The following is a 115,343-nucleotide window of genomic DNA, read 5'->3' as shown; positions in this document are numbered from 1 at the left end:
TGCCGCCTCCATGGCATTGAACCTCTTATAATAAGTGTCCTCCATATCGTTATCCCGTGTTGTCACGTCCTTGATCCGTTTCGTGTAATCCGTTAATTGCTTGGCAAGAGTACTGCTGACATCCGACGAAGCAATCGCGGTCGAACCGGCTTTCTGATACAGCTTATCCATCGTAGTAGTAATGGCATCGTAAATTCGCCCGGCAATTCCCTGGGTCGGCGTGCTGGTCACTACTTTCCCGTCAGCCCCGACAGTAGAAGTTCCGGCAGTCGCAAACAGTTTATCCAGAATCGTCGGGTCATCCGTCAGCGCATTCCGCAGTTTGGTTTCATCCAGATGCAGCTTGCCTTCCTCCATATAGTTGCTGGTAGTAAGTCCGATTGCGGCCGCATTAGTGTACTTGCCGGTCAACCCGGAAATGGAACCGATGAAGGCGTTGCGCATGCTATCCACCAAACTGGAGATCGTCGAATCCCGATGCAGCATACCGCTTTGTGCTTTGGTATTCCATGCAGTAATCTCCGAATCTTTCATGCTGGCTTTTTGATCATCGGTCAGCGGCGCATAGTCAGTATAACGGGTTTCATCCAGCTTACTGTTGAGATTAGTTAGAATCTTGTTGTAAGCATCCACCAAGTTTTTAACAGCAGTCACTTCTGCTTCAACATCATTGGATACGCTGATAGCAACCTTCTGGGGCGTCGGATCCGTAATACTGGTCGCCGGTGAAACACCGTTCAGATTGTAGGTAACGCCCGCAATCGTAAAGTTATTGCTGGATTCCGTCAGGTCCATACCGTCCAGGTTAAACGCAGCATCTTTCCCGGCTTGATGCAGCTTCAGCGTGTTCGCTAAGAAACTGGTTCCTCTTGCATCGCTGCCGCTGAAACTAAGACTGCCGCCGTTGGTGGTCTTTAGTGTAACCTTACCGGTACTCGAATCGTAGGTGGCTGTTGCCGACACGCCGGCGTTGTTGATCTTAGACAACAGCGTATTCAGTGTGTCTGTCGTCGGGTCAATCGTTACTGAACCGGTACTAGAGCCGTTAGCCATATTTAAAACAAAGGAACCCGAGTTTGTTGCAAACTCACTGAACTGGCTCTTCAGTGTCTGCGTGGGATCAAGCGGAATTGTAACACTGCAGGTGCTGGTTGTGGCCTTGCCGCTGTTAAAGGTCGCCGGCATATTTAGTTTAGTTAACAAATCCTTGGCGCCCTGATCGCTGCCATCAATTGAAAGAGTCCCCACCTGAGCCGGCATTTTCAATTGATTAACCAAGAAATTCATACCGGCGGCATTGCTGCCGGCAAAGCTGATTGTGGAATTATCGCCCGTATTATTATTGGTAAGCGTAAAAGCACCCTTGGCACTGTCATATCCGGCAGTTACATTAAGGCCGGAGTCGTTAATCTGATTGATAAAATCATCCAGCGTGCCGTTGGCATTTACGTTAATCGTCTTGCTGTTTACGCCATTGCCGATAGTAATAGAAATGGGTGAGATATCGGCGGATGCCATTCCCTGATAAAACTGGCTGGCGATACTTGAACCTGCCGCCGCGGAAAGAGTGGCTGTACTGCTCAGCTTTTCGCCTTTCGCCATACTAATTAAGCCCGACGGACTCAACGAAAACTGCCCGGTATCCGCATCAAACGCGGCCATGACATTGTTGCCGCTGTTAATCCGGCTCATTACATCCTTCAAGGTATCGGTAGAGTTAATAGTAATGGATTCCGTTTTCCCCGTCAAGGAATTCGTCAACTTTAAAGTTGAATCTGCAATTGTCGGAAACCAGGTGGAAATCTGATTTGCCGGATCAATATTTGTCGTAGCTTTCACAGTCCCGCTGCTGGCTATAGTTGCACCTGTAGGTACCATGGCCGCAGGCAGCTTCAATTTATCCGTCAAGAAACTCAATCCGGCAGCATTACTGCCGGCAAAGCTGATGTCTGCGCTGGCTCCCGGCTGGGTGGTGCCAAGGAATACCCGATCCAGAGTGCTGTCATAGCTGGCGTAGATATTCAAATGAGCCCCGTTGATCTGATTGACAAAATCGTTGAGACTGCCGGTGGGATCAACCTTTATCGTCGCACTGGCTGAACCGTTGGAAATGGTGATAATCGATTTAGGAATATCCGCCACCGCCATACCGGAATAAAACTGGGTTGCAATGCTGGTTTTGTCTACCGTCGTCCCCGGTGTGGCAAGACTGGCCGAGCTGGTCAGCTTCACGCCGTCCGCCAGCTGGGTAACAGTCATGGTGTGAGACACCTCCGGAGCAGAAGCCCCTGCTGTTGCTTTCACCACTGCTTCATTGCTGGAAGAAACTTTGTTGGGATTCAGCGTTCCATGCAATTTATACTGGTAGATCGTATTGCGAAAATCATTGATGTCGTCATAAACCTTATTGTAGGCGTCCTTTTGCCATTGCACCACTGTTTTCTTTTGTATCAGCGTATTCTCCCCTGTACGCTGAGCAGTCATTAACTTCTTTACCAAAGCATCAATATCAAGACCCGAACCTGACAGTCCGTAAATTCCTCCTGACATAACCTACACCTCCTTGTGTATAAACGGCTGTTATATCATATCTTCTTATCCAATAAAATCCCGATATAGCTGCGAATCGCAGCCATCGTGTCCAAAAACTCATGGGATGGATATTCCCGGATGACTTTATTAGTCTTCTTGTCGACGACTTCCACCATCAGTTCCTTTGTTTTGTCATGCACGACAAAATGAATATCCGTGTTCAAGGCTTCCACGAACTGATTCATGGCGTACGTCATCTGCTGAACGTCTTCTACCTTAACATCCTTTTTGTTCGCTTTCTGATCCGTCGAAACGGTCTCTGCTGTATCCCCGGTATCACTACTCGCAGGTTGTACACCCGACACCGGCGGATTTGCAGCCGTCTGGCTGCTATAGGCGGCAATCGGATCCACACCACTCTTCACGGCACCTATACTCATACGCAAACACCCCTACAAAAAGTTTCTCTACAGTATTTATCGTAAAAAAGGGGACAAAACTTTAGCGGAAAAAGCGGGGAACGGGGTATTTTTTTTGGGGGACGGAGAAAGGGCGCATAGCTCATGGCTCATAGCGCATAGCACGGGGATGGGGACGAAAAGATGGGACTTGGAAATTGGAACCTAGAAATTAGGACTTGGTACTTGGAATTCAGTTCCCATTACCAAGTTCCAGGTTCCGCTTTTTCCAGTCCCCTGCTTCTCCTGCTTGTCATCGCGAGGCGGCAGCCGCGGCGATCTCAAGGACGGGGAGAGGCGGCAGGAAGTGCGAGATTGCTTCGCTGCCGCTCGCAATGACAGAATAGGATTTGGGACTTGGCACTTGGCACTTAGCACTTGGAAATTGGAAATTGGAAATTGGGACTTGGCACTTGGAATTCAGTTCCCATTACCAAGTTCCAAGTCCCGCTTTTTTCAGTCTCCTGCTTGTCATCGCGAGGCGCCAGCCGCGGCGATCTCAAAGCCGGGGAGAGGCGGCAGGAAGTGCGAGATTGCTTCGCTGCCGCTCGCACTGACAGAATCCGGTTCCAATTTTCCAGTCTCACTAATTACCGTCTCTCCAAGTCCTAAGTTCCCATTACCGCTCTTTCCAAACTCCAAGGCCCCATTACCAAGTCCCAATTTCCGCCTTTCCCCGTCCTCCCTCCAAGTTCCAGGTGCCAGGTGCCAATTACCAAGTCCCATCTTTTCGTTCCCCCGCTATGAGCTATGTGCTATGTGCTATGAGCTGCCCTTCGCCCCCCCTACACCACGACCGCCGGCAGCAAGAGCTGCTCGATTTGCCGACGCCAGTCAAGAAATGCCGGCAATAGCTGCTGTACCAGAGCATTTTGAATTGCCGGCAGACTGCCGGACTCAAAGCCGTCGATTACTGCTCCCAAGGCTCTGCGCATCCTGGCGGTCGTCTTTAGAAGATCGGCGTTTTCCTGCTGCCCGGTCAAGGCCGCAACATTTTCCGCTATACTGCCGATAGCCTGAGCGGCATCCCGGAACAGCACCTCCGACTCTTCCAGTCGAAGCTCGTCCAGCTGTCCCACCATATGCGTCAAAGCCGCCTCGATGGTTGGCAATAAACCCAGAATATGATAGACAATCTCGTGGGCAGGGTCATTATACACATTCATTTTCTCACCCGTTAATTCTTGATCAGTATCGTCATATACGGCAGAGTATTCATCTGATTGGCTTTAAGCAAATCACACACTTTCTTCAAATAAGAGGGACTATGCTCGACAACTTTGACGAAAGACTGAATCAGATTCAGCACTTGATCCATGCCGAATTTATCCTTATGGAACCCGGACATACCTATAAGCATCATCTTTATCATCGCATAATGCACAACAAGCAGCATAAAATTATCAAAAATATGCTTCTCTCCCTCAAAGGGGAATAGATTTTTAAATACATAATTAACCAGATAGTTTTCCAGTATATATTCATGTTGTTCCATAAACGGCTGATAATACCGTTCATAAGCCTCGGCATAACGAACGCCGATCTCCGCTTTGCCAGCAGCCTCCATATACTGAATTCCCTGCAGAAATTCAGCAAAATACGCCAAAAAGCGGGGGCTAATTATACCGGTAGCAAACCGTTCATCGGCTAATTCTTTCAATAGTTCCATCTGAATCGTCTGCTTTTCGGGGATCGCCTCCATATTGCTGAGGATATCGCCTTGTTCCAAACGGTTCAGATACGTACCGATGAGCATCGGAATATCATGTACTTTGCCATTACCGACAAGTTCGGTAAGCTGATTGCAAAACAGCCCGAGGACGACAAGGCGCTGCCAAAGAGGATAAACGCGATTCTGCAGGAGTGTGATTATAAAGATACGCAGCTCCCAGAGATATCTTTGCGGCTTCGCCGCAAGTTTAATATCATCGGTATCGATGTTTTTTTCCGGGTTATACCGAATACTGTCGGATTCTTCCAACTGATCAAACTCCATCAATCCGGTGGTCAGTAATGCCAGCCGAGCAGCTTCCGGACAAGATAAAGTCATTGACCTTTCTAATGTTCCATTCACTTTATTCGTAATACGGGGATAGGTGGCACAAGTAAGGGACAGCCATTCCTCGCCCAACTGTCGCTGAATCGCGCAGAGCCGGTCGCTATCGATAAACGGGCAGGAATTATCATCATTGAGTTTTACTTTGGCATAATTATCATCCGCCATATTGGCGCCGCGATTGCGGGTCACTTTGTCATCCATCTGCGAGCGCAATTTTTCATCAGCACATTTACGATACTTTTGGTAAGTCGTTTTATCAATCGGTACTTGCCAGCCAATACAACAGCTGTCTTCGCAGGCCGGACCGATGCACCGGAACTTCGCTACGTACTGAGGCTGCAGGATTGTTCGCATTTTTGCCATAGGAAACACTCTCCTAGTTGTAGTTTTGGTAGTTGGCACTTGGTAATGGGAACTTGGAACTTAGAAATAGGGACTTGGGGAAGAACGGAGCGCATCATCACGCACCAACGGCACATACGCCCGTTCCCCTGCCAAGCTCCAAGTGCCAAGTGCCCATTACCACTCCAGTACCCGCCCTCCCCCAAGTTCCAGGTGCCAAGTACCAAGTACCCGCTCAGTACCTGTAACTAAAACAAGAGCCAGAGACAAGCGTCCCTGGCTCCCGTTCAAAGAAACCTTTATTAACTGGCTAGCTCAACATAAATCCAATTATCTCAGTAATTGCAGTACGCCCTGGCCCTGTTGGTTGGCTTGGGCCAGCATGGCTTGTGCAGCCTGTTGGAGAATGTTGTTTTTCTGGAAATTGGTCATTTCCGAAGCCATATCTACATCGCGGATGCTGGCTTCAGCACTGGTGATGTTCTGCGAAGAAGACTGCAAGTTGTTAATGGTGTGTTCCAGACGGTTCTGGTAGGCACCCAATTTAGCCCGTTCTGCCGAAACCTTAGCAGTAGCATCGTCAATAATACTGATGGCTGCCGTTGCTTTGGAAGCGGTAGACAGATCAAGGGAATACTCCACATTATTGTTATCGGAACCATTGGAAGCCGTCTTTATCTGGGTCAGATTAGCCTGAGCGCCATTCTTAGCAGTGAGAGTTGCACCAGCAGTCGTGCCGGAGATTCCCAGTGCCAGTGAACGCATATCGGACATATCAACAATCATAGTCTGTCCGGTATTGGCACCGATTTGGAAGGTAGCCGTGAAGCCATCGTTGGCATTCGTGCCTGTCAGTGCGGCTGCTTTCACCATTGATTCCTGACCGGTTTTCTGGGTCAACGTAATGGTATTGGAAGAGGCGGTAGCAGTATATTTGGTATTTAAGCTAGCATTGGCAGTAATCGCCTGCATCAAGTTCTGGGTTTGCGTCGCTTTGTCGGCATTATACAGAACGGCAGTACCCTGAGCAATTCTGGAATCACTAGCATCATCCGTTACTGCAATCTTTACGCCGTCAATCTCATATTTTCCACCAACTGCAACGGGAGTATCAACAGTGAAGTCAGCAATACCTGCCATAGCTTTGTTCCCTACTACATAGCCGCTTGCCAACGCAGTATTGAAAGCTTGCCCCGTTTTCTCAGTCAAAGTAATCTTTCCTGCATCATCTACAGTCGCATCAAAGCGAGAGCTTATAGTGGCATTGGCATTCATTGCCTGAGCCAATTCTAAAGCTTGTTGATGTACATCCGTTCCAACGTTAATCTGCTGAGCAGAAGCCTTAGCTCCGGAAGCCACCGTAGTAAACGTTTGTCCATCAATATTGATGCTCATGCCCGCTGCTTCAAAGGCTTTATCGATTGCGACAGTGTATTTACCTCTAACTTCCGTTACACCAGCTACTTTGGCACCACCGGTAAGTGTTACACCAGAAGTTGTAATGTTTAAAGCATTGTTCGTTGCGCCGTTGGCAAACGTATCCGTAATCTTGAATTGGCTTCCGTTAGTAGTAAAAGTAAAGTCCTTTAGTTCACTACCACCGTATGCTTTGGCCGCATTGAATGCACTTACAATCGCAGCAGCAGTCTGATCGGCAGTAGAACCATCAGCGACAGTTACGCTTGCGGTTCTTCCATCAGTCGCAGACGGACCGACCGCACCTGAAGCAGAACTGTTAATCGATACCGTTACACCATTAAAAGTAACTGTTCCGCTTGCCCCGTTGCCTAACGCAGTAACAGCACCGGAATCCCATACCGACGCATTGCCTTGAACACCTGCAGTTATTGTAGTTATGGGCATCGTGTAGGCATTATCGGCAGCAACAAGAGCTGTGGCAGCAGATATACCTGCAGTACCGGATCCTAACCCAGTAACAGCACTAGTAATTGCTTTTGTGCCGTCGACAGCCGCACTAACAGCTACTGTAAATTTACTCGCGTCTAAACCGGGTACAGTAAGTCCAGTCAGTGCCGTTTGGATGTCAGCAGCCGCGATAGCAGCGTTCGTTTTATCTAAATGTACAGTAATAACGCTTCCCTGAACACTTGCAGTTGTACTGCCGCTACTAGCGGAATCAAATTTGATAGAGTAAGCATTTGCTGTAGCTCCGTTCGCAGCACCCGAAGTAACCGTAACGGTATTCGTTCCGTCAACAGTGACTGCACTAGTAACTGCGGCCGTTCCTGAACCGACTGCCACCCTGGTAAATGCGCCCGCGCCATCAAAATTACCTGCTGCTGCGCCGGCTTTAACGGTATTAACCGTAAGCTGGGTTTCCACGCCGCCGCCATTCAATAATTTCTGGGTATTGAACTCAGCGGTATTGCCGATCCGGTTGATTTCAGAAGTCAACTGGTTCATTTCCTTCTGCATAGCATCCCGGTCGTCCGGAGTATTGGTGTCACTGGCTGCGTTGGTAGCCAGTTCTTTCATTCTCTGAAGAATGCTGGTCGTTTCGTTCAGGTTGGCTTCGGCGGTGGATACCATCGAGATACCATTCTGAGCGTTAGCCGAAGCTTGGTTCAAACCGCGAATCTGGCCCCGCATTTTTTCGGAAATCGCCAGACCGGCTGCATCGTCAGCCGCGCTGTTGATGCGAAGACCGGAAGACAATTTTGCCAAAGAACTCTGGGTATTCTTTTCATTAATACCCAACTGACGAGTGGTATTCAGAGCCGCCATATTGGTGTTAATAATCATAAAGTTCTCCTCCTTGAGTATTACCGGGCGTCCTTGCCCGGCTTATTTTGCCTTACGCTCAGCTTTCCCTCCGGCCGGTTCGGGAAAGTGAGCTATTTGACATGTACAACCTATATATCGGATGGTTCGACAGAAAACTTAAGAGGGAACGGGGATTTTTTTTTTGGCACTTGGAAATGGGGGGACGAGGGAAACGGAACTTGGTAATGGGGACTTGGAACTTGGGGGGGGAACGGGAAGATGGGACTTGGTAATTGGCACTTGGAATAAGGCGGTAAAGAGCTCTTGGGACTTGGCAGTGGGGACTTGAATGAATATTCTGTCATTGCGAGCGGCAGCGAAGCAATCTCGCTCTTCCTGACGCCTCTCCGGCTTTGAGATCGCCGCGGCTTACGCCTCGCGATGACAAGCAGGAGACTGAAAAAAGCGGGACTTGGAACTTGGTAATGGAAACTGAATTCCAAGTCCCAAGTCCTAATTTCCAATTTCCCAGTCCCCAATACTAAGTCCCGCTCTCATCCCGTCTCTTAATCCCCGCCAGTCCTTCCAGGTCATTCAGGACGGCGGCCTGCTTATTCTCGGCGGCGATGGCGTCGAAGAGTTCGCCGCGGTAGACTTTCACTTCTTTGGGAGCTTCAATGGACAAGCGGACGCTATCGCCTTTGATATCGAAAATGGTAATAACCACGTTATCGCCGACGACAATCCGTTCACCGGTCTTGCGAGTAAGTGCCAGCATCTTATTTACCCCCTTTGGCAGCTTGCTGGGGCAAGCCGTTGGGAAATAATTTCTGGCGGGTTGAATACTGGGACCGATCCAGAATGATTTGCCTGCCGGTGCGCTCCTTGGTGTTGATGACTAGTGGCGCCAAGAGATTCACCGTCATGTCTTCCAGCTTGCCTTTCAGCGTCGCCATGGTAAAAATCTGAGGCGGATTTTCCTCCGACAACCCCATTTCCTGAGCAATTCCGTCATCAAGCGCAAATTCATAATCATTGAAAAAAGTAAACGGTTCCGCCAATAAAAAAGTCAGATTCGGATCGGAAGCTGACTGTAAAAAAGAAAAAGGACTTTTCTTGTCCCGTACCAGATAAGCAAAAACCTTTTCCGCCGGAAAACCGGGTATTCCATGAGGAAACTGAAGTATTTGTTCTGCGGGAACGTCAATGTCGCCGAAGCGGGTAGAGTGAATAAGCATGGGTAGGCCTCCTATTCGGGATTGGTAATGGGGACTTGGGGGAAAACGGGACTTGGAACTTGGTAATGGGGACTTGGAAGGGGAACGAAGGAAAGAGTGGAACGGGGAAAAAGCGGAATTTGGTACTTAGGACTTGGAACTTGGGGAAACACGAAAAACGAAAGAACACACTGAGTGGCCCGGCCGGTGCTTAGTATTTCGCACTTAGAATTCTTACCAAGTCCCAGGTGCCAAATGCTAAGTGCAGTCCCCAGTCCTTAATACCCGTTTCTTCTTGCCAGGTGCCAAGTTCCAACTCTTCGCACCGTCTCTCCTTACCAATTTCCAATTTTCAGGTCCCAAGTGCCAACTTCTCATTACCCCTTTCCCTGTACTCGTTCCTCAATCTTTTTTCGCAAAGCCCGAAGCTGTTTTTGTATACCATTACACTGGATTATTATATCATTAATTTCCATCCCATAACAACGCAAAGCTAATTCTAATTGTGTCTCTACTTCACACAGACTTCCATAAGCAATATCAATAAAATAACAAAATTCTTTATCCCTCTTTCTGCCCCACCCCTCGGCAATGTTGGATGGAACCGAAACCGCGCTTCGACGGATTTGCAAGCTTAGCCCATGCAGTTCCTGCCTTGGTAGTTTGTCTGCAAGTTTGACCACATCGACTGCTAATTTCATAGCATCCTGCCACACACGAAGGTCCCTGAATCCATGTAACTCAGCCATAAACACATATTCCCTCTTCTCTTTAATGATGGGAAAGTTCTTTCCGGGAAAGCCAAGCTTCTTAAAATCCAGCTTCCAATTCCAAATCTCTTAACGTTCCCAGTCCCAAATTCCGCACTCCGTCCCCGTCCCTCTCCCCTCATTCCAAGTCCCAAGTGCTAAGTTCCGCTCTCCGTCCCGCCCGCTACGCGTTCACATCCACTACCCCGATCTGAACGCTGGGATACTGGGTGATGCGAAAATCAACAGAGCCCGGATGATAATCGCCATTGACGGTTCCGGGCTCAACGAAGTAGTTGATTTTTCCTGGGGTGGGATTGAATTGGACGGGGTTGGCCTCGTAGCGGATGATCGGAGCGTCGATGGGAACGAGAGTAATGCCCGGCGGCTCTTCGATCGTGGAGTCGGCCGCCATTTGGGCAATAGAGTCCCCCTTGTTCTCAATGGCGCCCATCCGGTCGCCGTCTTCGGCGATGGAGCCGATAGTATCCAAAACGGCCTGCTTGCCTTGGTTGGCGATATCCCGGGAAAAATCGCTGATATTTTTCAGACCGATGGAATAGCGGCAGGGCGTCTGATCAATCGTCAGTTCGCCCTGAGACTGATGAATCTCCACCGTTGCCGGCGTTGTCTCCAGCTGCAGTTTTGGCAGAATTGTCTGCTGGTCTAGCTGGGCATTTTGCGAGGTGTATTCCAGTTTAATGGGCTGCGAGGATATGGTAAGCCTAAGCATAGCCATCACCTTACTTTAAGAAGTCCGCCAGAGATAGCGGCAAGATATTGGCGCCGATTTGCAGTGCCATTTTATAGACGCTTTCGTTAGTTTTGTAATCGGTAATCGCTTTCGGAACATCCAGTCCCTCATTGCCGGCTACTTGCTGGCTAATGATTGTATTGTTACCGTCCAGCATATCCTGGGCCATGTTATAGGTAGCCATCCGGGTGCCAAGAGCGGTATGGGATTGCAGCATCTGGGACTGATCCTTAGCCAGATTATCCAGCCCCGTGTCCGAAAGCCATTTCTGATCTCCCGTAGTCCCTGACATCAAATGATTTTTGATATCAATTAAATCCTGCAGAATTTTTGGCGTTCCGGTTACCGGATCGGCGGCGCCAAACACCTCCTGCCCGGTCAAGTTGATGCTGTCCTGAGTGGGAGTGGCTACACCGGGCTGAATCGGCATGGAAATCTTGGTGTCGTCGCCGCTATAGGTAATCACGTCGCCATTGCGGACAAAAGGCGCTGTTTGATCGTTCTGCCCGGCAAAAATATAGCGTTCGCCGATTTTAGTATTGCCAATATTGACCATTTGATTGATCATATTATCAACGGAAGCCCCGATTGCTTGAAGCGCATCCTGGGGATTGGAGTTGCTGGCTTCAACAACTTTTCCTTTAATTTCCGTCATGATGGAACTCAAATCCTGCATGGAATTATCACTCATGGTCATCCAGGACTGAGCGTCCTTCGCATTCTGGATATACTGGTCATTCGCGTTCAGACTGCTGTGAAACTTTAAGCTCCGCACAACTTTAACGGGATCATCCGAAGGACGGTGAATTTCCAGGCCGTCCGACAGCTTTTCCGTGAGAGAGTTCTGCCGTTCCAGGGATTTATTGAGACTGCTCAAATAATTGTAGGTCATCATATGATTCGTTATCCGCATATCCGCTTACCTCCTATCGGCCGACAGTGCCGGTACCGTTAATTAATTTATCCAACATTTCATCCATGGTCGTCAAAATTCTGGCGGCCGAATTGTAGCCTTGTTGAAAGCGGATCATGTTGGCCATTTCTTCATCCATGTTAACCCCGGAATCCTGTTCCCGCCAGTTGGTAATCTGATCGACCTGAGTTTGCTGATTGGCCGTCTGCCGCTGAACATCCTGGGTGTTGATGCCCAATGCCCCAATATTGGAAGAATAGTAATCAGCTAAAGAGGCATTCCCCAGCGTGACAGACGGATCGCTTGTCAGCCGGTTGGACAGCTTCAGCGCGTTATCGCCGCTGGCGTTGTTGCCGCTGGATAAAGAAAAGGTATAGGTATCATTTGCTGCATTTTTGGCGTTAGCCGCTATGTCCACTGTAACGGTTAACCCATTGATGGTTGTCGCCGGCGGTGCCGGTATCGTAAACGAGCCGGCATTGCCATTATTACCAATAGTAGCACTCCATGTCTTCCCGTTATCGGTGGAATACTGAATTCCGGTTACATTATTGGAAATATCCGTGGACATAATTTTTACTGTGACAGGCGTTGCCGTGGTTCCCCCCGTATACGTCCCGGTTGTCTTCACAGTAGCCGCGCCGCTGCCGGTTTGGTTGCTTTGGGTAACAGCAATCGCATTAATAGCGGTCTTTGCAGCGATTTTATCAAGGCCGCCGGCGGGATCATACAAATCCGGGTTGACCTTTAATTCATTCACCCATTTGCCGTCAGCCACTGGTGAGGTGATATAGTTAGTCCCACTGTCCTTGCCGAAGAAATTTCGTCCGCTCTGATTATCCGCTCCATATCCCGCTTGGTGAACGGTATTAAAATCCTGGAGCAAAAATTTGCTGATATTGTCCAGTTGGTTCATGTACGCCTTTACACCGGTCGTCGTAGAGTCCCGGGAATCCACCAGAGCTCTGATTGCTCCGTCGGTGAAGGTTACCGGCTTGGGCGTATCTCCGGCAACGACTACATTTTTCGTCTGATATCCATAGGTGGGATCAGAATCGTCCGAAGTCGTAGCCAGCTTGGTATAACCTGTACTGCTTACCAATTCCACGTTGCCGGCTCTGATTTTGTAATTGCCGTATTGATCTTCATTGACCGAGACACTAGTGATTGCCGATAATTGATCCACCAGCAAATCCCGCTGATCCCGCAGGTCATTGGCATGATCAGCGCCGCCAAGTTCAATATTGGATATCTGTTTATTCAAGCTGTAGATCCCAGAAGAAATCTGATTCATCGTGTCAACTTTCGTATCAATTTGGAAGTTGATATCGCCGACCATATCGGTCAATTTCTGATCAGCCTGTTTAATGGCATTAACCAGCGCCGCGCCCTGTTCCCGCACTTCCATCCGGGTGCCGGAATCGGAAGCGTTCGTGGCCAGCGACTGCCAGGAGCTCCAGAATTTATTTAAAACAGATTGCACACCGGTAGTGGAAGGTTCGCTGAAAACGTCCTGAATTTTCTCCAGGGAACTCTGCTTGGACTGACTATAGCTTAATGTGGAAGATTCCTGCCACATCTGCCGGTCGATATAAAAATCCCGTGCCCTGGTAACCGAGGTAACGGTAACGCCGCCTCCGGTCTGGTACGTTCCACCGCTTCCGTAAATATCCGGGCCGCTGATCGCCGTCAAATTCACGCTTTGCCGGGAATAGCCGTCGGTACTGGAATTCGCAACATTGTGCCCGACTGTATTTAAGGATGCCCGCTGGGCGTATAAACCAAGCATTGCGGTATTCAAACCGCCGAAGGTTGAACTCATTGTTTTCTCAACTCCATTTGTATTTAGGCTTTCCTGTCAAACAGGTTCCGTCCTTGGCCTGTCTGTTCTGTTGTCTTGCCCTGAGGCTCATAGGTTGGGCCTGAGGTGTTTTGGGTCAAAATGTTGATATTATATTGAATAAACCGCAGCGACTGCTGAATCAATTTGGTGTTCACCTGATTGAGCTGCTTGATTTCAGCGACGACCGCTTCCAGACTTTTTGCCAGCTGTTCCAGCTGAGCCGCGTCAGTTTCATCGGCAAGTTCCTTAATCTTGGCAAAAGTAATTTCTTCCGTATTTAATCCATAGCCGACAGCAATTTCCACAATGATTTTTTCTCTCCGGCTTTCCAGTTTCCCGGCCTGAAGGATAAGAATTTCTTCTTCCTTCGTGACGGCTTCCAGTTCCCTGGCTTTACCGGATACCAAAACAGCTCTTTTTTTTCGGCTGACGGCTAAAAGAGTCTGATAGAATTCCAGCATCTCATTTAATACGTTTTGCAATTTTGTCCATATTTCTTTCACATTGGCCTCTCCTAACGATTGCGATCCGCTTTTACCTGGCTGATCATTTTTTCGGCGACGTCTTTAGCAGGAATCTGATAGGTATTGTCACTAATTTTTTGGCTGAGTTCCGCTACTTTCGCTTCCCGCACATCAGGCAAGCCTTTAATCGACTGCAGAACCTGACCGAATTCCTGAGCCTGGGGAGACAGAATGACTTCGTCTTTTTTCTGGGTTGGACTTGTTTTTCCCGTGCCTGCGGTTTTCGCCGTTTTAGTTTGTTCGCCATACACTTTCATGACATTTTTAATTTGGTTCACATTCATTTTAAACACCTCGCGCACTTCAGATACTTCTCTGTTATTACTATCGACAAAAATGGCAGGGATATTAACCCCTGCCATGAAATATTTTTAAAATTTTTATTTTCAGCGGTATTTTCAGCGGATTTGCTCAGTATTTTATCTGCCGTTTTGGTTATTTTACTTTTTTGAGCAAGGTTTCGTGGGATGATACCTTTAGAGAAATCCGGTCTATTTTTCCTTCAATCCGGTTTAGGCTGTCAAAAATTCGCTCATTGACGTCCAATTGGACTTCGCGGGCATCATAAAGCGCCGCTAATTTTTCACCATGCTGATTTTCCATGCGAACGACTGCCTGTTTTATATCAGCTTGCTCTTTTTCCATACGGGCCATTGCCTGTTTTGTATCGCTCTGCTCTTTCTCAATACGAACGACTGCCTGTTTTGTATCGGTTTGCTCTTTTTCAAGACGAACGACTGCCTGTTTTACATCAATTTGCTCTTTTTCAATGTGGTCCATCCGCCCTAAAATTTGCTTTTGCCCTGCAATGAGCTGTTTTAGCAATTCTTCCACAGCCCCACTCCCTCCTTTTGCGCTTGTTCTTTTTTCGCCCCAGTGCCAAAGCTAATTTTTATTCCGCACTCTCTCCTGGTACATCCGTTCCGCATTCAATGTATTCAGTTTGTTCTTCTGTGGCGGTTTTTCCTTGTCAGCGTGTACCTGATCCAGAATATTCTTGCTGCAAGCCGGACATACCCGACCTTCATGGATGGGAGCACCGCAGGTTTCGCAGGGATAGGTAACGTAGAAATCGCTGGTAATGCGGCCCCGTCTGATCATCCGCAAAATGATTTTTTCCTTTACACCAGTGGCCTCATGGATTTGCTCCAGGGATGCTTTCCGCACTTCCCGCAGATAATTCGCTACCGTTAACTCATCCTCTTCCACCTGTTTATAGCAATCAATACACATTCCCGTAAGATTATCAACAAACAACCGGCCGCATTCCGGACAATTTTTCAAACCCATGATGAATTCCTCCCGTGTGAAGTAATATTGGCGATTGGCACTTGGCACTTGGCCCACAGCCCACAGCCCACAGCCCACAGCCCATCTCTATTATACTAATATTGTCCGACTAATTGCCAGAATTTTTGTTGTCTTTTAGGGAAAATATATATTTTTTTAATCTCCCGGCAGGATTATGTTGTTTTATGGCTAACCTTAAATAATACGTGATTTTATGACGAAAGGCGTTTGTTGGTCATGTCTATGCTGACACTTATGCAAGATCCTGAAGCTTATACCAGTGAAACCGAAACGTTGAACAATGTAATCGCCACTCTTATGCACCTGATTGAATTGAAAAATTCAAAATTGCACTTGCACAGCCAGCAGGTTGCAAATTATGCTGTGAGTGTTGCTGCTAAAATGCGTCTTCCCCGGAGCGAAATTGAACGGATCCGGGTAGGTGCCCTGCTTCACGATGTCGGCCATCTTACCGTACCGAATGCCGTACTGGCGAAAATCCCCTACTTCTCCACCCGGGAAAAGAGCGTATATAAAAACCATTGCAACGCAGGCAGCTGCATGCTGGAAAATATCGCTTCCTGCCAGGAAATCATTCCCTATATCCGTTATCACCACGAACGCTGGGACGGCAAGGGCTATCCAAAACGACTTAAAGGAGTAAACATTCCCCTTGGCGCTCGTATTATTTCTGTCGTCAACCACTATGACCGCTATATCAATCCTTGTACCGAGCACTGGGTAAAAACCAAGGAAGAAGCGGAACGGGAACTCTTAAGCCTGTCAGGAACGGCTTTTGACCAGGATGTGGTCAAAGCGTTTATTGAAGCGTTAGGCTAATATTTTCATCATATAAAAACAGAATGCAGCTAAGCGCATTCTGTTTTTAGCTTTTCTTTAAACTTTTTTAAAAGAGCAATATCCGCTTCCTGTTCTATGGAACGGGTGGAAAGTATCTTTAATATTTCGGACTGTTTATCCAGTTTTGTGTTCATAATATTCAGCAAAACCACAACATCTTTTTGCTGTTCGGCGACAAAATGATCAATTTTTCCATCCAGCCTCACGACATCCTCTTTGAGGCCTAAAATATCTCCTTTCAATCCGGATACATCAGTCTTTAATCCGGATACGTCCGTTTTCAGCTCCGATACGTCACTCTTCAATCCGGATACATCCGTTTTCAGCTCCGATACATCACTCTTCAATCCGGATACATCCGTTTTCAGCTCCGATACGTCATTCTTCAATCCGGATACATCCATTTTCAGTTCCAATACGTCGGTCTTCAATCCGGATACATCGGCAGCAATAAAATCCAGTTTTTCTAAAATAAGTTTTACGTTCTCATCCGTCATCCGCAATACACCCCTTTATCAAGAATGGGTTGTCTTTAAAATAATTATATCATAAGCTCTCGTATAGAACAAGTGTTCTTTTTACTTTTTAAAATTTTTTTATCAAGCCCCGCTGGCCAAAGCCAGAGCCCGGACCTGAACGGCGCCGGCCCGCTTCAGCACTCGGGCGCATTCGTTCATGGTAATGCCTGTTGTCACAATATCATCCACTAATAAAATATGTTTTCCCTGAACACACTCCGGGCACGTTACTGAAAACGCGCCTTTTATATTAGCCCGGCGGGCGGCCAGGTTAAGCTGCCATTGCGGCATCGTCGCTCTTTGTCGAATCAGGCAGTTGTCAAGCCACAATAAATTCTTTTGTCTGACCCAATTTCGAAAGATGCGTTCTGTTTGATTAAACCCGCGTTCGTTTAAACGTTTGTCATGCAGCGGCACCGGTATTACCAGTTCAATCTCCTTCGGCAGCTGCCAGCCGCCGCTCTGTTCCAATAACCAGGTCAGATAGACGGCACGGTTTCCGGCATGACGAAACTTCATGTCATGGATCAGCCGCTTGATTCCGCCGGTATATGCGCACACCGCCTGACAGCCGTCCAGCGCCCCCAGATGATGAATCAGCAGATTAATCTCCCGCGGCGCAATAATACCGGTCATACACTTCTGGCACCACGCCCCATGGCAGTCCACCCTGCTGCGGCACACCGGACATTTCGGCGGATATACCAAATCCAGCAATGCCCCCCACCATTGATTAAGCACCGCGAGCCCCCCTTCTTGTTCGTTCCCGCGCTCTCACGCACAACCACGTACCGGCACACGATTATAGTAGATAGACATTTTACACACCCCGTCGCTTCGCGCCACCCCTCTTTTTAGAGGGGATTTATCCCCCTGCCTATTCCCCTTAGAAAGATAAATAAAACTCCAAATTACGCACTTCGGTTTCGTCAGTCGAACTATACAGTGTAGAGGGGGTGTAGTCCCCTCTAGAAAGATAGATGAGACTCGAACCCGCGCCTTTCGGTTTCGTAAGTCGAATTATACAGAGTGGGGGTTCCCGTAGGGCGGGGTGTGTTACGTCCCCCGCCCTTTCCCTACAGCCACTCTCCCCGCAGGCGGTCGGCCAGGAGAGAGTAGCGTCTCCGGGTCCGGTCGTTGGCAAGAGCAGTATTCAGCGCCGCTTTTGTACCCAACAGTACCACCCGTTCTTTGGCTCTGGTTACCGCCGTATACAAGAGATTCCGCTGCAGCATTATATGATGACCGGGAATCAGGGGCATGACCACTACGGAATACTCGCTGCCCTGACTTTTGTGGACACTCATGGCATAGGCCAGATGCAGTTCGTCCAGTTCCTTTTTTTCATAGGGCACATCATTGTCAGGATAACGTACCACTACCACGCCTTCATCAATCCGGTAAATAAAGCCGATATCGCCGTTAAACACGCCTTTGCTATAATTGTTGCGGATCTGCATCACCTTATCGCCTTCCCGCAATGTCTGACCGGTTCCGCTGACGGCTGCTTTTCCCTCAACAGCCGGATTCAACGCCTGCTGCAGCAATTTGTTCAGGTTTTCCACGCCGCAGTCCAGCCGGTGCATAGGCGACAGCACCTGGACATCCCGCCAAGCATCAAATCCCTCTTCCGCCAATTCGTCCTTGCACAGCCTTACAATCGCCCGGGCCACTTCTTCGCTGGAACTGATTTCCCGGAACTGAAAGTCCAAGCTGCTGCTGCAGTCCGGCTGCATTCCCCGATTGATGCGGTGAGCATTGACGACGATCATGCTCTCTCCCGCTTGGCGGAACACTTCCGTAAGCCGTACCACAGGCACCGTTTCCGACCGCAGAATATCTTTCAACACCGATCCCGGACCCACTGCCGGCAGCTGATCCACATCTCCCACCAGCACCACCCGGCAGCCGTCAGGCACCGCCCGCAAGAAATAATTCATCAATACAATATCCATCATCGACACTTCGTCAACGATGACCACATCGGCATCCAGCGGCTCCTCTTCGTTGCGGAGAAATACCGGAGCCCCTTCCACCCCGCCGGTAGATTCCAGCAGACGGTGAATCGTCACTGCTTCCCGCCCGGTGGCCTCGCTTAACCGTTTCGCCGCCCGGCCGGTTGGCGCCCCCAGGAGAATCTTGAAGCCCTGCTGTTCCAGTACCGCCAATATTCCCTTGACGACCGTCGTTTTTCCGGTTCCCGGTCCGCCGGTAAGAGCCAGAACGCCATGCGTCAGGGCGGAAACCATAGCCTGATGCTGAGCAGCCGCCAAAGTGATACCGGCTGTTGCCTCCCAGGCTGCCACAATGGTATCAAAATCACTGTCCTTTGCCGCCTTGGCCCGGTCTTTTAAACGCAGCAAGCGCTCTGCCACCTGTTTCTCCGCATAATATAAATAGCGGGGATAGATCAGTGTCATGCCGTGGCAGTCTTCCACAAACAACTGATTCGCCTTCAAAAGTTCCGATACGTGACGGGCGACTTCCAGCCGGTCTGCCAGCAGCAGTTTTGCCGCTTCCTGCACCAATATATCCTCCGGTACACAGCAGTGGCCGGCCTGGGCAATATTGAGCAGTGCAAAATCAATTCCGGCGACAATCCGTTCGTTGCGATTGCGATCCATCCCCAAAGATAAAGCAATTTGATCTGCAGTCCGAAACCCGATACCGTTGACTTCCTCTGCCAGACGATAAGGATTTTGCTGCAGCACCTCAATGGCCATAGAACCGTATTGGGCAAAAATTTTAGCGGCGTAAGCGCCGGTAACGCCGTGGGCTTCCAAAAACAGCATCACTTCCCGCATTTCGGCATGCTCACTGTAGGATCGGTGGATTATATCCGCTTTTTTCGTGCCGATCCCGTCTACTTCCGCCAGCCGGTGCGGTTTATATTCAATAACCTCCAGGGTTTCCTGGCCAAAATGCCTGACCAGCCGGGCGGCTGTCGCCGGCCCAATTCCTTTGATAATCCCGGAAGCTAAAAATCGCTCGATGCCTTTCAGGCTGGTGGGAGCAATCCGCCGGCAGGATACAGCCTTAAACTGCCGGCCGAAGCGGGCGTGCTCTACCCAGTCGCCGTTTAACTCCAGCTGCTCCCCCACCAGCGGCGCCGGCATATTGCCCACTACCGCCACCGGGCCGCATTCTTGCGAAGGCTTCAGTTTAAAAACCGTAAAACTGCCGTCTTCGTTTTGAAAGGTAATTGTTTCCACCGTTCCTTCTAACCGTTCCATTCACTGCCACTCCTTTACAACCACCACCAAGAGCGGCGCTTGTTATCATTCCATTATTCGTAAAAGGCAGACGTAAATCCTGCAAAGCGGGCAGAGATTTACACACCCCGTCGCTACGCGCCACCCCCACTCTGTATAATTCGACTAACGAAACCGAAAGGCGCGGTTTCGAGTCTCATCTATCTTTCTAGAGGGGATTCAACCTGGATTCCCGCTTACTCATATCGAAGTTTTCTAAAATGTTCGGCAAAGTCAAGACTTTCCGGTATTTTGATATAGCAAGTACATCGTTATGAGTAAAAAATACATAACGATGCCAGTTTTTAGCAATGACAAGGGGTTGAAGCCACCTCGTTATGTATTTCCGGGAATCCAGGATTCAAGTCGTGCCATTCCCCTCTAAAAAGAGGGGAATGGCACGAAGGGCGGGGTGTGTCCGTCTGTCTCCCTTCCCGCCCGTGCCAACAGGAAAAATGCAAAGATTGTCGAATAGTAATAAAGTTTTCCATTTACCTCAAGAAAGGATAACCCAACATGAATCATTACACGACTTCCGGCGTTTGCTCCAAAGAAATCAAATTCGAAATTGACAACGGAATGGTCAAAAACGTGACCTTTATTTCCGGCTGCCCCGGTAATTTACAGGGCATCAGCCGACTAGTGGAAGGCATGCCTGTCCCGGAAGTCATCAAACGGCTGCGAGGCATTTGCTGCGGTCTAAAGGACACGTCCTGCCCGGATCAGCTAGCCCAGGCCCTGGAACAACTGGACACAAAAGATAAGACAAGCCGCTAGCGCGTTTTTTGGCTCATGGCTCATGGCTCATAGCTCATAGCTCATAGCTCATAGCTCATAGCTCATAGCTCATGGCACTTGGCAGTTGATAGTTAGTACTTGGCGAAAGGAATAAAATATTATAGTCCTAAACAGAAAAGCATCAGAACCTGACACAGGCTCTGATGCTTTCTTCGTTACAATTTTTCAGCTATTACTTTGCTCAGTTCATTGATACTGGCAGCCAGCTGTTCCAGCTTCCCTTCGATGCGTACCAGTAAGTATACGGAAATCATCATGGGAAAACCATAATTGGCCGCATAACCAAGCAATTGATCCATAGCGGTTACCTCCTTTTGGGGGCGATTGGCTGTTGGCTTAAGGCATTCGGCTCTAAATTCTGTCATTGCGAGCCGCAGCGAAGCAATCTCCCGGTTCCAGGCTGCCGCTTGCCGTTTTGAGATCGCCGCGGCTGACGCCTCGCAAATGACAACTCTGAGAAAGCGCCTAACCAATAGCCCATGGCTCATCGCCCTAGGCTCACAGCCCCTTTACGCCAGGGATACTGCTTCGCGGGTGCGAACGCGGGCGTCGACGATTTGTGCCAGATCGCCGCCTTTGGTGCTAAAAACATTCTTTGTCAGGATATCCTGCATCACGGTTTTTGCCTGAGCCTGGGTAACGTCATCCCGGGGGTCGGCCAGGTTGATCGTCACTTCTTTGCCGCTTTGGTTGCGGAAAACCAATTCCAGTGTTTTTACCATATCAGATTCCTCCTTTCCTGCCAATTATTCCTTTCTTACTGATTCACCAGAGTGTTTTCGTCCAAACGGGAAATGCTGATTACCGGGTACTTCTGCAGACTGCCCAGGCCCTGGCCGATGGCGTACACGTCGCTGTCGGCGGCACTGGCTTTAGTATTGGTAAAGCTGCGCTGACGATAAACCGGATTACCTGCGGCATTTGTTCCAGTCTGCACTTTCACAACCAGCCGGGTGCTTTGGGCTACTTTATTTACTGCCATTGTCTCACCCCCTTTCACTCTCATACATTCCGCTGAACCGCCGTTTTAAACGGGTCAAGCCCCGCTGTTTCAAATTGTGTACCGCCTGTACCGTAACATCCAGCTGCCGGGCCAGGGCGGTAAGACTGCTGTCGCCCAGCAGCGCCAGCACCACAACCTGCCGCTGACGCACCGGCAGTTCCTCAATGGCCTGACGCATTTCCCGTTCAAGCCAGTGATTCTCCGCTTCCTGCGCTACATTCCGGGAATCCGGTATCAGTTCCAGACTCAGTCCGCCTTCTTTCCGATCCTCCCTGTCGGATAACAGCACTTCCCGCTGCCAGTTCCGCCGCTGACACTTAAACAGATTCCACAAGGCGTATTTTATCTTGCTTTCAATATATCCGGCCACCGGCACTCCCACTGACGGCCGGTATGTCTTAACCGCCTGAACCACCGCCAGCCAGGCTTCCGCCTCCGCATCTTCGGCAATAGTCCGCAAATGGGGCTGACGAGCCTGCTTTTTAACCAGTCCTTCGAACCGACGGCAAATGGTGGTAAATGCAGCTTCATCCCCCGCCTGCGCTTGCTGTACTAAATCCACTAATTCCATTTTCCCTCACCTGTTGTGAGGAACCGGTCCCTCGATATTCGCGCTGGTTGTACTGTACCATGCCAAAAAAGGAAAAACAAAAGCCGGCTCAGCGTGACTCATCACGTTAGTCGGCTAAAACTACTGGTTATTGGCCGTGAGCCATAAGCTGCGGACTGTGAGCTGCTGGCTGCAGGATGGGTTGTCATCGCGAGGCGATGATAGCCGTGGGTGACATCAAGGTAATGATTGACAAAAAAGCGTTAGCTTACTTCGCTATCTCTCGCAACGAGCATGAAAGAATTACATAGAGTAGCGTGAAAGAGCATCTGGGAGGCTCCACAGATCGCCGCGTCGCTATCGCTCCTCGCGCTGACAAGCAGGAGAAGCTAGGGACAGAAAAAGCGGAACTTGGAACTTAGTAATGGGAACTGAATTCCAAGTCCCAAGTCCCAAGTCCCATTCTTTCGTCCCTATCCCCCTGCTATGCGCCCCGTCACTCCTCTTCTCCCAGCGCCATCCACTCATCATACTTCTCCGACAGCTCGGCCTGGCGCTGCCGGTACTCCTCTGCCAGTTCCCAGCTGGCGGAGGGATCTGTGTGGCTGGCCGGATCATTGAGCCGCCGTTCCAGTTCGGCGACCTCCGCCTCAAAGCAGGCGATTTCTCCCTCCAGCTTTTTCTGCCGCCGCTCCGTATCCTGCCTGCGAGGCTGCCGCTGCTGCTGAGACTTCTTTCCTCCGGCCGCGGTGTGGGGTGCGGCCTCTTTCACGGCAGCTGCCGCTTTTCCCTCTGCCAGCTTTTTCTCCCGATAGTAGCTGTAGTTGCCGGTGTATTCCACCAGTTTTCCCGCTGAAAGCTCCAGCACGCAGTTGGCCACCTTGTCCAAAAAATACCGGTCATGAGACACGGTTAAAAAAGTGCCGGGGAAACTCATAATGGCTTCTTCCACCGCTTCCTTGGCGGGAATGTCCAAATGATTGGTCGGTTCATCCAGAATGATAAAATTTGCTCCGGTCAGCATCAGCTTAAGCAAAGCCAGGCGGGCTTTTTCCCCGCCGCTTAAATCGCCGATCAACTTGAGCACATCATCCCCCCGGAACAAAAAGGCCCCTAAATAATGCCGGGATCGCTCCTCGCTTAAGCCGAATTCCTGATTCAGTTCATCCAGGATGCGATTGCCGGGATTCAGGCCTTCATGCTCCTGAGAAAAGTAACCTACCTTCACCCGGCTGCCCAGTTTTACCCGACCGGCTGTCGGCGGCAAATCTCCGGTCAGCAGTTTCAGCAGCGTCGTCTTGCCGGCTCCGTTCGGTCCGATGAGAGCCACCCCGTCGCCCTTCCGGATCAACAGGGAAAGATGTTCAAAAATAATCCGCTGACCATAAGCGGCCGAAACCTCCTCCAGCTCGGCCACCCGCTCGGCACATTCCCCCGGCGGATTAAAGGCAAAATAATCAAACCGGGCACCGGCAGCCGGCAGCACGATCCGTTCCATCCGCCCCAGCCGTTTCTCCCGCCCCCTGGCCTGCTTGGATTTCACCCCGGCCCGGTAGCGGTCAACAAAAGCCTCGGTTTTTGCAATAAAAGCCTGCTGCTTCTCATAAGCGTTTTCCATGGCTGCCAGCCGCTCGGCCTTCTGCCCCAAATAATCGCTATAGTTGCCGGCGTAGCAAGTCACTGTGCCGCCTTCCAGCTCCAGTATCCGTCCGGCTACCTTGTCCAAAAAATAACGGTCATGAGAAATAATCAAGACTCCCCCCGGATAACCGGCAAGAAAATCCTCCAGCCATTCCACCATGCTGATATCCAGATGATTCGTCGGCTCATCGAGAAATAAAAAATCCGGTTGGCGTATCAATGCCCTGGCCAAACAAATCCGCGTCTTTTGTCCGCCGGAAAACGTGTCTAAATCCCGGCTGAAGTCCTCATCGGTAAAGCCCAGCCCAAAAGCGACCCGGCGTACGCTATTCTCATATTCGTACCCGCCGCCCCTTTCAAAATTTTCCACCAGCCTGCCGTATTCTTTCATCAGTTCGGCCAGCACCGTTTCATCCTGCTCGGCGGCAATTGTCTTTTCCAGCTGCCGCATTTGTTTCTGCCAATTGATTACATCCTGATAAGCACTGCAAAGTTCCTCATACAGGGTCCCCCGGCCCAGCCCGGCATCCTGCTCCACATAACCGATGGTCTCCCCTGCCGGCATAGCCACCTGACCGCCGTCCGTCCGCTCCATTCCCAGCAAGCACTTCAGCAGCGTCGTCTTGCCAGCGCCATTGCCGCCGATCAGTCCCACTTTATCGCCCCGCCGAAGTTCAAAACTCACATTGGAAAATAATGTTTCTATCCCAAAAGCTTTCGTCAAGCCGTCAATCCGTAAAACTCCCATATTTTCACCTCGATATTTCCCATCAACATTCTGACAATATTATACCTTCCGGCAAAATCATCCGCAAATCGAAGCGCAGAGACTGGCACTTGGAACTTGGAACTGGGGACTTGGGACTTGGAACTTGGCACCTGGCACTGGGGACTGGGGACTGAGGACTTGGATTTGTAATTGCGAGCGGCAGCGAAGCAATCTCCCGGCCTCTATCGCCTCTTTCCTCCTTTGAGATCGCCGCGGCTGACGCCTCGCGATGACAGAGTAATAGGGTATTCTGTGCTAATACTTGGCTATGAGCCATGCGCTATAAGCCATGCGCTATGAGCCATGAGCCATGAGCCATGCGCCTTGGTTTTCTGCCCATCGCCAAATCCGTTCTCATTTTTCTATTGCCATTAGCAGGAAATTTTGTTACTATATAGATAATATATCAAACATATGTTCTGCATTGTTCTTGCATTTACAACTTTGAAAGGAGACTGCCAAATATTATGTCCGAACAAATCCCTGCACCGGATTCTATTGCCGCCATTCTGCCCTGCTACTCTTCCACCGGCGACGCCACCACCATTATTACAACCGATGGCCAAAGCCGCACCAACGCCACAAAAGTACACACCGTTATTCGCCGTATTGCCCTGAGCCGGTCTACCGATCTTATCGCTTTAAAACAGCATGTCACCCGGACCACCCAGCGGGTAATTCTAACACCGCTGCCCTTATCTCCCGGACTTGTCCTTTGTCCGGTCAAAGTGCGAAGGCCGCGCATTGCCGGCGATACCAGCACCGGTTATGTTAATTATCATGCGGTAAACAATGTGCAAAAATGTAGCAACCCGCCGTTTCAATCGGCCATTACGTTAGCCGGAGGTACCGAGATTCCCGTTCTCTGGGCAAGAGCAACTGTCATCAGGCAGCTGCAGCACGCCCGCCTGGCGATTTCCGATACCCCCGCTCCCACCGGTATCACCCTGCGGGAAAGTCAGGCCGATTACGGGGAACTTATCCCTCTGATCCACAAACTAATTGATATTGCCTGCCATTTTCTTGCCAGTAAGAACCGCCGCTAGCAAGTCTTTTCGGCACTTGGCTCATAGCTCATGGCCCTTGGCTAAAAGATTTTTATTAATTACAAACTTTCCTTTCTAAACCCGACACCTAAATTGATCCTATTCTCTATTCCCGGAGCAAGGCCGCTTCCCGCTGATCCTGCCGCAGCAGTCTGCGCACCGCCGCCCTAAATTGTTCGGCACTGAGACGAGTCCCCAGTTCCAAGACATGAATGACTTCTCCCCGGCACAAGGGCAGTCCGTCGGCTAAAGTCCGGTGGCCGCCGCTTAGTCGAAACAACTGCAAAAAAGGCAGCTGCTCAGCCAGTCGGGTTAAAATCAGCGGCGTAAGATCCTCCGAATCATAATCAACCACGACCACATCGCAAGCCAGGCCGGCGGCCTCTATTTCCCGTCCTAAATAACGGATTAAGTCTTCGATCTCCTGCTCCCCGTTCCGTACACCAATGAGAAAACTGACGCTGGGCAGCGGCATCAATTCCGGTGCCAGAAACAATTCCCATACATCCCGGACCAGCAGCCAGGCCCCATAAAGCGCCAACGCTACCATAACCACACTGGCCATATAGGAAAAGCACAAAATATCCTACCCCCTTTGCCTGGGATAGGATACTATATGCGATAATATAGCTAGATGTTACGAATTCATTGCATAATTCGACTAGCGAAACTCAAAAAGCAGAGTTTCGCATCTTTTCTAGCTTTGCATAAGTTCGGCTGACGAAACCAAAAGGCGTGGTTTCGAGTCTCACTTATCTTTCTAGAGGGGATTTTACCAAATATCACCGGGGACGGTTTCGCTGACAAAAAATTTTAGCATTAGCAGCAAGGAGATTGCTTCGCTGCCGCTCGCAATGACACTCCGGTGGACCGCGCAAAGTCCTTCGATCCCCGCGCCGTCCTCTCCCCTATCCCAGTTCCACAATCTTATTTTTCAGCGCGTACAACACTGCCTGGGTGCGATCGGCGACATTAATTTTGCGAAAAATATTCGTAAGATGATTCTTGACTGTTTTCTCGCTTAAAAATAATTTCTCGGCAATGGCCTGATTGCTCATTCCCTGGCAAATCAGCTCCAGCACCTCAATCTCCCGGTAAGTCAGCCGGTCTTCTTTCCGGCGTTCCTGCAATTTAGTTTTTTCCTGTTTTTTCTCTTCCTGGCGGTTAAGCTCACCAAACAATTTTGTAGCCAGCGTCGGGTAAATAAATGACTCGCCTTCATATACCTTGCGAATGGCCTTAACCAGCATCCCCGGCTCAATATCTTTCAGAAGATAGCCGACAGCACCGGACTTGACGACTTCCAGTACATAGCTTTCGTCATCATGAATCGTAAGAACAATTACCTTCGTATCCGGCCGGGTGCTTTGCAGCTTTTTAATAACCTCCAGCCCATTGTAATGCGGCATATTAATATCAAGCAAAAGCACATCCGGATCCAATTCGGCGACTTTCTGCAGAGTTTCCTCCCCGTCTGCCGCCTCCCCGATCACAATAAAGTCGTGTTCCAGTTCCAATACATTTTTAATTCCCTCACGCAGCAGCGCGTGATCGTCTGCAATCAGTATTTTAATCGGCACGACTTTTCACCTCCTTGGTTATTTCACAATCCGGGCCGTTAAAAAGATAACGACTTCAGTTTCGTTCTTGGATTTATCATGGCTTTGAAATAATTTACCCACTAAAGGCAAATTCGCTAAAAAAGGAATCTTACTGACGGAATCGGATTCATCTTTACCAATCAGGCCGCCAATTACCATGGTTTCACCGTCTTTCAGCCGCACCTGGGTATCCGCCGAGCGGTTGGTAAACTTATAAGCCTTTAAATCCGTCACATAAACCGGCGCACTGACTTCCGTATGGACAACAGCCGTAATATCGCCGTCGGCACTGATCCGGGGAGTGTACTTTAAAATAATGCCTGCTGTTCGATAGGTATAAGAAGTCGTGGTGATATTATTGGAAGTCGTAGTGGAAGCGATCGGCACTTCGTCGCCAATATTGATGATAGCTTCCTTACCGTTGATAGTAGTAATTTTCGGTTTGGACAGTACGGTAGCATCGCCATGGGTTATCAACGCTTTTACCGTTGCCTGGTAATTAAAAGTCCGCCCGAAACTTGTTTGAATATTGGAGGAATTGTTGGAAGAACTACTGGAAGAGTTGTCGGACGACGTATCGGTGGAGCGGGTACTGGTAGATGTCCAGGTCCAGTCTATTCCCAGGTCCTTAGTAGCCGTTTTATTCAGCGACAGCACTTCCGCCTCCAGGGATACCTGCTGACAGGGAACATCGATTTCCAGCAAAATTTTCCGGATTTGCTCCACTTCCCCGGGAGAGCCGATAAAGACAATGGAATTGGTCACATCATCCACCCGGATCCGGGTGCTGATATTTTGTCCCTGCTGGGACTGAGAATTCTGCCCCTGCTGCTGTCCCTGGGCAGACTGACCCGACGGCTGGGAAGAAGCTGTCTGACTGTCCTTCAGCGCTACACTGATTAAGCTGGCCGCATCGGCCGCATTGGCATACTGAATTTTGAATATATGAATATCGCCGAATCCTTTATTCATTTTCTCCGCCGGCCCCACCACAACGACATTGCCGATTTTTTGATAACTGAGGCCTTTAATTTTAGTCACGATATCCATAGCCGTTTCAAAGGGAATATTGTTCAATTCAAGCGTTACCTTGCCGGATACCGATTCATCAATCACCACATTCATGCCGCCGAGTCTGGCTAAAGTATGCAGCACCGGACCGATATCCTCGTCCACCACATTCAAGCTTACCAGCGGATTGGCCGCCCAGGCTGCCGGGGGGGCAACACACAGCATCACCAATACAAGCAGCAGCGAAACAGATAGCTTTCTGCCATGCATTACTATCACCTTCCCAACGTCAGTACAAGTTTTCCGTTCGGTCCCCATAATGTAGCGGAACTATCATAAACGGCCAATAATTGATAGCTGGAACCAATCATTTCTCCGGTCTCATAAGGCTGGGCCCTGCCGCCATACTGGATCAGCGCCACCCGCCGGTTATCCGCCCCGCCGACACCGGTCAGCACCGGCAGCGCAGCCTGCTGTTTAGCCGTGGAAGAGTCGGCAGTTCTCCGGCTGGCAGCAGCCGAAGAACCGGAAAAACGATTTTCCGCCTTAGCAGCCGATCCGCCCAAAGCAGCTGTATTGGCAGATTGCTCTTTGTCCTGATACCCCGGCGGGATAGCAAAAGGATCTCTCAACTCACCGTTTCCCTGAAGCGGCGGCGAATACCCCTGAGGCATCGCCGGCTGGCTAACCGCTGCGCCGCCATCAGCGCGGACAGGCATCATCGGCGGCATCGGCGCCACAGCCACACGGGAATTCCATAAGCCGTAAATTCCCACAATGGCTGCAACTCCGACCCCAAGAAGAATCAGCCGTCTTTCCCGCGATGTAAACTTGTCCCAGTATTCGGCTATCTTCATAACAATAACTCCATTGTCATTTATTTCTACCGTAGAGTAACTTTTTCTACATCTTATGTAAAAATCCTGTCACTGGCTGACAGGATTTTTTTGGTACACTCAAATTTATATTTTATATGCTCCCGCTAAGTCGAGTTATGCAAAGCGAATTATTATGCTCGGAATGTAGAAAAAATCGCAGAACTCACGCTGTACACACCCCGTCGCTAACGCGCCACCCCTCTTTTTAGAGGGGATTTTAAGACCGCCTATTCCCCATTAGAAAAATAGATAAGACTCGAAACCATCTTTTGGTTTCGTTAGCCGAATTATACAGAACAGGCAAATCGTCCGCAGGGCGGGGTGTGTCTCCTTGTCCGCCTTTTCGTCTTAACTCTTTAGCGCTCTCAGTCTTGGCCCCATCAGCCGCTTATAGGCCTCCACTCCCGGTTGGTCGAAAGCATCCACATTGGCAAGTTCCCCTTCGTAAGCCACCGACAGTGCCAGCAGATACAGCAATTCTCCCAGATGATAAGCCGTAAGCTGCGGCAGTGTAAACACGGCGTTAAACCGTCCGTCGCCCGCCAGCGCCCCGGCGTTGGCTTCCCGGGCGACTTCCAGTGCCTGACCCAGAGTAATTCCCGCCATATCGGCCAGTTTCTCCACCCGGGGATACAAATTGGGAATCACCGGGTCTTTTTCCCACTGTGCCACCCTGACAAACTGCACCACTTTATCTCGCTTGCCGTCCTGATGCTGCTGGGTCTGAGCATGCATATCCGTTGTCCCGACCGCCACAATCGGCGTCCGGCCGTAAAACACGTCCCTGCCCTCACGATCGGTTCGCTTTCCCAGAGATTCCGCCAGCAGCTGGACATACCACTCAGCCACTGACTTCAGATAATCACCATAAGGCATAAATACCTCAATATTCCGCCCGTACTTGGCCGCTGCCAGATATTTCAGCGCCGCATTCAGCATCGCCGGATTGCGCCACACATCCCCGGTCTGACAGACTTCATCCATATTCCGGGCTCCGGCCAAAAAGCCGTCCATGTCAAAGCCGATGCAAGCCGCCGTAATCAGCCCCACTTCGGAAAATATACTGAACCGCCCGCCGACGCCGTCCGGCACGCTGAAAGTCCGCCATCCCTGCTCGCCAGCCAATTTTTTTAGCAGCGTCGCCTTTTCCCCCGCCGCCGGATCCGTCACCGCCGCAACCTCGACTTCAATCAGCGGCGCCTGCTTTTGCAGCGCATCATACACCACCAGAAAATTCGACATCGTATCCAATGTCGACCCGGATTTGGAAATCACAATCAAAGTAACCTTATAAGGCTGTTTACAATCCACTCTAGCAAGAGGGGTACCTGCCGGGTGGGGTGTGTTGTCCTTTCTCTTCGCTTCCCGCACCAATTGCTCCACCAAATCCCCCGTCCGCCGAGGATCAATATTATTGCCGCTGAAATACAGCTTAGGATAGCCGTCCCGTTCCTCAGCCGTCTTACTGTTCCAAAACTCACCGCAGTGAACATCAAATAAAACCTTATTGCCCAAATAGGACCCGCCGATACCAAAAGACACCACCGCATCCGCCCGGCAGCGCAGGGAGCGACCGAAATTCTTCAGCCGTTCCAGGGAAGCCGGGGAATTCAACTGTCCGTCGGCAATATAAGGCAACTGAGTAAACAGCACTTTTTCCGCCGTACCGTCTTTCGACCGATGCCCCCTGACCTCACCTGTATCCCGCATCCGGCAGACTGCCTGATGAGCCTGTTCCAGCCGGCCGGCCAGCTCGTTAACATCCCCGGCCGTCACTTTTTGCTCGCCAAACAGGTTGGTATAGTCAAAACAAAAACCAGACTCCAGTTTAAGGAAATTACTCTGTTTTGTCATGTCAGTCGCTCCCATCTGCACCTATTTTTAAAGTTCTATATCCGCGGCCAGCTTTGCCAGCAATCCCTCCTGATAAGCCGCCAGGCCCGTCTGCTCCATCAGCTGACACAGCGGCGCCAGTTCCGGCAGGACAACAGACCGTAATTTGTTCAGCCGGCCCCGGCCGATGGGTTCAGACGGACCGGCCTCCCGGTAATCCGCCGCCGTCATGCGCCAAAGACCGGCCCGGCCGGCATACCGCCGCAGTAATTTCTGGGCAATCTGCAGCCCTTCCGGATCAAAATCGCCGGCATAGCGCAGCAGCGCACCGCTGCCGGCAAGACGATCCAGCAGAGCCCAGGAAGCCAGCTTCGGCTGACCGTGGAGACAAACCAGCGGTTTTCCCCCCCAGCTGCCGTCCCCGCCTTTTTCATCCAGCAGGGCCGAAAATACTCCGGAATTTTCCACCACCAGCACCTCATAACCAGCATCGTTCTCTCGCCCGGCTGCCGCCGGATAAATTTTTACCGCCCGCACTACCTCCCGCAGGGGCAGATTCAGCGGCGCACCGGCCTGAACCGCCCGGCGCCAGTAGACGATCTCTCCCCGCCGGTCATCAGCGGCCAAACCGATGCAAGTCACAAAATTCAGCAAATCATCCCTCAGCAGCCGAAAATGATACAACAGTTCCGTAATTACTTCAATAGCCGACAGTCTCTCCGGCGATTCGCCGCCGTCGCCGGTGCAAAAGGAGCTGTCGCACTCTTCCTGCCTTGACCGGCGGATATATGCCAGTCCTTCCAACAGCAGTTTCCCGGCCTCACCGTCAATATCCAGGCCGTGGGGATTGCCGCATATTTCCCGGGAAAATACCGGCAGCCGCCGATATTCTTCCGGCAACCCGGCCATAGCCCGCAGCGCCACTGACATATTCTCCATAAACCGACGGGGATCGCGGCGAAAGGCCGTCTGCACCCGTCTTGTACCTTCTTCCCGGTCCAGCGCCCCTTTCAGCCAAGCCTGGCAAAAAGGCTGAGAAAACTTAGCCAACAATGCTGTCAACGCCCGGCGCCGCCGGCTCTCTGCCTGCTCCTGCTTCTCCCGGCGGCTGACAAGGGGTTCTCCCTGCCAGGCCGCCAGTACCGCCAAGGGGTCCAAACCGCCGAACCGGGTTTCCGCCAAGGCGGTTTTAAACTTTTCGGCGGAAATCCGCAGACTGCCTGCCGGCAGCACCCGGCGAAAAAAAGACTCCAAAGCTGTCTTTTCTTCCCTGCTGACTCCGGTCAATACCACGACTCCCGCCAGCCGGCCCAGCGTACGGTACTTTTCCGTCATTCCGGCCAGGAGGCGCTCCAGGCCGGAATGGGAATGAAAGTAGTCCGCCGCCTCGGCCAGCAGTAGGTCCTGCGGCTTCTTTCCGCTCATTGTTCCCCCTGCCGGGCGGCGGCCACCACCGAAGAAGCAGCCTGTTCCGCCTCGCCGGCTGCCTGCAGTGTCCGCACCGACCCGTTCCAGTGATACCGCACCACCGTAACATAAGGCGCATTCTGGGGGCGAATCAGCTCGCAAACCGCCAAAGACGGCACCACATCATAATCTCCCCACAACGCCTGGGAATTCATAATATAATTAAACCCTAACTGCTCCACTAAGGCAAAAGTATCCCGGATATTGTTTTCATCCACCCCGGCAAAGGCTTCATCCAAAGTAATAATATACGGCGCGTCCGGACCGGCCTCCTGATAACGGGAATAAGCGGCTGAAAATAGGGGAATATACATGGCCATGGCTTTTTCACCGCCGCTGAACTTGAAAAATACCTTATCGCTCAGTTCCCGCCAGTTCAAATTTACCTGGGTATACTGCAGCTTAAATTGGAACCAGAGGCGATAATCCAGCAGCTGCCGGACGGCCTGCTGAAAAGTGGCCTCGGCTTCCCCGGCTGCTCCTTCGCTGGCCTGCTTGGCCTGCTGGATGCGGGACTGAAAGTGGCTCACCATTTTCGCTAAATCCTCTTCCTTTAGAACCGCCGGATCGGCATGCAGCAGCCGCACCAAATCCTGCGTATCCAGTTCCTCATCCCGGTCCGCGGTCCGCGCTTTCCACTCCAGTTTAAACTTCAATCCGCTGGAATTGTCCCGCTGCTGCATCAGTTTGTTCATTTTCTCTACCCATTGCTGAGCCGAACGGATGCGGCGGCTGATAATCCGGCCGATACTGTTCATAATCACTTCTTCATACAATTCCTTGTCCTTATCGGACAAAATCGCCTTTTGCTCCTCAATTTGCCGGTTCAAAACCTGCTGCAGTTGATAAGGATTCTGCCGCCGTCCGTCGTAATCCAGAGTAATCACCAGACGATGCGATTTCTCCCGCAGCTTTTCCAGATCGGCGGCCAGTCCGTCGTCTTCCTCCCTATTTTCCGGCAAAACCGGTACAGCCTTAATTTCAACAGTCAGCGGCTCCAGCTGCATCCGGTATTCCATCAGCACATTATTTTCCACCGCAAAGCTTTTGCTGATCCGATCCGTCAGGCTGATGCGGTCCGGTTTGTCAGGCTTCAGCCAGCCGCCCTTGTCGCGAAGGATCCCGCCGCTGTCAGTCGTCTCGTCCGGCGGATAAACCAAACCCAGCTGCAATTCCTGCTTCAGCAGCTGCTGCCAGCAGACAATCAGCTGTCCGACAAACTGAGTCTTAGCCGCCACTTCCAGCTTGCGGCTTTCCTGGAGGCGAATATCGCCTTCCAGTTTGGCAGCAGCGGCAATCAGTTCTTTGACCGCTGCCGGTATTTCCTTCAGCCGTTTGGCCACAAACCGAACACGCTCCCGCAGTTCTTCCGCTCCCATCTCCCGCATCCGGCTTTCCAGCCGGTCAATTTCCAGCCGGATCGTCTGCAGCCGGCCTTCCTGCACCAGCAGTTCGCCTTTCAATCCGTCCACCTCGGCGGACAAATCCGCCAGCCGTCGGCCGCATTGCCGGGCATTATCGCTGCTGTTCAAAAATCCCTGCCGGCTCAATTCCAGCTCATGGAGACTCTGCTGATACTGCCGCATCACCGACACCGCGCCTTCATAACCGGATTCATCCGCCGGCAGCTTCAGCCCGTCGCTGACCTTCTGCCACTCCTGCCGCAAAGACAGCACTTCACCGGTAACTTCCCGCAGCCGCCCGTCCACTACATTGACCCGCTGTTCCTGCCGGACAATATTCGCGGTCACCGCCTGCTTGTTATGAAAAATCTCCCGGATTTCCGTTTCTGCCGGAAAGTCTTCCCTGGCCTGGCGATTTTTCTCCTGACGGCTTCGCAGCAGCTGCATTTTCCCATGAACCTCTTCCACAGCCAGCGCCGTTTCCCGTAGCTTTTCCTCCAGCTCAGCCATCTGCCGGCGCCGGTATTCCTGACGGGCCTGCCTGCCGATATAGACCGCCGACTGGCGGCGGGACGCCCGACCGCTGACGAGGTTCAACCGGTAATCGCCGCTGTCAGCCGAAAGCACCGGCTGGCTGCTGCCATTCGCCGCCGGCCCTGTCCCCGGCCGGCAGTCGTCAATCAAAATGCTCCGCAGAACCTCATCAATATCCGCCGCCGACACCTTCCCGTCTACCGGCGGAGTCGGCTGCAGATAATCCGCCAGCGTGGCAGTCATAATCTGGGGATCCGGATAAAACACCGAACCGTAAGCCTCCAGTCCGGAAAGTTCCGGCAGCCGGCCGGCCGGAACAATCAAAGCATCCAGCAGCCCCATATCGGTCAGTGCCGCTTCCAGACGCTCCCGCATGGCCGGCGTCACCCTGGAATCAAATTCGACAGCCGCATAAAAAGGCACGAAAGGGACCTGTTTTTCCGTCAGCAGCCGGCGGGTCGCCTCCACATCCGGCAGCCGCTCCGGCTCCGGATCCCGCTGATCCCGCCAGGATTGCAGTTCCTGCTGCAGACCCTGTTCCTGTTCCTCCAGCTGGCGCAGCCGGGCTCCGTTTAAACCCAGTTCCTGGTTCAGCCGGTCGACCTGCCGCCCGTAAGCTGTATCCAGCGGCGCCTGCACATCGCTCCACAGCCGTCCTTCATACAATCCCTGAATGCCCTGGGCAATCTGCCGCAGTTCTTCCTTCTCCAGCGGCAAATCAGCGTCATAACGCTGCTGCCAGCTGTACACATCGGCCAACAGCTGCTCCCGGACCTCCAGAAACCGCTGCTCCAGCTTACGATGTTCGCCCCGGTATTCGTCGAGCAGTCGCCGTTCCTCCCCCAGTTCCTGTTCAATCCGGTCGCGGCGCAGCCGGGCTTCCCGCTGCCGACGCAGCACCTGCAGCCCCGCTTCCAGCCTTGCTACATGGGATTGGGAATTTTGCCGCCATCCCCCGAAAGAAACCTTTGCCGGCTGAACGGCAAAATCCCGCGCCAACAACTCATGATCGCTGAAATCAGCTTCCGCCGCCAAAGCAGCCATGTCTTCCAGCTGTTCTTCCATTCCCTGCCGGAAGGTTTCCCGCTGTCCTTCATATTCCAAAACCAGCTGCCGTTCTTCCCGCTCTCCCTTTTGCCGCTCCGCCAATTTCTCTTCCCGGTTTTTCTGCTCACCCTCCAGCTGGATCAGCTGCTGTTCCTTGGCCTGCTTTTGCTGCTCCACCTGAAATACATCATGCTTCTCCAGTTCCGCCTTTTCCACTTCCAGAACTGCCAGCTCCCGTTCCAGCTCCGCCTGACTCCGCCGCTGTTCCGTCAGCAGTCCGGCTGCTTCCGCTAGTCCTTCCGCCAGTTCTTTGCCCTCCCGTTCCAGCCGGCTGTGCCGCCGTTCGGCTTTTTGCGCCAAGTCCGCCTTTTCCGCCAGCACATACTCGTTATATCCGTCATACTGGCGGCACAACCGGTTCAAAGCCTGGCGATCCCGTTCCATTTGCTCGATCTGAAGCTTGATCCGCTCCATGCTTTCAATCGTATCCGACAACGGACGCAATTCTTCATCCGACAAAGACGGCAGCGATTCATTTAAAATTTCATAAATAACACTGGGCTTAAAATCCTTAGACAATTTCGGACTGCGCAGCTGAATGAGAAGCTTCATCAGTTCCTGATACTGCTCCAAATTCTCGAACCCGAATACATGCCGGTTCACCAGTTCCATATAGTCCTTCTGCGACCGCACCACCTGTCCGCCGGAGCCGACGGCCCGTTCCAGCTCGGCCCGGGTAAAAGGGATGCGCTGGGGGGAGCCGTCTTCCGGATTCATCTCCCGCTTATACAGCCAGAAATCCCGGCCGATACGCCGGTTGTCGGTAATGACAAAGCCCCAAAAATCAACGGTGCCGCCGCGCCGGGCGTGAAGACCGATACCGGTGGTCACATATTGATCCGTCTGCTGCCGCTTGTACTCCAGATACAGATAGCCGGTACGCTCATCCCGGTTGACGATTTCCTTTTCCCCCAGCAGATAATCCTCCATCCGCCGGGAACGGGAACCAAAGCTGTCCAAACGGTCCGGACTCTTGACCCCGTCAAGCAGCACCGTAATCAAGCTTTGCATCGTCACCGATTTTCCCGATCCGTTGCTGCCTCGCAGCAGCAGCCGTCCATCGGCAAAATCAAATTCTTCCTCATCATAATACCAGTAATTCAGCACACCGGCCCGGTTCATCTGCCATTTGTTCCTCATCTGCTTTTCCCCTCCCGGCTCTTGCCCTGATAATCCGTCGGATACTGCCCCTGCAGCCGTCCCAGCGCCGGTCGGAATTGAATCAGTCCGGTTTCCCTGTCGGTTACCGCCATATTCCACTCCACCAGCTCCGCCAGCACAGTGGCAGCCAGTCTGCCCAGCGGCAGCTCCCGGTATTCCTTCGTCCAGCCCGACCCATACTCCCGGCGGCATTCCGCCGCCAAACCCTCGAATTCCACGGCGCTCAGACTGTCCGGCGCCTCTTTTTTCTGCCGCTGCCGGCGGTACAGTGCCGCAAAATGCAAAACCACGGCATGAATCCCGCTGCGATAAGCCGGAAAAATCTGCCGGCCCCAGCCGGTCCGTTCCGGGCTTGTCAGCATAGCGCAATCCTTGTACAGTTCAAACTGCAGACCGGTCGTATTCTCCAGTTCCTCCCGCAGCCGCCGCTGCATATTCCGTAAATAGGCGAAATCTTCCGGCCGGGCGTCGTCGCCGTTATACGCCGCCGTCAGCAGCAGCTGCCGGTAAATCCGGTTCCGGCGCCCCGTCCCCGTAGCAGCCTCGTCGTCGGAAAGCTCGGCGGCCTGCAGCGATTGCATGCTGTCGTACTGCTGCAAATCTTTCGGATAGGAACGTAAAAAATAACGCGCCAACAGAGTCACCTCATACAAGGCTTCCCCCTCCCGGCGCATCGCAAACTGCTCGCTGTCTCCATCCACCAGCCGCAGCAGTCCGGCTTCCGCCGCAAAGGCAAGGACCCGGACCAGCGACCGGCGATGCTCATAATTTTCCCAGTTCAGCCTGCCGCCGTCCCCCGCCTCGTGAGGATAGAAAGCCAAAATGCTTTCACACAGCTCACTGAGCAAAAATTGCTCCTCTACCGCCTTTTCTTCCAAAAAAGCCAGCAGGCAGCACAGCAGCGAATAATCCCTGGGTTGCTGAAAACTTTCAATTCCCATCCAGGCCTGGGGCTGATCCGGAATTTTTTCCAGCTTGTAGAACTGAGGATTTTGAATCAGCCGCCAGCCGCATTTTTCAAAAAAATACCGTCTTAACGCCGGTTCATAACGGCGGATCAGCTGATACTGCTCCGGCTGTTCCTCCCGGAGAATCCAATAATTTTCCAATAGTAACGTCGTTGCTTCTCTGATATCTTCCGGATCAGCCTGCAGCGAAACCAGATTGTCCTGCGCCATAACATCCTCCACACTTTTCTGTTTACCGGGCACCGCTGAATTCTAAAATATAATTCGGCATCTCCAGTTCGCCGTCCGTACTGCGCAGCACAGTCCGGCTGCCCCTGACGCCGTCCAGCAGCCGGATGCTTCGCCCGGTCTCAGTCTGAATCCGCCGCTCCTTATTTTGCATGCAGCGGGTAATCCACACCAGCAGCGTTTTGCGGACAAAGGGATCCACTTCCGGCAAATCGGCCAATACAATCCGCTGATTGCAGATTAACCCCTCAAGCAACGCTTCCTTCTGCCGCTGACCGGCAATATACTCCTGCAAAGCGGCCCGCTTTTCCGCCGTCCGGTCAACCACCGCCCCCGGCCGGCTCTTCTCCCGGTAGCCTGCGACCCGCGGCGTCACCGTCACCACTGTCGGCGCTTCGTCCCACACCAAACTGTCCATATCCTCGCTGAGCCGGGGTTCGCCGTAAAAATGGCGGGTATGGGCAATGCCGAATAAGAGCGACGACAGCTGATGGCATTCCCCCACTGCCGGCAGACCGGCAAACCAGCCGGCCAAATGCAGATAATCATGACGCCGGCTGCGGAACGCCTGCCGTCTCTCCCCCACCCGCTGGGCAAACCGGGTAATCCGCCTGATTGTTTCCGTCGTCTCATTCTGCAGCGTGATCAGTTCGCTGGGATGATTTCCCCGCCCCAAAAACCACTCGGACAGACTGCGGTATTTATCCTGATAGCTTTCCTGCCACTCTTCCCGTCCGGGTTGGGGCTCCATCCGGGGAATGCTCAGCTGGTAATCCGCCAGCCTCCCGGCGATCCCGGCTGCCAGCTCCGGCGAAGCCTTTTTCAGCGCCCCCTCGATTTTAAAAGAAGTCCGCTGCATACTCAAAATAAAATTCTGCAAATACTGGGTAAACGCATTCTTATACGCGACAAACGCCTCCGTCATCATGTGCTCCTCCACCTTGTCGCTTTTCAAATGCGCCAGATAATCGGAAGCATTCTGCACCATGTCGCGAAAATAGCCGTACAAATCTTCCCACGTCTGATTCAGTTCCCCCGCCTCCAGAGTCATTCCCTGCTCCAGCAGCCGCACCAGCGATGATAGCAGCCGCTCAAACAGCGTAACCTCCAGAGAACCGCCGCCAAAGCCGCCCCCCAGCTGGGCCAGCTTATTCACCATCCGTTCAATTTCAATCGTGTAGGGCGTACATTGATAGCGAAACTTTTTTCGCTTAAAGTCCTCAATCGTATGAACCCGTCCCGTTTCCTGCCGGGGAATCAAATTCTTCCACTCCACCAGCTGCTTTAAATCCTGCTGCAGCTGGTCCTCGCTGTATTCGGCAAAAAAACTGTTTTGCCGCAAATCCTGATAAATCTCTTCCGGATACACATAGTGGCGCAAACGCTCATGCTGGAGAAAGCAGTACCGCAAAATAGCCCGGTACCGCCAGGTGTTGTCCGTGCTTAAATAACTGACCTCCACAATCGGCCGCAAATCCTGATCATTCATTCAGCGCCTGACCTCCCGCAAACAATCCCGCAAAATGCTTTTCTACCTCCGAATAAACGCCAATAGTTCCTCCGTCTTCTGCTGCAGCAATTTTGGATCGCATTTCGTCTCCACATTCAGCCGCAGCACCGGCTCCGTATTGGACAGCCGCACATTGAACCGCCAGGTGTCAAACTCCACACTCAGTCCGTCAATATGCTCCACGGAAACCGCACCCTTGGCAAATTTCTCCTCCATCTGCTCTACTATCGCCTGCGGATTGGCCACCGTACTATTAATTTCCCCGCTGATCGGATAACAGGCCATCCGTTCCTGCATCAGCACCGACAGCGGCTTGCCGCCTTGGCTCATGATCTCCAGTACCAGCAGCCAGGGAATCATGCCGCTGTCGCACTAGGAAAAATCGCGGAAAAAGTGATGGGCCGACACCTCGCCGCCGTATACCGCATCCACCCGCCGCAGCGTTTCTTTCATAAAAGAGTGGCCGCTCTTCGACTGCACCGGAATGCCGCCGGCTGCCTTAACCACCTCAATCGTATTCCAGGTCAGCCGGGGATCGTGAATAATCTTAGACCCGGGAGCTCTCCGCAAAAAGGCTTGAGCCAAAAATCCCACCAGATAATAGCCTTCAATAAAGCCGCCCTGTTCATCAAACAGGAAACAGCGGTCAAAATCGCCGTCCCAGGCAATTCCCGCAGCCGCTCCCTGCTCCCGCACCACCTTCGCCGTGGCATCCCGGTTTTCCACCAGCAGGGGATTGGGTACGCCATGAGGAAACGTCCCGTCCGGCTCATGATTGAGTTTAATGAATTTAAAAGGCAGAAACCGTTCCAGCTGATCCAAAATCGGACCGGCGCAGCCGTTGCCGGCGTTCACCACCACTTTGAAAGGCTTCAGACTGTCAATATCGATATAAGTCAGCAAATGCTGAATATACTCATCCATAATGTCCCGTTTTGTGACCTGCCCCCGGGGCTGCCCGGCAGCCCCGGCGGGAAACTCCCCGGTCACCACCCGTTCCTCGATCTCCTTCAGCCCGCTGTCGGCACTGATCGGCCGGGAGCCTTCCCGCACCAGCTTCATGCCGTTATAATCCTGGGGATTGTGGCTGGCGGTAATCATGATGCCCCCGTCCAGCTTGAAATGAGCCGTGGTAAAATAGATCATTTCCGTACCGCAGACGCCGATATCCACCACATCACAGCCGGCCTCCGTCAGTCCGTTAACCAAAGCATCCCGCAGAACCGGACCGGACAGCCGGATGTCCCGTCCCACAGCCACCTTCTTTACCTTGAAAATCTCCACATAAGCCCGGCCAATCCGGTAAGCCATTGCCTCATTCAGCTCGCCCGGCACCTTGCCCCGGATATCATAGGCCTTGAACGCATTCCGCTTAAACTTTTCCAATTGCTGCGACCTCCCTATCTCAAATGAAGCTTACCTGCTATATCCCGCCGGATGTCCCTGCTGCCAAATCCAGGCACTGCGAAGAATCGACGACAGATCGCTCTGTACCGGCTTCCAGCCCAATTCCCGGCGAATCTTCGCCGCCGAAGCCACCAGCACTGCCGGATCGCCGTCCCTTCTGGCCGCCTGCCGCACCGGAAAATCAACTTCCGTAATCGCTTTCGCCCGGTCAATCACCTGCCGGACACTGAATCCCGTCTCCGAGCCAAGATTGTATACCCGGGAATCTCCCCCGGCTGCCAGATGCTGCAACGCCAGCACATGAGCCGCCGCCAGATCCGTCACATGAACATAGTCCCGGACGCAAGTCCCGTCCGGTGTTTCATAGTCTGCGCCAAAAACGCTGATCCCATCCCGCTGCCCCAGGGCCGTCTGCAGAATCAGCGGAATCAAATGAGTTTCCGGCTCGTGGTCTTCCCCGATCGCCCCGCCTGCCAGCGCTCCGGCAGCATTAAAATAGCGCAAAGACACATAGCGGAGGCCGTAAGCCATGGCAAAATCGGCCAGCATCCCCTCAATCACCAGCTTCGTCCGGCCATACACATTCGTCGGCGCCGTCGCCGTTTCCTCGCTAATCGGCCAAATCTCCGGCTGGCCGTAAACAGCCGCCGTAGAAGAAAACACAACTTTTTTCACGCCGCATTCCGTCATTGCATCCAACAGTTCCAGCGTTGCCGCCACATTGTTATGGTAATATTTCGACGGCTGCCGCATCGACTCCCCGACCAGACTGTCGGCGGCGAAATGCACTACCGCCTCAATGCCGTACTGCCGCAATACCCCGGTCAGCAGCTTCTTGTCCCGGATATCTCCCTGAACAAAGTCCACCCCCGCCGGCACCGACTCCCGGTGGCCTTTGGACAGATTGTCATACACCACAACCGAAGCACGCTTCATTAACTCCCGCACCGTATGGGACCCAATATACCCGGCCCCCCCGGTAATCAATACATTCATCGTCAGCCTCCTATGGATTAGTCTCTCGGATAACGCGGAGATTCGGCGCATGGCGCATAGCTCATAGCTCATAGCTCATAGCTCATGGTACTTGGTACGTCGTACTTGGTGCATAGCACTGAATTCTGTCATCGCGAGGAGCGATAGCGACGCGGCGATCTCTGGAGCCTCCCCCGATGCTCTTTCATGATACTCTGTGTCGCTAATCGAATTATACAGAGTGGGGGTGGCGCGAAGCGACGGGGGGTGGCGTCCCCGGTCCGTCTTCCGTCGCCGCCGCTGCCGCCTCCGGACTGGCCAGCGTACCCACCGTCTTCAGCAAATACCGCAAAAACTTGTCCCTGAGCTCCGGCCGCTTCAGCGCATACTCCACCGTCGCCTCCAGATACCCCTGCTTATCGCCAATATCATACCTTCGTCCGTCAAAACAAAAAGCATACACCGGTCTATCCGCCGCCAGCCGCCTCAGTGCGTCCGTCAACTGGATCTCCCCGCCCCGTCCCGGCGGCGTATCTTCCAGCAGGGGAAAAATCTCCGGCTCAATAATATAGCGGCCCAGAACCGCCAGCCGGGAAGGAGCTTCCTCCACCGCCGGTTTTTCCACCAGATCCTCCGCCTGCCACAGATTCTCCTTTACCGGTCTGGGCTTCACAATTCCATAACTGCTGACCCTGTCCTGAGGAACCTCCTGTACTCCCAGCACACTGCCGCCGCAGTCCTCATACACATCCATCAGCTGCCGCAGGCAAGGCACCTTGGCATCCACAATATCATCGCCCAGCAGTACGGCAAAAGGCTCATCCCCCACGAACTGCCTGGCGCAAAGCACAGCATGTCCCAGCCCTTTCGCTTCTTTCTGCCGGATATAGTGAATGGTCACATCCGCTATCTCCTGCACCAATCCCAGCAAATCATATTTTCCCTGTTGCTTCAGAGTCAGCTCCAGTTCCACGGCCCGGTCGAAATGGTCCTCAATCGCCCGCTTGTTCCGGCCGGTAATAATCAAGATCTCCTCAATTCCCGACTGAATGGCTTCCTCAATAATAAACTGAATGGCCGGCTTATCCACAATCGGCAGCATTTCCTTCGGCTGAGCCTTCGTCGCCGGAAGAAACCTCGTGCCAAGCCCTGCCGCGGGAATAATCGCCTTACGAATCTTCTGCTTTTGCATCGGACCACACCTTTCTGTATGGAAAAATCCGGGATACACAGCCAGGCTTAATAGCGTTTCGTAATCCCCAGCCCTACTTTATAGTTCCGTTTATTCTCCCCGGACAAAAAGTTAAAATTATCAATATGCGACACTCCCGCCGTCAAATCCATAAACATATCCTGATCCAGCTTTGTCCGGTAATTGGCCCAGGCGGAATTAAATTTTTGCGATTCGGGGCTTTCATACTCCATCTTCACCTGTTCCAGATTAAAAGACAACTGGGAACCGTTATCCTGATAGTGAGTCACTTTCGCATAATAGCTTTTGGCATGATTGCCAATTGCATCCCCGATAATATTGCCTTTGAACACCCAGCCGTCGGTATACGTTCCATGCATATACCAACAGGGATCAGTGTGATGCACTTCCAAAGTAGCATCCCAGCTTCCATCCCTAGTCAAACGGGGAATATACACACCCATGATCTCGGCAAACCGGTAAGGATAATACAGAATATACCGGTGCCGGTCTTCCCCATAAAACTCACCGTAAACCTGGATTCCATTCAGGTGAGGCAGCCGCCAGCGGAAATCACCGCCGGCCTGAGTATTCCATTCATCGATGGTATTAGGAGATGAACAGTTGCCGGCATTCCTGCCTGTTAGCAAGCGATAATAATCGGAACCGCTCAAAGCATGACCCAGGCCCCCGATAATCGACGCGTGTTCCAAAGCAAAGGTAAAGTTGTCACTTGGCGTGAAGTCCTTGCGCCAGGCGACAAAAGAAGGATGCGGCACATCAGACCGGTTTCCTTCCATCCTCGCATACGTAAAGGTAGTATTCGACTCCCGCAAAAATTTGAAATACCCATGCTTGATTTTCATTGGTTCTATATTAGACAATCTGATCGACGTCATCGGCTCGGCATTGTTGGAATAAGTCAGGTGGCTCCTAACCCCCTGGCCCCAGCTGTTGGCGTCTTTCCCAATCTGAATCGACAGATTATTAATATTGGTCTTGATATACCCCGATTCAACGGTAGTTTTGCTGTCATCCGTACTATTGTAATCCGTCCGCGGCGTCACACTCAGCATCAAGTGCTCTCCCAGACTGCCTTCCAGCCGCAGGGACAGCATCTCATTAGCGTTCCTGCCATATTTATAGCCGTCATTATTCACATTCAGGGGCTGATAGGTAGACTTCGTCCAGGGCTTCTGTGAAACAGTACCGCCATGGTAAAAATTTTCCTCAAACTGAATTTCCCGCAGCGCCAAACCGCCGGGCCGGGCCGTCCCGTTCAAAACCGCCAGTTCATTTTTAAATTCTGTCTTCAGTTCCCGCAGCAAAGACTTGGCATAAGGCGCCATCTCCTGTTTTTGTGCTGCCAGCCGATCCATCTGAACAACCCAGCCTGCCACCTGCATCCGGGTATAAGGCTTCGTTCCGGTCTGCATCTGGCGCAAATATCCCAAACCGTCCAGCTTATCCAGATAATCATACACATAGCTGTCGAGAGGAACATTGCCGGATAGCTGATCCTGATAAGGCACACGGCTCGCCCCCCCGCCGCCCGGATTGTCCTGAGCATACACTGCCGGCACTGCGGCAAGGATCAGACCTAACGCTACCGTCGAACTTAATACTCGCAAATTCATAAACAAGCTCCTTTTTTCCCTGATTTTTTAGTCCGCTTCCTTAGGCTCTGCCATAAATATCTTCAAACCGGACAATATCGTCTTCCCCTAAATAACTGCCGTTCTGGACTTCAATAATCGCCAAAGGAATCTTTCCCGGATTCTCCAGCCGGTGCTTAGTCGTCTGGGGCACAAAAATACTCTCATTCTCATGAACCATCTGCACCCTGTCGCCTACGGTCACCTTGGCTGTTCCGCCGATGACAATCCAGTGCTCGCTGCGGTGATAATGCAGTTGCAGACTCAGCTGCTCGCCGGGATTGACCACGATCTTCTTCATCTTGTAGCCCGGCCCTTCTCCCAGCACCGTATAGCTGCCCCAGGGCCGGTACATAGTCGTCTGCTCACTGGCCTCCCGCCGTCCCCGGGCCTTTAATTCGCCAACCAGATCCTTGACCTTCTGGGACTCGCCTTTCTTCGCCACCAGAATAACATCATCCGTCTCCACAACGAGTACATCCTCCAGCCCGATACCGGCAATCAACCGGCTGCGGCCCAGCATCAGACTGTTGGTGCAATCAATGGGGAGACAGTCCCCCTGCAGGGCATTCCCCGCCTCATCCTTTCCCAGCACTTCATAAATGGCATCCCAGGACCCAATATCATTCCAATAAGCGGCGAAAGGAATAATCGCCGTCCGCCTGGATTTTTCCGCCACCGCATAATCGATAGAGATAGTAGGCATCTCGGAAAAATGTGCCAAAACATCCGCCAGGGGCGCCATGGCTAACTGATAAATCTCAGGCTGATACGATTGAAGCTCCTCCATAACACAGCCAACCGTAAACGCAAACATGCCTGAGTTCCAATAATAATTTCCTGCTGCCAGGTACTCCTCTGCCGTCGCCTGATCCGGTTTTTCCTTAAAAGATTCGACCTCATAACCGATTTCTATAGCCTTACCGGCCTGAATATAGCCATATCCCGTCTCCGGTTTATCCGGCTGAATGCCGAAAGTTACCACCTTGTCCCGAACTGCCAGAGCCGCCGCCTGACGTACCGACCGGACAAAAGATTCCACCGGCTTGATAATATGATCGGAAGGCGTCACAAACAACACTTCGTCACGGCCCGCCCCCAGCTCATCCAGGCAATACCGGGCTGCCAGCGCAATGGCCGGAGCCGTATTCCGCCCCACCGGTTCCAGCAGGATATGAGCCTCTGCCGCCCCACAGGCTGCCAGCTCGGTCTTTACATGATGAAAATACGCCTGATTAGTCACAATCACCAGATCAGCCGCTTTTACCAGGAGCTTAAACCGTTCCACTGTCTGAACCAGCAGAGATTTTCCCTGGTCAATCTGCAGAAACTGCTTGGGAAAGCACGCCCTGGACAATGGGAATAACCGGGTTCCGCCGCCGCCGGCCAAAATAATTACCTTCATTCAATTCGCAGCTCCTTTTCATTGAAGTGGCTGCTGTCATTAGCAAGAAAGAAAAACCTGTACGCCTAAAATTACTTTCTCAGCCTTACAATGACAACGCAAGAAAATTTTAGCAGATTATACTTATAGAAATTCTCTATTTAATAAATATTTCCTGTTCAGTCAAAATAAAAAGAACAGCTTCTCCCGCTGTGCCTAACCGTAAATTATCCCTTCATTTAACCTGACGCCGGGCACATTAAGCGACTAAAAAGCAAAATGTACGTCCCCCCTGCTTTTTGCGCCTATTGTCTCACCCGCAGCGCCCAGATTCCCAGCCATTCCCGGAAAAAAATCGCCGAACTCCGCAGTCCGTCCGCCGACGGAACAAAATTATTCGCATACAGCCCGGGGGTTGTACTGACCAGATAATCCGCCGGATAAGCCTCTGCCCTTACCCCTTGTTTGGCAAAATTCAATATCGACCGTTCCATATGAAACGCCGACGTCACCAGAATCGGCTGCCGGAATCCCCTTTCGCCCAGAATTTTCTTTACATTCACCGCATTCTGGGTAGTGTTCAGGCTGGTATCCTCCACCAGGATCTGTTCTTCCGGTATCCCCAGTCCCAGTAAAATCCGCCGGGCAATAACCGCTTCCCGGCCGGAATCCTCAAACACCTGACCACCGGATACAATAACCGGCACCCCCAGCCTGCGCTGCAGCCTGGCGGCCGTCAGCAGCCGATTGGCCGCACTGCCGGACAAATGCCCCGGCCCGTCTATATCCGGCGTATCCAAAGTAGCCCCGCCGCCCAGCATGATGATCACGTCACCGGAAACCTCTGCCGGCGGCACATGCCTTGCCTCCAGTGTCTGGAGCAAACAATCTCCCACATAGCCGGTGGAAAAAATATAAAAAAGAACAATAATCAAGCACAGCCCTTTATGTACATACCCCCGGCGTTTTTTAAGCAAGAAAACGACCAGCAGCAGCATTAAAATAAAAATACCCGGCGGCAACAAAAAGCTGGCGGCAAATTTTAAAAAATAAAGCATAACTACGCATCAACCCCCAGCCGTTCCCGCCGGTAGCTCCCGTCCGTCACCCGCCGACACCATTCCCGATTAGCCAAATACCACTCCACCGTCTTCACAATCCCGGTCGCAAATGTCTCCGCCGGCACCCAGCCCAACTCACGCCGGATCTTCGACGCATCGATCGCATACCGCAGATCATGCCCGGGACGATCCTTCACATAAGCAATCTGCTCCCGGTAAGACTTTCCGTCACTGCGAGGCTGCTTCTCATCCAATATATCACACAACCCATGGACAATATCCAGATTCTTTTTTTCATTATGTCCGCCGATATTATACTTCTCTCCCGCTTTCCCCGCTGCCAAAACCCTAAGAATAGCCCGGCAATGATCCTCCACATACAGCCAGTCCCGCACATTCTGCCCATTGCCGTAAACAGGCAGCGGCTTTCCCTCCAGCGCGTTGAGAATCATCAAGGGAATCAGCTTCTCCGGGAACTGGTAAGGGCCGTAATTATTGGAACAATTGGTCAGCAATACCGGCAGCCCATAGGTATGATAGTAAGCCCGCACCAGATGATCCGATGAAGCCTTAGAAGCGGAATAGGGAGAATTCGGCGCATAAGGCGTTTCTTCCGTAAAAAAGCCGGTCTCTCCTAAGGAGCCGTACACTTCATCGGTAGAAACATGCAAAAAGCGAAACTTGTCTTTTTTCTTCGCCGTCAAATCCCGCCAATAGCTTTTGGCTGCTTCCAGCAGCGAAAACGTCCCGTTAATATTCGTCCGAATAAAAGCTGCCGGCCCGTCAATCGATCGATCCACATGAGACTCGGCAGCAAAATGAACGATAGCATCCGGCTGATATTTGGCAAAAAGATTCTCTACTAATGTTTGATCACAAATATCCCCCTGAATAAAAGTATAGCGGGGATCATGTTCCACAGCTGTGAGTGAATCCAAATTTCCCGCATATGTAAGCTTGTCCAGATTCAGAATACGAATAGCCGGCTCCTGTAAGGCAATATGAATAAAATTGCTGCCGATAAACCCGGCTCCGCCGGTAACAAGAATAGTTTGCATACGATTTTTTCTCTCCCTCTGCATTATACTTTTAACCTCCGTCGTCTCCTGCCAGCTTCACTTCAAATAAGCCCGGAGCGCCTCCTGCCATCCCCTGACCGGATCACCCACCGTCATTCGGAGCATGTAATTGTCCAGTACGGAATAAGCCGGTCGCTTGGCCGGACGGGGAAATTCCGCTGTCGTTACCGGTTCGACTTTGACCTTTTTCCCTGCCTGCCGGAAGATTTCACAGGCAAAATCATACCAGGAACAATGCCCCTGACAAGTGGCATGATATGTCCCATAACCGTCTGTCGACAGCAATTTAAAAATCACCCTCGCCAAATCCACGGTAGATGTGGGCGACCCAATCTGATCCGCCACAACACGCAGCGCATCCTGCTCATTTGCCAGTCTCAGCATCGTGGCGACAAAATTATTTCCCTCACCATACAGCCAAGCGGTCCTGACAATATAATGCTGCCCCAGCAAATGCCGCACCATCTCTTCTCCCTGCCATTTCGTCCGGCCATATACCGTCTGTGGATTAACCGCATCGAATTCACGGTAGGCCCGATTTCCCGCCCCGTCAAACACATAGTCGGTACTCACATACACCATCCGCGCTCCGGTAGCCAAACAACCGGCCGCCAGATTCCGAGCACCGACAACATTCACCCGGAAAGCGCCGTCTTCATCCGTCTCCGCCTTGTCCACATTGGTATAGGCCGCACAATGAATCACCGCGTCCGGCTTACTGTCCCGCATACACCTTTTCACTGCCGCTCCATCGGTAATGTCGAGTGTATCCGCATCCGTCAGTATCAGCTCATATTCCTTTCCCTGCCGTGCCACTTCCCGGCCCAGCTGGCCATTAGCACCGGTTACCAAAATTTTCATATCCTATCATCCTTCCGCCGCTATAACTAACGAACTAATGATTTTTCAACAATTTTGTCATCGCGAGGAGCGATAGCGACGCGGCGATCTGTAGAGCCTCCCGCATTCTTTTTCATGATACTCTGTATTGTTCCTAAGATTGCTTCACTATAGATGGTAGGGCGGTTCAAAAGCCGCCCCCCATTATCCCCTATATACGGGCAGCTTATCCGCTGCTATATCCTTTAATCTCGGATACACCTGATCCTTATCCGAAAGCACCCCGGCCTCGACCGGCCACTGAATCCCGATATCCGGATCATTCCAGATGATCCCGCCTTCCGCCGAAGGCGTATAAACATCCGTGCATTTATAAGTAAAATATACAGTATCGCTCAACACACAAAAACCATGGGCAAATCCGGACGGAATCCAGAATTGACGATGATTGTCACCGGAAAGCTCCACCCCGGTCCACTGGCCAAAGGTCGGCGAACCCACCCGAATATCCACCGCCGCATCAAATACTGCCCCCAGCACCACTGATACCAATTTCCCCTGAGAATGCGGATTCTGATAATGCAGCCCCCGAAGCACCCCGCGAGTGGAATACGATAAATTATCCTGGACAAACGGCCCCTTTATGCCCAGCGCCTCGTACCGCTCCTGCCGCCAAGTTTCCTTAAAAAAACCCCGTTCATCACCAAAAGCCCTGGTTTCAACAATCAATACCCCCGGCAATTTTGTTTCTACTATATTCATATCCATCAACTCCATACCTTATCAGCTAAAATTCCCCTTTGTCCGTCCCCCGCTCACTCCCCGGCAATCCGCAGCAAATACCTGCCATAGCCGTTCTTCTTCATCACATCACCCTGAGCTGCCAGCTGCTTCCGGGAAATATACCCCATTCGGTAAGCAATTTCCTCCGGGCAGGCCACCATCAGGCCCTGCCGCTCCTGAATCGTCGCGATATAATCGGAAGCCTGCAGCAGAGACTCATGTGTTCCCGTATCCAGCCAGGCATAACCCCGGCCCAGCGTCTCTACCCGAAGTGTATCCCGCTCCAAATACAGCCGGTTTAAATCAGTGATTTCCAGTTCCCCCCGGGTAGACGGTTTCACCATTTTCGCCAATTCCACCACTTGGCTGTCATAAAAATACAACCCTGTAACCGCATAATTGGACTTCGGCTTAACCGGTTTTTCTGCCAGGCTCACAGCTTTTCCGGCTGCATCAAACTCTACCACCCCATACCGTTCCGGGTCCTTCACCCAATAAGCAAAAACCGTAGCCCCCTGCTCCTGCTGCCTCGCCTTTTGCAGCTTTTCGCTAAATCCGTACCCATAAAAAATATTATCCCCCAAAACCAAAGCGCATCCGGCCCCATCAATAAAGGACTCCCCAATAATAAATGCCTGAGCCAAACCATCCGGGCTAGGCTGGACCGCATACGACAAATTAATCCCCCACTGATCGCCTGACCCCAATAACTGTTGAAAACTTGCCTGATCCTGAGGCGTCGTAATGACCAGAATATCCTGAATCCCAGCCAGCATTAGCGTCGACAGCGGGTAATATACCATCGGTTTGTCAAATACAGGCATCAACTGCTTACTAATCGACTTCGTAACCGGATACAGCCGGGTACCCGACCCCCCGGCCAAAATAATTCCCTTTTTTATCGCCATAACTCCCTCTTCTCCCTCTGCTTCTGCTTAAATCGCTTTTGACAACTTCTTTGGCTGGTTTGAAGCCGAATTAAGGACCATGACCTCATCCATTTTCAGCCTGCCGTTTAAGTCGGAAAGGGACACATGTTCTTTTTTATTATACTCTTGGTCTACTTTGTTAACAATACTATCCAACGCTTGTAAAACGAATTGTTCTTCACTGCTTATCGTTACATCATATTCGGTCATGACACGCCTCCTGTAAGAAATGAGGTTTCCTTACAAATAGAAGGAGCAAAATGTACGTCCCTCACGCTTCGATTTTACCTGTGAGCAGCAACACTCCCCATCGCAAGCGAAGCGAGAATAACGTCCCCACTGCTTCCCTCCTCACCGCGTCTACAATTTATCACTAATCTGCCGGTTGAAATTTTCAACACCTTCAAGTTTATGCTGCAAAACATCATACACTACATGAGCGCCAATATCAGCATACTGATGAGCAATCATATTACGAAAAGCAACCATTTTAGTATATATGCTTGCTTGCTCTTTGTCCCAATATCCATAAGTCTCTAAAATACGAAATCCATCTGCCAGCATGTCTACTTCTCCCAATTCATCATCAGTCACAATATGATTTACAATATCAATCATGGAATTAATAATAATAAAAAGATTGTATTCGACCACATCTCTGGCAACTGCGTGATTAACAAACTCCTCATAAGACAAAGAACGGTAAAGCAAAATCTTTTCCAAAGATTTTTGAATTTGGCACAACTTCCGTTCTACAATATCATGCTTAACCATGCTTCGCTCCTCCTAGTAAGCGCTGCCGGGAAAGCTGCGCCCAATACCGCACATCATTATATTCTTTAATGACCGATAACGCATATTCCGCCTCAAACAACGGATCACGAGCCAGTAAAACTATTTTTTTCATATTAGCCGCATGTTTCATCAACGGCTTCGCATTGTTCAAAAGTATCAAATCGATTTCTTTATGTGTCAAAGCCATTAAATCTGATTTCAAGCCAAGATACCAATCCGTATCACCCAATAGTCTCAGATCGTTAACAAAAATAGCAATATCGATATCACTGGATGCCGTATTCCGCCCCGTGGCATACGATCCAAATAACCAGGCAAACTGAATCTCCGTTCTGGACAACAAAAAAGGGGTTAATACTTGCAGCAGCCTGTCGTTACGCTTCTTTCCAGCCAGATTGGCACCCATAGGCTTCGCCTCTTTTCCTCTTTATCCTTATTATAACAATGATCCACCCTATTGTCACCCGACACCGCAGCATACCAAAATTCACGAACAAATTCAGACAAAAAAACCGGCAGCCTGTAAAAAAGCGGAAACCATACATGGAGGAAACAAAAGGAACATCCCTGATTCTTCAGCCTGTCATTGCGAGCGCCAGCGAAGCAATCTCTCGTTGCTGCCTTGTGCCTTTTAGAAGCTGTCATTATCAAGCAGAGTCTTAATGGCACTGCATCGACGAACTTCCGTCTAAGACAACCCCGTTGCTTTGGCAACATCAGACACCGACATCCCCATGTCCAGCAGCCGCTTTGCCGTTTCCCTGCTGCCTTCGGCTTTATTATAACAATGATCCACCTATTGTCACCCGGCACCGCAGCATACCAGAATTCACCGGCAATTTCAGAACAAAACAACCGGCAGCCTGGGAACCATACATAAAAGGAGTAAAGAATGTCCCTGATTCTTCAGCCTGTCATTGCGAGCGCCAGCGAAGCAATCTCTCGTTGCTGCCTTGTGTGCCTTTTAGAGCTATCATTATCAAGGTGGCGTCTTAATGGCACTGCATCTGACGAACTTCCGTCTCGATAGATAATTATTTCTATAGGAGAAGCAAAATGTACGTCCCTATGCTTTTTATATACATCCTTTTAGCCGCTTTTTTAATTCTTCCATGATAATACATAACCTTTTCCCGATTTATGCAGCCTCCCGGATCGCTTCGCTTGTTCAACAGTAAAAACAACAGATCGGCACAGTGCCGCTTTCTCACTTTCGTTCCGAAACCGAACCCTTGGGGATTTCTCTAATATAATACCATTTTGAGCTGCTGCATTTACCTTTTCTCTGGTTTTCCCAATAGCCTTTGCAAACTCTATTGCCGGTTTCATGCAAAACCCACCTGCCTCTTCCATTATGCTGAACATACAATACGGATATTCCATTTTTATTATACCCTAAACCCGGCAAGCAAAACAACCGGCAGCCTGCCGAAAGAATAAATACTCTATCAATCAAGAAACAAAAACAGCGTCCCCGTTGCTTGAAGGGGCGTTATTTCTTTCTTGATTTCCCCAGCGCCACAGCATACCAAAATTCACGGGTATTCCGAGGCAAAACCCCCGGCAGCCTGAAATCGTCCCTACTGCTTTAAATTTTTTAGTTCGAAAAAATGTACGTATTATACATATTTCCGTTGTATTTTTTGTTTAGACATTCTCAAATATTATTACTATGTTACCGACTGCAGCCTGGTGCATAAAGTACATCGTGTGACTGCACCGGCTGTTCCACTAAAGGCTTATGAAGATATGAAAGCCTTTAAGCTTTGCAGCGGATAATGGCAGTGAAATCATCCCCATCGAAGTCAAAGCCGAAACAAATTTGAAGGCAAAGAGTCTAAAAACGTATTATGAAAAATTCCGGCCCAAACTATCGATACGCGCATCAATGGCCGATTATAAAAAGGAAGATTGGCTGCTGAACCTGCCGCTGTATGCAGTGGAGAAGCTATACATGTTTACCGAGTCAGCACAATCGCAGCGAGCTTTTTCAACTCATCCAGCTGCTTTTCGCTTACGGCCTGATAAATATCTTATCATAGGCGGAGCAAAAAGAACGTCCCACTGCTTCCCACATAATCCCCTCTAGAAAGATAGATGAGACTCGAAACTCTGCTTTTTGAGTTTCGCCAGTCGAATTATACAGAGTGGGGGTGCCCGTTAGGGCGGGGTGTGTGTTCCCCTGCTCACTCTCCGGCGATCCGCAGTAATGCCTGCCATACCCCTTCTTCTTCATCTGCTTCCGCTATACCCTGACCGGCTAAGCACAAAACCGGCAGCCTGACGAAAAAATAGTTTCTTTGGATCACAAACGAAGCAAAAAAGCGCCCGCCCCCGATGATTCCAACAGCGACGTTTCAATGACACTGCAGCTGACGGACTTCCGTCTCAGACAACCCCGTTGCTTTGGCAATATCAGAAACCGACATTCCCATGTCCAATAGCCGCTTTGCCGTTTCCCTGTTTCCTTCGGCTCTTCCTTTTTCTTCCGCACCGCTAATGGCGGAAATATGATCCAATATGGCTTTCTCTCTCATCTCGTACAAATATCTTTCTTTATCCTGCTTTAAAAAGATTTCCTCTGCACTTAACGCCTTGCGAATCGCTGGTTCGCTCATAGCTATCTCCTCCATTTCCTCCGGATTGGCATTCGATAGATACATCAGCCACTTATCCAGCCGCGTTCGCGGCGGCACCTGCAGCTGTTTCCATTTTGACAGTTCCAAAAAATGAATCTCCAAATCCCGGTTTAATCGGTACCCTGTCTCCGTCTCATACAGGGCAAACATACTATGATACTTCTCTTCCTTCGGCAGAAAAGCAAAGTTTAGTACATTAACGGTAATGGTGCGGGAGAGTTCTTTATACCTCTGCCCTTTCTGCATCTGTCCCTGGTACAGCTTTGCCCAGTAATACAGTGTCCGTTTATCTATGTCATACTGATTGGCAATTTGCACTTCGATATTAATGATGCTGCCGTCGTTTCCCTTGCCTAAAATATCCAGTCGCGACATTTTATCGGCAATATGCTCCGGATCCAATTCCCGTTCCGCCAGCATAATGTCCGCTAATTCGTCCTGCCCGCTGGGAGACAATACGGAGTTCAGAAAGCTGAGCAAAATTTCTTTATTTTCCTCACGGCCAAATACCCACTTAAACAAATAGTCGTTGATTCGGTTCAGATTCCATTCCATTCGTATTCCTCCCTTGTATTTTTAGTATACCAGATATTTGAAAAAAATACAGTCTCCTCTTCTGACGATAGATAATTGTCCCCATAAGAGAAGCAAAATATACGTCCCTATGCTTTCTAAACCTTAATCGTTATCTTCTTCATAAGAATCGTAATATGTATAATAAATATCATCAATAACGTCGCTAAACCCCCAGCCGAATCCTTGGCATTTTTCTAGTACTATTTTTGCGCTTTTCCTAATTTCGTCGGCTATACCATGTTTAAAGCCATATTTTAATGCCTGTTCAAAACTGTTTCCTAAGCTTGCGTAAAATACATCGTCAATATCGCCATATGAATTGGTAAAGTCTACTCCTATTGAAACGTGGAAAAATAATAAATCAACTATATTGTATGGCGACTTGGCAATTTTTTTGAAGTCACTAATTGCTTTTCTGACAACTGAAGCTCGCGCCTTGCCAAAACCTCTATTAGGAAAAAACTCATTTTCAATAATTTTTTTGTATTTTTCCAATAGAGTAATTTCGGCAGCAGGACATAACTTTATGAGATAATATTCTCTGACTGCCGGAATGTCCTTATATAAAGTGATTATATCCGCGACCATTTCATCAAAGGGCACTGTCGTTAAATGTTTTTTTAAATCTCTTAGACTGATATTATCCATGTATTATCTCCTGTCAATTACATATTTTACTCATTTTTTCTCTACTTGCCCGCAATAGAATGCCTCACGGTGTTCTGCTGACCATTTTTTCATTTTTTCTAAACCATCCAAGCAAAGCTCTTTATCTGCCCTTTTAAAACAATACTCCCAATCTATGTCGTCATAATGAGCCGCCATCATATATTGCGCCCACTCTTCCGAATCGCCCCAATATTTCACAGCTAAGATTCGATCCACTATAATATCTTCAATCGAAATAACATAGACAATGTCACCGGAGTCAAGTTCAACCGGTAAAACTTTATCCCACGAACCACCTAAAGGACTTCCGGGAAAGTCAACATTATGGTAGGATCGTCCGAAAAAATCCAAGTACTGCCCCTTTTACTAAAGCCGAGTTCGATCATTACCTCATTTGCATATTGGTCTCCGGGAATCACCATATCTATATCCCTGGTTAGGTAATTAGACAATGTATAAAATTCCACCGCCAGCCCTCCTACGACAGCCGGAATAAGATTATATTTTTTAAAAGCCTGGCTCACTATACCGGCGGCTGTCATTTGTTGTAAGCTATCTTGAATATTTATACATCCTTTTAGCCGCTTTTTTAGTTCTTCCATGATAGTACATAACCTTTTCCCGATTTATGCAGCCTCCCGGATCGCTTCGCTTGTTCAACAGTAAAAATAACAGATCGGCACAGTGCCGCTTTCTCACTTTCACTCCGAAACCGAATTCTCGGGGATTTCTCTAATATAATACCATTTTGAGCGGCTGCATTTACCTTTTCTCTGGTTTTCCCCATAGCCTTGGCAAATTCTACTGTCGGTTTCACGCAAAACCCACCTGCCTCTTCCATTATGCTGAGTATACAATACGATATTCCACTTTTATTATACCCTAAACCCAGCAAGCAACACAACCGGCAGCCTAACGAAAGGAATAGGCTCCCCTATTTTCAAAAGAAGCAAAAAAACGTCCCTGATTCTTCAACCTGTCATTGCGAGCGCAGCGAAGCAATCTCTCGTTGCTGCCTTGTGTGCCTTTTAGAGCTGTCATTATCAAGGTGGCGTCTTAATGGCACTGCATTTGATGGACTTCCGTCTCAGACAAACCAGTTGCTTTGGTAATATCAGAAACCGACATTCCCATGTCCAACAGCCGCTTTGCCGTTTCTCTGCTGCCTTCGGCCTTATTATAACAATGATCCCCCCTACTGTTACCCAGCGCCGCAGCATACCAAAATTCACGGACAAATTCAGGACAAAACAACCGGCAGCCTGTGGGAAAAAGAAGCAAAAAAACGTCCCTGATTCTTCAACCTGTCATTGCGAGCGCAGCGAAGCAATCTCTCGTTGCTGCCTTGTGTGCCTTTTAGAGCTGTCATTATCAAGGTGGCATCTTAATGGCACTGCATTTGATGGACTTACATCTCTGCTTTATTTTTTTAGTTCGAAAAAATGTTCTTATTATACATATTTTCGTTGTATTTTTTGTTTTTGCCATGTTATACTGTTCTTATGGAGTGATGCATCATGTATAGAACAGCAATGGAAGAGCTTACTAAGTGGAAAGCAAAACGAAATAAAAAACCGCTGATTATCCGTGGAGCAAGACAAGTTGGAAAAACCTGGCTAATGAAAGAGTTCGGAAAACTTGCTTTTGCTAAAACTGTTTATATCAGCTTTGACAACAATCGGCGGATGAAGGATCTGTTTTCATCCGACTTGGATATCGGACGCATTGTAACCGGACTGGAACTTTATTCCGGCCAAAAAATTGACCCTGCCAATACACTGCTGATTTTTGATGAAATACAAGAAGTGCCGCAAGCGCTGACTTCTCTGAAATACTTTAATGAGAATGCCCCGGAATATCAGATCATATGCGCCGGATCCCTGTTGGGTGTGGCACTGCATGGCGGTACATCTTTTCCTGTCGGTAAAGTGGAATTCCTTGATTTATACCCGCTCAGTTTCACTGAATTTTTGATGGCAATGGGACATGAACAGTATGCAGAGCTGCTGCAGCATGGCGACTTTGACATGGTAACTGCCTTCAGACAGACATATATAGACATTCTCAAATATTATTACTATGTTGGTGGAATGCCGGAAGCGGTACTGCATTTTTCCGAAAATAAAGATTTTAACGAAGCACGCGAGATACAACAGCGCATTCTTGCAGCTTACGAGCAGGACTTTTCCAAACACGCGCCTAATGAAACCGTACCCAGAATTAGAATGCTCTGGAACAGTATCCCCGCTCAGCTCGCCAAAGAGAATAAAAAATTTATCTATGGACTGATCAGAAATGGCGCCAGAGCCAAGGAATACGAATTGGCACTGCTCTGGCTGACCGACTGCGGCCTGGTGCATAAAGTACATCGTGTGACTGCACCGGCTGTTCCACTAAAGGCTTATGAAGATGTGAAAGCCTTTAAGCTGTTTCTGTTGGATGTAGGACTGCTTTCTTGCATGGTACGCCTTAATCAAAGCACCCTTTTGGATGGTAACGAACTTTTTAAGGAATTCAAAGGTGCGCTTACCGAACAATACGTATTGCAACAGCTAAAAACGATCAAAGGACTGGACACATATTACTGGACAAATAACCGCGGTACTGCGGAAATCGACTTTGCAGCGGATAATGGCAGTAACGTCATTCCCATCGAAGTCAAGGCTGAAACAAATTTAAAGGCAAAGAGTCTAAAAACGTATTATGAAAAATTCCGGCCCAAACTGTCGATACGCACATCAATGGCCGATTATAAAAAGGAAGATTGGCTGCTAAGCCTACCGCTGTATGCAGTGGAAAAGCTATCTATGTTTACCGAGTCAACACAATCGCAGCGATCTTTTTCAACTCATCCAGCTGCTTTTCGATAACAGCCTGATAAATATCTTATCATAGACGGAGCAAAATGAGCGTCCCACTGCTTCCGCAAGAAACTGAACCTTGATACCACATCAGAGCCGAGCCATGCGAGGATGATGGTCATAGCCGGAAAGCGTTTTACCGCAACAAGGGCAGATGGGAAAATCCTTACTGGTAACAAAAAATATGTGATTTGGATTGAACTTTATCTCATAACGTGATAGTATGACCATTGTTATTTGTAGTCAGCCACGTTACGAGAACTTATTCAGGGCACTCGCAGCGTGGCTTTACTATTTCACCCCGGCACCAGTTATTTACTGGGAATTATATACCGGGGTAAGTGACAATGCAAGAGAGCAATTTTAGCCTGTGATGGACAAAACCGCTGAACACGGCATGGTCAAAGGAAGTTAGCGGCTACATCGGGATAAACCCACTCCGCGAATAATACAAAACCCTCAGATAAGCTTATTCTTTTGCCCATATTACTCTATTCACTATCTTTGTATAGCTTTGAATTATTTTGATTACCTTTACTGACACATTAGTATCTATATAGTCTGTGACCGGGAGAACTTGCTCCTTGTTTTCCCACATACTTCTACATAGTTCAACTGACTGTAATACATCCTCTTTCTTTATTCCGCCAAGAATAATTGCCCCTTTATCCAATGCTTCCGGGCGTTCTGTGGAAGTTCTAATGGATACAGCAGGGAACCCTAATATTGACGCTTCTTCAGGAACTGTTCCGCTATCAGAAAGAACACAATAAGCATTAACCTGAAGTTGATTATAATCAAAAAAACCAAAGGGTTTTAGATTTCTAACTAAAGGATGGAATTTAAACCTTCTTTTTTCAATCGTGTTTTTGCTTCTTGGGTGAGTAGAATAAATTACCGGCATTTGATATTTCTCAGCGATCTCATTAATAGCATTCATTAGTGAGAAAAAATTTTTCTCATTATCAATATTTTCCTCTCTATGGGCAGAAACTAAAATATATTCACCTGTTTCTAAGCCAAGTTCTTTTAATATTTTACTCTGCTCTATCTTATGCATATTCTTGTGTAATACTTCAGTCATAGGTGAACCTGTAACATAAATATGCTCTTTTCTTATACCTTCGGATAGTAAATATCTTCTGCTATGTTCCGTATATGGTAAGTTAACATCCGATATATGATCCACAATCTTTCTATTTATTTCTTCAGGTACGTTTTGATCAAAACACCGATTGCCTGCTTCCATATGAAATATTGGTATTTTTAGACGTTTAGCTGATATTGCACTTAGCGCAGAATTTGTATCCCCGAGAATAAGTAAAGCATCCGGCTTTTCTTTTGATAGTATTTCATAGGACTTCCCAATAATATTGCCCATAGTATCACCCAAATGCTCTCCAACGGCATTTAGATAATGATCTGGCTCTCTTAATTCAAGCTCTTTAAAAAATACATCATTCAAACTATAGTCCCAGTTCTGTCCCGTGTGTACTAAAATATGATCAAAGTATCTATCACAAGCTCGAATAACCTCAGATAACCTGATTATTTCAGGTCGTGTCCCAACTATAGTCATTACCCTCATTTTATTCATCAATTCTAAACCTCCAAATAGTATGTGTCCGGTCTATCTTTATTAAAGCATTCATTCGCCCACATAATCGTCACTAAATCACAGCTGCCAACATTAACAATGGAATGGGTATAACCCGTTGGAATATCTACAACTTCTAACTTTTCACCGCTAACTCTATATTCTATTATTTCTTGTGAATTTATTTTTCTAAATCTAATAAGCCCGTTGCCACTAACTACCATAAATTTTTCATTTTTGGTATGATGCCAATGATTCCCCTTTGTAATTCCAGGCTTTGAAACATTAATGGAAACTTGCCCTCTATCAGTCGTCCGAATAAATTCGGTAAAAGAACCCCGATGATCGCAATTCATTTTTAATTCATAAGAAAACTCCGTTTCCGGTAAAAAACTTAAATAGGTACTATATAGCTTTTTTGTGAGTTCATCTTGCATATTGGGAATATTTAAGTCTATTCTCGTTTGCTTAAAACTTCTTATTTTTTCTGCTAATTCTCCGAGCTTTATATGATGCTGAACAGGTACAAAACAATATCCATCTCTAGCCGTTGCCTTACCTTCTAATGCTCTTATAAATTCATCTAACACATCATCAATATAGCATAAAGTAAGTTCCGCCTCAGGATTATGAATTTGTATATCTAAATCTCTTGCAATATTATGGCAATAGGTTGCTACCACTGTATTATAGTTAGGTTTACTCCACTTACCAAATAAGTTCGGAAGTCTATACACTAATACCTTAGCACCTGTTTCTTTACTATATTGTAGCAATAAATCTTCTCCGGCTTTCTTACTCCTGCCATATGGATTATCTTTTTCCGCTTGAATGGATGAAGTAATCAGTATCGGTGCTTTATTCTGATGCTTTTTCAGTAATTCTAATAGGTCAGATGTAAACCCAAAATTGCCTTTCATAAACTCTTTTTCATCTATGGGTCTATTCACACCAGCTAAATGGAAGACAAATTCGCATTTTTTAGTGTACTCCTCGAGAAAATTTTTTTCAGTATCTATATCAAACTCAAAAATATCCGTATAGCCTTTATTCTTTAATTCAACTATAAGATTCTTACCAACAAAACCTTTCGCCCCGGTAACTAATATCTGCATGTTCTGCCAATTCCTTTCTAATTATGATTTGAGCTATTTTTTAGTTGCAGCAGCTTCATTTATCACAGATATTATTTCTAATTCTTCTTTTACATAATCTAGCTCTAACAATTTCTCTTTAATCTGCGCCACGTTCAGAATTTGAGTAGTATGTGAATTGTATTCTTGCTCAGTAGACAGTTTTTGATTTCCCTCAACAAAGTACTTATCATAATTAAGATCTCTTTTATCGGCAGGCACTCTAAAAAATCCACCCAAATCTTCAGCGCGGATATATTCTTCCTTGGTAAGAAGAGTTTCATATAGCTTTTCGCCATGACGAGTGCCAATAATTTTAATTTCATTATCTGCATGAAATAACTCTTTTATTGCTTGTGCTAAATCGCCGATAGTAGATGCCGGCGATTTTTGCACCATAATATCCCCAGCTTCTGCATGTTCAAATGCAAAAACTACCAGTTCTACAGCCTCTTCAAGACTCATCAGGAATCGAGTCATATTCGGATCCGTCACCGTCAGAGGTTGTCCGTTTTTTATTTGTTCGATAAAAAGCGGGATAACCGAACCACGCGATGCCATTACATTTCCATATCGGGTACCGCAAATAAGAGTTTTATCCGGTGACACTGTTCTTGCCTTTGCCACAAAAACTTTCTCCATCATGGCTTTAGAAATTCCCATAGCATTGATAGGATAAGCAGCTTTATCTGTTGAAAGACATATTACTTTTTTTACTCCGCATTCAATCGCCGCTGTAAGCACATTGTCAGTGCCCAATACATTAGTTTTGACCGCTTCCAGAGGGAAGAATTCACATGATGGCACCTGCTTTAACGCAGCTGCATGGAATATGTAATCCACACCATGCATAGCATTTTTTACACTGGCTATATCCCTTACATCCCCTATATAAAATTTCAGTTTGTCATTTTTATATTGCTTTCTCATATCATCTTGTTTTTTTTCATCTCTAGAAAAGATGCGGATCTCTTTAATTTTTGTATTGATGAATCTTTTCATTACAGCATGTCCGAAGGAACCGGTACCGCCTGTGATTAGTAGTGTTTTATCTTTAAACATCTCTTATGTCACCTTCCTCTGTCTCATTAATTATTCTCGTAATTAATTTATAATACATATCTGTACATATTTGTCTATCATATAAAGCATGGAATACGGCCTTTGCGTTTTCTCCACATATTCTAACTAGTTCTTTATTTTCCATGAATCTCCAAATTAAATTTTCAAAACCATCAACATCCGTTTGTAGAACACTTCCACCTGCGTTATATTCATTCAAATTCTTAACTATATCAGTTTCATATGACATTATCGCTAATACTGGCTTCCCGGCAGCGAAATATCCATATGTTTTGCTTGGAACACCTAGACCCTCAATGCCCTTTTCAAGACTCACCAAACAAACATCTGCAATATTTAATACATCACTATAGTCAGTTCCTAATAAGAAGCCATATACCTTTGCATTATTTATGCCATTGATATTTATATATCTCTTAACATATTCCAATTTGTTTCCATGACCAGTAAATATAAAAAAAATATTTTCATTATTCTTAAACCGAGACACAGTTTTTAAAATGGTTTCCATATCCTGGCAAGCGCCCATATTTCCACTGTATAATACGATAAAAGGCCATTTTTCCCTTAATCTTCTAAATTCATCGCTGATAAGAATTGGGCTTGAAAGTTTCTCTTCGCTGTACCAGTTTGGAATAATATTAATTATTTCTGGATTAATAGCAATTCCATGACTTATCATATACTGTTTCATCTCAGTACCAATGGCAACTACACTATCAGCATATTTGTAGACTTTTTTATTGATAAAATGCATTATTTTTTCAATTATGCCGCCTTTTTTTATTGCCCGCATGACCAGAGCATTATCTGGATATAAATCAAATGCTACAAAAACAAATTTCACTTTAGAAAGACGAGAAACAACATATGGTATTAACGGCAATAATGGAGGATTAGAATATACTAAAATGCATTTATATTTAAATAAGTTAAAAGATCTCATTAATATTGCAATAAAAAAAGAGCAGAAGTTGGTTATGCGGCCAATCTTATTTTTATTGTTAAATCGAGTATATTTAACCCTATGTATATTTATACCGTTATATCGTTCATTTCTAGGTATATTTTTACCATCATAGTATTCTTTAGGATAACCACATAATACATCTACCGTTAATCCATCCATAACTAAATCCTCCGCCAACTCCGTAGGTAAAGTAGCAGACGAAACATATTCCGGATAAAAATATTGACACATTATCAATATATCTTTTTTCACATTAGCACCTAATTTTTATAGTTTAGTTTCGCAAATCTTTATAGATTGCTCAAAATCAGCAACGCAATATTCTACATTTTTATAGGATGATAATTGATGATCAATAACTAAATTACCAAAGACTTTATTCCATATACTTATGTACTTTTCAATGTTCATTCCAAAAGCTATTATTCTAGAGAAATATATTCTTTTTGATTTTTCTTGCATTATTAACCTCACCATTTCAGAAGTATTTACATACTCTTTATTTTGGGGAAAAAATAATCCATATTCATTATTAATCACTAATAACCTAATAAATTCTGATAAATTATCTATAAAAATCATACTTCTTTGATTGTTTATTTGCGGAAATACAGGAACATGCATCACAAACTTTTTTAAACGATTATAATTCCCTGGACAATTTGGTCCATAAATCATTGGAGATCTAATAATCGCCACATGGAAACATTTGTCATTTAATTTTTCTAGCTCCTTTTCTGCTTGCAATTTGCTTTTTCCATAAAAAGTAGTTGGCAAACAAGGTGTATCTTTATTTATCACAATATTTTCCTTGACTTTACCAACAAGTCCATATACGGCTACAGTACTCATAAAAATAAATTGTTTTACCCCAGATTGTTTGGCTTTTCTCGCAAGACTAATCGTTAAATCTCTGTTGACTTTATAATAATTCCCTTCCATTTTCGCTTCTTCTTTTTTATGCACAAAAGCGGCTACATGAAAAAGCACATCATATTGAGAAAAGTCTATATTACGCCATTCGTCATTTCGTGAGGACATCGTATCGACTCTATATTTGTTAGGCCATTGTCCTAACCATGTTTTCAAACTCAAACCAACATAGCTTTTTTTAGCTGTAATCAAAATTCTCATTACTGTTTGGTTCCACCCCTCGTCAATACACTACAAATACTTAGAATAAATTTTATAAGATTTTCTAGTAATTTCATATGTCTCTCTAGACGGTATTTTTTTTACGCTACTATTTTCAGCATGATATACAATTATATTAGGATTATAAAGTAACTTCCCTCCTACGGCACTTAATTGACCTGCGAGTAGCGCTTCCTCTCCCCACAAGAACACTCGGTCGTCAAGTTTCGTATAAAACTTAAAGAAATGTTCTGTTAAAACATAACTCGCACCTATTCCCATATAGATATAGCAATGCTTGTCATACAATGCATTGTCCTTATTCCCTTTTATTTTTTTGTGCTTTGTAGCTAACCAATACAAAAACCGTCCTAAATAATAATTAGTAAAATATAGTCGATAAGCCATTTTCCTGAAAGTTGATACTCTGGTAACACAGTGTGGGTTTTGATGATAACCATTTGCTGTTATTATATTTGGCGCTATTGCTAAAACATCATTATTGTATACAATTTGGTCTAACTTAATAAGAAAATCATCCTTAAACTGGATATCATTATTACCAATGATAAAAAAACTATTATCTTTATCATCAACACTGCAAATACCAATGTTTAGTGCTTTAAAATATCCAACATTTTCTTTATTTCTTAACAAATTGATATTATTGACTGATTCAAATGATTCAACTAAATTTTTATAATCCTCTTCTGTAGAATCATTATCAACTATAATAATATGAATATTACCAGAATTGATTTTTAAACGATTAATGCTTTCAACAAACTTTATCGTAAAATGTGCATTATTAAAATTAACACAAATAAAGTAATAATTTTTCATTATGTTTTCTCCAATATATTTATCTATAAATACCGTATCTATTATTTAAACCATGGAATAAACCTATAAATATATATTTCAAACTTTGCATTTTTGCTTTTTCGAAAAGTATAATTTTAATTATCAAAAACAGAACACCAATATGCTGTTTTATACAAAATATAGGAAATGATACAAAATATCTTTTAAGCATATATATATGATTACGCATAATATAATACTTTCTTAGTGGTGAATGAACAATTATTGATATGTTTATGCCCAGTATATTCATCTTTTCAGTTCTTCCTAATGAATGGAATAACCGTGCAGTAGTACATCTTGCTATTTTATACCCACTCTTTTGCAAACGCAAACAGAAGTCGAAATCTACAGAATCAATAAATAAATTCTCATTATAACCACCAATCATTTCATACATCTTCGTTTTAACCAAGTTCCCAGAAGTTATAACCGTTAATCGTTCTTCATATTTTGGGGACATCGTCATAAAGAACTCGCTTGATTTTTCGTCATTACATACAATGGTAGGCGATATAGAAACTACGTTATCTTGGCAAATCAATGCACAATTTAGCATTTCAGAAACCATGTTTTCCTCGGCTATGCTATCTTGATCCATTGTTAGCACCCATTTAAAACCACGTTGATAAGAAAATAAAACTCCTTGGTTTAATGCGTATGCAATTCCAAAATTATCACTATTATAAATTATTTCAATATTTTCATCATCAGAAAATAATCTTAAAACTTCCTTAGTCCAAGTATTAGAATTATTATCTATGATTATTATATAGTCAACTTGATCTCTAATTGCATTTATAGTTTCAATAATTGTATTTCCACCATCATAAGAGATTATAATAGCGCACACTGACTCACGCTTTAATTGCCAATTATCCATTCTCATAATTCTAATACTCCTATATCATGATCCCCTTCGGTAGCTGTCAAGAGAGTTGTCGCAAACCATACGGATACTTTTTCTACAGCAAAAACGACTTCATCCCCGCAAATATACATTTACATAAGCCAGTGGCAAAAATAGACTCCACATAAAATCAAAAGAACTATAGTACGGATTGGAAAACATTCCTAAAAAGAAACAAATGCCACCTATCAGCAACGGTATTCCTTGCTCTATGTTTCCTTTTTTTTGTTTTATAAGCCTAAATATCTGAAAATAAACCCAAAGGAAAAGGCCTATAAATATAGGTAATCCTATAATTCCAGTTTCGTGAAAGACCTGCATAAATGTTACCTCAAACGCAGGGCTTCCGCCACCTGTACCAAAAAACAAACAGTCCCGCATATCATTCATTAAACTGTCAATACTATTTATACGGTAATCATATCCTTGCGCCTGTTCTCCAGAAAAAGTAAGCCGTTCTATAAAATTATCTAAGTCCCATCCTCCCGTTTCAAAAAACAAGTACTGCCCCAAAACGATTATAATACCTACAATAAACAAAGGTAATACTTGTTTAAACTTAAACTTAGCAATACTTTTAGTTCCAAATTCAATAATGCCAAAATATAATAATGGAGCTATTATAGTTATTAACCACAACATTCTTCTTCCTGATAGAAATACTGTGATCAAACACATGATTAATACTAAAGTCAAAAACCACTTAGGTACTCCCGCAAAATATCCACCCCGTGTAATCGCCATTCCACTAAAGAGAAATGGGAATAAGAACATCAGGCTCCCTATATTATGAGCAGTAAGTTGCACATATCCAGCATGTAATCCTACTGCCTGTCCCATATCTAAATCAATTAATTGAGGTATATGCAAGTAACCCATACCGTATAAAACATAATTAATATTATATAGTGCTATAGCTAATGAAGCCCAAATCATAACTTTTTGAGCCATTTTAATATGTTCTGGTTTTGAAATAATTAAGACAAAAAACATATAAAAAATTACCCATATTATATTTAAGCGCAAAAAATCAATTGCATATTCTTTAGAATTGACCAATCCATATGCGCCCCATAAAGCACCGAAACTTACATAAATCAAAGCCCACAAAAAAACTTTAGTGTTGATCTTAATTCTTCCAGTTTGGATAATAATAAGTGACCTTGAAATTAAAATAAAAAGTAAAAATGGCACCTTCGCTAACAGGTTAGTTCGGGGAGAAAACATCATAAGAAAAAAGAGAATAATTGCACTAGTTGCGACCATACTATTACATATCCGATATAAAAGAGACTCTTTATTATGATAACTCGTTTTTTTTATATTTGCATAACTCACCATGTGTTTATTTCCCCTATCAAAGTCTGACTCATCAGCTGAAAATATATCAACCACTAATTTGTAAATCTTTCCATTATTAAATTTGTAACTTTGTACCCCTGACTGCCTCCGAAAGTGTCATCAGATATACGTTCATACTTTTCTTAAACGCACAAAACGTAGCCCTCTCGTGATTAATACAAAAAGATTAAACTAGTGATCCTTAATAAGTTGTTTATTGTTCACTTAAGCAACAATGAAACCAAGAATCTGATTGAGATTGTTGATGTGAGTCATAAAAACGCATCTACTACTATCGTTCACATTCGCGTCAGACGGACGGAATCGTCGAATTGCAGGAAATCCTATCTCTGGCAATCCTCGATAGAATTGTTCATGGAATCTTGCATCATACTATTTACTATTTGGCGGGGAAGCGTCTATAACGTAAGAGAAAGGACGCATTAACACCTGTCCACCGTATTGATGGATTTATTGAGAGCCACTGATTTCTTTGTGGCTCTCCCCCTGAGCCACTGACTAAAATTCCCCAAACAGGTCAAGAATACTTTCTAACTTTAAAACCATTCTGTTTGCACAGCAAATCTCGTTGCGCACGCTCCATGTCGGCTTTTACCATTATGGAACATAATTTCTTAATTGATGTATTAGGGTTCCAACCCAGTTTCTCTCTTGCCTTTGATGCATCACCGAGTAAAAATTCAACTTCCGTCGGACGAAAGTATCTTGGATCAACTTCTACCAAAATCTCATTAGTTTTTGAGTCAATCCCCTTCTCCTCAATTCCCTGTCCCTTCCATATAATATTCCTCCCAACTTCCCTAAAAGCCAGTTCAACAAATTCACGCACTTCATGTGTCACCCCAGTGGCAACTACATAATCATTCGGCTTGTCCTGCTGAAGCATAAGCCACATTGCCTCGACATAATCCTTTGCAAAACCCCAGTCTCTTTTAGCGTTCAAATTTCCTAGATATAACTTTCTCTGAAGCCCAAGGCTAATTCGCGCTACTGCCCGAGTGATTTTACGAGTTACAAAATTTTCACCACGTATTGGTGATTCATGATTAAAAAGGATTCCATTACAAGCGTATATTCCATACGCTTCACGATAATTAATAGTCATCCAATATCCATATAACTTTGCCACCGCGTAGGGACTTCTTGGATAAAAAGGTGTTGTCTCCTTTTGCGGTGTTTCTTGTACCTTTCCAAATAATTCACTCGTTGATGCTTGATAAAATCGGGTCTTTTTCTCCATCCCCAAAATTCGGATGGCTTCTAAAAGTCTAAGTGTCCCTATTCCGTCAGCATTAGCAGTATACTCAGGTGTTTCAAAAGAAACTTGTACATGACTCTGTGCCGCTAAATTATAAATTTCATCAGGCTGTACTTTTTGAACAATACTAATTAAGTTCGTAGAATCTACCATATCCCCATAATGAAGAAACAAATTGACATTATCCTCGTGATAATCTTGATAAAGATGATCTATCCGTCCAGTATTAAACTGTGAAGCACGACGTTTAATGCCATGCACTTCATATCCTTTTTCTAATAAAAATTCAGCTAAATAGGCTCCATCTTGACCAGTAATGCCCGTTATTAAAGCACGCTTTTTCATACGTAATTCCCCTTTATAGTTTCCAAAATTATTTTTTCATATGTCTTTGCAAATACTTGATGCCTTGCCGTTGCATCTTCCACGTTATACTTTAAATGTGCGTCTTCCTCATTATTGCTATTACTCCAAAATTCTTCTAGCTTCATTGCCAAATCAAGGGAATCGCGCGGATTAAAGAATACTCCTCCAGATGGGTCCTGCTCTCGATGAATAGGGATATCCGACAATAATGTTGGTTTACCTAGTGATCTAGCTTCCTCTACACCAGTATGCCATCCCTCAAAAAACGAAGGGTTTATTACTGCTAAGCAATTACGCAGTAAACTCATAACATCGGAGTATGGCACAATACCTAATACCCTAAACTTATTTAAAACATTGCACTCTTGGGCATATCGCATTAAGTTATCAAAATATTCGGGTTGCCGTGGATCAACTGTCTTCCCTGTCATGACAATAGTAATCGGTATTTCTTTCTCTCTTAAAATATTCAATGCATCAATCAGTATTTTATGGTTTTTATGTGCCCAAAATTGGTTAGGTACATAAAAATATGGATAATGAATATTGTATTTATCTTCTAAATATTCCATATTTTTCCTCGAGTCGTTATTCTGCGGCACCACTGCAAAATGCAAAACTTTAGCTTTAGAAATATATTGTGGCATAAACTTGCCCATATCTTTTTTTGCATCAAAACTACTAACCACAACTGCTTGGGCATATTTTGCAATTAAGCGTAAGTTGGACTCATGTGAACGCATTCCCTTGTCTGAGAAAAGTTTTGGATAATACATACATTGAAAATCAGGTATCCACCCTAAAACCGGGACTGAACTATTCTTAGATAAAAAATTCGCATGTGAAAGAACATCAATGTGATGTCTCTTTAGAAACCTCTCTAAAAATAAATCATTGTGAAAATAATAATATCCTATCTTATGTAACATCCATAGCGGATGTAATCTTGTAAAATATGAAGTGTGAATAATTTCTACCGGTGGAAAACCAGAAAATAAATTCAGAGAAGAATTCTTTCCTGTAAAAATTACCAATTCAAATTTTCTTTCTGGCATATTATATACCGCATTAAATAAATTACGGAAATAATTTAATCCTCCTAGCCAGCCATTATCTTCAATTATGAATCCTACTCTAATCATAAGACTCCACCATCTTTATACCATTCCACATATTGACGAATTCCTTGAAACAAACTAAATTGAGGTTTCCACCCCCACATCCGCAGATAATTTATATCCGCCAAGTAATGTTGCGGGTCTCCCGTACGTGTGATACCCTGAAAAATTGGTTCGTCAGATCGCCCAAACTCTCTAAAAAGTTCAGACAATACCTCGCGAATAGTTACTTTTCTACCAGCCCCGCCATTAACAATAGGACATTTTGTAGATGCAAATTGGCTAGCCGTGTATAATATTGAAGCTGCATCTTGAACATGAAGCCAATCACGCGTTCCCTCTCCAGATCCAAAGAACAACGTTTCATTCCTTGAAATTTTTTCACATGCATCCCAAAATAATTGTTTGCGTAAACCCACTCCATAAATTGAAAAAAGCCTTACAATTGCAACGGAAATATTAAAAAATCTTGCATAAGAGGAACATAATTCTTCTGCAATTTTTTTGTGGAAACCATATGGTGAAACAGGATTTAATAAACTATTCTCCTTAATTGGACTGGGGCCAACCGAACCATAAACTGCTGCGCTCGATGGATAAATTATTTTAGCTTTTGGAGCATGAATTCTAGCAAATTCCAGCACAGACAAAGTAGTCTGTACTGTACGATTATAATCCTGAAGTGGATGATTTAGCGAAAAACTAACTGACCCGCTTCCAGCACAGTGAATTATAACATCTGGTTCATTGGCATAAGTTAGCAAATTATCTGTAGTAATATCCGTGGTATGCCATTCTTTAATACCCCAAGCCTGCCACTCTTGGCGTGACCACTCTCCGTGCCCTAATCCTATAACATCCCAACCCTGCTTTTCAAAATACTTTGCAACATATCGGCCAATAAAACCATATGCCCCTGTAATAAGTACTTTTTTATCCATTAAAAAATTCACCCACTAGTTCTTCTTTAGCCTTTTTACTACTCTTGCCGGATTACCTGCCACAACCGTCCACGGTTCAACATCTTTTGTAACTACCGACCTAGCTCCAACTATTGCCCCTTCACCCACGGTAACACCTTTCAAAATAACAGCTTCAAAACCAATCCATGCCTTATCACAAATTACAATTGCTTCTGTTTTTACTACACTCCAGTCTTTATTCAATATAAAATTTTTAGTATTTTTTAAATCAATCATTTGTTGTTGGATATCCTTACGTCTCTGCTCCCAATTTAAAGAATGAGAATTATGATCGTATAGATAACATCCCCAAGCTATTGTTACATCGTCCCCTATTGTTATTGAAGATCTAGATATAAGTTTAGTTCCATTCCCAATATACGTTCTATTCCCAACACTAATACACCCCTGTGTTGACTCAAAAATAAACTCACAGCCGATCATTGAGTCTTTGGCAATATATACACATGGATTAATCGTATGTTTAGGTACACAAAAAACAAATCTAGTTGAATCAAAAAGAACTGAACTAGGATCAACCATAAACTTTTGGGGGCTTTTTTTTATAACAGTATACGGCGAAGGCCAAATAATTTTCTTCACTATATGCTTTACAACTTGTACTAAATTCACAGATTTTTCCCCCTACTTATAAAAAAATAAGAAAGTATGCCTACTAGAGTCCTTGTTGAACCAAAATAATTATTTGATGTATTTTTGTAGCTAGTGTCCAATAACTTTCGCAAAAGCCATCAAGTCTCAGAGCGAGGCTAAGCTACATGTTGACGTTCTTCTTGAATGCTTTGAATAATGTCCGGTTTTATATAACAATGACCCAGAAACCAGTCCTCTATAATGGCTCACTTGCATTTCTATCTGCAACAATAGTATTAAAAATTTACTATACCATACGTTTTCTATGTCTCTCATACAAAGTGTGCATCATATTGCCACTAATAAAAAATATCGACTGTCTAATTTTATCTATTAGTGCACAAATGACGAACACACTGATAACAGACATAATATAGTGTAAAAGGAAATATTGAGAATCATAAAATGCAGGTGTATTCAGCCAATATCTCCATATATTTGCTCTTACAAAATCATTGTCATGAATTAAATACACGCCAAAAGTAAGTGGTGCAAAAAAGTTAATTAAATGAAGCAACCATATACGATCCACTGTTACATTTTTAAAAAATAGAAATAATGCAACGGAAGAACATAATAATATTGGTGAATTATATGCATAAAATATTTCTGAACCGCCTTTAGTAGCAAAGCCGAAATGAGAACCTATACTATAAAGAGTAATTTTAGTAATAAAAATAAATATTGACATAATTACATAAAACAAAAACATTTTGTTTTTGTTGCTAAAATCATCGAAAAGCCTGAAGTATCCACCAATACAGTATAGTACAATAAACCAAATCAGACTAGAGCCTCCAACTACATGGAATGTATCGCCTACAAACGAATATATGCTGAAAATACCCAGCAAAACAAAAATAAATTTTTGGTAATCCCTTTTGCTTAGATTTGTTATTAATTTATTAAGGTATGGATATAAAATATACAGACCCATATATGCCGTAACAAACCAATATGCTTCTAATTTGATTGGTAAAAAACTTTTCAGTAATCCTTTTGTTGAAAGAGGAATAATATTTAAGCTATAAAATAAAAGAAAAATACCAGCCGAATAAAAGAAAACTTCTATCCATAAATCGCAAGCTTTCTTAATTTTAAAATCTGACGATTTTACTAAAAAATATCCGCTTATTAGAACATAACAATTTACACCTACTTTACAAAAAGCATTGATAAACCAGCCTAATAAATAATTTGTTGAATATGGCGTTGCTTGTAAAACCCCTCCGTGACCCAAATAATGTAGACTAACAATCATTAGCATTGCCAAAATACGCAATGCCTCAAAACCAGTATGAGAATGTTTAATAATCAATGCTGCATTCCTCCATGCATATATTCTATGATAATTTCTTTTATTATTTGCATTATTCAGATTAGTATCCTCATCTTATTGAATTTTTTCCAATAAGCAACTTATTCATAAATACATTTCTTCTACAACTAGAATAGCATAATTTTTTATCGATAAATTTTTTTACAAGCATTAAATTTGATTTAATGATAATATACAACTTACTATATTTGGATAAATCATTAAGATCACTTTTCAAAAAATAATTATTAAAATCTATCCAATAATGAAACATTTCTTTTAACGTAATATTCCTAACCGTGAGATCATAGTGTGTACATGCATCTTTTAAACGCATAACATCTCGAAAACCAAACGTAACTTGAATAATTTTCTGAACATAAATCTTCTCAAGTAATTTTTTCCATAATTTATGTGTTATATACAATGATTTCATATGATCAATATACACGCTAAACTGTTCTTTTCTCTTATTAGGATAAAAATATACATTATTATTTTTTCCAGAATATGTATATGACTTTATTTTTGCAGCAGTTTTCGATTTCTCAAGAAACACTAAAGGTTTATCATAAAATAGCATAGAACCATGACTAGCGCATCTTGCCAAAATTAAATCCGATATAAATCCACTATTCAATGCTTTTTCCGATAACAACTTTATATCTTCATTCATATATTCGGTTCTGTAAAAATCACCTGACGGATGTTTTCCTAAATATAAATATCCAAATTTTAGAATCTGATCATGATCATAAATCTCAATTTTATTTTCTTTAGATATTTTATTTTGTATACAGCAACCTCCGCAAATTTTGGGATTTTGCCGAATAACTTGAAGAAACTCATCTAACATTCTTCCATTAATACTATCCTTATCTAAGCAAATCATTGCATACTTTCCCGTAGCATATAATAAACAATCCCTAATATTCTCATTTGCATTAACAGCTGACTCTTGTTTGATAAAATGTAAACGTTTATCATGAATTATAATTTCCTTTTCAATATCATTTGGCGATTTATTATCTAATATTATAATTTCAAAGTCTCTAGATTCTGCTTTCAACATTAATTTAACGGCTACATTCAAACTAGTAAATCGGTTATATGATGGTATACAAATTGACAAAAGAAGCATTTTCTAACCTCCCAACTTCTTTAATTCCTTTATCGCAATAATAGGAGAAACTACAACCCCAATTATCATCGAAATAATAGATCCCATAATAACTCCATTAATCCCCATTCCCATATAAACGGCTATAAAAACTGAAATTGGTACGTTAATAACTGCCATCAAAATCGTTGATATTGTATACCCTGAAACTTTACTAATTCCATTTAATAGCGTGGAAAAATTATGTGTAAACATTAACAAAACGAAATACAATCCAGTCAAAAATATGAGACCCGGTTGAAAATAAAGTTTTTTTTGCAACCATAAAATTGTAACTGGCTCAAAAACAAATCCAGCAATGAGTATAATCGCAACAAAAGCAATGAAAAGCAAAAATCCCTTATATAAAGTTTTCTTTATCCATTCAACGTCATGTCGCGCATAAGCAAAAGTATAGGCAGATAAAAGAGGTGTTAACATAACTACAAAAAATGCATTAATCGTATTAAAATACTTATAACACAAACTATATGGCGTTACAGCATCCGCGCCAAAATATCGTAAGATAATAATATTATCTGTCGAATTCAAAATTAATGCCGTAATCTGAATAAGAAAAACTCGGAGGCCAAAACCTACTATTCCATGTGCATAACTAAAATCAATCTTATTGATCGAAAACTTTAATTGTGAATAAGTACGGAATATATAACCTGTCGCCACAACATTTTTTAACAGTTGGGCAACCCCTTCAACAATAACAAGCATTACAAGAAAACTTTTACCTGTTTGAATATACACTATCAATCCTAAAATAAAGAGCACCTGTCCTACTACGCCAAAAAAGTTCACTAAGCTAGCTCTCTGTACAGCATAAAATATATTATTGACAAGAGAGGCCACAAAATTAACACAGGCAAAGAAAAATGCAATAATCAATATGAGATCAAGATTTTCATCTAAAAGGCTATAGTGCAACAGCGAAGAAACATCTATTATAGAAAAAATAACGAGAATTGCAATGAATATAAGAAATGATATTCCACTTACTAAAAGATAAGAAACGCTTAAATATTTTTTTGAACTTTCAATATCATGAAGAGCTATAGATTCTGCCAATTTATTCCTTAATCCATTTCCTACACCTAAATCAAAATAATAAATCCAAGAAACAACAGACAACAACGATACCCACACGCCATATTTTTCTGTACCGAGACAATGTAACATCAATGGTACCGAAAGAAGGGATAATAACATCGCAATACCTTTATATAATAATGAAAAAATAGAATTCTTATAAATTACTTTATCACTATATGAAACATCTTTGTTATCTATCATGCATGCTTCTCCACTACCTTTTCCCATTGTTTTCTCTAAAAACTTCATGACTTAATTACTTTTGCTAAAATACCCACTCCCCTTTGATTATCCGACAAGAATCATTCTGACTATAATGGACCACAATATCAAGACCACTCCTGTGATGAATTAAGATAGTGACATTTTTTATATGTCACGTTGCCTCAGTAGCGATTATACCTAGGTATCCTGCATTCCCGGACTTAATGTAACGAAGCTGGGGGATTAAACCCCATTGTTTCGTATATAGCGAGTTGACGAGATGTCATTTCACTTACACGCAAATCATATCCAGGATATTCAAAGCATTCAATCACATCTAATTCATCAAAAAGTTCCTGCATCGTATACTTTGTAAACAGGTTGTCGTCCTGCATTTTCTTTTTCACATAGGATAAGAAGTAAGTGCAATGAATTCGACAAAAAGCTTCCCATCTAAGCTGAGTTCCTTCATAAACGGCAAAGATAATACACCCCTAACCCATTCATTTATCAACCCCTCTGTTGCAAATATCGTAATACATTTTTAAAACCAGTATAACTATCATAATGACATTTCCATCCCAATTTTTTCAATTTCGTTTCAATTGGTTTATTATCCTTGTTCCCCTTATTTTCTAAATAAACCTCTGAACGCACACGTTGCTTTCGGATAAACTTCAAACCAAGTTCCGGACGTAAGCGAACCATCAATTCCGCAAGTTCTGCTATGCTCAAAAATTCCATGGTATTACAAACATTATAAGCCTCACCTTTTTTACCTTCTAATAAAACTAGAAAAAATGCTACTATCGCATCAGCGATATAACAAAAGGGACGCTTAGCACTTCCATCGCTTAACATAACAATATCTTCTCCATGATAAACACATTTCATAAAAGAAGCAAATACTCTTGGATCCTGCTCAACATCCATAGTTGGTCCATACGTATGCCCAATGCGAACAATCGTAACTGGCATATCATATTCACGTGCAAAAGATGCACACCATGTTTCCCCCATACGTTTACTTTCACCATAACAACTATGCATATCCAAAGGGTCCATAGATCCTGACATCTCTTCTACTATATCTCCTGTCCCTTCCGGCATTTTTCCATAAATATCTCCACTACTAAAAAACAAAAAACCGCTTACTTTTTTTTCTCTAGCTAATTGTAATAAGTAATACGTTCCCAATACATTAGGTGCAGCAACTTCAATGGGCATAGGCTCATAATACTGCGGACTTGCTAAACTCGCAGCATGAATAATAAAATCTATTGCTTCCGCAATATTTAAAGGCTTTGTAATATCCTCTGTATAAATTTTAAAATATGATTTTTCTTTATACTTACCAAATTTTTGTTCACATTTTTTCAAATTCCGTACCAAAGCAATTATACGGATATTAGCATTGTGTACCTCATTTAAATATATCAAAAAATATAAAAGATACGATACCAACATCCCTGTTGCACCCGTAACCAAAATAGTTTTCCCCTTAAATCTTTCCCAGGCAATATCACGCGAATAAATATCCTGCATATCCTTCTCAATAACATCGCTTCTCATAAAACTTTGACACATGAATATTCCCTCCGCATGCTATTCTGTCATTGGATAATCCGCAATCCTATCAGTTATTAAAAAGTCCTTTGCATTTTCAATTTCTGCAATTTTTATGTCTTTAAATACATCTAACGAATAATCCGATTAAATAAGTACAGAAGTGATAGCCTCATAATGTTACTGCTATAGTTATCATTCAGCACCCATTAACTTATCAAACAAATCCCTGTCCATTAACGGTTCTTGGTCATGAATTGGTTTATTCATAGCAAGTTTAGGGTATACATAGGTTTTATCACTACATATAACATTAATAAAGGCTGGCGAAAGTTCTTGGAAAATTTTTCCTAATTGCGGTATTTCATTCATCCGTTTAATAGTATAAGTGTCAATACCATATGCTGCAGCAACCTTATTAAAATCTGGAACTGTATATCCTTTGTCGGCAGTCGTTTGCATAGAGTTAGAGTCAAAATACATTTCTTGAAAATGCCTTATCATACCAAGTGAATGATTGTTCATTAGAACAATTTTTATAGGAATGCCTTCCCTTGCAATAAATTGTAATTCTTGAATATTCATTTGTAGACCACCATCACCATTAAAACAAATAACAGGTTTATGACTTGCATAATATGCACCAATCGCCGCCGGAAGCGAATATCCCATAGCACCGTGGCCACCTGAAAACAAAACACGTTGATTCTTTTTTACTTCGAAATCTTGAGCTACCCATACCTGATTTTGCCCTACATCAGTAGTTACAACAACATCATCAGGAACATACTTACTTATTTCACGAACAATTGTGTTTGCCGGCTCATTATCAATACATTCTAGATTACCTTTTAATTCTCTACACTGATTTAACCAATGCTCATATTTATTGCCAAATTGAAAGCGGGTATCATCTAAGATAGCTGGAATAAACTCTCTTATATCACATAGTAATAAAGTATCGTCTTCCTTTATTTTATTAGTAGGTTCGCCTGCATCAATATCAATTCGGATTATTTTAGCACCTTGGGCAAAAATATTTTTATTAGAACCTGTTTGCCTACAATCAAGTCTAGATCCAATTGATATAATCAAATCACTTTTTGCAATTGCAAAATTAGCATAACGATGACCATAGGCACCAATAAAGCCAAAGTTATATGGTGATTCATGGGACAAGCAATCAATGCCAATCATACTAGTAACCACTGGTACTTTTAGCTTATCAACTAATTTCTGAAAAACCTTTTTACAACCCGAATTACTAACACCTGCACCCGCAATAATAAGCGGCCTTTTTGCTTGCATCAAAGTATTAAAAACTATATCTTTTCTCGAACCACAAGAACAAACACAATTACAACTATTACTATATCCAGCTAACGCTTCGGGATCAATTTCTGCTCTTTGAATATTCATGGGAATGTCTAACAGTACTGGTCCCGGCCTATCACTCATACTTATAGAAAAAGCTTTTTCTAATTCATACCGTATATCGTCCGCCTGTGTAACTTGTACCGCATATTTGGTTATGCTTTTTACTACACTAACAACGTCCATTTCTTGAAATCCTTTTTGCCGAACCTCTAAACATCCCTTGGCTTCGTAAGTATTAACCTGTCCTGTAATAAAAACGCAAGGAATAGAATCAAAATATGCATTTGCAATTCCAGTAATTAAATTTGTTGCTCCAGGACCGCTGGTAGCATATGCAACTCCAGGTAACTTAGATATTTGTCCATACCCACAAGCACAAAAAGCGGCACCTTGCTCATGATAAGCAAGATGAGCAAAAATTTTATCATTATATTTATCGAAAGAATCCATTAAATGTGTTACCATTCCACCAGGATAACCAAATACATCTGTTATCTTCTTTTCTACTAAAAATGATACAATATAGTCGCTTAATTTCATTTCATACTCCTTAAATTCTTACTTAAACGCCCATAATTTATTAAGCAAAAAATTTAATGGTACCGTTATTAAAAATTAATGACAATAAATTGCTTAACTAAGATAATAATACTATCATTAACCATTTTTAATGGCATTTTTAATGGCATTTATCATACATTTGATCATAGCTTCATTCATGCCCGGATAAACGCCGATCCAGAAAGTATTATTCATAATTTTATCTGTATTAGTTAGTTCTCCAACTACACGATAGCCAGTTTTCGTTGCTCTCATTTCATCAAAGCACGGATGCTTAATTAAATTACCCGCAAATAACATTCTAGTTTGAATTTTATTTTCTTCCAAGTATCTAACGATATCATCACGCTTAATTTGAGCATTTTCTTTCACTGTAATAAGGAAACCAAACCAGCTTGGTTCAGAGTTATTCATTGGTTCTGGTAATAATAATACGTCCTGAAGATCACTTAAACCCTCCCGAAGCATTTGCCAGTTTTTACGTCGTGCATCAATAAAACTCGGAATTTTTTTTAATTGTGCACAGCCTACTGCCGCCTGCATATCAGTAACTTTCAAATTATAACCCAAATGCGAATATACATATTTATGATCATATCCCAACGGCAATTCACCAAACTGTTGCGTAAAACGATGTTTACAAGTATCGTCATGGCCTGACGGGCACCAGCAATCACGGCCCCAGTCACGGAAGGATTCAACAATACGTTTCAATTGAAGATCGTTAGTATAAATAGCACCGCCTTCCCCCATAGTCATATGGTGTGGCGGATAAAAGCTGGATGTACCAATATGCCCAACTGTACCTGTGTATTTCCATTCCCCATTATATAAATACTTAGTTCCCAATGCATCGCAGTTATCTTCCACTAACCATAAATCATGCTTATCACAGAAATCTTTAACTGCTTGCAAATCAAATGGATTACCTAATGTATGAGCAATCATTACCGCCTTGGTTTTATCGGATAACGCATTTTCCAACTGTGAAACATCAATATTATAGGCAGGTAAAGTCACATCGACAAATACTGGAATGGAACCATACTGAATAATGGGAGCAACTGTTGTCGGAAACCCCGCGGCAACAGTGATGACTTCATCACCTTTTTTAATGTGGCGTTCTCCTAATTTGTGTGAAGTAAGTGCCATGAAGGCTAATAAATTGGCGGAAGAACCGGAATTAGTTAACGAACAATATTTTACACCTAAAAAGTTAGCAAAATCTGCTTCAAATTGTGCAGTGTATTTACCGGTAGTTAGCCAAAAGTCTAATGCAGAATCTACAAGATTAGTCATTTCCTGCTCGTCAAATACACGGCCCCCGTAGGAAATTCGATCCCCTGGTTTAAATACATTTTCTTTTCTATGTTTCACTTTATAATATTTTGCTACCAATTCCATTATCTCTCGGTGCAATTGTTTTTCCAATTCTTCATTGCAGTTCATGGCTCAACCTCATTTACATATTGTTTTATTTGTTGTAAGCAAACATCACGCATATTTTGATTCTCCCTGTACGCCGAAACCCATTCGATAATTTTACTCAAAGCCTGTTCTAAGTTCCAGCGTGGCTCCCACGCCAATCGCATCCGAGCTTTAGAACAGTCCAATTTCAAGTAACTCGCTTCGTGCGGTTGTGGACTTGTATCTATTTCATATGAAGCATTACCGCCCCATTGTTCACACATCTTCTGCACAATCCACTCTACCGGCTTGGAATCACTATCATTCGGTCCAAAATTCCACCCTTCGGCAAAGGGTATCCCTTCTTCATAGAGTTTCTGCGCTAACATCAAATAACCACTTAATGGTTCCAATACATGCTGCCAGGGACGAATTGCCTGCGGACTGCGGATATAAATCCTTTTATTATATAATAACGAATTTATGCAATCTGGTATCAATCTATCAGCCGCCCAATCTCCCCCACCGATGACATTACCCGCTCTGGCCGAAGCTATAGCAACACCATGTTCAGCATACTTGGAAGGATGAAAAAATGAATTGCGATAGGAGGCAGTAACTAATTCCGAACAGGCCTTGCTATTGGAATAAGGATCATAGCCACCCATTGGTTCATTCTCCCGATAACCCCACAGCCATTCCTTATTCTCATAGCACTTATCTGTTGTTACATTGACAACAGCTTTAACGCTTTTGCACTGACGAACTGCTTCAAATAGATGAACCGTTCCCATAACATTAATGGTATAAGTTTCAGCAGGAATTTTATAGGAATCACGCACTAGCGGCTGAGCAGCCATGTGAATGACGATTTCCGGCTGAACTTTGTTCATAGCATTATTTAGGGCCTCAGCATCACGCACATCACCAATGATATGACTAACTAACCCTTCAATTTTGCAAAGTTCAAATAAGCTTGGTGTAGTTGGTGGCTGTAAAGCATACCCAGTTACCTTGGCACCTAAGGAATACAGCCATAGGCATAGCCATGAACCTTTAAAACCTGTATGTCCGGTAATAAATACCTTTTTATCCTGCCAAAATTCCTTTGAAATCATTTCCCTTACCATACTTTCCAAGGAGCTTTATTTGTCTGCCATAATTCTTCTAACTGATTCTTATCTCGCAAGGTATCCATCGGCTGCCAAAATCCACCATGTCTGTAGGCGACAAGTTGTTTATCTTTAGCTAAATTTTCCAGGGGTTCTCTTTCTAAAATAGTGCTGTCATCACCAATATAGTTAAACGCTTCCGGCTGCATCACAAAAAAGCCCGCGTTAATCCAAGCACCATCGCCTTTGGGCTTCTCCTGAAAACCATTTATACCATTATTTTCATCTATATCCAACGCACCAAAACGGCCTGTTGGCTGAACGGCAGTAACAGTAACTAATTTACCCTGTGCGTTATGATATTCTACTAATTTACCAATATCCACATTGCTAACACCATCTCCATACGTAAGCATAAACGGCTCATTGCCAATATATGATTGGATACGTTTTACACGACCGCCTGTCATAGTATTTAGACCAGTATTCACTAAAGTAACTTTCCATGGTTCAGCATGATTGTGATGAACATATTGCTGATTGGACATGCGAAAATCAAAAGTAACATCAGACTCATGCAAAAAGTAATGAGCAAAATATTCTTTAATGCAATACCCTTTGTACCCAAGACATATCACAAAATCATTAAATCCGTAACTGGAATATATTTTCATAATATGCCAAAGTATCGGTCTGCCACCAATTTCCACCATGGGTTTCGGCTTTAAGTGTGATTCTTCACTAATACGTGTACCAAAACCACCAGCAAGGATTACTACTTTCATGCGCTTTCCTTCCCCTCAGAACAACTATTTCTAAATGAACTTTCACCACCAAATATCACTCGTGCAAAAACGTCTTCACCTTGACTCCACTGCCCGAATAAACACTAAACAACGTACAAAATATAATTTTCATATCCAACCAAAAGCTCTGGTGCTGAGAATAGAAAGAGTCCAATTTAAACTTTTCTTCCAAAGCTATCTCATCCCGCCCATTGATCTGTGCCCAGCCGGTAAGTCCTGGACGCAAAGCTGAAATCCCCTGCTTATTGCGTTTTTCTCGCAATTCATACTGATTATATAAGGCAGGGCGCGGTCCAACAACAGACATATCGCCTTTCAAAATATTGATTAACTGAGGCAATTCATCCAGGCTGTATTTGCGCAAATAGTAACCGACTTTGGTAATATACGCCTGACTGTTGGTCAGCTTATCTGTAGCTACTTCCGGTGTTCCCACCGCCATCGATCGGAACTTATACATCATAAACTCTTTGTCTTTAACACCTATGCGTCTTTGGCAAAAAAATACTGGTCCTCTAGAATCAAACTTTATTAAAATTGCGATAAAAATAAATAGCGGAAGAAATAATAAAAGTGCGACAGCAGATGATGTCACGTCAAACAATCTTTTCATACTACACATCCCATTTTAAAGTTAATGACTCGCTTCCATTGACTCTGCCGGATAAAAGGCAGGTGTTTCTTGTTGTACAGTAGGTTCTTCTGCTATTGCTAGCTTGCCAGAAGAACTATCCTGACTATCCTTTTTATGGTATGGCTTATAAACGGTAATGAGCTTTTGCAACAAACGCTTTACTTCTTCGCTGTCATTAAATTGATTTTGAAACTGAAACAAGACTTTTGATAATTTTTTCTCATCCACCGATCGTAATTTAGCCCGAAAAATTTTCTTATACTTTGTCGCCTGTGTTCCTTCTTCGGCGGTAAGCAGTTCTTCAAACATCTTCTCTCCTGGCCGCAGTCCGGTGAATTCAAATTTTATATCTTTATAGGGCACCAGGCCGGAAAGTTCGATCAAGTCGCAAGCCATGTCCAGTATCTTAACCGGCTTGCCCATATCGAGAACAAACACTTCGCCACCCTGGGCTAAAGCCCCCGCTTGCAGCACCAATTGGCTAGCTTCGGGAATGGTCATAAAGTAACGGATAATGTCCGGGTGGGTAATGGTAATCGGTCCTCCGGCGGCAATCTGTTTTTTAAAGAGAGGGATGACGCTGCCCCGGCTGCCAAGGACATTGCCGAAGCGGACTGTGGTATATTTAGTCTTGCTCTCCCGGTTTAGGCTTTGAATAATCATTTCCGCCACCCGTTTCGTGCATCCCATGACACTGGTAGGGTTGACCGCCTTATCGGTGGAAATCATAATAAAGATTTTCGTTTCATAGCGATCTGCTGCCTGAGCCACATTTTTCGTGCCGAATACATTATTTTTGACCGCTTCCAACGGCTGCAGTTCCATGAGGGGCACATGCTTATGCGCAGCGGCGTGGAAGACGATTTCCGGCCGGTAGGTGGCGAAAATATCATTGATTCGCTCTTCATCCCGGACATCGGCAATGATGGGTGAAAGATTTAAGTCGGGATATTTTCTTCCCAGTTCCTGATGAATTTCGTAAATACTATTCTCTCCCTTTCCCAACAGAAGAATCTGTTCCGGTGAAAAACGGGCAATCTGGCGGCAAAGCTCGGAGCCAATGGACCCACCGGCTCCGGTCACCAGCACCCGATGGCCTTTTATGTATCCGGCAATATCTTCCGCATTCAGTTGTACCGGCTCCCGTCGCAGCAAGTCCTCCAAATCCACATTACGTAATTGGTGAACACTGACCTTGCCGTCAATCAGTTCATAAATACCGGGAACAATCTGCACATTGCACTGGGTTGTTTTGCACTCCTGAACAATCTGCCTGACGATACTGCCCTCCACCGACGGCATGGCAATAATAATTTCACTAATGCTTTGTTCCTGAACAATACGGTGAATTTGACTGCAGGGACCTAACACTCTGGCGCCAAACAAGATTTGGTTGCTCTTATAAGCAGAATCATCAATAAAACCGACTATTTTTTTTGTTTCATAGTACCGTTGGGTGATTTCCCTGGCGATCATTGCCCCGGCATCACCGGCGCCGATAATCAGCACATTTTGAATCGGATTGGAATGAGTCTGGCGGATCAAGTAATGCAGGATACGAAGCCCCAGCCGGCTGCCGCCTATGCAGACAATAGTAAACAGCCAGCTTAACACATAAATACTTCCTGGCAATATAGAATTTATTATATTTGAATAGGCAACCAACACAGCCGAGCTGACCGTTACCGCCCCCACAATCACCACTAGTTCGTGAATACTGGCATAGCGCCATAAACGGTGATAGAGACGGAACAGATAAAAAGTTGTCAGTTGGATAAGTACAATAGCCGGTAAATAGGATACTAGTTGTGAATAATAGTGTGCATCGACTATACCGTCAAAGCGAAGATACAAGGCAATAAACGGGACAATAGAAACAACAAGGATATCGGCTACTACAAGAGCGAGCGATACCAACCTGCGCCGCATGATTCATCACTTCCTTATTGGATAGAACGATTCAAATTATAGGAGGAAGAAGAATTTTTACGATACAAAATAATAAGATAGATAAAGCTAAGCATAATCCCCAACACTCCACCGACCGCTGTTATCAGCAATTTCTTCGGAAAGGACGGCTTCTTCGGCAGATTAGCCTCATCCACAATCTGGATATCCATGCTTTCCATGGCTTCCTGGATGCGGGTCTGCTCGTAACTCTTAACTAATACACTATATACTTCCTGAGCAATTCTTGTCTGGCGCTCCAGGCCGATATAGGTAACGCTGTCAGCCGACAGCTGGCTGATTTCCTGTTCATTGCCGGATTGAACCTGCTGCAGGCCGGAGAGGGTCGCCTGTCCCACCAGAAGTTCGGTTTCCGTTTCGGCCTTTGCTTTCACCAATCCCATCTGCACCGGATTTAAGGTGCTGGTCCCTGCCTGAACGGAGTTGCTCACTTCTTCCTGGAGCTTACCGTTTAATTGGTCGATCTCATTCTGGATTAGAATTACATCGGGATGCTTGTCGGTATAGCGCTGCTGAGCATCTACCAGGGAGATTTGCTTCGCCACCAGCTGCTTGCGGATTTCCTGGATTACCGGGTTATCGGCAATATTATAGGTGGAGATGGCTACATTCTGACGATTCAGCTGATCACTGACGCCCTGAAGTCTTGCCTGATTGGCGTCGTTCTGCACTTTCAGCTGGGCGATTTTCTGATCATATTCGGTTAGTTTTTTGATGGAAGCCTTGGCCTGCTCGTCCGGCACGTAAATCTTTTCCTGCTGCCGGAACTGTTCCAGATTTTGCTCCGCCTGCTCCATCTCCTGCTTGGCAATTGCCATGCGGTCTTTTAAAAATTTGACCATCAGGGATTGATCCGACTGGCTGAGCCGGGTCAAATTCTGCTGAAAATTGGCCACAACGCCGGCAGCGATTTGCTGGGCTTCTTCCGGGGTGCGCCCGGTGGCTGTCACTTCAATCAAGTCGGTGCCTTTTGTATTTTGGAATTTCAAATATTTCTTAGCAAATGTCGGTACATCCAGCTTCTCTTTATTCGGTAAATCCAAAGGTTCCATGACCGGCTCTAATACGCTTCGGCTTTTCATCATTTCAATATACGTTTGGGCTGAACTGGGCATGTTGCCGCCCAATAATGCAGCGACAGAAGCAGCCTGTCCCGACAAGCCGGTCTGCTTCGGGTTTTTCGCCCGGAGCAAGACGCTGGATTCATATTGCTTCGGTAAAACGAAGGAAAGTATTAATGCCAGAATCGTCGTCACCAGGACGATTGCCACCAGTCGGTATTTATAGGCAGCTGCAATTTGCATTACTTTTCTCAAATCAATGGTATCCTGTTCTTCCACAATAGCAGCTCCTCTAATTCGTTATTGATTTATACGTAGCATAAACGCCAACCAGCGGCATGATATCTTCATACAAATCGATTTTATTTGATTTTGGCACATACACTATATCTCCGTCCTGGAGGATCACATTCTGGGAACCGTCCTGCTTTTCCACAAACCGGTCAAGGTTCACTTCCTGCATGTACACCTTGCCGTCTATCGTCCGGACCACAGCGATATGCTTGGGCCGACCCCGCTTGGTAACGCCGCCGGCGCTGGATAAGGCGGCGAAGATGTTCATATAGTCGGAGCTGAGGGAGTAGAGGCCCTGCTTGGCGACTTCCCCCATGACATAGATTTTCCGGGGACCGTACTGCTTGACCATCACCGCCATGCCGGGAATTTTGATATATTCACCCAGTTTATCGGTCAGTACTTCGGTAGCTTCCGGAATGGTCATCCCGGCCAGGTGCAGTGTCCCGGCATAAGGCAGGTTCACATAGCCGTCGGGACCGATCATGATGTCGCTGAATCCGGCGGCATCGGGAAAGCCGATGATGACAATATTGATCACGTCGTATTTGCTGAGATGGTATTCTTCCAGCGGCTGAGAATTGGTCTGCGTCGTAAAAATCGGCGTCTGCTGCTCCGCCGCCAGGGCTTCCATGGGTATGCCAACACTGATGACCGCCGCCAGCAGCCATGCGGCAATTTTTTTATGCTTCAAGCTATGACCACTCCGTTCTTGTCTGCCTATTGCGTAAATTGATAATTAAACAATATCATGTATATTTCTACAGGAAAAATTAATATCCTGCCCAATTTTGTAAACTTATAGTTAAGTGGATCCGGATATATTACACATATAGTATTATTTTAACAAATATCTTTTAGCTTGTCCCCATACTAAAGTATAGTCAAATCATATTTTTTGTAAAACTTTTGTCTGTCCTGCTCTTTTTTACTTAAAATGCAGCTGATAGGCCGCCAGAGGTTGAACGCCGCTGGGTGTCTGACTGTCCTGACCGGACGACAGAGATGTATCCGGATGATGCTCCGTTACCAGCTTGGCCGTATAATAGCCAATGACCGAACCGGCGAATACGTCCGATGCCCAGTGCTGGTTGTCGTTGACTCGGGACAGGGAGGTTAGCGCTGCCAGACCGTAGGCCATTTGCGGCACGCCCCTTTTCCCCTGATATTCGGTTGCGATGACTGTGGCGACGGCAAAGGCTGAGGTAGCGTGACCGGAAACGAAAGAATCATTGGGATTATGAAAGCCGGGGCCGTCCCAGGTGTTATAAGGATCGCCCGTATTGGGGCGGTGACGGTGGGTCAGCAGCTTTAGGGAGCCGGTAATGCCGTTGGCAATAACCAGGCTTTCCATCCCCAGCAAGGCTGTTCGGGTGAGCCGGTCATTATCGTTGTGTTTGCCGACCGCATAAGTCAGTCCCAAAGCGGGAGCTATGCAGCGGACATCGCCGAAGTTTCTGACCCAACCGGAAACTTGATTGCTGTTGCCATTCCGCTGCTGCTGCGCCCAGTGCTCAATTTTTTCGTCGTTGTGATAAAGCGTCAGAGCGGCTCCGCCAAGGAGGAGGGCCTGCCGCCAATCGGCAGCATTCCAGCGGGTCGGCGCTCTGAGGACATAGCCGGCATCCGCAGCATAGGAGCGAAGATATTCCCGGTTCAAATTCAATTGATCTTTTTCTGCGGCCAAAGCGCCCGCGCCGGTTACACTTGCGATGAAGCAGACGAATACGATAAGTCGAAGCGCTTTAGTGAAAAGCATTGCGTTTTCTTGCCACCTTTACTGCGTTAAAGAATGAAAAATAAGTATAAAAAATAGCACCTTGCACCTTCACAACGCTGATTCAAAGTACTACATTATGATACCATAATATATATTTCTCTGTAAACCATAAATTTCCGGCAAAGCCAGATTTTTTCTGACACTTTTTCCCGACAGCATCCGCTATCCCGGGCGATTGGCTGTTGGCTGTTAGCTGTTGGCTCATAGCCCATAGCGCTACGTTCTGTCATTACGAGCGCCAGCGAAGCAATCTCGCTTCACGGTGGATAGGAGGGAGATTGCTTCGTCGTTCCTCCTCGCAATGACAAATCTGCGTTTCATCTTCGCGGATATGAAAAGTGCTGTGATAGCAGCTGTCACTCGGCAGGCAGGTAAAGTTGACAACGTTAATGGTAATGGCCTTTTGGCTTACCTCGTAGCGCTTTGAGATACAGCAGGACCGTCGCCGTGTATCTCTCCCCCGTATCATTTTACCAGTTGTTCAGCCGGCTCCAGCTTATCCGTATGCCGTAAAAGCCAGCTGGTAAGAACGCACCAGTCGTCTGCCTGTCTGGTAAAAGGATTGTCCCGCTCCAACGTTGGAATCTCTTCCGCCGACACGGTAAGCGGCTGATAGAAACTGTTCCCCTGTGGGCCGATGGCGTCGCGCGTAAGCCAGTGATACGGTGTGACCACCTGGTCAATCGGTTCGGTCAGCGACGGAAATAAGGAATAGTACGTAAAGCCCTGTGGGGCAATCAGCTCAATAATCGTCGGCATAATATGCATATGCCCGCCAATTGTGTTGCCTGCCAGGATATCCTGCTGGATATCCTGATGATACAGCATAAAGGACGTGCAGAACTGCTCCCGGAAGGAATAATCGGCACGCTGCAGCAATGAGCTTTGGTTCAGCGGGCCGGGGATATAGGAATGATCCCCGGTTACGATAATCAAGCTATCCGGATATGTCCTTTTCATAGCTTCAATAAAATGCGACAGCGCCTGGTCTGAATACCAATGGGTTCCCAGCAGTTGCTGCGTTTTCCGGCTGCTCTTTATCTCTGCCGGTGCCTCCGGCATGATCTGCTCCGCATCATATCCCAATTTTTGCAGATTCATTTTATGTGGCCCATGATTGGATGTTGTATAAATAAAATGAAATACGGGCTTGCCGGTATCCATTTCCCTGATCAGCTGTGCCGCTGTCTCCAGAAAAACATGATCGTACACACCGACCCATGTTTTCGGCGCATCCGGCGCGCAAAATTCCGTCGCCGACATCACCCGGTCAAATCCGTTCGCCGGGGCAAACTGATTGAAATTCCCGTGTATAACACTGCCGCCATACCAGTATACAGACTCGTATCCCAGCTTTTTAAGCTGTACGGGCAAAGCGGTAGGTACCGTTCCCCGCCAGAATCCTTCTCTTTCATTTAATTCCAGACGGGCATCAAAAATCCCCGTCATCAGACCGACAATCGACGGACGCGACAGATCGCCGGCAGAAAGGAAATGATTAAGGCTCACGGCATGGGAATCTTCACGGAACCTCCTGCCGCCGTCGACAATATGCAGCGCCTCGTACGGCCTGTCAAAGGGCAGCTGCGAATAACTTTCTCCGACAACCAAAAAAATATGCCGCGGTTTTTTGATTTTCGCCCCCCTCGCCGTTCTTTCAAAGGCATATACGGGATTTTGCAGATTTCCCCAGGTTTCCCGCCTTGATGGGGGTATAATTTTTTCAATAGATGCCTCCATCTCTGCATTCGTTTGAGCAAGCGAGTTGTGCAAGGGACGGAGCCAGACTTCCTTGAGAGCGATCAGGTCGTCGACGGAAGCGCGGGCAAAAAAAATGTCTTCTTTTACAATGTCAGGAATCCTGTCCCACCGCGGTTTATTCGTATGGAGCAGTGATCCGCCATAGCGGAAAAAATAGAATCCCACTCCAATAGCAGCAATTACCAAAGTGTTAAACACATAAGCTCCCGGAGCTGAAAAATGCGGATAGGAAATATTGGGCAAAGCTAAAAACTGCTTTACCAGAAACGTACAACATACCAAATAGGGAATACACCCCAGCAAAATCCAAACACCATGGTGCTGATGGAAAAACACGTCTGCCAGATTATGCTTTTCCGCTTTTTTCCCCAGCCACAAAATCGAGTTATAAATATCATGAAAGTGAGAATAGAAAATAAGCTTCCCCATGAAGGCAAAATACAATAACGTCAGATAAATATCCAACAGGGCAATCCGTATCCCGTCGCCGTAAGCCAGCCATTGGGGAAAAAACATTCCCGGCATGGTGACGATCCCCAGCGAAACGAGAAACACATAGGCGTTAAAATTCATCCCCCACCAAAACCCATAGCGAAAGCAGTGATAAATCTTCTTTTCCTGCCCCCTCAGGCTCTGATAAGGATTGTACAGCCAAATAAAAATCGCGCGAAAAGCAGCACATACTATCGGCGGAAATAAAAACAGCTGTATGTCTTGCTGCATATCAAAAAAAAATGATTCAAACAAGCTTCATCCCTCATTTATCTGCTTTATAAGTGGATTGTTCCTCTAACGAACAGTTTTTGTATTGCGATGTACTGAAGATTCCGACAGCATCTGACGGCAGGCTTCAAACACTTCCTGAACTGAAATCGCCTGCATGCAGGGCTTCTCCGGGCAGCCTACCATCTCAACCAGGCAGGGACTGCAAGGGAACCGGTCGTCATGACTAATGGTAATGCCTTTGGTTTTCGGCGCCCATTCCCGCGGGGAAGTAGGTCCATATAACGCAACGAAGGGAGTTCGGACTGCCCCGGCGATGTGCAAAGGTCCGCTGCAGCCGCCTACCAGAAGATTCGCCCGGCGAATGATTTCCACCATTTGCATGACCGTCGTCCTGCCCATCAGGTTCACAACACCGTCAAGTTTATCTAGCGTCACTACTTTTTCCGCATCTGACGGTGCTCCCAGTAAGACGACCGGATAAGAATATTCCTCAATAAGAGAACGGACCAGCTCCACATAGCGGTCTTCCGGCCAGTCTTTCGGCGGCCAGGAGGTGACGGGCGCAAGAACAATATAGGGAGAACCTCCTTTTATACCCTGGACAGCTAACATCTCATCCACGGCGATTTGTTCCGTTTTACTGATTTCCGGTACATACAGCCGGGTTAAATCAGCGTCAAACTCAATTCCCACACTCTGCTTCAGCACATAAGAAAAATTCAGCGGTTCATAGGTACTTTCCCATTCCGGCGGCTTGTCAACCGGGTGAGTCAGAAAAAGCTTGCGTTTGTGTTTCAGTCCTGCCCGTAACGGTATTCCCGCTAAAAAAGCCATAACTGCGCTGCGGTATTTAAAGTCAATGCACAATGCCAAATCATACCGCCAGATTTTTTTTACAACTTTCCAGACACTGTCTACGTGTTTCTCATAGGTAATCACTTCATCAATGAAATCCAAGCCTTGGACAATGGGCAGACAATTCGGCGATGTAACAAAAGTAATCCTGCTATCCGGATACTTTTGTTTAAGTGCCTTTAAAATAGGAGTGGTAAGAATAACGTCGCCCAATCCCATCCGATTGCTGACAAAAATTTTTTTATACATAACTCCTCCTACAATATACTGCCGGGAATATTTTTACAGCAGAACCGTCCCCCTGTGTATAAATTCTTATAGTTCGCTTTCAAAATATACTATTGTTTTTTGTAATATTCTTCCTAATCGCTCCCACGCCTGCTTAGAAACTTCTTCGGAAAGTTCGATCCCCGTGACACGAGAATTATAGCATTGTTTGATTGCATATCCAAAAAATCCTTCTCCACACCCCAGTTCTAATACAGCGGCAGATTTATTAGACAATTGTGCCTTTATCTCCGGCCGCGGATTTTGATAGTAGTTCCGTTCCAGCATTACTACCTCCCTTCATCACGACTCAAGCCCTTACTGGTTAAATTCATAGTAAAACTCTGGATACTTCTTTACAAAATCTTCGATTTTCAATAAACCTATATCTTCCAACTTGCAAAATTCAAACTCAAAATCTGCTGCACCAGTTCTCCCATACACATCTTTTCCTTCCCTCAGACATGCTTCAATATGTTGTGGTACCGCAATTTCTTCATTTCCTTCAACTATCGAGTTCATTTTTACTATAATGCGCTCCACCCCACCCATATAAGAAAAGTGCCACCCACCTTTTTCGACTCTAGGAAGTCTGTTCCTGATATTGCGTAATTCTTGCGGAAGTTTTAGATTTTTAAACAAAACAAGAATACTTCCGTACCACAAACCTTTACTATGACAATTAAGAAAATAATAAAAAAAATCTTGTTCAGTAACCAATGGACTATGTTCTAAAAACTCACGATTGGATAAAGATCGGAACAATGACTGGGGATGCAAAAGTGCAAATTTAATACGGTTTAAGCGCCTATACTTTTTTAAGCGACGATCCAAAAGGGCTTTATGCCCAAAAAAATGTATTTTAAGCTCGTTCCGCTCTAAACGTTTAATAAACTCGGGATGGGGTATTTCATCCAAGTCCGAAATAAAAACATAATCATCCGGCTGTGCATCATAAAGCCCCCGCATAATGCAATTTCTTTGATGGTTTTCTAATGTCCAGTCTCCTTTTCCCGTATACGGTAAAATATCCGTTTCTTTTATATACCGTATTTTGGGCATATATACTGCAAATTCTTCTTGCCGCTCCTCAAAATTAAACTTTTTGGGAATGTTTCGATGAGTTTTATCGGATTCAACAATAACGAAATAATCTACTGCATCATATAATGTTTTCAATCTTAATTCTAACAGCTCAAATTCATTATAAAACGTAAAGCAATCATATATCGCCATTAACGCACTGTCCTTTCTGAGGTGTACCTACTGCAATAAAACAAAATGATGTAATTATTTCAATTTTCCGTACTTTCCACAAAAAAAATCAATAAGTCCACGCCAGTATGCCTTTCCCACCATTGATTTTAACGAATCCTTGTTCTTCCATCCCCGCAAACGATACCGCAGCGAAAAAATCAGCGTTCTCACAATAAAATAAGGAAAATAAACTACTTTATGAATTAAGTTTGCCTGTTTAGATACGAAGTACATGTTGTTTCGAACGGAATAATATGCTTGTATATGAGACATCTTACCAATGGAGGCAGAAGTTTTATGCCAAATAATGGATTTTGGTATAACAAATAGGGAAATACCTCCTTTCTTGAGCTGTTCACAAAATTCAACATCTTCAAAATACAAAAAATAGCGTTTATCCATATGATAATTCTGAAATAGCTCCGCTTTTGCAAACATACTGCAACCTGAAATCCACGTTGTTGCATAAGGTTGTTTTGCGAACTGATCATCCTGTTGATGCATACGGATATGAAAAGGCTTTCCCTTCCACCAATGAATATCGCCCCCGCAATACCATATATCCCGCTCTGTGCCATACTTGTAAATCTTATTAGTCAATAGTGCTAATGGGAATGACTCGGCATTATGAACCAATTCTGTCAAGCTTTCTTTATGAACTACTGTGTCATTATTTAATAGCCATATATACTTAGCGCCCTCTTTTAATGCAAAGTCAATTCCTAACTGATTTCCCCCGGCAAAGCCAAGATTTTCTTGACTAGAAATAATTACTGCGTCAGGATAATTTCGAGAAATCTGCTGTACGCTCTCATCTTGCGAAGCGTTATCTATTATAATAATTTTATAATTCAAAAAAGTAAGTTGCTTCAGCGATGCTAAGCACTCCAAAGTATCTTGCCAGCTATTATAATTTATTAAGATGATATAAACCATGCTTTTCTCCTTATATTAATGCTTGGTTATATTTAAAACTTTACAAATGGCAGATAATACTTCATCAACTTCTATAGATTCTATACACATTTTCCCCTTTGGGCAAACTGCTACTGTGCCATAACAAGGTGAACAGTCAAGAAATTTACTAATAACAATACACCTAGTACGGGGAGCCCATTGCACAGGTGTTGTTGGACCATATAAAGCAATTTGCGGAGTATGAGTTGTTGCTGCAAGATGCAGCACCGAGGTACAGCCGCATATAACTAATTGAGATAAACTAATTAAGTATGTTGTTTCCCGCAGATTCATCCTGCCGGCAAAGTTAATAGCTCCTTTTAACTCATCGGCACGCTCCCGATTTTCCCTGCCGCTTACTATAATAGGAATATACCCATGTATTCGCAAGAACTCAATAACCTTTTGATAATTTGATGAAGGCCAGTCTTTTATGTCAGATAACGAGTACGGTGCTAGTATCACAAAATTCTTGTCTGAATCCTTTACTCCTGTCCTCTGCAATAACTGGTGTACTTTCTCTTTTTCATGGCTGCGAACAGGAGCCATTTCTAATTGATAATTTTTTGTATCAATTCCCGCAAAACGCGCCACAGCCAATGTATTTTCCACTTCATAAGTATCACAATTAGGCGTCCCCGTTACTTGATGGGTCAAAAAAGATTTATTTACAGGGCTGCGCCCGACTCTTACCGGAATTCGTGCTAACCAGGCAAAAAAACTGGAACGATAATGAGAGTCTAATACCAAGGCAAGATCAGCCCGCCATATTTTTTTAATGATAGGAAAAACGCTATCCCCTTTTTTATACAGCAGTAAATCATCAACAAGAGGATGTCCATCTAAGATATCTTTAGCAGCCGGTTTGGCTAAAATAACAGTTCGACTATTAGGGCAGGTCTCTTTAATAGCCCTCAATGTAGGAGTGGCTAATAAAGTATCTCCCAAACTGGCGCGTTGAAAAACGGCTATTTTTTTTACATTCTTCAGACTGTATTTTAGATGTTCCATAAATTATTCCTGCCTTAAAAATAATTTAATATAGAAGACGTGCTCCAACGAATTGATGATATTGCAGGCATAGGTAAACGTAGTGCCGAGGTCATCCTTTCAGAGATAGGAACCGATATGAGCCATTTGAGAGGTATTCATAGCAATGACAATAAAAATCATTAGTTCATTATACATAGCAATCTATAACCTATAAATAGCTTTTTTTATAATTTTTTTTGAACCTCCAGAGTAACATCCTCTACATTAATATGCTGAAGGCAGCGCCGTTCCGGACAAGCCTCCGCCGGAATTGCGCAGGGGCAGCACGATTCATTACTGGTAAGAACAACTGCGTTAGGATTGATAGGATGCCAGCGTTTGGGAGAAGTACAGCCATAAATCACTATCATAGACACTCCGACTGTTGCGGCGATATGTGCCGTTCCCGTATCCACTGTTACCAATAAATCCGTCTTTTGCAGCAAAGCCGCTAAGTCTACCAGGCTGGTTTGGCCGCAGAAATTGGCAATAGGCGTTTTGGCAAAAGCAATAACTTCATCGGCATAGTCCCTGTCTTCCGGAGCGCCGATAATGAAGAATTGGGCCGTGTATTGGGCGGCTAATTGGTCCGCCACTGCGGCAAACCGTTCTTTCGGCCAAGTTTTCAGAGGAAAGGTGCCTTTGACACAGAGTGCGATGCGAAGCGGCCGTGATAGCTGTGCGTCGGGCTGAGATTGCTTGCACAGAGTATCATGAAAGAATGTCTGTGGCCCCGGAGATCGCCGCGTCGCTGTCGCTCCTCGCGATGACAGAATGTTTTTTGTGCTGTTATTCTCAGGTGATTTGTCATTGCAAGGAGGTACGATGATACCATCTCCAACAAACTGATCTTTCTTGTTAAAGACAGAACCAGAATCGCTGCCGGGGAGTAGTGACGCTAACAGTTCTCCGGCTTTCTCTTCGTTTTCCGGCATGATGCGGGCCATGACGGGCTTGGCGGAACCGGTTGTTCCGGTAAAGCCGCGGATGATGGCCTGATAGGTTTCGGCCTGGAGGGTGTTGACAATGTCGTGGCGGAGGGGAATGGTTCGGGTATAGAGCATGGTCACCCGGCTTGGTTTGTCGTCAAACACTTTGTCCGGTCCCACTCGCACCGGAATGCCTGCCAGCCAGGTGAGTAAAGCCGGACGAAGCTTGCGGTCAAAAGAAATACTGAGATCAAAGTGCTTTGACCGCAGGCGTTGTGCCATTTGCCACATTTTCCCGAAGGATTTGTGCTTTGCTTTGTAGTCGTAGATGATGGCTTCGTCAATGACGGGATTATTGGTCACCAGCTGAGCTGCTGCCGGTCTAACCATCATGGTGATTTTAGCGTCAGGGTATACTTGGCGCAACAGAGCAACGGCGCTGGTAGATAACAGGACGTCGCCAATGTTAACCAGGGAATGGACCAGGATGTTGCGATATTGATTAGACATTTACATTTTCCCCACTCTCCGAGTGCGTAGTTTATATATATACGGAATTTGTCATTGCGAGGAGGTACGACGAAGCAATCTAGAAAATTTTCAGAACAAAGTCATAAAGATTGCTTCCCTGATATAAATAGCCCGGTATGCCGGCGGCTTTGGCCGCTTCCATATCGGAAGGCTTATCGCCGATAAGAATTGACCGATCTTTGTCTACCGGCCATTCCTCCATGGCTTTGAGCAGCATGCCCGGCTGGGGCTTGCGGCAGGTGCAATCCTTGGTGTATTGAGGAATGATGCCGTCCTTGTGATGGGGACAGTAGTAAAAAGCATCAATGTGGGCGTTGTGTTTTACCAGTTCCCGCTCCATAAACTCATTGAGCTTTTGAAAATCCTGCTCGGTATAATAGCCCCTGGCAATGCCGCTTTGGTTGGTAATGACGAAGACAAGGCAGCCTTGATCATTAAAATGCTTAATGGCAGCAATGGCACCGGGCATCCATTCAAAGTCTTCCGAACGGTACACATAGCCGTGATCGATATTAAGTACACCGTCCCGATCGAAGAATACGGCTGGCTTTAAGTTGGTCATGATAAGTATCCCTTGTTTTTGTCAAGATAGCGGCAGTAGTCGGCAACGGCTGTTTCCAGGTTCATGAAGCCGCCGTCGTAGCCGCCTGCGGTACAAAGCTTAGTAGTATCGGCCTGGGTGAAGCTTTGATATTTTCCTTTCAGGCTTTCCGGGAAGGGGATATACTCAATCTTGCCGTGGTTCTTGGCCTCAATGATGCTGCTGGCCACATCGTTAAAGCTGCGGGCTTTGCCGGTGCCGCAGTTGAAGATGCCGCTCCGGTCCGGATGCTGCCGGAAAAACAAGTTGACTTTTACCACGTCTTTTACATAGATAAAGTCCCGTTCCTGTTCGCCGTCCCCATAGCCGTCGGTGCCGGTAAACAAATGGGCGACGCCGTCTTTTACAATCTGATTGTAAAGCTGATAAACAATAGACGCCATCCGGCCTTTATGAATTTCCTGGGGACCGAAGACATTAAAGAAACGCAGCCCAACTATTTGGCTTTCCGCGTCAGGCAAGAGGCGAGTCACATAACGGTCGAACTGCATCTTGGAAAAAGCATAAACGTTGAGGGCGCTTTCACATTCGCCGCTTTCACGAAAACCTTTCAAACCGCTGCCATAGACGGAAGCGGAGGAAGCATATATAAAAGGAATTTTCCGGCGCAGACAAAAATGCAGCAATGATTTGCTATACTGATAGTTGTTGTCCATCATATAATTGGCGTTGTATTCCATGGTGTCGGAACAGGCGCCGATATGGAAGACGGCTTCGATTTTTTCATCGTCAAATGCGCCTTCTTCTATATCGCAAATAAAATCCCGCTTGTCGCTATAGTCGGAAAACTTCAGGGGAACCAGGTTCTTAAATTTATCCCCTTCTCCCAGGTTGTCCACCACCAGGATGTTGTCGCAGCCTTTTTCGTTCAGGCCTTTGACAAGATTGCTGCCGACAAATCCGGCACCACCGGTAACGATGATCATAGATTTCACTTTCCTTTCAAAGATAGAATTTGAACCGCGAAGGCGCGAAGAGCGTAAAGAAATGCGGTTATGTTAATATTATACGTTTTATTCCGGTCTTAAGCAGTGATACAATCAAATTCATTACAAATCATCCGCCATCACCCCTTCGCGCCTTCGCGGTTCAATCACGGTTCCATCAATTTGTATTTTCCAACGCTTCCAGCAGTTCTTGCCGGCTGATGGCGTAGGTGCCTAACTTGCCGACGACGACGCCGGCGGCCATGTTGGCAAGGTAGGCTGAGTCTACCGGGTCGAGACCGGCTGACAAGGCGGCTCCCATGACGGCGATGACCGTATCCCCGGCACCGGAGACATCGAATACTTCCTGGGCCAGGGTGGGAATATGAACGCATCGTTTGGCACCGACGAGGCTTAGCCCTTTTTCAGAGCGAGTCACCATCATATTTTTAATCCGGAATTTCCGCCTGATAGTCTGAGCGGCTTGCTTTACCGGTTCATCTTCATTGGTAACTTCATTTTTCGAAACTTCGTTCAGTTCTTTTATATTGGGAGTAATGAAAGATGCTCCCGTATATTTATGCCAGTTGCTTCCTTTGGGATCAATGATGACCGGAATATGATACTCGGCACACTTACTGATAATGGCTTGGCATACCCGGGAGGTACAGATGCCTTTGCCATAATCCGACAAGATTACACTGCCGGCCTTTTGCTGCAATGCTTTATCTACATAGTACAGAATCTTTGTTTCAACCTCATCCCCAACCGGAGAAGTCTCTTCAAAGTCCAGGCGAAGCATTTGCTGATGGCCGCCGATCACGCGAAGCTTGGTAGTGGTGGGACCGTCTTTTGCCACTAAACCCTCGTGTATAATGTTTCTCTCATCCAATAACCGGCATAAGCTATCGCAATGGATGTCATTCCCCACTGCGCCCGCCAGCAGCGTCCGGCAGCCTAAGCGTGCCAGGTTGTGGGCGACATTGCCCGCACCGCCCAGCGTCTCTTTTTCCTGCATGACCCGTGTCACCGGAACCGGAGCTTCAGGTGAAATCCGTTTGACTTCGCCGAAGTAATATTTGTCCAGCATGACATCGCCGACTACCAATACGGTGCATTGTGTTACTTGCTCCTCGACAAAAGCTTTTATTTTGTTATAGTTTCGATACATAGCAATCCATCCTAATATGAACCGCAAAGAGTGCAAAGATTGCGGTTAAAATGATTATGCAAATTCTTCATCGATCAATTCACAGACAATATGGCCAATGAGAATATGAGCTTCCTGGATTCTGGCAGTGACTTGGGAGGGAACCTGCAGGCAAAGGTCACAGCATTTCGCCAGTTTGCCGCCTTGCTGGCCTGTCAGGCCGATGGTTTTGGCGCCCTGAAGCCTGGCTTTGTCCATAGCCCGCACCACATTGGCGCTATTGCCGGAGGTGGAAATGCCTACGACCACATCCCCCTGGCGGACCAAAGCATCCACTTGCCGGGCGAATACCTGATCAAAGCCGTAATCATTACCGACAGCCGTCAAAATGGAAGTATCGGTGGTCAAAGCAACGGCCGGAAGTCCGTGACGCTCCTTAACAAACCGGCCGACGAATTCAGCGGCAAGATGCTGACAATCGGCGGCACTGCCGCCGTTGCCGCAAAAATATATGGTTCTGCCGTTTTTCAGCGCTGCCTGACAAATTTGTGCAAATTTTTCTATATCCGCCAGACAACCATTTTGTACCGCCTCTACGACGCTGATGTGCGCTTGAATGATTTTCCCGGTCTGCAACACAAATCATCCCCTTCATTACTTTTTGTCATCGTTTATATCTTGAATATAATACAATTTTACATATTTGGCCATCGTATAAAAAAAGTGAAATACCGCCAAAATAAAACCGATTCTCCCGTCCCGCCAGCCGGCTTTCAAAATATACATTTTAAAAAAGGCAAAATAAGGCCGGATCATGATATCCAAAAAGAAGTTGGCCCGTTTCCCTTTTTTCTTGTTTTTTTCAGCCGCCAGCTTGGTATACAGATTCAGTTTGTTAAAATAACTTTCCCAATTGGCGTAGGGGTAATGGATCATCGGTTTGGCGATTTTTTTTAATGGGTGCTGGTGAACGATTTGCGGATGAACAAACCCTTCCACATAGCTTCCTTCCCGCAGCAAAAGATGAATGCCATAATCAGGATACCAGCCGCCGTGCCGCAGCACATTTCCCATAGTATGATTCAGCCGGGGCACCAGATAGGTATAGGGTTCATTGCGTTTCACTGCAGCCTGCACTTCGGCAGCAAGCTCCGGGGTAATCCGCTCGTCGGCATCGAGGAAAAAAATCCAGTCCGTCGCTGCCTGCTGAATGGCAAAGGTCTGCTGAGAGCCCCAGTCGCCGTTCATGGCTCGCTGCACTACTTTCGCACCTAGTTCTTGGGCAATGTTAGCCGTGTTGTCGGTGCTGAAATCATCAATGACAATGATTTCATCGGCAAATAATGCGCTTTCGATACAGGCCCGTATGTTTTTTTCTTCATTCTTGGCCAATATAAGGACTGTCAGCTTCATATCGATTCCTGCTTTCTCAATATGGACTTTAATATTTTGAACCGCGAAGGATGGGGAGAATTGGGGGTCATTTGAACCGCAAAGACGCGGAGAACGCGAAGATGGATTGGATGTTTACCCGCAGAGGACGCAGAGGAAAAAATGAATTTATAATTCGATGATTTGACATTGATATTGTCCCGGGTCCCGGGGAACGTGACCCACTTGGTTACCGTACCGTTCAAGCAGTTTCAAGGTATGCTGCAGCACAATATCCACTGGAATCTGCTTCATGCATTTCAGGTGCTCGCAGGTATGCACCCCGCAGGGATGGCACTCTGCCGGAGTCTTAATCAAAATGCTCTTGTTATTGTAGGGGTAAAAACCGGGAACCGGCGAGGCACCGAACATGGTGACAAGGGGCACGTCCATGGCCACGGCAATGTGCATCGGGCCGGAATCGTTGGTGACGAAGACGGCACATTTTTTCAGCAGTGCCGCCAGTTCCAGCAGAGTCAGCCTGCCGGTGAATATCCGGAGCAAAGGGTGGTCTTTGTGCCGCATCAAGGCGATGGTTTGCTGAACCAGTTCTTCGTCCATAGGGCCGCCGAAATAGGCTACGCCAAGGTTCTTCTCCAGCAGACGGTCAGCCAGTTCGGCATAGTATTCCTTCAGCCAGCGTTTGGTGGGCCAGGAAGCGCCGATGTTGAGACCGATGACGGGAGGATTGGAGTTATCGGATTGATTGGAACCGCGAAGGCGCGAAGGACACGAAGAAGATGGATTGGGGGGGAAGGATTGGGACCAGATTTCGTCCGCACTTTTTTCGGCCGCTTCGTCCAGCCACATCTCGATTCCCCGGTCGTCAATGCGGGTAATGCCCAGGCCTTCTTTTAAGACATCAAAGTGGGAATGAATCTGGTGCTTGACGGCTTTGCGGTTTTTAATGCAATATTGAAACATTTTCCCCAGTCCCCAGGAGGAATAGCCGATAATCCGGCCGGCGCCGCTGAAAGCGGCAATAAACGAAGCCCTCTCATTGGCGTGGAGGTTGATCACCAGATTAAACCGGCGCTGGCGTATCTCAGCGATAAAGTGAATATAGTTGCCCAATTTATTATGATAGCCTTTTTTATCAATTGCAATTAATTCATCAATATTTTGATTGTATTTTACCAGATCGCTGAGTTTGGCATCCGCCAGCAGGGCGATATGAGCCTGGGGATAATTGGTACGCAGTGTGCGCAGAACGGGGGTGACCAGCAGCAGATCCCCGATATGCATTAGGTTGATGACAAGTATTTTTAAAGATGACATTTCAACATCTCCCAACCAGCTGAAGCAGCGTTTTGGCAAATTTCCCCGACGAGTAATCAGCGGCGGCCCGGTCCAGTTCCCTGGTATAAAGGGCGGCTTTATCGTCAAAGGTATTGACAAAATTCTCAATTGCTTCCTTAAGAGAGTGGTTATCGCCGCCGGAAAAGCTGACGCCGATTTCATATTTCGCCAGCACTTCCGGATTGATCTCGGAACTGAGAACCACCGGTTTTTGGTAGCCAATCGCCGTAAACAGCATGCCGGCCCAGTGATACCGGTACCGGCTGGCCGAATAGGGCATCAGCAGCGCATCAATACCGGCGATGGCTGTCTGCCACTCTTTTCCAATCAAGCCTTTATGCAAAAAGCGGATATGAGGATGACCGCTGTATTTTTTTATAATCCGTTCAAAATCGGCGGAATCATCCGGATTCATTGTCGCCCCCTGCACTTGCAGCTGAATCGGCCGTTTATACTGGCCGGTTAAAAAAACATCTAAGAAAGTATCCAATTGTTTTTCCCGGCGGTATTGCCCAAAAAAGCCAAGCCGCAGAGGCCGCCCCTGGTCAAGGACTCCGCTGAACGAGGCAGGCTGAAAATCAATGTCCCGCGGTGTATACGCCGGCGGATTGATGCAATAAACATTGGGAAACTTATGGCCGAATAAGGCATCGCCAAAAGTGAGAACAGCCGCTTTCACATTCGGATAGTCGCGCAATTTTTCCACTGCTTTAAAAAAGCGCGGTGCTTCGTTGGGATTGATGCCGTGTACAATAAAAATTACCGGTACAGGAGAGTGTTTTAAGCTATTGATATTCAGTGCCCGCAAATAGCGGTACGTTGATGTCGGAATGATAACGGCGTCGAATTCGCCCCTGCCGGCGAGAGCAGCTAACGCCCGGAACCAGCGCTGGCGGTTCCATTCCCGCTTAACAGAAAACAGCATCTTGCCGATACCCTTTAGCCCGGTATATGATACGCCTTCACCGGGAAGATAACGGACAGGAACGCCATAATCGTATTTAAACACAAAATTCTCCGGCACATAAAAAACCGCTTCATGACCTAATGCCTGAATTTCTTCCACTAAAATACGGTCAAAATCAACTTCATGACCGCCGGGTGTAGTAATCGATTCCATAATTGCCAATTTCATCGTCTATGACATCCTCTTCTGGAGACAGTTCGGTTTACTGCTTCCCCAGCATATTTAACGCCGCCGAAACGACCTGATCGCTGCTGATTTGTTCCATACAAGCATGACGTTCACAATTTCCTTTTCCCCAGCAGGGGGCACATGCTGCCGGAGCCTGAAGTACAATGTCCCGCGGTCCTCGCGGTCCCCAGCCTTTAGGGTCTGTGGGACCGAACAGGGCCAGTACCGGAGTGTCGACTGCCTGAGCAATGTGCAGCGGCGCCGTATCCACGGTAATCAGCAGATCGGCCTGGGAAATGAGAGCCGATGACTCTCCCAGGGTCAGTGTGCCGCCGAAAACCTGAGCAAGATTTCCCGCCCGGTGATTAATTTGTTCAAGGCAGGCCTGCTCCTTCGGTCCCCCGATCAAACAGCAGTCGGCCTGAGACGATAATGATTGCAGCAAGGCGGCATAACCTTCCACTGTCCAGCTTTTCCGAGGATAGCTTCCGGCGGGGCAAAGCACCACTAAAGATTTTTCGGGGGTCCGCTTTACTTTTTCTTCTGCCTTTTGCCGGTCCAGGGGATTGATTTGCAAAGTCAGGCTGGTATTCCCAGTGGTAATTCCCAGGGGCTTCAAAACATCCAATTGATTTTCCGCTTCGTGACGGATCACCGGACGATGAGAAGCTGCGACATGGGTCAGAAACCACTTTGCATGCTGAGCGTCATAGCCGGCCCGGTACCTGGCACCGCTGGCCCAGGCCACCATTGAGCCACGCAGGGCAAAGTTAGTGGATACCGTGAGATCATAGTCTTGCTGCCGCAACTGACGGATTAATTGCCAAAGCTGGGACGGTTTTTTATGCTTGCCCCGTTTATCATAAACAAGAGTCTGATGAATATAAGGATTCAGCCTGGCTATAGGTTCGGCCACCGGGACCACCAGCATATCAATGTCCGCGCCGGGATAATTTTCCCGCAGCGCCCTAGTCACCGGGGTAGTCAATAAGACATCCCCAATAAAGGCCAGATTGATTACCAAAATTTTTTTGATGGAAGCATGATTAATCTTCATCAGACACTCCTAGAAAATTTATATAGTACTATCTCTGTCATTGCGAGAAGCGACAGCGACGCGGCAATCCGGGACATCTCGGAAGAAACAACAGCGGTTCCTGAGATTGCTTCGTCGTTCCTCCTCGCAATGACAATAACTTTATACAAACTTTTTAATTGCCTGGTATACATCTTCAACTGAAATCTCCGCCAGGCAGTCAAGCCCTGTCGGGCATTTGCGGTGCCAGCAGCCGATACAAGGACGGCCGGCGACAAGGGCGGTATTTTTTTGTCCCAGCGGACCGTTGCGGTTGACATCGGTCGGCCCCATTAAGGCAATCGTCGGCGTGCCGAGGGCGGCGGACAAATGCATGGGGCCGGTGTCGCCGCCGACAAAGGCAGCGGCCTGCTGAATAACATAAGCCAGTTGTTTTAAGCTGGTTTTGCCAATCAAATCAACGGGGGGAATTTCTGCCGTTTGATTCAAACGATCCAGCAGCTTTCTGTCGCCGGGGCCGCCCACTGCCACCGGTATAATCTGCCGGGCAAACAGCTTATCCGCCAAAGCGGCAAAATGCTCCGGCGGCCAGATTTTATTCGGCCAGTTGGCGCCAAGGGCCAATACTACGTAAGGAATTTCGCCCCCTGCTCCCGCCTGTTTCAAAATAGCTTGAGCGCTCCGGGCATCCTGCTCTGTGACCCGGATCGGAAAAACAGGTTTTTCTACCCGGCAGCCAAGCGCCCGTACCACATCCAGATAACGGTCAACCACATGTCCGTTAGCATAAGCGCCAACCACCCGTTCAGAGATAAACCGGCTTCCCTCCCGGGCATTCTGATAAACGAGACGCCGCTGGGCTCCGCTGAAAAAGCTAATCAAGGAACTCTTCAACAAACCCTGCAAATCCAGCGCCAAATCAAACTGCTTTTGCCGCAGCGCTGTGATAAAAGGCGGAGCATGCCGGATCAGTCCTGCCAGAGACTTAAATTGGGGTTTATCAAAAATAATGATTTCGTCAATATCCGGGTTATTCGTTAGCAAATCGTAAGCCGGCTTTTCCACAACCCAGGTAATCCGGGCTTGGGGAAAACACTGTCTAAGTGCATGAGAAACCGGCAGCGCGTGAATGACATCGCCGATGGCGCTGAGTTTTACGATAAGAATGTTGTGATAAGTCATGGAGAATTCCTCCTGGTTTTTGGCAATTGGCGGTTGGTTCACAGCACTTAGTACTTGGCACCAAATTCTGTCATTGCCAGCCGCAGCGAAGCAATCTCACGGCTACGGTCGCCTATCCAGCGTTGAAACTACCGCCACGGCAACACCTCGCTCTTAGCTACAGCCAACCGCCCACAAGCCCCTAGTCCCTGCTGATCTTCTGAATAATACTGCTGGTTGACCGGCCTTCCACCAGGGGTATGAGTACGGTTTTGCCGCCGTAGGCGGCGGCTATTTTCGCTTCCGGCAGCGAATCTATACAGTAGTCGCCGCCTTTGACATAGATGTCCGGCTGAATCTGAGCCACCAGACCTTCGGCCGTGGGGTCAGCGAATATTACGACAAAATCCACTGCGGCCAAAGCCGCCAGTACTTCGGCCCGGTCTTCCGCCGGGTTAACCGGCCGGGCGGGGCCTTTCAGACGCCGCACCGACTGATCGCTGTTCAAACCGACCACCAGACAATGTCCCAGTGCTTTAGCTGCCGCCAGATAGCGGACATGCCCGGCGTGCAGAATGTCAAAACAGCCGTTGGTAAAAACAACGGTTTTACCAGCGGCCTTTATAGGTTGAATCGCATCGCAGATGCGATCACGACTGATGACTTTCATAATGCCTCCCTATCGCTTCCCGCAATTCATCAGGGGAAACCGCCGCCGTTCCCAGCTTTCTCACCACGACGCCGGCGGCAAAATTCGCCAGACGGGCTGCCTCCCCATAAGAAGCTCCGGCAGTTACCGCCAGAATCATGGCGGTAACCACCGTATCGCCTGCCCCGGATACATCGTAGACTTCACTTTTATTGGTGACGGGAATGTGGCTGTAACTGCCGGATTTTTCAAATAAAGTCATCCCGTCCGGTCCGCGGGTAATCAGCACCGCTTCGGCCTCCAGCTGTTTCAGCAAAGCCTGTCCCGCGGGAATCAGCGCTGCTTCATCCAGAGACTTCATTCCCAGAGCCGCCGCGGCTTCCGACTCATTTTGCTTGACAAGGGTGACTCCCGTAAACGCCATAACATTGTAGCGGGAGTCCACGATACAGGGAATGTTGGCAGACCGGCAGGTATCAATTGCATAGCGCATAATCAGCGGTGAAACCGTGTGACTGCCGTAATCGCTCAGCACGACTCCGTCCATCTGCCCGATATACTGCCTGATATAATCAAGCACCCGCTCCTCCATGGCAGACGCCAGCGGTTCCTTCTTTTCTTTGTCAATCCGTACTATCTGCTGGCGGACTGTGGCCTGCCCCCCCGCCATGACCCGGGTCTTCGTAATCGTCGGCCGGCTGTCATCCGCCATCAAACCAACCGTTTTAATCTTTTTAGCCGCCAAAATGCGAACCAGTTCCCGACCGGCATAGTCCTGCCCGACGACGCCGACCGTATAGACATCCCCGCCCAAAGCAGCGGCGTTGTGAACAACATTGGCGGCACCGCCGGGAACCACTGTTTTGCCCTGGTCTTCCAGCACCAGCACCGGCGCTTCCCGGGAAATGCGGGAGATTCTCCCTTCCAGATATACGTCAGCCACCATATCGCCAATAACCATAATTTTTTTCGACTGAAGTTTGTCTATCCAATCCGTCAAAAAAGTTTGCAATGAAAAACCTCCCCCATCGTATAATGCCACGCTGCCTTACCAAGAAAGGGTTGACAATTTAAGCCGCCACTCACTCCGTTTGGCCCGGTACGTCAAATCGGCTTCCCAGCAGTGGAGATTTCGCTTCCAGGTATAGTCCACATCTTTCAGAAATTCCCCTTGGGTATCATAGCTGGTCTTAACCGTCAACGTATCCATCCGGTCCAGCTTATAGGTAATTCCGTTAACCAATTCATGGCTCACATCAATTTTGTCATATTCGTAAGGGCTGGTGCCGCTTTCCTTGTTAAAATTATAGCCGACCCAGGTTGTCAGCCGGTCGTTGGGTTTTGCTGTCAGACGCAGATTCAGCATCCAAATATCATTGGATGTTTGATTGTAGCCGTATCTGATGTTGTCAAAGCCTGTCCCCAGATCAAAGGTAAGAATCTTGCTGAGGAGAATCGGATCTTTTTTGAAATACAGATTCGATTCGCGCCGCCAGCCGGAAGCATTGTCTGCGTTCCATTTACCGGCAGTCAGGAAAAAATGAGTCGTCCAGGAACTGCCGCCAATACGGAAGGGCTTCCAATTGACCATAAGTTCCGGCGTTTTATGAACCCATTCATCATCACCATTGAATGTATAGCTGTCATAAAGGCTTACCGTATAGTTATCCTGCCGGCTTGCCAGACCGTAAGTCGGTTTAAATCCTTTGTGGGAATAATAGGCCAAATCGCCATAAGCCGACAGCCGGCCGGCAATGGGATATTCTAAATATTGAGAAATGGATACGCCATTGTTGGAGCTGTAGCCAAGCCGCGGAAAAGCGGAATTTTCATCCTTCCCTTTTGCCAGGGACTGCTCATATTTGGGCAAAGAAAAAATCACTGTATTCTTAATCCAAAACTTGGCGTTATAGGCGATATATTTATCGCCGGGCCATACTTCAATCCGGGTGGCGCTGATATGATAATCAGGCACCTTCGCCGGGCAGGTGGTAATCATCCCGTCGTGGATATTGATCTGCTTGGCGGAGAAATCAATAGTGTGACCGGCAATATGGTCCTGATACGGTTTTCCCGCCTCATCCAAAACGCCTTTGGCCTGCCGGATGGTTCCTGTTTTCTCCTGATAATTGTAATGAGCGCCTAAACCGTTCAGTATCATCCCCGGCTGCAAAAAAGTAGCGTTGCCGTTCATCCACACTTCATGCTGCTTCGTATTGCCCTGCAGGAGATCTGTAAGTATTTTATCGCCGTTTTGCGTCATAATCACATTGCCGTTGGCATATACATCGCCTGTCAAATCGTTAAAGGAAAGTTCATCCCCTTCAATCACGACGGGAGCTTTTGCCGGAGAAGCTGTATTGGCAGCTGCAGCCTGCCTATCGGCCGCCTGCCCTGATAAAGCAGTGCCAAATGCCAGACTAAACGTCAGCAAACCAAACAAAAATAGTTTTGTTTTCCCCATATTATCTCCAATCTATAGAAATTTTGCTAAAGCAACCATAGACTTTCCCATAATTCTTTTTTTATTCTACAAGTATAGCGTTTTTCCTGCCCAGCTGCCACCGGGAAATTGTAGCAAAGCTATTGGTTGTTGGCACTTGGTGATTGGCACTTGGCACTTGGCGGTTGGCTCACAGCTCACAGTTCACAGTTCATAGCCTTTACTGTCATTGCGAGCCGCAGCGAAGCAATCTCACGGTGCCGGATCGTCTCTCCTCGCGCTGACAGCTAAAAACGCGTCTATATGTAAAAAAGCCACCGTGGGGTGGCTTTTTTACTGAGTGAAAATTTATTGGGTATTGCTGACCTGAATGCCGTAAAGATCCGTATCGGCAGACGCCTGGATAAATAATGAAGTCCCGGCGGGGATTTCTATATCCTGGCCGTGTACAAAAGCGCCGCCCACGACACCAAACGGCCCGAGGATTGCCATACCGGCAACCGTCGCCCCTGCCGCCTTGGCTAAGGATTTCGTTTCTTCCTTGGCTTTTTCGCCCATTACAGTGTTGATGACAGTGCCGTCAACCCCTTCAATAGTATCAAAAGTAATCTGCAGTTCGGCATCCCGTCCGAAATTTTTCCGCGGTTCTATTTTCGTTACCTTGCCTGTCCCACAGGCTCCCTGAGCAATGACCAGAACACCGCCGGCATAAATATCATTGGCCGCCTGATATGTCACAATATCCCCCACCCGGCTGTTCTTCGTGCTAAGGGGCGATATCACTTTTATTTTAAACAGTGTATCCTTGTTAATCGTTGTCTTGGTAATATTGACCTGACCATCTGCATAAGCCAGTTTGGTCAGTTTGGTCAACCGGCTGTCAAAGGACCCGGCAACGGTATTTCCCATCAGCACCCGTTCAATATTTTCCAGGCGGGTTTTGGCCGGCTGTCCGGTAACCAAATGATTCAGCGCCCACTCCACACCATTTAAGCGAACGATAAAGGAAGGAGTCATTGAGCCATTTTCCTTTGTATAGCTATAGATGCGATCCACTTTGCTCATCAGCGCATCCTTGGTTTCCGTGCCGTAAATATCCTTCTCCAGCTTGCTGATCCGCTCCACCAGAGACCCGGTCTGTTCCGTTCCGTAGTAAATCTTTTCCATCGCTGCCGTCTTATCCAGCAGCGTTACCTCGGTCGTCGCTTCCGCCGACACTGCCGCCGACAGCATGAGCATGAGCATCATAGTTCCAATAAGTATCTTGCGCAGCATAGTATTCCTCCCCTGTTTTGAACCAACATTACAATTTTTATATTCGGTATCTTAAAGAGATATCCTGCCGGTATTGGCAGGATATTCATAAGCTATATTTTTACATCGATCATTGCCGAAACGCCCACGCCCTGCACCCGGGAAAAATTGGTCGGGTTTTTGCTGTCAATCGGTACTAAACCTTTAACCCGGAACTGACTGCCGTTAAAATTTCCCTCAATTTGGATCACCGCTTCTGTCTGATCAACCAGTTCCTGAGGCCCGGTAACCTGAACCGCCCCTACGTAGCCGCCGCTACCAAAAGTGATGATCGGGACCACCTTCGTGGCATAGCCGCTTTCCGCGCCATGTTTTGCCATCAGCGTGTTGATAAAGTTGTTCAGCGGTCCGGCAAATTTGTCGACGACAATGGCTACCCCGCCGACTTTTAAAACATCGCCAAACCCAAACGCCTGGGTAACCGGAACAACCGCCACCGACAACATACAGAATACGAGCAGACCGATAATTACCCGTTGCTTCATTTAAATACCTCCTGTTAATCGCTCCTGCTATTCTATATTATGTGTAATTCGACAGGGGAGAACTTTTTCCTACCGCCGGAAAAGAAAATGTTGCGGAGCAGCGGGCGGTGGTTGGTTCACAGCCCATAGCCCATAGCCCACAGCTCATAGCATTTACTGTCATTGCAAGCCGCAGCGAATCAATCTCTCGGTGCCGGGCCGCCTCTTCCCGCTTGGAGATTGCTTCGTCGTTCCTCCTCGCAATGACAGAGCAAAAGCACAGCCCTCCATTCTGTCATTGCGAGCCGCAGCGAAGCAATCTCACAGTTCCGGGCCGCGCTTGGAGATTGCTTCGGCTGGCGTCGCGCGATGACAGATAGGGTTCATGGCGTTGGAATCCCCCCAGCCAATTTTATTTTCTACGTAAAAAGGACCCGCATGCAAAAATGCGGGTCCTGCGCGCTGATATAAAATTTAGAAATTGTAGCTTACCGTTGCCCGGAAGGAAGTGTTGTCATCAGCAGCGCCTTTTACTACAGACATATCGCGGTAGAGAAGATGAAGAGCAGTATCCTTGGTAAAGTTGTGGTCGGCACTGTAGTAGAAGCCTTTGCGATTCGAATCAAAAGTCGTCATGGCATTAATGTTGCCGTTTGTCTCTACTTTATAATTGGTTACCGATACCGTATTTTTATTGTCAAATTTATAGGCCACTCCTACATCATAAGCCGAATTATCGGCGTCGGCATTGGATTTGGCATATTCAGCCGAATAAGTAGCTTTTCCCATTGTGTACGCGGCGTCGACAGCCCAGAAATTCTGTGCGTCATCTTTCCTGTACGTTGCGTAAGTCGCACCCAGAGTCAAAGCACTCGTCGGATTGTAGGAACCGCGCAAAGCATAGATTTTATTGTCGTCCCCGGTGCTGTTATTTTCCTGAGCCGCCAGGAAGTCCAAAGAAGTTACGCCGGATTTTCCTTTAATATTAATTCCGTCGACAACGCCAAAATCCTGCTGGCCCAGATAGCCGGTGCTGTCATACAGCAGTCCGGTACCGCCAATCCAGGCTGCCTGCTGGCCGATTTTGTACTCAAAGCCTTTGTTCGTATAGTCAAAGCCGTATTGATCGATCTCGCCCAGGAAGTTGTCCGAATCGTTATAGTCTTTCGCGGCCGTAAAGTTGTTGTTGCTTACGCCTTCAGCCGCAAACCGGGCGTAGATACTCAGTTGGGGAGCAATTTCACTTTTGGCATTCAAGGTGAAACGGGTAATGCCGGCGTTGTGATCTTCACTGTTTTGATTGTGGTCCACACGATAGCGATAAGAAACGGAACCGTCCAGTTCCACAGGGTTGGCCAGCGCCAGACCGGTAGAGAGAGTGATCATTGCAGCAACCGCTGCGGCCAGAAGTCTTTTTTTCATGGTAACTCCTCCTAAAAATGTTTTTTTCGCCCGACTGACGTGATTGCCGTTCCGGTATAAGTTGCCCCTGTTTCCTTATCCGTTCGGTACAACCCGTACAGTGAGCGTTATGTTTTATCCGCCCGGGACTTTTCCTGCCTGTCCCGCGAGGGTAAAAACCGGTAAAAAATAAAGCCTTCGCAGACACTGCTGCGGAGGCTTCATTGCCAGGAATTGTTTTGAATTTTACCATATAGCACGGGAGCGTGTCAATAGACATTTTTGAAATTTCATTAGGAAAAATCAAGAAATGCGGTTTGGGGCTATACAAATGTGACCTTTGGCTCACTCCATTCTGTCATTGCGAGCCACAGCGAAGCAATCTCTCCGTGCCGGACCGGCTCTCCCGCTTGGAGATTGCTTCGTCGTTCCTCCTCGCAATGACGAGCAAAAAGCACCCTCAATTCTGTCAACGCGAGCGACAGCGACGCAATCTCCCGATACCGGACCGCCTCTCCTGCTTGGAGATTGCTTCGTCGTTCCTCCTCGCAATGACGAGCAAAAAGCACATCTATGATTTTATCGGCATGAGCGGCATGGGATTCTAAAAAAAAGAACCCCGCATCACTGCGGGATCCTTTTTGCTTCTTAGAAGAAGTAGTTGATTTGGAGTCTGGTGAAGTTCTTGTTTGGTGCATCATCACCGGTTTTGGCGTCTTTGATGTTGAACTGGTAAACACCTTCAAAGTTGATATTTTTCGCTAATACATATGCAACTTGGAAGTCCCAGAATTTAATTCCGTTACCAGTCTTAACTCCTACAGCATCGCCATCAGTTTTGGTATACGGACCCATCATGGCATACGGGAAAACATGACCTTCGAATTTCGCATACTCGCCAAACAGAGCGAAAGAACCGGGTTTAGCAAGGTTAGCCTGACCGTATGTCAGTCTGCCGATAGTGGCTTTCGGGCTGTTGCCGTCAAATCCGTCTTTAGCACCGTCAGCAGTGTTTCTGTAATATTCACCGATTACATTCCACTTCGGAGCGAACTGATACGTTACGCCGCCGCCAAAAATATTGTAATTCTTGACAATGGCACCATTATCCTGATTTTTGAAATAATCAACATTCATTTTAATTTTCTTGTCGAAAGCATATGTTGCTTCAGCATAGTAAATGTCTTTCATATCTTGCCACTCACTACTCGGCGTCGTTGCCCTAACACCATTCACACGTGCATAATACGCTGCATCTTTATGTTGCCAATAGCTGGCATCGGCATAACCTAACATCAAACCGAATTTATCGAACTTACTCTTGGTCTGAATACCGTCAATATTACCGGTAGTTCCGGCTAAATATTGCGTTGGACCAAGTTGCAGGGTATAACGGCCTACGGTAACATCCGTATTGTGGATCAGACCTTTAGTAGTCAGAGCCAAATCACTTAAGCGGTTAGTGCCTTCAGCACCGGGATTATCAGTCGTCGTAGCAATATGACCAAAGTTGTTGTCGGCAGCAACATAACGGGCATACAGAGAAGTCGTGTCGTTAATATTGCCGGTCATCGTTATACGCAGACGATTTTTCCAAACGGCATCGCTCTTATCCAGATTGTCATAACGCATCCGGATATCGCCGCCAATTTTAACTGCGGACTGATTCGCTTCCAGCTTTGCGACGCGAACGCCGAGATTCTGCAGCTCAGAGGAGAATTCAACAGCCAGTTTGTCAACTAAGGCTTTGTTTTCAGCGCTGGCTTTGTCGGATTTTGCCATAGCTTTGGCTACAACCTGAGCCATTTCATAACGAGTCATGGTCTTGTCGCCACGGAAAGTGCCATCATTGTAGCCGTCAATCAGACCGGCCTGAGCCAATTTGGCAACTGCGTCGTATGACCAGTGTTTAGCCGGTACATCAACGAAAGGATTTGCAGCTGCGAAAGCTGCGCTGCCGATGCTCAGTACGAATACCAGAGCAAGGGTCAGAATAAGAGTCTTTTTCATTCTTTTCTCTCCTTAGGTTTATTTTTTTTGTTGTAATGAGCCTAAGAAGGGAACTGTCGTTGAGTTTCCTTGTTTCCTCAATTTTCAATATTCCCTTGTCAAAGGTCTCATATCTATTCACCTACTGCAAGAACCGCTCCCGGGAACCTAAGGTACACCTCCTTCCTTTCCCGTCAGTTCTCTTCAGTGACAGATCAAAGTTCAGGATTGAATATAATATATCCAATCATTGCTTTACAATACTTCAAATTCTATATTCACCTTAATATTCCTGCTTGATTGGAAAATTTTTTTAAAAATTTTTGGTGATGGGCTGTTGGCGGTGGGCGATTGGCTGTTGGCTGTTGGTGATGGGCGGTGGGCTGTGGGCTGTGGGCTCATAGCCAATCGCCAATCGCTCATCGCTCATAACGACCCTTGATTCTGATTCATAATTGTTTTTCGTAATGCTCCTATTTGCTTTTGAATGCTCTCGCATTGTGCTTGCATATCATTGACCTCAATCGCATAGCAGCATTTCGCTAACTCTAGCTGAGTTTCAAGCTCGCATAGACTGCCATACGCAATATCCAGAAAGCGATAAAATTCCTTATCCCTTTTTCTACCCCAACCTTCAGCAATGTTTGACGGAACAGATACAGCACTGCGTCTTATTTGCGAACTAAGCCCATGTATTTCCTGCCTCGGTAATTGTTCTGTCATTTTAAATACTTTAACAGCTAAATCCATTGAATCTTGCCAAATCCGCAAATCTTTGAAATTTCTCTGATTATCAGACATAGTGATTCCTTTCTGTTGTTGGTTGTTGGCGATTAGCTCACAGCCCATACCATAGCCCATAGCCAACAGCTCATGGCTCATAGCCAATAGCCAACAGCCAACAGCCCATACTCACCGCCCAAAGTAACGCTCGGCCAGGATGACGGCTACATAGTCGTCTACCGGTACCGGCGGCACCTGCATGGTCACGGGGATCAGCCGTTTCAAGCCGCGGGGAGGATTTTCCCGCCAGTAGCGCTGGCGGGCTGCGTCGGTGGAACGGTGTTCGTCTACGGGGATGACGGTCAGGGGGCCGCCGTTGACCAGGATACCGGCTAATTTTCCGGCCGCCTGGCGGCTGGTGGTCCGATCGCCCAGGACGACGGTGGAAATCGCGTATTGGGCGGCCAGACGGCTTACCGTATCCGCCATGGCGACGGCTGCCACGACTTGCCGCCACAGGGCGCCGTTTGTTTTATGTACAACCGCTACCCCGCATTTTTCTCTGCCGGGATCAACGGCGATGATTAGCTGCTGCTCCATGAATTGGTCCTCCTTGGGAAATATGCATCCCATATAATAGAGTATATTCGATAGGAGGGAAGATATTCCTGCCAATTTTCGCTTACAGCCGCTGGAACCGGGCAGCTGGATTCCTGACTCACAGCTTACTATCCTGTCATTCGCAGGAACGAACGGCCGATGCTTCTGAAATTGCCGCCTGCGTTCGCAGCGGGAATGAAAAAATTGCACAGAGTAGCATGGAGGCTCTACAGATCGCCGCGTCGCTGCCGCTCCTCGCGATGACGGAATCGTTTTTCGCTTTCATACTAAAACGATTTGTCATTGCGAACGACAGTGAAGCCATCTCGTACTTTCGCTTCACCGCATCCCGCTTGGCGATGCCATGGCTGACGCCAGTCGATGACAACTATAATGCTTTTTATCCATAGCAAAAAGGCGTCCCGGAGGGCAATGTCATTAAGTTAAAGCATATAGGATAAATTCCCAAAAGAACCGAGTACGAAAAAAGCGTACCCGGTTCTTTTTTTTGTACAAAAAGATTGACAAACAGACGAAAATATGCGGCGAAGCCCCT

Annotated in this window: 111 protein-coding genes (1 of these 111 running past the window's edge); 6 read left to right on the top strand and 105 right to left on the bottom strand. The window is 46.4% G+C overall.

What is annotated here, in order from left to right:
* The 15 genes from fliD to ABFC84_18895 form a co-directional block, all read right to left on the bottom strand.
* Positions 1-2,550: the 5' portion of a flagellar filament capping protein FliD gene (gene fliD / locus ABFC84_18965; protein ID MEN6414825.1), read on the bottom strand. It extends 57 nt beyond the left edge of the window; only the first 2,550 of its 2,607 coding nucleotides appear in the window; the start codon lies at positions 2,548-2,550; its stop codon lies beyond the left edge, outside the window.
* Positions 2,551-2,585: 35 nt separating this feature from the next.
* The gene (locus tag ABFC84_18960; GenBank protein ID MEN6414824.1) at positions 2,586-2,972 is read right to left on the bottom strand and encodes a flagellar protein FlaG; all 387 of its coding nucleotides are present in this window, start codon (positions 2,970-2,972) and stop codon (positions 2,586-2,588) included.
* Positions 2,973-3,775: 803 nt separating this feature from the next.
* Entirely contained in the window at positions 3,776-4,156 is a 381-nt protein-coding gene (locus ABFC84_18955) for a hypothetical protein (GenBank protein ID MEN6414823.1), read from the bottom strand.
* An 11-nt stretch (positions 4,157-4,167) separates the two neighbouring features.
* Positions 4,168-5,412: a flagellin lysine-N-methylase gene (gene fliB, locus ABFC84_18950; protein MEN6414822.1), complete on the bottom strand. Its 1,245-nt coding sequence runs from the start codon at positions 5,410-5,412 to the stop codon at positions 4,168-4,170.
* Positions 5,413-5,721: 309 nt separating this feature from the next.
* Positions 5,722-8,154: a flagellin gene (locus ABFC84_18945; protein MEN6414821.1), complete on the bottom strand. Its 2,433-nt coding sequence runs from the start codon at positions 8,152-8,154 to the stop codon at positions 5,722-5,724.
* A gap of 502 nt (positions 8,155-8,656) precedes the next feature.
* Positions 8,657-8,893 (bottom strand): carbon storage regulator CsrA, encoded by a 237-nt coding sequence (gene csrA, locus ABFC84_18940; protein ID MEN6414820.1) that lies wholly within the window; start codon positions 8,891-8,893, stop codon positions 8,657-8,659.
* Between the two features lies 1 nt (position 8,894).
* Complete coding sequence (locus ABFC84_18935) at positions 8,895-9,353, bottom strand: flagellar assembly protein FliW (GenBank protein MEN6414819.1); 459 nt, start codon at positions 9,351-9,353, stop codon at positions 8,895-8,897.
* A 356-nt stretch (positions 9,354-9,709) separates the two neighbouring features.
* Entirely contained in the window at positions 9,710-10,081 is a 372-nt protein-coding gene (locus tag ABFC84_18930; GenBank protein ID MEN6414818.1) for a four helix bundle protein, read from the bottom strand.
* A gap of 184 nt (positions 10,082-10,265) precedes the next feature.
* A complete protein-coding gene (locus ABFC84_18925) occupies positions 10,266-10,820 on the bottom strand; it encodes a DUF6470 family protein (protein MEN6414817.1) in 555 nt (184 codons plus the stop codon).
* Between the two features lie 4 nt (positions 10,821-10,824).
* Positions 10,825-11,748: a flagellar hook-associated protein FlgL gene (gene flgL / locus ABFC84_18920; protein MEN6414816.1), complete on the bottom strand. Its 924-nt coding sequence runs from the start codon at positions 11,746-11,748 to the stop codon at positions 10,825-10,827.
* Positions 11,749-11,761: 13 nt separating this feature from the next.
* The gene (gene flgK / locus ABFC84_18915; protein ID MEN6414815.1) at positions 11,762-13,570 is read right to left on the bottom strand and encodes a flagellar hook-associated protein FlgK; all 1,809 of its coding nucleotides are present in this window, start codon (positions 13,568-13,570) and stop codon (positions 11,762-11,764) included.
* Positions 13,571-13,593: 23 nt separating this feature from the next.
* Positions 13,594-14,094 carry a flagellar protein FlgN gene (locus ABFC84_18910; GenBank protein ID MEN6414814.1) on the bottom strand — a complete coding sequence of 167 codons (501 nt, stop codon included), beginning with the start codon at positions 14,092-14,094 and terminating at the stop codon, positions 13,594-13,596.
* Positions 14,095-14,105: 11 nt separating this feature from the next.
* A complete protein-coding gene (gene flgM, locus ABFC84_18905; GenBank protein ID MEN6414813.1) occupies positions 14,106-14,477 on the bottom strand; it encodes a flagellar biosynthesis anti-sigma factor FlgM in 372 nt (123 codons plus the stop codon).
* A 73-nt stretch (positions 14,478-14,550) separates the two neighbouring features.
* On the bottom strand, positions 14,551-14,949 hold the full coding sequence (locus tag ABFC84_18900; GenBank protein ID MEN6414812.1) for a hypothetical protein: 399 nt from the start codon (positions 14,947-14,949) through the stop codon (positions 14,551-14,553).
* A 51-nt stretch (positions 14,950-15,000) separates the two neighbouring features.
* Positions 15,001-15,405 carry a hypothetical protein gene (locus tag ABFC84_18895; protein MEN6414811.1) on the bottom strand — a complete coding sequence of 135 codons (405 nt, stop codon included), beginning with the start codon at positions 15,403-15,405 and terminating at the stop codon, positions 15,001-15,003.
* A gap of 237 nt (positions 15,406-15,642) precedes the next feature.
* Between ABFC84_18895 and ABFC84_18890 the strand changes: the two genes are divergently transcribed.
* Positions 15,643-16,245 (top strand): HD domain-containing phosphohydrolase, encoded by a 603-nt coding sequence (locus ABFC84_18890; GenBank protein ID MEN6414810.1) that lies wholly within the window; start codon positions 15,643-15,645, stop codon positions 16,243-16,245.
* 29 nt (positions 16,246-16,274) lie between these two features.
* Here the strand turns inward: ABFC84_18890 and ABFC84_18885 are convergent, their stop codons facing one another.
* The 3 genes from ABFC84_18885 to ABFC84_18875 all read right to left on the bottom strand — a co-directional run bounded on the left by ABFC84_18885 (position 16,275) and on the right by ABFC84_18875 (position 20,017).
* A complete protein-coding gene (locus ABFC84_18885; protein MEN6414809.1) occupies positions 16,275-16,763 on the bottom strand; it encodes a hypothetical protein in 489 nt (162 codons plus the stop codon).
* A 102-nt stretch (positions 16,764-16,865) separates the two neighbouring features.
* On the bottom strand, positions 16,866-17,525 hold the full coding sequence (locus ABFC84_18880; GenBank protein ID MEN6414808.1) for a ComF family protein: 660 nt from the start codon (positions 17,523-17,525) through the stop codon (positions 16,866-16,868).
* Between the two features lie 335 nt (positions 17,526-17,860).
* On the bottom strand, positions 17,861-20,017 hold the full coding sequence (locus tag ABFC84_18875; protein MEN6414807.1) for an ATP-dependent RecD-like DNA helicase: 2,157 nt from the start codon (positions 20,015-20,017) through the stop codon (positions 17,861-17,863).
* A 534-nt stretch (positions 20,018-20,551) separates the two neighbouring features.
* Here ABFC84_18875 and ABFC84_18870 point away from each other — a divergent pair.
* Positions 20,552-20,812, top strand: a complete 261-nt coding sequence (locus ABFC84_18870) for a TIGR03905 family TSCPD domain-containing protein (GenBank protein ID MEN6414806.1) — start codon at positions 20,552-20,554, stop codon at positions 20,810-20,812.
* Between the two features lie 176 nt (positions 20,813-20,988).
* Here ABFC84_18870 and ABFC84_18865 read toward each other — a convergent pair whose 3' ends face one another.
* From ABFC84_18865 to ABFC84_18845, 5 genes are all read right to left on the bottom strand, one after another.
* Positions 20,989-21,321: a YvrJ family protein gene (locus ABFC84_18865; protein ID MEN6414805.1), complete on the bottom strand. Its 333-nt coding sequence runs from the start codon at positions 21,319-21,321 to the stop codon at positions 20,989-20,991.
* A 21-nt stretch (positions 21,322-21,342) separates the two neighbouring features.
* Complete coding sequence (locus ABFC84_18860; GenBank protein ID MEN6414804.1) at positions 21,343-21,555, bottom strand: DUF2922 domain-containing protein; 213 nt, start codon at positions 21,553-21,555, stop codon at positions 21,343-21,345.
* Positions 21,556-21,590: 35 nt separating this feature from the next.
* Positions 21,591-21,815, bottom strand: coding sequence for a DUF1659 domain-containing protein (locus tag ABFC84_18855; protein MEN6414803.1), 225 nt, complete (start codon positions 21,813-21,815; stop codon positions 21,591-21,593).
* 4 nt (positions 21,816-21,819) lie between these two features.
* A complete protein-coding gene (locus ABFC84_18850; protein ID MEN6414802.1) occupies positions 21,820-22,407 on the bottom strand; it encodes a sigma-70 family RNA polymerase sigma factor in 588 nt (195 codons plus the stop codon).
* A 475-nt stretch (positions 22,408-22,882) separates the two neighbouring features.
* Positions 22,883-24,775, bottom strand: a complete 1,893-nt coding sequence (locus ABFC84_18845; protein ID MEN6414801.1) for an ABC-F family ATP-binding cassette domain-containing protein — start codon at positions 24,773-24,775, stop codon at positions 22,883-22,885.
* Positions 24,776-25,263: 488 nt separating this feature from the next.
* Here ABFC84_18845 and ABFC84_18840 point away from each other — a divergent pair, with 488 nt between their 5' ends.
* On the top strand, positions 25,264-25,842 hold the full coding sequence (locus ABFC84_18840) for a hypothetical protein (GenBank protein ID MEN6414800.1): 579 nt from the start codon (positions 25,264-25,266) through the stop codon (positions 25,840-25,842).
* A 106-nt stretch (positions 25,843-25,948) separates the two neighbouring features.
* On the opposite strand, the gene ABFC84_18835 is transcribed toward ABFC84_18840, so the two are convergent.
* From ABFC84_18835 to ABFC84_18685, 31 genes are all read right to left on the bottom strand, one after another.
* Positions 25,949-26,422 (bottom strand): hypothetical protein, encoded by a 474-nt coding sequence (locus tag ABFC84_18835; protein ID MEN6414799.1) that lies wholly within the window; start codon positions 26,420-26,422, stop codon positions 25,949-25,951.
* Between the two features lie 328 nt (positions 26,423-26,750).
* Complete coding sequence (locus ABFC84_18830; protein MEN6414798.1) at positions 26,751-27,422, bottom strand: response regulator transcription factor; 672 nt, start codon at positions 27,420-27,422, stop codon at positions 26,751-26,753.
* An 18-nt stretch (positions 27,423-27,440) separates the two neighbouring features.
* Positions 27,441-28,724: a secretin N-terminal domain-containing protein gene (locus ABFC84_18825; protein ID MEN6414797.1), complete on the bottom strand. Its 1,284-nt coding sequence runs from the start codon at positions 28,722-28,724 to the stop codon at positions 27,441-27,443.
* 5 nt (positions 28,725-28,729) lie between these two features.
* Positions 28,730-29,311 carry a hypothetical protein gene (locus tag ABFC84_18820; protein MEN6414796.1) on the bottom strand — a complete coding sequence of 194 codons (582 nt, stop codon included), beginning with the start codon at positions 29,309-29,311 and terminating at the stop codon, positions 28,730-28,732.
* Between the two features lie 369 nt (positions 29,312-29,680).
* On the bottom strand, positions 29,681-31,186 hold the full coding sequence (locus ABFC84_18815; GenBank protein ID MEN6414795.1) for a glucose-6-phosphate isomerase: 1,506 nt from the start codon (positions 31,184-31,186) through the stop codon (positions 29,681-29,683).
* A gap of 27 nt (positions 31,187-31,213) precedes the next feature.
* Complete coding sequence (locus ABFC84_18810; GenBank protein MEN6414794.1) at positions 31,214-32,590, bottom strand: TIGR02679 family protein; 1,377 nt, start codon at positions 32,588-32,590, stop codon at positions 31,214-31,216.
* Positions 32,587-36,816: a TIGR02680 family protein gene (locus tag ABFC84_18805; protein MEN6414793.1), complete on the bottom strand. Its 4,230-nt coding sequence runs from the start codon at positions 36,814-36,816 to the stop codon at positions 32,587-32,589. The genes ABFC84_18810 and ABFC84_18805 overlap by 4 nt, the downstream gene beginning before the upstream one ends.
* Positions 36,813-38,048, bottom strand: a complete 1,236-nt coding sequence (locus ABFC84_18800) for a TIGR02678 family protein (protein ID MEN6414792.1) — start codon at positions 38,046-38,048, stop codon at positions 36,813-36,815. The genes ABFC84_18805 and ABFC84_18800 overlap by 4 nt, the downstream gene beginning before the upstream one ends.
* Positions 38,038-39,522 (bottom strand): TIGR02677 family protein, encoded by a 1,485-nt coding sequence (locus tag ABFC84_18795; GenBank protein ID MEN6414791.1) that lies wholly within the window; start codon positions 39,520-39,522, stop codon positions 38,038-38,040. Before ABFC84_18795 ends, ABFC84_18800 begins: the two co-directional genes overlap by 11 nt.
* 42 nt (positions 39,523-39,564) lie before the next feature.
* The gene (locus tag ABFC84_18790; GenBank protein MEN6414790.1) at positions 39,565-39,903 is read right to left on the bottom strand and encodes a hypothetical protein; all 339 of its coding nucleotides are present in this window, start codon (positions 39,901-39,903) and stop codon (positions 39,565-39,567) included.
* Positions 39,904-39,915: 12 nt separating this feature from the next.
* Positions 39,916-40,929, bottom strand: a complete 1,014-nt coding sequence (locus ABFC84_18785; GenBank protein ID MEN6414789.1) for a phosphomannomutase CpsG — start codon at positions 40,927-40,929, stop codon at positions 39,916-39,918.
* Positions 40,930-40,959: 30 nt separating this feature from the next.
* Entirely contained in the window at positions 40,960-41,946 is a 987-nt protein-coding gene (gene galE, locus ABFC84_18780; GenBank protein ID MEN6414788.1) for a UDP-glucose 4-epimerase GalE, read from the bottom strand.
* A 211-nt stretch (positions 41,947-42,157) separates the two neighbouring features.
* The gene (gene galU / locus ABFC84_18775; GenBank protein ID MEN6414787.1) at positions 42,158-43,117 is read right to left on the bottom strand and encodes a UTP--glucose-1-phosphate uridylyltransferase GalU; all 960 of its coding nucleotides are present in this window, start codon (positions 43,115-43,117) and stop codon (positions 42,158-42,160) included.
* Positions 43,118-43,164: 47 nt separating this feature from the next.
* Positions 43,165-44,754, bottom strand: a complete 1,590-nt coding sequence (locus tag ABFC84_18770; protein ID MEN6414786.1) for a capsule assembly Wzi family protein — start codon at positions 44,752-44,754, stop codon at positions 43,165-43,167.
* Between the two features lie 40 nt (positions 44,755-44,794).
* Entirely contained in the window at positions 44,795-46,177 is a 1,383-nt protein-coding gene (locus tag ABFC84_18765) for a mannose-1-phosphate guanylyltransferase/mannose-6-phosphate isomerase (protein ID MEN6414785.1), read from the bottom strand.
* A 284-nt stretch (positions 46,178-46,461) separates the two neighbouring features.
* A complete protein-coding gene (locus tag ABFC84_18760) occupies positions 46,462-47,214 on the bottom strand; it encodes a YdcF family protein (GenBank protein ID MEN6414784.1) in 753 nt (250 codons plus the stop codon).
* 2 nt (positions 47,215-47,216) lie between these two features.
* Positions 47,217-48,275: a dTDP-glucose 4,6-dehydratase gene (rfbB, locus tag ABFC84_18755; GenBank protein ID MEN6414783.1), complete on the bottom strand. Its 1,059-nt coding sequence runs from the start codon at positions 48,273-48,275 to the stop codon at positions 47,217-47,219.
* Between the two features lie 57 nt (positions 48,276-48,332).
* Positions 48,333-49,157, bottom strand: a complete 825-nt coding sequence (rfbD, locus tag ABFC84_18750) for a dTDP-4-dehydrorhamnose reductase (protein MEN6414782.1) — start codon at positions 49,155-49,157, stop codon at positions 48,333-48,335.
* 183 nt (positions 49,158-49,340) lie between these two features.
* Positions 49,341-49,898, bottom strand: coding sequence for a dTDP-4-dehydrorhamnose 3,5-epimerase (rfbC, locus tag ABFC84_18745; protein ID MEN6414781.1), 558 nt, complete (start codon positions 49,896-49,898; stop codon positions 49,341-49,343).
* A gap of 53 nt (positions 49,899-49,951) precedes the next feature.
* Positions 49,952-50,827 carry a glucose-1-phosphate thymidylyltransferase RfbA gene (rfbA, locus tag ABFC84_18740; protein MEN6414780.1) on the bottom strand — a complete coding sequence of 292 codons (876 nt, stop codon included), beginning with the start codon at positions 50,825-50,827 and terminating at the stop codon, positions 49,952-49,954.
* Between the two features lie 27 nt (positions 50,828-50,854).
* On the bottom strand, positions 50,855-51,058 hold the full coding sequence (locus ABFC84_18735) for a hypothetical protein (protein MEN6414779.1): 204 nt from the start codon (positions 51,056-51,058) through the stop codon (positions 50,855-50,857).
* A 150-nt stretch (positions 51,059-51,208) separates the two neighbouring features.
* Positions 51,209-51,622 (bottom strand): DUF86 domain-containing protein, encoded by a 414-nt coding sequence (locus ABFC84_18730; GenBank protein ID MEN6414778.1) that lies wholly within the window; start codon positions 51,620-51,622, stop codon positions 51,209-51,211.
* Positions 51,615-52,049: a nucleotidyltransferase domain-containing protein gene (locus tag ABFC84_18725; GenBank protein MEN6414777.1), complete on the bottom strand. Its 435-nt coding sequence runs from the start codon at positions 52,047-52,049 to the stop codon at positions 51,615-51,617. Before ABFC84_18725 ends, ABFC84_18730 begins: the two co-directional genes overlap by 8 nt.
* Positions 52,050-52,744: 695 nt before the next feature.
* Positions 52,745-52,972, bottom strand: a complete 228-nt coding sequence (locus ABFC84_18720; protein MEN6414776.1) for a hypothetical protein — start codon at positions 52,970-52,972, stop codon at positions 52,745-52,747.
* 857 nt (positions 52,973-53,829) lie between these two features.
* Positions 53,830-53,952: a hypothetical protein gene (locus ABFC84_18715; GenBank protein MEN6414775.1), complete on the bottom strand. Its 123-nt coding sequence runs from the start codon at positions 53,950-53,952 to the stop codon at positions 53,830-53,832.
* 48 nt (positions 53,953-54,000) lie between these two features.
* On the bottom strand, positions 54,001-54,837 hold the full coding sequence (locus ABFC84_18710) for an Rpn family recombination-promoting nuclease/putative transposase (protein ID MEN6414774.1): 837 nt from the start codon (positions 54,835-54,837) through the stop codon (positions 54,001-54,003).
* A 123-nt stretch (positions 54,838-54,960) separates the two neighbouring features.
* Entirely contained in the window at positions 54,961-55,506 is a 546-nt protein-coding gene (locus tag ABFC84_18705; protein MEN6414773.1) for a DUF6155 family protein, read from the bottom strand.
* Positions 55,507-55,536: 30 nt separating this feature from the next.
* Positions 55,537-55,878: a hypothetical protein gene (locus tag ABFC84_18700; protein ID MEN6414772.1), complete on the bottom strand. Its 342-nt coding sequence runs from the start codon at positions 55,876-55,878 to the stop codon at positions 55,537-55,539.
* Complete coding sequence (locus tag ABFC84_18695; protein ID MEN6414771.1) at positions 55,824-56,129, bottom strand: hypothetical protein; 306 nt, start codon at positions 56,127-56,129, stop codon at positions 55,824-55,826. Before ABFC84_18695 ends, ABFC84_18700 begins: the two co-directional genes overlap by 55 nt.
* Positions 56,117-56,344: a hypothetical protein gene (locus tag ABFC84_18690; protein MEN6414770.1), complete on the bottom strand. Its 228-nt coding sequence runs from the start codon at positions 56,342-56,344 to the stop codon at positions 56,117-56,119. The genes ABFC84_18695 and ABFC84_18690 overlap by 13 nt, the downstream gene beginning before the upstream one ends.
* 239 nt (positions 56,345-56,583) lie before the next feature.
* Entirely contained in the window at positions 56,584-56,808 is a 225-nt protein-coding gene (locus ABFC84_18685; protein ID MEN6414769.1) for a hypothetical protein, read from the bottom strand.
* 236 nt (positions 56,809-57,044) lie between these two features.
* Between ABFC84_18685 and ABFC84_18680 the strand changes: the two genes are divergently transcribed.
* On the top strand, positions 57,045-58,397 hold the full coding sequence (locus ABFC84_18680; GenBank protein ID MEN6414768.1) for an ATP-binding protein: 1,353 nt from the start codon (positions 57,045-57,047) through the stop codon (positions 58,395-58,397).
* Between the two features lie 460 nt (positions 58,398-58,857).
* Here ABFC84_18680 and wecB read toward each other — a convergent pair whose 3' ends face one another.
* The 48 genes from wecB to ABFC84_18440 form a co-directional block, all read right to left on the bottom strand.
* On the bottom strand, positions 58,858-59,985 hold the full coding sequence (wecB, locus tag ABFC84_18675) for a UDP-N-acetylglucosamine 2-epimerase (non-hydrolyzing) (protein MEN6414767.1): 1,128 nt from the start codon (positions 59,983-59,985) through the stop codon (positions 58,858-58,860).
* A gap of 5 nt (positions 59,986-59,990) precedes the next feature.
* The gene (locus ABFC84_18670) at positions 59,991-61,100 is read right to left on the bottom strand and encodes a capsular polysaccharide biosynthesis protein CapF (GenBank protein MEN6414766.1); all 1,110 of its coding nucleotides are present in this window, start codon (positions 61,098-61,100) and stop codon (positions 59,991-59,993) included.
* Positions 61,101-61,133: 33 nt separating this feature from the next.
* Entirely contained in the window at positions 61,134-62,180 is a 1,047-nt protein-coding gene (locus ABFC84_18665; GenBank protein MEN6414765.1) for a nucleoside-diphosphate sugar epimerase/dehydratase, read from the bottom strand.
* Positions 62,173-63,402 carry a glycosyltransferase family 4 protein gene (locus ABFC84_18660; GenBank protein ID MEN6414764.1) on the bottom strand — a complete coding sequence of 410 codons (1,230 nt, stop codon included), beginning with the start codon at positions 63,400-63,402 and terminating at the stop codon, positions 62,173-62,175. The genes ABFC84_18665 and ABFC84_18660 overlap by 8 nt, the downstream gene beginning before the upstream one ends.
* 36 nt (positions 63,403-63,438) lie before the next feature.
* Complete coding sequence (locus ABFC84_18655) at positions 63,439-64,305, bottom strand: NAD-dependent epimerase/dehydratase family protein (protein MEN6414763.1); 867 nt, start codon at positions 64,303-64,305, stop codon at positions 63,439-63,441.
* Between the two features lie 30 nt (positions 64,306-64,335).
* Positions 64,336-65,148, bottom strand: a complete 813-nt coding sequence (locus tag ABFC84_18650; GenBank protein ID MEN6414762.1) for a glycosyltransferase — start codon at positions 65,146-65,148, stop codon at positions 64,336-64,338.
* 19 nt (positions 65,149-65,167) lie between these two features.
* Positions 65,168-66,058: a glycosyltransferase gene (locus ABFC84_18645; protein MEN6414761.1), complete on the bottom strand. Its 891-nt coding sequence runs from the start codon at positions 66,056-66,058 to the stop codon at positions 65,168-65,170.
* 93 nt (positions 66,059-66,151) lie between these two features.
* Positions 66,152-67,420 (bottom strand): hypothetical protein, encoded by a 1,269-nt coding sequence (locus tag ABFC84_18640; GenBank protein ID MEN6414760.1) that lies wholly within the window; start codon positions 67,418-67,420, stop codon positions 66,152-66,154.
* 538 nt (positions 67,421-67,958) lie between these two features.
* Positions 67,959-69,044 (bottom strand): GDP-mannose 4,6-dehydratase, encoded by a 1,086-nt coding sequence (gene gmd / locus ABFC84_18635; GenBank protein ID MEN6414759.1) that lies wholly within the window; start codon positions 69,042-69,044, stop codon positions 67,959-67,961.
* Positions 69,041-70,207, bottom strand: coding sequence for a glycosyltransferase family 1 protein (locus ABFC84_18630; GenBank protein MEN6414758.1), 1,167 nt, complete (start codon positions 70,205-70,207; stop codon positions 69,041-69,043). Before ABFC84_18630 ends, gmd begins: the two co-directional genes overlap by 4 nt.
* The gene (locus ABFC84_18625) at positions 70,204-71,124 is read right to left on the bottom strand and encodes an NAD(P)-dependent oxidoreductase (GenBank protein ID MEN6414757.1); all 921 of its coding nucleotides are present in this window, start codon (positions 71,122-71,124) and stop codon (positions 70,204-70,206) included. The genes ABFC84_18630 and ABFC84_18625 overlap by 4 nt, the downstream gene beginning before the upstream one ends.
* A gap of 15 nt (positions 71,125-71,139) precedes the next feature.
* Positions 71,140-71,778 carry an acyltransferase gene (locus tag ABFC84_18620; GenBank protein ID MEN6414756.1) on the bottom strand — a complete coding sequence of 213 codons (639 nt, stop codon included), beginning with the start codon at positions 71,776-71,778 and terminating at the stop codon, positions 71,140-71,142.
* Between the two features lie 268 nt (positions 71,779-72,046).
* Positions 72,047-73,117: an acyltransferase gene (locus ABFC84_18615; protein ID MEN6414755.1), complete on the bottom strand. Its 1,071-nt coding sequence runs from the start codon at positions 73,115-73,117 to the stop codon at positions 72,047-72,049.
* A 70-nt stretch (positions 73,118-73,187) separates the two neighbouring features.
* Positions 73,188-74,258 carry a glycosyltransferase gene (locus ABFC84_18610; protein ID MEN6414754.1) on the bottom strand — a complete coding sequence of 357 codons (1,071 nt, stop codon included), beginning with the start codon at positions 74,256-74,258 and terminating at the stop codon, positions 73,188-73,190.
* 3 nt (positions 74,259-74,261) lie between these two features.
* On the bottom strand, positions 74,262-75,629 hold the full coding sequence (locus ABFC84_18605) for an oligosaccharide flippase family protein (protein ID MEN6414753.1): 1,368 nt from the start codon (positions 75,627-75,629) through the stop codon (positions 74,262-74,264).
* A gap of 176 nt (positions 75,630-75,805) precedes the next feature.
* On the bottom strand, positions 75,806-75,991 hold the full coding sequence (locus ABFC84_18600) for a hypothetical protein (GenBank protein MEN6414752.1): 186 nt from the start codon (positions 75,989-75,991) through the stop codon (positions 75,806-75,808).
* Positions 75,992-76,094: 103 nt separating this feature from the next.
* Entirely contained in the window at positions 76,095-77,156 is a 1,062-nt protein-coding gene (locus tag ABFC84_18595) for an NAD(P)-dependent oxidoreductase (GenBank protein ID MEN6414751.1), read from the bottom strand.
* A 189-nt stretch (positions 77,157-77,345) separates the two neighbouring features.
* Positions 77,346-79,067 carry a thiamine pyrophosphate-binding protein gene (locus ABFC84_18590; protein MEN6414750.1) on the bottom strand — a complete coding sequence of 574 codons (1,722 nt, stop codon included), beginning with the start codon at positions 79,065-79,067 and terminating at the stop codon, positions 77,346-77,348.
* Positions 79,068-79,184: 117 nt separating this feature from the next.
* Entirely contained in the window at positions 79,185-80,537 is a 1,353-nt protein-coding gene (rfbH, locus tag ABFC84_18585) for a lipopolysaccharide biosynthesis protein RfbH (GenBank protein ID MEN6414749.1), read from the bottom strand.
* The gene (rfbG, locus tag ABFC84_18580; protein MEN6414748.1) at positions 80,534-81,613 is read right to left on the bottom strand and encodes a CDP-glucose 4,6-dehydratase; all 1,080 of its coding nucleotides are present in this window, start codon (positions 81,611-81,613) and stop codon (positions 80,534-80,536) included. The genes rfbH and rfbG overlap by 4 nt, the downstream gene beginning before the upstream one ends.
* 5 nt (positions 81,614-81,618) lie before the next feature.
* Positions 81,619-82,392 carry a glucose-1-phosphate cytidylyltransferase gene (gene rfbF, locus ABFC84_18575; protein ID MEN6414747.1) on the bottom strand — a complete coding sequence of 258 codons (774 nt, stop codon included), beginning with the start codon at positions 82,390-82,392 and terminating at the stop codon, positions 81,619-81,621.
* A 55-nt stretch (positions 82,393-82,447) separates the two neighbouring features.
* Entirely contained in the window at positions 82,448-83,026 is a 579-nt protein-coding gene (locus ABFC84_18570; GenBank protein ID MEN6414746.1) for a sugar transferase, read from the bottom strand.
* 21 nt (positions 83,027-83,047) lie between these two features.
* Positions 83,048-84,976: a nucleoside-diphosphate sugar epimerase/dehydratase gene (locus ABFC84_18565; protein ID MEN6414745.1), complete on the bottom strand. Its 1,929-nt coding sequence runs from the start codon at positions 84,974-84,976 to the stop codon at positions 83,048-83,050.
* A 14-nt stretch (positions 84,977-84,990) separates the two neighbouring features.
* On the bottom strand, positions 84,991-86,355 hold the full coding sequence (locus ABFC84_18560) for a GumC family protein (protein ID MEN6414744.1): 1,365 nt from the start codon (positions 86,353-86,355) through the stop codon (positions 84,991-84,993).
* A 13-nt stretch (positions 86,356-86,368) separates the two neighbouring features.
* Positions 86,369-87,064, bottom strand: a complete 696-nt coding sequence (locus tag ABFC84_18555; protein MEN6414743.1) for a polysaccharide biosynthesis/export family protein — start codon at positions 87,062-87,064, stop codon at positions 86,369-86,371.
* A 234-nt stretch (positions 87,065-87,298) separates the two neighbouring features.
* Positions 87,299-88,129 carry a phosphatase PAP2 family protein gene (locus ABFC84_18550; protein MEN6414742.1) on the bottom strand — a complete coding sequence of 277 codons (831 nt, stop codon included), beginning with the start codon at positions 88,127-88,129 and terminating at the stop codon, positions 87,299-87,301.
* 486 nt (positions 88,130-88,615) lie between these two features.
* On the bottom strand, positions 88,616-90,658 hold the full coding sequence (locus ABFC84_18545) for a sulfatase-like hydrolase/transferase (GenBank protein MEN6414741.1): 2,043 nt from the start codon (positions 90,656-90,658) through the stop codon (positions 88,616-88,618).
* 42 nt (positions 90,659-90,700) lie between these two features.
* Entirely contained in the window at positions 90,701-91,741 is a 1,041-nt protein-coding gene (gene waaF, locus ABFC84_18540) for a lipopolysaccharide heptosyltransferase II (protein ID MEN6414740.1), read from the bottom strand.
* A 66-nt stretch (positions 91,742-91,807) separates the two neighbouring features.
* The gene (locus ABFC84_18535) at positions 91,808-92,047 is read right to left on the bottom strand and encodes a class I SAM-dependent methyltransferase (protein ID MEN6414739.1); all 240 of its coding nucleotides are present in this window, start codon (positions 92,045-92,047) and stop codon (positions 91,808-91,810) included.
* A 30-nt stretch (positions 92,048-92,077) separates the two neighbouring features.
* Positions 92,078-92,995, bottom strand: a complete 918-nt coding sequence (locus ABFC84_18530; GenBank protein MEN6414738.1) for a hypothetical protein — start codon at positions 92,993-92,995, stop codon at positions 92,078-92,080.
* A 54-nt stretch (positions 92,996-93,049) separates the two neighbouring features.
* Positions 93,050-93,952 carry a glycosyltransferase family 2 protein gene (locus ABFC84_18525; GenBank protein ID MEN6414737.1) on the bottom strand — a complete coding sequence of 301 codons (903 nt, stop codon included), beginning with the start codon at positions 93,950-93,952 and terminating at the stop codon, positions 93,050-93,052.
* Between the two features lie 15 nt (positions 93,953-93,967).
* Positions 93,968-94,984, bottom strand: a complete 1,017-nt coding sequence (locus ABFC84_18520; protein MEN6414736.1) for a glycosyltransferase family 9 protein — start codon at positions 94,982-94,984, stop codon at positions 93,968-93,970.
* A 206-nt stretch (positions 94,985-95,190) separates the two neighbouring features.
* Positions 95,191-96,444, bottom strand: a complete 1,254-nt coding sequence (locus tag ABFC84_18515) for a glycosyltransferase family 9 protein (protein MEN6414735.1) — start codon at positions 96,442-96,444, stop codon at positions 95,191-95,193.
* 79 nt (positions 96,445-96,523) lie between these two features.
* Positions 96,524-97,027 carry an HAD family hydrolase gene (locus ABFC84_18510; GenBank protein ID MEN6414734.1) on the bottom strand — a complete coding sequence of 168 codons (504 nt, stop codon included), beginning with the start codon at positions 97,025-97,027 and terminating at the stop codon, positions 96,524-96,526.
* Positions 97,024-97,992, bottom strand: a complete 969-nt coding sequence (rfaD, locus tag ABFC84_18505) for an ADP-glyceromanno-heptose 6-epimerase (protein MEN6414733.1) — start codon at positions 97,990-97,992, stop codon at positions 97,024-97,026. Before rfaD ends, ABFC84_18510 begins: the two co-directional genes overlap by 4 nt.
* A gap of 178 nt (positions 97,993-98,170) precedes the next feature.
* Entirely contained in the window at positions 98,171-99,163 is a 993-nt protein-coding gene (gene rfaE1, locus ABFC84_18500) for a D-glycero-beta-D-manno-heptose-7-phosphate kinase (GenBank protein MEN6414732.1), read from the bottom strand.
* Between the two features lie 54 nt (positions 99,164-99,217).
* Positions 99,218-99,748: a D-sedoheptulose 7-phosphate isomerase gene (locus ABFC84_18495; protein MEN6414731.1), complete on the bottom strand. Its 531-nt coding sequence runs from the start codon at positions 99,746-99,748 to the stop codon at positions 99,218-99,220.
* Positions 99,749-99,796: 48 nt separating this feature from the next.
* Positions 99,797-100,555, bottom strand: a complete 759-nt coding sequence (locus ABFC84_18490; protein ID MEN6414730.1) for a glycosyltransferase family 2 protein — start codon at positions 100,553-100,555, stop codon at positions 99,797-99,799.
* A gap of 147 nt (positions 100,556-100,702) precedes the next feature.
* On the bottom strand, positions 100,703-101,851 hold the full coding sequence (locus tag ABFC84_18485) for a glycosyltransferase family 9 protein (GenBank protein ID MEN6414729.1): 1,149 nt from the start codon (positions 101,849-101,851) through the stop codon (positions 100,703-100,705).
* A 1-nt stretch (position 101,852) separates the two neighbouring features.
* The gene (locus ABFC84_18480; GenBank protein ID MEN6414728.1) at positions 101,853-103,007 is read right to left on the bottom strand and encodes a glycosyltransferase; all 1,155 of its coding nucleotides are present in this window, start codon (positions 103,005-103,007) and stop codon (positions 101,853-101,855) included.
* A 34-nt stretch (positions 103,008-103,041) separates the two neighbouring features.
* A complete protein-coding gene (locus ABFC84_18475) occupies positions 103,042-104,064 on the bottom strand; it encodes a glycosyltransferase family 9 protein (GenBank protein MEN6414727.1) in 1,023 nt (340 codons plus the stop codon).
* Positions 104,065-104,205: 141 nt separating this feature from the next.
* Positions 104,206-105,225 (bottom strand): glycosyltransferase family 9 protein, encoded by a 1,020-nt coding sequence (locus tag ABFC84_18470; protein MEN6414726.1) that lies wholly within the window; start codon positions 105,223-105,225, stop codon positions 104,206-104,208.
* Positions 105,226-105,406: 181 nt separating this feature from the next.
* Positions 105,407-105,874: a D-glycero-beta-D-manno-heptose 1-phosphate adenylyltransferase gene (gene rfaE2, locus ABFC84_18465; protein ID MEN6414725.1), complete on the bottom strand. Its 468-nt coding sequence runs from the start codon at positions 105,872-105,874 to the stop codon at positions 105,407-105,409.
* Positions 105,855-106,865 (bottom strand): PfkB family carbohydrate kinase, encoded by a 1,011-nt coding sequence (locus ABFC84_18460; protein MEN6414724.1) that lies wholly within the window; start codon positions 106,863-106,865, stop codon positions 105,855-105,857. Before ABFC84_18460 ends, rfaE2 begins: the two co-directional genes overlap by 20 nt.
* A 36-nt stretch (positions 106,866-106,901) precedes the next feature.
* Positions 106,902-108,317 (bottom strand): hypothetical protein, encoded by a 1,416-nt coding sequence (locus tag ABFC84_18455; GenBank protein ID MEN6414723.1) that lies wholly within the window; start codon positions 108,315-108,317, stop codon positions 106,902-106,904.
* 327 nt (positions 108,318-108,644) lie between these two features.
* Positions 108,645-109,571: a hypothetical protein gene (locus ABFC84_18450; protein ID MEN6414722.1), complete on the bottom strand. Its 927-nt coding sequence runs from the start codon at positions 109,569-109,571 to the stop codon at positions 108,645-108,647.
* A 92-nt stretch (positions 109,572-109,663) separates the two neighbouring features.
* The gene (locus ABFC84_18445) at positions 109,664-110,095 is read right to left on the bottom strand and encodes a hypothetical protein (protein ID MEN6414721.1); all 432 of its coding nucleotides are present in this window, start codon (positions 110,093-110,095) and stop codon (positions 109,664-109,666) included.
* 453 nt (positions 110,096-110,548) lie between these two features.
* Entirely contained in the window at positions 110,549-111,496 is a 948-nt protein-coding gene (locus ABFC84_18440) for a porin (protein ID MEN6414720.1), read from the bottom strand.
* Between the two features lie 245 nt (positions 111,497-111,741).
* Between ABFC84_18440 and ABFC84_18435 the strand changes: the two genes are divergently transcribed.
* The gene (locus tag ABFC84_18435) at positions 111,742-112,083 is read left to right on the top strand and encodes a hypothetical protein (protein ID MEN6414719.1); all 342 of its coding nucleotides are present in this window, start codon (positions 111,742-111,744) and stop codon (positions 112,081-112,083) included.
* A 40-nt stretch (positions 112,084-112,123) separates the two neighbouring features.
* Here the strand turns inward: ABFC84_18435 and ABFC84_18430 are convergent, their stop codons facing one another.
* From ABFC84_18430 to ABFC84_18420, 3 genes are all read right to left on the bottom strand, one after another.
* Positions 112,124-113,485, bottom strand: a complete 1,362-nt coding sequence (locus tag ABFC84_18430; protein MEN6414718.1) for an S-layer homology domain-containing protein — start codon at positions 113,483-113,485, stop codon at positions 112,124-112,126.
* Between the two features lie 405 nt (positions 113,486-113,890).
* Positions 113,891-114,346, bottom strand: coding sequence for a four helix bundle protein (locus ABFC84_18425; protein MEN6414717.1), 456 nt, complete (start codon positions 114,344-114,346; stop codon positions 113,891-113,893).
* A 30-nt stretch (positions 114,347-114,376) separates the two neighbouring features.
* Positions 114,377-114,787: a resolvase gene (locus tag ABFC84_18420; GenBank protein ID MEN6414716.1), complete on the bottom strand. Its 411-nt coding sequence runs from the start codon at positions 114,785-114,787 to the stop codon at positions 114,377-114,379.
* A gap of 218 nt (positions 114,788-115,005) precedes the next feature.
* Here ABFC84_18420 and ABFC84_18415 point away from each other — a divergent pair, with 218 nt between their 5' ends.
* Positions 115,006-115,197, top strand: a complete 192-nt coding sequence (locus tag ABFC84_18415; protein MEN6414715.1) for a hypothetical protein — start codon at positions 115,006-115,008, stop codon at positions 115,195-115,197.
* The last annotated feature ends 146 nt before the right edge of the window (positions 115,198-115,343 follow it).

It is taken from the genome of Veillonellales bacterium, assembly GCA_039680175.1.
Lineage (GTDB): Bacteria > Bacillota > Negativicutes > JAAYSF01 > JAAYSF01 > JBDKTO01.
This window is presented reverse-complemented; position numbering and strand designations above follow the sequence as displayed.

Bases quoted from the DNA above. Each gene is read 5' to 3' on its own strand.
- ABFC84_18960 (MEN6414824.1), bottom strand. From the start codon at position 2,972: ATGAGTATAGGTGCCGTGAAGAGTGGTGTGGATCCGATTGCCGCCTAT.
- ABFC84_18955 (MEN6414823.1), bottom strand. From the start codon at position 4,156: ATGAATGTGTATAATGACCCTGCCCACGAGATTGTCTATCATATTCTG.
- fliB (MEN6414822.1), bottom strand. From the start codon at position 5,412: ATGGCAAAAATGCGAACAATCCTGCAGCCTCAGTACGTAGCGAAGTTC.
- ABFC84_18945 (MEN6414821.1), bottom strand. From the start codon at position 8,154: ATGATTATTAACACCAATATGGCGGCTCTGAATACCACTCGTCAGTTG.
- csrA (MEN6414820.1), bottom strand. From the start codon at position 8,893: ATGCTGGCACTTACTCGCAAGACCGGTGAACGGATTGTCGTCGGCGAT.
- ABFC84_18935 (MEN6414819.1), bottom strand. From the start codon at position 9,353: ATGCTTATTCACTCTACCCGCTTCGGCGACATTGACGTTCCCGCAGAA.
- ABFC84_18930 (MEN6414818.1), bottom strand. From the start codon at position 10,081: ATGGCTGAGTTACATGGATTCAGGGACCTTCGTGTGTGGCAGGATGCT.
- ABFC84_18925 (MEN6414817.1), bottom strand. From the start codon at position 10,820: ATGGCTATGCTTAGGCTTACCATATCCTCGCAGCCCATTAAACTGGAA.
- flgL (MEN6414816.1), bottom strand. From the start codon at position 11,748: ATGCGGATAACGAATCATATGATGACCTACAATTATTTGAGCAGTCTC.
- flgK (MEN6414815.1), bottom strand. From the start codon at position 13,570: ATGAGTTCAACCTTCGGCGGTTTGAATACCGCAATGCTTGGTTTATAC.
- flgM (MEN6414813.1), bottom strand. From the start codon at position 14,477: ATGGCAGGGGTTAATATCCCTGCCATTTTTGTCGATAGTAATAACAGA.
- ABFC84_18895 (MEN6414811.1), bottom strand. From the start codon at position 15,405: ATGGGTTTGAAAAATTGTCCGGAATGCGGCCGGTTGTTTGTTGATAAT.
- ABFC84_18890 (MEN6414810.1), top strand. From the start codon at position 15,643: ATGTCTATGCTGACACTTATGCAAGATCCTGAAGCTTATACCAGTGAA.
- ABFC84_18885 (MEN6414809.1), bottom strand. From the start codon at position 16,763: ATGACGGATGAGAACGTAAAACTTATTTTAGAAAAACTGGATTTTATT.
- ABFC84_18875 (MEN6414807.1), bottom strand. From the start codon at position 20,017: ATGGAACGGTTAGAAGGAACGGTGGAAACAATTACCTTTCAAAACGAA.
- ABFC84_18870 (MEN6414806.1), top strand. From the start codon at position 20,552: ATGAATCATTACACGACTTCCGGCGTTTGCTCCAAAGAAATCAAATTC.
- ABFC84_18865 (MEN6414805.1), bottom strand. From the start codon at position 21,321: ATGAGCCATGGGCTATTGGTTAGGCGCTTTCTCAGAGTTGTCATTTGC.
- ABFC84_18860 (MEN6414804.1), bottom strand. From the start codon at position 21,555: ATGGTAAAAACACTGGAATTGGTTTTCCGCAACCAAAGCGGCAAAGAA.
- ABFC84_18855 (MEN6414803.1), bottom strand. From the start codon at position 21,815: ATGGCAGTAAATAAAGTAGCCCAAAGCACCCGGCTGGTTGTGAAAGTG.
- ABFC84_18850 (MEN6414802.1), bottom strand. From the start codon at position 22,407: ATGGAATTAGTGGATTTAGTACAGCAAGCGCAGGCGGGGGATGAAGCT.
- ABFC84_18845 (MEN6414801.1), bottom strand. From the start codon at position 24,775: ATGGGAGTTTTACGGATTGACGGCTTGACGAAAGCTTTTGGGATAGAA.
- ABFC84_18840 (MEN6414800.1), top strand. From the start codon at position 25,264: ATGTCCGAACAAATCCCTGCACCGGATTCTATTGCCGCCATTCTGCCC.
- ABFC84_18825 (MEN6414797.1), bottom strand. From the start codon at position 28,724: ATGCATGGCAGAAAGCTATCTGTTTCGCTGCTGCTTGTATTGGTGATG.
- ABFC84_18820 (MEN6414796.1), bottom strand. From the start codon at position 29,311: ATGAAGATAGCCGAATACTGGGACAAGTTTACATCGCGGGAAAGACGG.
- ABFC84_18815 (MEN6414795.1), bottom strand. From the start codon at position 31,186: ATGACAAAACAGAGTAATTTCCTTAAACTGGAGTCTGGTTTTTGTTTT.
- ABFC84_18810 (MEN6414794.1), bottom strand. From the start codon at position 32,590: ATGAGCGGAAAGAAGCCGCAGGACCTACTGCTGGCCGAGGCGGCGGAC.
- ABFC84_18805 (MEN6414793.1), bottom strand. From the start codon at position 36,816: ATGAGGAACAAATGGCAGATGAACCGGGCCGGTGTGCTGAATTACTGG.
- ABFC84_18795 (MEN6414791.1), bottom strand. From the start codon at position 39,522: ATGAATGATCAGGATTTGCGGCCGATTGTGGAGGTCAGTTATTTAAGC.
- ABFC84_18790 (MEN6414790.1), bottom strand. From the start codon at position 39,903: ATGATTCCCTGGCTGCTGGTACTGGAGATCATGAGCCAAGGCGGCAAG.
- galE (MEN6414788.1), bottom strand. From the start codon at position 41,946: ATGAATGTATTGATTACCGGGGGGGCCGGGTATATTGGGTCCCATACG.
- galU (MEN6414787.1), bottom strand. From the start codon at position 43,117: ATGCAAAAGCAGAAGATTCGTAAGGCGATTATTCCCGCGGCAGGGCTT.
- ABFC84_18770 (MEN6414786.1), bottom strand. From the start codon at position 44,754: ATGAATTTGCGAGTATTAAGTTCGACGGTAGCGTTAGGTCTGATCCTT.
- ABFC84_18765 (MEN6414785.1), bottom strand. From the start codon at position 46,177: ATGAAGGTAATTATTTTGGCCGGCGGCGGCGGAACCCGGTTATTCCCA.
- ABFC84_18760 (MEN6414784.1), bottom strand. From the start codon at position 47,214: ATGCTTTATTTTTTAAAATTTGCCGCCAGCTTTTTGTTGCCGCCGGGT.
- rfbB (MEN6414783.1), bottom strand. From the start codon at position 48,275: ATGCAAACTATTCTTGTTACCGGCGGAGCCGGGTTTATCGGCAGCAAT.
- rfbD (MEN6414782.1), bottom strand. From the start codon at position 49,157: ATGAAAATTTTGGTAACCGGTGCTAATGGCCAGCTGGGCCGGGAAGTG.
- rfbC (MEN6414781.1), bottom strand. From the start codon at position 49,898: ATGAATATAGTAGAAACAAAATTGCCGGGGGTATTGATTGTTGAAACC.
- rfbA (MEN6414780.1), bottom strand. From the start codon at position 50,827: ATGGCGATAAAAAAGGGAATTATTTTGGCCGGGGGGTCGGGTACCCGG.
- ABFC84_18735 (MEN6414779.1), bottom strand. From the start codon at position 51,058: ATGACCGAATATGATGTAACGATAAGCAGTGAAGAACAATTCGTTTTA.
- ABFC84_18730 (MEN6414778.1), bottom strand. From the start codon at position 51,622: ATGGTTAAGCATGATATTGTAGAACGGAAGTTGTGCCAAATTCAAAAA.
- ABFC84_18725 (MEN6414777.1), bottom strand. From the start codon at position 52,049: ATGGGTGCCAATCTGGCTGGAAAGAAGCGTAACGACAGGCTGCTGCAA.
- ABFC84_18720 (MEN6414776.1), bottom strand. From the start codon at position 52,972: ATGAAACCGGCAATAGAGTTTGCAAAGGCTATTGGGAAAACCAGAGAA.
- ABFC84_18710 (MEN6414774.1), bottom strand. From the start codon at position 54,837: ATGGAATGGAATCTGAACCGAATCAACGACTATTTGTTTAAGTGGGTA.
- ABFC84_18705 (MEN6414773.1), bottom strand. From the start codon at position 55,506: ATGGATAATATCAGTCTAAGAGATTTAAAAAAACATTTAACGACAGTG.
- ABFC84_18695 (MEN6414771.1), bottom strand. From the start codon at position 56,129: ATGGAAGAACTAAAAAAGCGGCTAAAAGGATGTATAAATATTCAAGAT.
- ABFC84_18680 (MEN6414768.1), top strand. From the start codon at position 57,045: ATGTATAGAACAGCAATGGAAGAGCTTACTAAGTGGAAAGCAAAACGA.
- wecB (MEN6414767.1), bottom strand. From the start codon at position 59,985: ATGAATAAAATGAGGGTAATGACTATAGTTGGGACACGACCTGAAATA.
- ABFC84_18670 (MEN6414766.1), bottom strand. From the start codon at position 61,100: ATGCAGATATTAGTTACCGGGGCGAAAGGTTTTGTTGGTAAGAATCTT.
- ABFC84_18665 (MEN6414765.1), bottom strand. From the start codon at position 62,180: ATGTTTAAAGATAAAACACTACTAATCACAGGCGGTACCGGTTCCTTC.
- ABFC84_18660 (MEN6414764.1), bottom strand. From the start codon at position 63,402: ATGTGTCAATATTTTTATCCGGAATATGTTTCGTCTGCTACTTTACCT.
- ABFC84_18655 (MEN6414763.1), bottom strand. From the start codon at position 64,305: ATGAGAATTTTGATTACAGCTAAAAAAAGCTATGTTGGTTTGAGTTTG.
- ABFC84_18650 (MEN6414762.1), bottom strand. From the start codon at position 65,148: ATGAAAAATTATTACTTTATTTGTGTTAATTTTAATAATGCACATTTT.
- ABFC84_18645 (MEN6414761.1), bottom strand. From the start codon at position 66,058: ATGAGAATGGATAATTGGCAATTAAAGCGTGAGTCAGTGTGCGCTATT.
- ABFC84_18640 (MEN6414760.1), bottom strand. From the start codon at position 67,420: ATGGTGAGTTATGCAAATATAAAAAAAACGAGTTATCATAATAAAGAG.
- gmd (MEN6414759.1), bottom strand. From the start codon at position 69,044: ATGAAAAAGCGTGCTTTAATAACGGGCATTACTGGTCAAGATGGAGCC.
- ABFC84_18630 (MEN6414758.1), bottom strand. From the start codon at position 70,207: ATGATTAGAGTAGGATTCATAATTGAAGATAATGGCTGGCTAGGAGGA.
- ABFC84_18625 (MEN6414757.1), bottom strand. From the start codon at position 71,124: ATGGATAAAAAAGTACTTATTACAGGGGCATATGGTTTTATTGGCCGA.
- ABFC84_18610 (MEN6414754.1), bottom strand. From the start codon at position 74,258: ATGCTTCTTTTGTCAATTTGTATACCATCATATAACCGATTTACTAGT.
- ABFC84_18605 (MEN6414753.1), bottom strand. From the start codon at position 75,629: ATGAAGTTTTTAGAGAAAACAATGGGAAAAGGTAGTGGAGAAGCATGC.
- ABFC84_18595 (MEN6414751.1), bottom strand. From the start codon at position 77,156: ATGAGAAGCGATGTTATTGAGAAGGATATGCAGGATATTTATTCGCGT.
- ABFC84_18590 (MEN6414750.1), bottom strand. From the start codon at position 79,067: ATGAAATTAAGCGACTATATTGTATCATTTTTAGTAGAAAAGAAGATA.
- rfbH (MEN6414749.1), bottom strand. From the start codon at position 80,537: ATGAACTGCAATGAAGAATTGGAAAAACAATTGCACCGAGAGATAATG.
- rfbG (MEN6414748.1), bottom strand. From the start codon at position 81,613: ATGATTTCAAAGGAATTTTGGCAGGATAAAAAGGTATTTATTACCGGA.
- rfbF (MEN6414747.1), bottom strand. From the start codon at position 82,392: ATGAAAGTAGTAATCCTTGCTGGTGGTTTTGGTACACGTATTAGTGAA.
- ABFC84_18570 (MEN6414746.1), bottom strand. From the start codon at position 83,026: ATGAAAAGATTGTTTGACGTGACATCATCTGCTGTCGCACTTTTATTA.
- ABFC84_18565 (MEN6414745.1), bottom strand. From the start codon at position 84,976: ATGCGGCGCAGGTTGGTATCGCTCGCTCTTGTAGTAGCCGATATCCTT.
- ABFC84_18550 (MEN6414742.1), bottom strand. From the start codon at position 88,129: ATGCTTTTCACTAAAGCGCTTCGACTTATCGTATTCGTCTGCTTCATC.
- waaF (MEN6414740.1), bottom strand. From the start codon at position 91,741: ATGTATAAAAAAATTTTTGTCAGCAATCGGATGGGATTGGGCGACGTT.
- ABFC84_18535 (MEN6414739.1), bottom strand. From the start codon at position 92,047: ATGCTGGAACGGAACTACTATCAAAATCCGCGGCCGGAGATAAAGGCA.
- ABFC84_18530 (MEN6414738.1), bottom strand. From the start codon at position 92,995: ATGGCGATATATGATTGCTTTACGTTTTATAATGAATTTGAGCTGTTA.
- ABFC84_18525 (MEN6414737.1), bottom strand. From the start codon at position 93,952: ATGGTTTATATCATCTTAATAAATTATAATAGCTGGCAAGATACTTTG.
- ABFC84_18520 (MEN6414736.1), bottom strand. From the start codon at position 94,984: ATGGAACATCTAAAATACAGTCTGAAGAATGTAAAAAAAATAGCCGTT.
- ABFC84_18515 (MEN6414735.1), bottom strand. From the start codon at position 96,444: ATGTCTAATCAATATCGCAACATCCTGGTCCATTCCCTGGTTAACATT.
- ABFC84_18510 (MEN6414734.1), bottom strand. From the start codon at position 97,027: ATGACCAACTTAAAGCCAGCCGTATTCTTCGATCGGGACGGTGTACTT.
- rfaD (MEN6414733.1), bottom strand. From the start codon at position 97,992: ATGATCATCGTTACCGGTGGTGCCGGATTTGTCGGCAGCAATCTTGTC.
- rfaE1 (MEN6414732.1), bottom strand. From the start codon at position 99,163: ATGTATCGAAACTATAACAAAATAAAAGCTTTTGTCGAGGAGCAAGTA.
- ABFC84_18490 (MEN6414730.1), bottom strand. From the start codon at position 100,555: ATGAAGCTGACAGTCCTTATATTGGCCAAGAATGAAGAAAAAAACATA.
- ABFC84_18485 (MEN6414729.1), bottom strand. From the start codon at position 101,851: ATGTCATCTTTAAAAATACTTGTCATCAACCTAATGCATATCGGGGAT.
- ABFC84_18480 (MEN6414728.1), bottom strand. From the start codon at position 103,007: ATGAAATTGGCAATTATGGAATCGATTACTACACCCGGCGGTCATGAA.
- ABFC84_18475 (MEN6414727.1), bottom strand. From the start codon at position 104,064: ATGAAGATTAATCATGCTTCCATCAAAAAAATTTTGGTAATCAATCTG.
- ABFC84_18470 (MEN6414726.1), bottom strand. From the start codon at position 105,225: ATGACTTATCACAACATTCTTATCGTAAAACTCAGCGCCATCGGCGAT.
- rfaE2 (MEN6414725.1), bottom strand. From the start codon at position 105,874: ATGAAAGTCATCAGTCGTGATCGCATCTGCGATGCGATTCAACCTATA.
- ABFC84_18455 (MEN6414723.1), bottom strand. From the start codon at position 108,317: ATGGGGAAAACAAAACTATTTTTGTTTGGTTTGCTGACGTTTAGTCTG.
- ABFC84_18450 (MEN6414722.1), bottom strand. From the start codon at position 109,571: ATGCTGCGCAAGATACTTATTGGAACTATGATGCTCATGCTCATGCTG.
- ABFC84_18445 (MEN6414721.1), bottom strand. From the start codon at position 110,095: ATGAAGCAACGGGTAATTATCGGTCTGCTCGTATTCTGTATGTTGTCG.
- ABFC84_18440 (MEN6414720.1), bottom strand. From the start codon at position 111,496: ATGAAAAAAAGACTTCTGGCCGCAGCGGTTGCTGCAATGATCACTCTC.
- ABFC84_18430 (MEN6414718.1), bottom strand. From the start codon at position 113,485: ATGAAAAAGACTCTTATTCTGACCCTTGCTCTGGTATTCGTACTGAGC.
- ABFC84_18425 (MEN6414717.1), bottom strand. From the start codon at position 114,346: ATGAGCCATGAGCTGTTGGCTATGGGCTATGGTATGGGCTGTGAGCTA.
- ABFC84_18420 (MEN6414716.1), bottom strand. From the start codon at position 114,787: ATGGAGCAGCAGCTAATCATCGCCGTTGATCCCGGCAGAGAAAAATGC.
- ABFC84_18415 (MEN6414715.1), top strand. From the start codon at position 115,006: ATGGAGGCTCTACAGATCGCCGCGTCGCTGCCGCTCCTCGCGATGACG.